Here is a 111,676-nt window from a genome sequence, read left to right on the forward strand (position 1 = left end):
AGTTCAAGAAAGCACTTACAAGTAAACGGGGTGTTTATAATGACAACGAAAACAGCAACAATCAGCGACGTTAAATCAGCAACTGCAGCTAGTGTGAAACGTTTGGTAACCGCAATGACCATCATCGCTTGGACCGTTCTCTCTATAGGCGTAGTCCTTTGCTTAATAAATCTCAGCCACTTCAGCGACAAGAACGTTTGGCTTATGGTCGGGCTCGGATTTATGGTCGGCAGTGTATTTATTTACACAATCGGCACTGCAATTGGCCTTGTTCATGCAAGACGGGCGCAGGCTGAAGAACACAAGTAACCGTATTGAAGCAGCACCACAATGGAGAAAGCACAATTTAAAGTCTCACCGTCGAATTGACAGTGGGGCTTTTTATTTTTTTCAGCCTATTTAATGTAGCTACAATTATGACGATAAGATTCATGTGAAGGGACAAGCCTTAGCCCGCGCAAACCGCCAAAGGACGGTGACAGCCGCTTCATCTTAGATAAAGTCACGTTTTTCTGAGAGCCAGTGAATGACAATTGTCGAACTAGTGAACTTTCTATTACGAAAAAAAGACGAATTGTTGACGTAATTGTTAAGTCAGCAGTTATTCTCCGTAACTTCTGCTAATGTTAAGGCTAAGAGTATATCCAAGGAGTTGAACCATTTGAGACGTTATATTCGTGTATTGACACCCCTGCTCATCATGCTGATGGCCGTTCTTCTCTCTGGCTGCGGCGAGCAGTATCTGGTGCTCGATCCAAAAGGACCGATTGGCGAAAGCCAGAAGGATTTGATTTATTTTTCGACGATCCTCTGTCTAGTTATTGTCGTGCCCGTTCTGATTTTGACCGGCTTCATCGTATGGCGCTATCGCGACAAAAAGGGCAACAACGCTCCCTACCAGCCAAACTGGAATCACAGCACGAAGCTGGAGATTATTTGGTGGAGCATTCCAATCGTAATTATCGCTATTCTGGCGATCGTGACGGTGAAGTATACGTACGAGTTGGAGCCATCCAAACCAATTGTTTCTGCTAAAGCACCGGTAACGATTGAAGTAACCTCATTGGATTGGAAATGGCTGTTCACTTACCCCGAAGAGGGCATATCTACAGTCAACTATCTTCAAATACCAGAGGGCACTCCGATTCAATTCAGACTGACTTCTGATACGGCGATGAATTCGTTCTGGATTCCACAGCTGGGCGGCCAAATTTATACGATGTCCGGCATGGCCATGACCCTTTATCTGCAGGCAGATGAAATCGGCAATTATTATGGCTCGGGCGCCAACTTCACTGGGGAGCATTTTGCGCAAATGACCTTTAATGTGAAGGCAACTTCCGAGGATGATTATAAGGCATGGGTTCAAGAGGTGAAAACAACTGCTCCCGCTCTGACGCAAGAAGGCTTCGAGAAGCTGACTGAGCCAAGCGTTGAGACTGTACAATCGTTCTCCTCCTTCCCTGAAGGATTGTTCCAGAAAGTCGTGATGCAATATATTGGCGAAGGCGGCTCTTCCCATCATCATGGCGGCTCCGCAGCTACAGAAGAAGACTCAAGCAAGGATCACGAGGATATGGATATGAGTGATATGGACATGAAAGATATGGACGGTATGGATATGAATCATGACCAAGAATCTTCAACGAACGAGCATTCACATTAAACACAAGACGAAAGGAGACGCCGCATGTTTCAGAATCTAATCGATTTCCTGCTCAATGATTTTTTCATCACTGGCGACCCGCTCATTCTTGGAGCACAGGTATCCATCGGCTTGTCCATGGTTGCCGTCGTATTCGCCTTGTCGTATTTCAAAAAATGGCGCTGGCTATGGACGGAATGGCTGACCACCGTCGATCATAAACGGATCGGGATTATGTATATTATCGCGTCGATTCTCATGCTTTTCCGTGGTGGCGTCGATGCCCTGCTGATGCGGGTGCAGCTCGCAGTACCGCAGGTAGAGTTCCTCCACGCCGATCACTATAATGCAATTTTTACAACGCACGGCGTAATTATGATTTTATTTATGGCGATGCCGCTTATGTTCGGCTTATTCAATATCGTTGTGCCGCTGCAAATCGGCGCACGCGACGTCGCTTATCCGTTCCTAAACTCGCTCAGCTTTTGGATGTTTTTCTTTGGCGCCATGCTGTTTAACGTTTCCTTCGTTATCGGCGGTTCGCCGGATGCAGGCTGGCTGGCCTATCCACCGCTCTCTGAGCTGTCAGGAAGCCCAGGTCTAGGACAGGATTTCTATATTTGGGGCATTCAGATTTCCGGTATCGGCTCCTTGGCCACCGGTATTAACTTTGTCGTAACGATTTTGAAAATGCGCGCACCAGGCATGAAGCTGATGAAAATGCCGATGTTTGTCTGGTCCGTCCTTTCATCATGTATTACGATTATGTTCGCTTTCCCAATCTTGACCGTTACACTGTTCCTGCTGTTCATTGACCGTTACTTCGGCGCTCACTTCTTTACGCTCGATGGCGGCGGTAATCCGATGATGTACATCAACCTCATCTGGATGTGGGGACATCCCGAAGTTTATATCGTTATTTTGCCAGCATTCGGTATTTTCTCCGAGGTCGTTTCGGCTTTCTCGAAGAAAAAGCTATTTGGCTACAAATCCATGGTATTCGCCCTCATGTCGATCAGCTTCTTCTCGTTCTTCACATGGGCGCATCACTTCTTCACCATGGGCTCCGGCGCCAACGTCAATGCCTTTTTCGCTGTAACGACGATGCTTATTGCGATTCCTACAGGCGTTAAAGTATTTAACTGGCTGTTTACGATGTTCCGAGGCAAGCTGACGTTCCCAACGCCAATGCTTTGGACAATCGCGTTTATTCCTTGCTTTGTCGTCGGCGGTATGACTGGGGTTATGCTTTCCGTCGCCCCTGCTGACTTCCAGTTCCACAACAGTTACTTCCTGATTGCTCACTTCCACCAAGTGCTGATCGGGGGCGTCGTATTCGGTTACTTCGCCGGACTTTACTACTGGTGGCCGAAGATGTTCGGATTCAAGCTGCATGAAGGCCTTGGAAAATGGGCATTCTGGCTGTGGAACATCGGTTTCTACGTTTGTTTCATGCCGCAGTACGCGCTTGGCCTGATGGGCATGACCCGTCGTTTCAACGAATACAACTTTGATATGGGCTGGCAGCCGCTTAACGTCGTTTCCACTGTCGGCGCGTTTATTATGGGTCTTGCGTTCCTGTTCCAAGTATGGCAAATCGCGCACAGCATCAAGTTTTACAAAAAAGAGCCAAACGGCGATTCATGGGATGGCCGTACGCTGGAATGGTCGATTCCATCTCCTGCACCGCTTTATAACTTTGCAAGAGTTCCGGTTGTAGAAACAGAGGATGCTTGGTGGGAAGAGAAGCAGCGTCTGGCAAATGGCGGAAAGCCTAAGCCGCTTGCTCCTCTTGAACCGATTCATATGCCGAAAAACTCTGCCATTCCATTTTTGATATCCGTTTCCTTCTTCGTTATGGGCTTCGGGTTCGTCTGGGATTGGAAATGGATGATTATACCTGGCGCAATCGGCATTGCCATTTGCATGCTGGCACGTTCCTTCAGCTACGATACCGACTACTACATTCCTGTAGATGAGATCGAGCGGACGGAAGCCGCATTAGGAGGGACAAAATAATGGCACAAGCAGTAACCGGTCATGACAAGCACGGCCATGGCGGCCACGGTCATCATGACGAGCACCATGAGCATGAACATGAATCACTCAAAACATTCGGCTTCTGGATGTTTCTGATTACCGACGTTATTTTGTTCGGTACGCTATTTGCAACATTTGTCGTTCTTCGATTCAGCACGGATGGCGGCCCTACGGCCGCCGAGATGTTCAAGATGCCTGGCGTCATCGCCGAGACATTCATCTTGCTCACAAGTAGCTTCACAAGCGGTATCGCTGTGCTTCAAATGCACAAAGGCAATAAGAAGGGCCTCATTGGCTGGCTCGCTGTTACCGCGGTTCTCGGTCTTGCCTTCATCTATTTGGAGGTTAGCGAGTTTATCGAGCTGGTACACGAAGGCGTAACAATTGGTACTAGCGCTTACTGGTCAGCCTTCTTTACACTCGTCGGTACACACGGACTTCACGTATCGGTCGGTATTGTATGGATGACGGCGCTGATGATTCAGCTGTACCGTCGCGGCATTACGCCAGTTACACAGCGCAAGGTTAATATTATTAGCTTGTACTGGCACTTTTTGGACGTCGTATGGATTTTCGTCCTTACGGTCGTCTATCTGATGGGGGTGATGTAGCATGGATAACCACAACTCGCATTCCCCGTCTCATGAAACACATGGTTCCATGAAATCCTATGTCATCGGGTTTGTATTGTCGATTATTTTGACCATTATCCCGATTGTCATTGTCATGAACGGTATGCTAAGCAAGCAGCTGACGGTAATCGTCATTCTGATTATGGCCGCTTTGCAGTTCGTCGTTCAATTGTTATTCTTCATGCATTTAAGAGACGAGGAAAAGCCGCGTTACAATACGATGGCACTCATATTCGGGCTCGTCATCTTGCTCACCATCGTTGCAGGCTCCATTTGGATTATGGCCTACAACGTAGTAGGTTAACTTACGCATAACAGCAAGAACCTCCGCTGGCGCTCCTTGGACGCTGGCGGAGGTTCTTGCTGTTTCGCTTTATTTTCCAATTCAGCTATAGTACACTTGGAATAGCTTTTAACCCGATCAGACTGCAGCTAATGCTGCGTCTCCACATTATTTTTAGGAGGAACCATTTACATGTCGAAAATGAAAAGCACTAAAAAAGCTTTTTCGCTGCTACTGCTTCTGGCAGCTATGATGCTTGCTATATCCGCTTGTGGTGCAGGTAGCACTGCGGGCAGCAATTCCAGCTCAGGAGCCGCTGGAACGGCAGCAAACGCGTCCAGCGAGTCTTCCGCGCCCGCTGCATCGGCCGAGCCATCACCAGACTCGGCGGCCAATCTTCTTGATTCGGACAAGCATCCACTCGTAACGATTCAAATGAGCAATGACACCATTATTAAAGTTGAGCTGTACCCGGAGATTGCACCGAATACGGTTAACAATTTTATAGCACTCGTCCAAAAAGGCTATTATGACGGGTTGATTTTTCACCGTGTCATTCAAGGGTTCATGATTCAAGGCGGCGACCCAGACGGGACAGGCGCTGGCGGCCCTGGCTACTCCATTCCAGGGGAATTCACATCAAATGGCTTTCAAAACGATTTGTTGCATACACGCGGCGTAATCTCCATGGCCAGAACGGGTGAACCAAACTCCGCCGGCTCGCAGTTTTTCATTATGGTAGCGGATGCGCCAACGCTTGATAACCAGTACGCTTCCTTCGGAGCCGTCATTGAAGGCATGGATGCCGTTGATGAAATCGTCAACCAGCCAACGAACAGCCAAGATCGCCCGAATGAGCCGCTTTCGATGACGAAAGTGACCGTCGACTTGAAGGGCATGACGTTCGAGGAGCCAGAGCAAACAAAATAGGATATGATAGTTGCATTTGATCTGCATGGCAACAAGGAAAGAGGCTAGCGCCGGGCGCTAGCCTCTTTATTTATCCCAACAGAGTCGCCTTCAACCAGCGTCACATAAATTCGCTCGTTCTCGACCGGCTCTCCGGCTATGATTTTCAGCAGCTGCTCAGATGCAAGCGCTCCCCATTTATGCTTGGAATAATCAATCGTAGCCAGCTTTGGCTGCATATACGACGCCAGCTCCACATTGTCAAAACCGATAATATGAATATGCTCCCCCACAACATAGTCTGTCTGGGATACATAGTTGTGTACGCCAATCGCCATCTCATCGTTCATGCAAAAAACAGCAGCTGGCTCCGTATATTCAGCCAATATTCTTTTAGCAGCTTCCTCACCGGATTCCTTGCGGAAGCTGCCTTCAATCGCTTTAAACGTTAAGTCATCGCAGCGCTCCACCGCCTGCTTGACCGCCTGCAGCCGCTGACCTGCATCATAGGACTCATCCGGACCCATTATGGCATAGATTTTGCGAAAGCCCCGATCCAGCAAATGCTCCATCGCAAGCGTAGCTCCTGCCTTGTTATCAAGCAGCACCTGATTGATATTCGGGTGGTTCAGCTCGCGGTCGAGCACGACTACTTTATGCCCCAGCGCCGCATACCGCAGCAGCTCATCGCTATCGAACGTGGCATCGAGCACAATTGCCCCATCAATCATCCGCTCAGGAAGCATGCGATGCGAACGTTTGCCACTGCATACGATCATATCATAGCCTTTGCGGTGCAGCATTTCATTCACCCCTTGCAGCAAATCCCCGTAAAAGGCCCCACTGAAGTCGGTCAAATATACGCCAATAATTTTAGTCTCACGCGTCTTAAGCGTTCGGGCAGCTGCGTTCGGCACGTAGTTCAACTCTTTGGCTATAGCTAAAATTTTGGCGCATGTCTCCGATGTCACCTTTGGGCTGCCATTCAGCGCGTAGGAAACTGTCGATATCGAGACACCAGCCTTCTTAGCGATATCTTTAATACTGACCACTGCACTCTCTCCAATCTGTTACTTCGAGCGTAAACGGCATACGATACCTTCGGTAACGTATGCTCGTTTCGCGTAGAAATGTAAGCCTGATAATAAGAGTTACACCTTATTATTCTTAGATTTCAAGCGTAAACGACTTTTCCATTCAAATGGAAAAAGCTCGTTTCGCGTAGAAATATAAGCCTAAATCATATAAAAGCCTATTAAAGGCATATAAACTTATAAACACTTATATTTTAAAATATTCCTGATTAATTAACTATATCATAACAGGCTAAAGTTGGATCGCCTTATGTGCATACGGCGATCCAAAACGAATCGCCGTACACCATTCCTTACATGAAAATGTCGATAATCGTTTTTTCGCCAGACTGATCCTGCTTCAGCAGCTGCGGGGAAATTTCTAATCCGCCTGTACGATAACGATTGGAGCCGAATTCAGCTTCCATTTCATTTCCATTTATTTTCACGCTTTTCACGGTCGCATTGCCATCGCCCTTCAAATGGTAGACGAAGGTAATCGGAATGCCCTGATATTCGAAATCGAATCGCAGGCCATTGAGCGACTGCGGCAGCACCGGATCAACAATCAGCTTGCCTTGCACTTGGCGAATACCAAGCACATTGGCTACGAGCTGGTTCATATAAATTCCCGGCCCGCTGGAATAAATTCTCCAGCCGCCTTTAACCGGAGCAGAGCCGTCACGCAGCTCCGCGAAACGCTCCTGCGCCTCGTAACGCGTATTAAACTTGCCGTCCGAGCTGCTGAAATAGGAATTGCTTTGGCGAAGCTCCGCATTAGGGACAGCGTCCTTCAAGCCGACTGGGTTAATGATCGCAAGTCCATTCCATGCTTCATCTACTTTGCCGAGCTTAGCCATCGCTTCTACGTAGCGGATATGGGCATGTACATATTGCAGCCCTACCTCGCGGCCAAAGTTCGCCGCCTGCTCAGCACGCTTGAAATGCGTGCTGACACCGCCGGTATATTTCGCTGGACGGTTCATCAGCCGCACGCCATCCGGACAATATAACTCTCGCTTAATGAGATCATAATGCGCCTCGGCCTGCTCAGCCGTAAGCAGCTCGGCAATCATGCTGCGGGTCATCGGAAGCAGGCGGTATTGTATGCCTGTCACCGCATCCGATGGATGCAGCATCAGCTCTGCTTGCTCTGGCTGCTCCATATACAAGAAGCCCGGAATGACGTCGGTTTGCAGCATGTAACGATTGAAGTCTGCTTTAATACCCTCGCTCAGTGTGCCAAGCTCTGCTGCCCACTCTTTATTGTTCGCTTGCATGGCCGCAGACAAATGCGTAAACACCTGATAAGTAAGCGCCACTGTCCAGCTGCTCACCATATACTGCTTAAGCTGGGCGTTGGCAGGCTGCAGCGTGTCATCCCAATCCCCATCGCCATAGGAGGACAAATGGGTATCATGCAGAAAATGCCCCTTAATATAGGCAATTTCCTTCTGCGCATGTTCAAGCAGCGATTCCGTGTGCGACGTGAAAGCAAAGCCTTCTTTCGTCGTATAAGGAATCTGCTCCTCCAGCACAGAATAATCCTGCGTCGCTGTCAAATAGTCGCTGAGCACCTTGAGCGGCCATACGATAATATCGCCATGGCTTTCTTCCTGCTGCACGTTCACGTAGTTGTCGAACATAAACCATTGCGGCCAATTGCCGTCTTCCTCATATTGATGGGAAAAGACCGTCAGCAATATTTCACGAACCGCACCGTAATTTTGCATCGCCATAAAATATTCGGTCGGCCCTTGGCAAACATCCCGCGTTCCCCAAGCAGCGCCGCCATATTGCTCCAAGCCGTGCGGTACCGAATAATGGACAAGCATATTGTGCGTGTACCACCATGCCAGCGTATTAAACTTGTCCACTTCAGCGGTATTTCCGCCTTTTTGCGTTAGCTGGAACCCATTCATAACCTGCTTGTAAAAAGCACGATAGGCCTGTGCCTGTGCTTCCGCATCCTCTACGCTAGCGGATTTCGCTGGAAGCTCTTCACCTTGCAGCAAGCCTTGCACGGTTAATGACCACTCACTGCTAGCCCCGAGCTCCAGAACGACCAGCGATGCGCCGCCTGACTCCATTCCCGTTACGAGCTTTTGCTCATCCGCAACGGTCATTTCCGCTCCATCCACACGCAGCCGGTAGCGAAGCTTCGAATATACACCTGAGCTTAGTGCCGCCGAATCGGCCGTAAATTCTAGACCATCCTGATGTTCGCTCATATGATACGGCAAAATATATTCATTATCATTCATGGACACTTGGTTCGTGACCAGATAACGGTGCTTCCTTCCGCTTGTCGAACGGACATGCATCCGAACTTCCGGCGTATCTACAGTTGTATAATTTGTAATGATGATGAGATCATCTGACGTTTTGTAATACCATTTTGCAAAATTAAAGCCCATTTCAAACATCGACGGCATCGTAAGCAGACGATATACGCCATCCAACTCTACATAAATGCGTTGTCCCGACGTTTTCGGCACATTCAGCGCATTGCGGGCATTCGTCACCCATTTGTGGAACGTTGTGTTGCCTACAACCAGCTGCGAGTTGAACAAACCGTACATATATGAGGTTGTCGTCAGCACATGTGTGTTCAAGCGGTCATTGCCGCCCGTCATCAGAATATGGCCATGCGGACGCTCGACCAGCAGCTCTTTTTCCTTTAATACAACATGCTCATGGGTCGCAGTGAAAAAAGAAAGCAGAGACTCTCCCGCATACTCCTCCTGCGAGCGTTCAGGAAACAAGCCATTAATCTCTTTCGCCGTCATCGATACGGTTTGCAAAGGAGAGCCAATAGCCGCCGCTTTGCGCACCGGATTTGCCTCTTGCGATTGTAAAGCAGGCGCAGCAGATACCTGCTCCCACGCTTGCTGCACTTCAGCCGTAAAGGCTAGCGAGGTTACCGCCTCCGCATGATTTTCCTTAAATAAGCCGTAAAAAACAACATTCAGCTCGCCGTCCAGCTTGGCAAGTGGCGCTTGCAGAGCCGTGTAGGCAAATTCATATTGGTAAACCTCATTGGCCAGCGATGGCTTCATTAAGGCTTCAGCCATATCCGTTTCCTTATAGCTTAGGCCATAGAACTGGAAGCCGTCTGTCGAATAGCCAGCCGCGCCTGTCCATGCTCCTTGCTGCAAATAAGGGAAGCTTCCGCGCTGCGGCATATTTTGGCGGGAACAAACGACATAACCGCGCTGCTTATCCTCAAATACAGAATGGTCAATATATTGCGATTGATAAGCTTCATTGCTGCGAACAGCGGCTTGGTCAGCAAGCCCGATGTCTTGACCATAGATGACATCGACCATCTCGCCATTGCCGACTACCAACACATCCCAAAACCATACGCCTGCTTCCGATAGTAGAAAACGCACCTGGTAACGAACGCCTTCTGCTTCTCCCGCCCATACAACTTGACTTGCACTATAGGAGACATGGCTATTCGAGCGCACGCCAAGCAAAGGAACGGCTACAATGCCAGATTCACGGTGCAAACGCAAATATATATTATTTAGTGAACCGTCTACCGCATTGGATAGAAGTTGATTAATCATGGTGTCGTTATGGGTAATTTGATAAAGATCGCCGCTGCTGAGAAAGGTGAACGATAGTTGTCCGGCCTCTACTTGAAAGCTGCTTGCTGCTGTCATGGTCATCACTCACTTTCCTGACTTTTTTAAAATATAAGAATTTATAAGTTTCACCCTTATAATCAGCTTATATTTCACCGCGAAACGGTAGCATTGCCGCCAGAGGACGGCTTCAGTCGTTTACGCTTGCTTATTTGTATACATAGGCTTTCATCAATAAACGCATAATAAACAGCTGATACTCGCGAAGTTGATGCAGATTGACGGCATTTGCCGAAAATAATCGAAACGTTTCTATTTTACAACTAAAAGGATTATAGAACGTTTTCATCCTTCCGTCAATTGCCTCCATTACCCGAATACCAAGTAGGTGAAACGTTTCTATTATCATTTTAACGCTTCAGAAGCAAATTTCAATAGCCAAAAAAAATGTGTTGAATACGATTACATTCTGTTTTATAATGACATCGAAACGTTTCTATGGTCACTCGCATCTCATGATGCATTCGCGTATAATCTAAAATCGAAACGTTTCTATGTTTCATCAGGCTTATATACTAAGGGGAGCTTTTCAGGAATATGGGAGAGGAGGCATGTCGCTTAAGGCATATGTTCAGAGGGAAGCCAGCTGCTTAACTGCCAGCGCCATTGCATAAACCGGCAACAATAGAGTCATCATTTACTTAAGCTACTGCACCTTAAAATCACAGCTTCTTAAAGAGAGGAAGATTGGAATGTTTAATAAATCCGTTAAAACTGCACTTATTAGTACAATGCTGCTTTCAGGTATTTTGACAGCTTGCTCCACATCCAATAATACAAATACAACAGGCGAGGCTGCTACTGGCGATCAGCCCGTTACCATTAAAGTTTGGGGTATGGGTGACCAAGAACAGACGCTCAAAACCATTTCCGAGCAATTCGAATCAGACAATCCGAACATTAAAGTCGATGTACAGGTTATCCCTTGGGGTTCGGCGCATGACAAGCTGCTGACAGCTGTTGCTTCCAAATCCGGTCCTGACGTGCTGCAAATGGGTACTTCCTGGATGCCGGAATTCGCAAATGCGGGCGCTTTGCTTGATTTGACGCCTTACATCGACCAATATCCTGAATTTAAACCTGAGAACTTTTTCGAGGGTATCGTAAATACAACGCAATTTGACGGCAAAACGTTCGGTATTCCTTGGTATGCTGAAACTCGCGTCCTGTTCTACCGCACCGACCTGCTGAAAGAAGTAGGCTATGACAAAGCGCCTGCTACTTGGGATGAGTTGAAGGATGCGGCAACGAAATTGACTGCGCGCGGCGAAGGCAAATACGGCATTGACCTCGTTCCAGGCGAGCCAACTCTGGGCATTATGTTTGCCCGCCAGAACGGTTCCAAGATTTTTGATGAGCAAAATAAACCTTTGTTCAATCAGCCGGAATTTGTTGACGCTGTAAAATATGTAGGCAGCTTCTATCAAGAGAAGCTTTCTCCTGTAGATCTCGGCATTGATGCTGTTCAAGGCTTTGCTGGCGACGGTGTTATCCCGATGTTCATCAGCGGACCTTGGATGATCAAGCCGATTAAAGAGCAAGCGCCAGATATCGAGGGCAAATGGGCAACCGCTGTTCTTCCATCCGGTTCGGCGAACAACAACTCGATTCTCGGCGGCTCGGATCTGACTGTATTCAAATACAGCAAAAATCAAGAAGCGGCAGTGAAGTTTATTGCCTACATGAGTAAACCAGAAGTTCAGTTGAAATGGAAAGAGCTGTCCGATGCGCTTCCAGCTGTACAAAGCGTATGGCAAGATGCTTCTATGACTGCTGATCCTAACCTTCAAGTCATTGGGGAGCAACTTAAGCATGCTGAAGCAACACCAGCTCTTACGGCTTATGACCAAATTTCGCAAAAATATGTAGCTCGCTTTGAGCAAATTTATCGCGCTAACGCTGACGTGCAGACGCAAATGGATGCTTTGAACGTTGAAGCTGAGAAATTAATTAAATAATCTTTTAGCCGGCAGCTGCTTTTGTATAGGGCTGTCGGTTATCCCTATTATTGTCCATTTGCGCAAAAGCGTAAATTTAAAGGATGTGACTTAGCCGATGAAAGGCATATTGAATAATAAAACACCTTATTTCTTTATAGCGCCAACGTTGATTTTGCTCGCTATGTTCTCCCTGCTGCCTATCGTTATTGCACTCGTCATCAGCTTCACCGATATGGATCTCGCCGGCCTTGCCGATTTTTCCAACATTTCATTTGTAGGCATGCAAAACTACTTGGACGTATTGACTGATCCGTTATTTGTTCAAGCGATTACCAACACGCTTTATTATGTCATTATTGGCGTTCCTTCGGTTATCGCCTTGTCGCTTGCGATTGCACTGCTGATTAACTTCGGCAGATCAAAAATATTTACGACGTTCCGCGTCATTTATTACTTGCCGTCCGTGACCAACGTCGTTGCCGTTGCGGTCGTATGGACATATTTGTACAACCCATCGCTTGGCTTGTTCAACTATTTGCTGAACCTTGTGCATCTTCCCGATGTCCAGTGGCTCCAGCACCCGATTATAGCTAAAATCTCGCTGATCATTCTTGCCTTATGGCGGGCGATCGGACTGAATATGCTTATTTTTATTGCAGCTATCAAGGGCATTCCACGCTCTTATTACGAGGCTGCACAAATTGACGGAGCCAGCAGCTGGCAGCAAATGCGGACGATTACACTTCCGCTGTTGCGTTATGCTATTTTCTTCGTATCCATTACCACGATGATTGGCTGGATTCAATTTTTCGAAGAGCCGCTCATTATGACTAAAGGCGGACCGCTTAACGGCACGATGTCCGTAGCCTTGTTCATTTACAACAACGGCTTCCAATACAGCAAATTCGGATATGCTGCGGCAGGATCCTTTATACTATTTATTTCGATCATTATCATTACGCTTATTCAATTCAAGTTCCAGAACAAGGAAACAGATGTTTAAAGAAAGGAGAGGGGAATAATTATGGCACCGAAAACAAAAAGCGGCACAGCCCTTCAATGGCTGCTTGGCATTTTGCTGACTGGCGGCGGGATAGTAATGATGCTTCCGTTCGCATGGATGATTATGTCGGCGTTCAAGACGGAGAGCGAGGTCAAGCAGCTGCCTCCAACCCTATGGCCGAAAAATATTACGTTCGAAAACTTCAGCAATTTGTTCGTCAATATGCATTTTGGCACGTATTTGAGCAACACACTGCTGATTGTCTTTTTCTCCTTTATCGGCTTGTTCCTAAATGCGATGGCTGGTTATGCTTTCGCCAAGTTCAAGTTCAAAGGCAAAGATAAGCTGTTCTATCTCGTACTCGCAACGATGATGATTCCCGGCCAGGTAACGATGATTCCTGTCTACCTGCTGCTTAATGAAATGCATCTGACGAATACGATGGTAGGTATCGTGCTTCCAGGCTTTGTTGGCGCATTCGGCATTTTTCTATTCCGCCAATTTATGTCCACGATTCCCGACGAGCTGCTGGAAGCAACTCGCTTGGACGGAGCTAGCGAAATTCGCACCTTCTTCCAAATCGTGCTTCCGATCTCTAAAGCTATTCTGGCCATTCAAGGCATTCTGACGTTTATCGGCGGCTGGAACAGCTTCCTGTGGCCGCTTATTATTGCCAATGACGAGAAGCTGTACACGCTGTCCGTCGGACTCGCTTTGCTCAAGGGCGAGCATGGCAGCAACTATGCTTTGCAAATGGCAGGCTCCACGTTCATGGTACTGCCGGTTGTCATCGTCTTTATTTTCTTCCAGAAGCAAATTATTGAGAATTATTCGATTTCCGGCATTAAATAAACGCTGGGTCAAGGAGGTTCCATCGCAATGGCCTTGTTTCAATGTGATTTTTTCTCGGAAAAGCTGGGCTTCTCGACCGGCATGTCGGTTATTTTGCCACAGCCATCTTTAGCTGACCTTTCTACCCGCCAGGAAGAAACGGATTACAAATATCCGGTGCTGTATTTGCTGCATGGGCTGTCCGATGACCATACCGCTTGGACGCGCTATACCTCCATTGAACGTTATGCTTCCAGCAAAGGAATCGCTGTCGTCATGCCTGGCGTCCATCGCAGCTTCTATGCCGATATGGAGCAGGGCGGACGCTACTGGAGCTTTGTAAGCGAGGAGCTGCCGCTGGTGGCCCGCTCCTTCTTCCCGCTGTCAGCCCGCAGGGAAGACAATTTTGTCGCCGGCCTCTCAATGGGCGGCTACGGTGCGTTCAAGCTGGGACTGCATCATCCTGAGCGCTTTGCCGCTGCGGCAAGCCTTTCTGGCGCGCTTGATGTTGCGAGCCGTCTCCAGCACCCGGACTTCTCTTATACGGATGAAGGCGAGTTTGGACGATTGTACGGCAGTATGGAGAAGCTCGAAGCGGGGACTAGCAATCTATTTAACCTTTTAGCCTCTGCAGCTGCGCTTGCCCCTGATCAGCAGCCGAAGTTTTATCAATGCTGCGGGACAGAAGATTTTTTGTATGAGGATAATCTTCGCTTCAAGGCAGCAATGGAGGACTACGGGCTGACTCTCACCTATGACGAGGAGCCGGGCATGCATGAGTGGGGCTACTGGGATCGCAATATCCAGCGCGTCCTTGACTGGCTGCCGCTTTCCCGCTAGAACCTTAAAAGCGCCTGCTCCCGATAACAATCGGGGCAGGCGCTTTTAAGGTTCTTTTATCTATCAGATGAGTTCTAAAACCCGCGTTGCTCTATTTTAATCGACTTTGGCAATACCAGCGTCATTTGAGCGTTATACATATTCGACTGAAGCGGGCCATTATGCCGCTCAAATTCGCCGACCATGACATACATGACCGTTCCTATTACGCTTGTGCTAACCAGCTGTTCCGAAGTGTCAATCGGCTCAGCAGCCCAGTACTGCACCTGCCCCAGTAATTGCACCTTTCCTCCATCCACCTGATCCACACTTACTGGACGGAGCGCTTGAACGACGATTTTATCGATCTTCTCCGGCACGGAAATGGGCGCCGACTCAATAAGTGCCGTCCGTTCCATTTGGCGCATCGTCCCTCTAAGCTCGTCCAATATCCCCGTAGAGATCAGCCCCGCCATCGCAAGGCTGAAGCTCCCGATCATTCCAACGATAAATAGACTGATCCAATCGTAACGCAGCGTCGTCCGCTCGCTTCCCGCAAACCAAATGTACAATAAAATTTCCGCACCGAGCAAAATAAAAACAAGCGGCGCCACCCATAGCAGCATATTGTATGCCCCTGTCCCGCTCCAGATGGAGACCGCTACAGCGACCCCCATCAATAATAAGGTAACGCCCATCGAAAGCGTGCCTACACGCCACTGCTTCATTCGCTTTTCCCCTTCCGCAGCGATTCCGCCTGTTTCCAATCCTTAGGGGGGAGCCCTTTGTTTCGTTGAAACCCTCTGCCAAATGCCATACGCAGGCCAGCAGCAATCATGACAAAGGCTACCAGCGCGGTCGGCAAATTATATTTTATATTTTGATACTGGGCATACCATCTTGGAAAATAATTCGCAGCGTATTCGGCCAGAACACGATCACCCATAAAATACAGCCCGATCAGCAGCAGACCAATGCCAATCCACCGCTGATAAGGAGCAAACTGCGTAATAATCGCTTGATCCTTTAAGCCTTCCTGCGGTTCACTCGACAGCTGCCGCATCACATCGAAGAAAGCGAAAAACCAGAATAGCGGCATCAGGAATAGAAACATCGACAGCCGCATCGCATCCATTAAGTAGACGGAGGCGAGGAAGCCAGCCATAATTTGCAGGCCGCGCGTTTGAAGCCCGAGATATAGATGACCTGCGCCAGGAAAGAGCGACAGCGTTGCAGCGAGCGCTTTATTTTTGCGCCCCTTATTCATGTACTCCTCCAGCTCTTCAAAAAACGGTCGATCCTCCAAGGGCTCGCCCCGTTTTTTGCGCTGCAGCTGCTGTGAAGCATCAAAAATACTGTAAATCCAGATGACTGGCACGCCTAGCAGGAAAATAGTAAACTCTCCTGTCCCCGTTACCATCGATATAAAAATAACAACTGCGAACAAGCCGATAGATGCAATGAGGAACGCAATGCCCCGCTGCATCAGCCCTAGCGCCATATGGCCCAAGCCAGGAATGATGGACAGGAGCAGCGTATTCGTGCGCTCTTTCTGCTCGCTGTAGGTTAAGAGGTCTGCTTGTGCGTGCATCGCTCCCGGCGGCATGCTGTTGTACATCTGATCTGGACTTGGAGGTGCTCCTGCACCATAAGCAGCTTCATTCGGATACGGCTGCCGCCTGCCAATGAGCGTTACAATCATATCAAGCATATTGATGCCCCAAAATAGAAACGAAATCAAGCACAGAATAAAGCCCGTGTCATCTTCAATATAACTTACGATTGAAATCATAATCAAAATCGCGAGCGGTCCAAACCCTCCTGCTGCATAAAGTACAAATCTTATCGGACGCCCCATATAAGCATGGCCGAAGCCCGGCAGCATGGACAGCAGCAGCGCAACAATGGGCTTTTTCTCCCTATTCATCCGTTAATCTCTCCTTCATCATTCATTATTTAAACCGTTTGGAGGCGATGCCGTCCAGCCAGTGGGAAGTGCGATTCATCATTTGCTGCGACCAGGAGGGCTCGCGCTGCTCCTTGTCTCGGATGAGCTGCTCCTCTTTATGCTGCAGTCTGCTATGGTCCATTTTTTCAAGCTCCTGTGAAATGTTGTTCAGTACGCCTGTACCGAGCAGCAATAGGGTAATGACCGCCGCAGCGGTATAATGAGTGGCTGGATGCTGGAGCCAGGATTTGCGGCGGTATGATTTCTCTTGAAGGAACGGACCTGGCATGGACAGCTGCTGTTTTTCTGATTCAGATGGTCCGAACAGCTGTCTGCTGAGCCTACTGCCCATCTGTTCAAAATCCGGGAGCTCAATCGCCTGCTTTAACAGACTGGCTTCAGCTATATGTGGCTCGGCCATACAGGCGCTCCCTGCTATGTCCGCCTCCAATACGAGCATAAATCGCTCTAAGCATTCGTCACAGCCAGCAAGCTGCCGCTCGATCTGCTCGCGTTCCGGCTCGGATAGCAAATTCGCCACATATTGCTCCAGGAGGGAGGCCTCCACATGATTCACATGCTTGCCCTGCTGTTTCGTCCTCGAACTCTCGCCATGCTTGTGCTCCTCATGTTGACTCATTCAAAGTCCTCCCTTCTCCAGTGCCGCTTGATCCAGTTTCTTGCCCGGTACAGGCGCGATTCTACGCTTTTGCGCTCCAGTCCGGTTGAGGACGAAATTTCCTCATATGATTTCTGTTCTATATAATAGGCGTTTACGACTTCGCGATAATTTTCCGGGAGCTGCTCGACCTGTTCTCGTATGTAGCGTTTTTCCTCGCGCTCAATCGCAGCGCGCTCCGCGGGCATTGCGGTTCCTTGCCCATCGGTGTCCGGTCCCAGATTGTCCACATATTCGCTCAGTTCTTCCGGCTTGCGTGCCTTGCTCCTCTTCCAATCAATCGCACGGTTTACAGCAATGCGGGTCACCCAGGTTTTAAAGCCTTCCAGCCTGCACTCGGGGAGAGAGCGGTGAATTTGCAGCAGCACTTCCTGGGTAACATCCTCCGCATCATGCGGCGAATGAAGCACAGCATAAACCGTTTTATATATATGAGCGCCATATTCCTGCACGAATGACTGGAATTCCGCAGGCCCGCCGTCGCGGAGCGCTATTAACCATGCTTCATCTTGAATCTTGCTCTCCCCCTTCCCGTTATAATAGACGCCGGAACCTCGGCTATCCCCTGCACCTGCAACTTCTTTTTTTAGAAAAAAAATAAAAAGGCCCCGCACCAGCGCAGCAATCGCTGCCGCATTGGGCGGAACCCGTCACCTATAAGCACCCGGCTGGGAGCTGTCTTAGTCGTGCTTTCTGTAGGCCTACGCCTCCAAAGCCTGCTTCAGCTCATCGGAAGAATTGGTCCACCATTCTTCATTATGCTCAATTAACAGCTTGCGGAACGCAGCCTTTTCTTCCGCACCCAGCTCGCCCAAGTTATAGCGGCGCTTAATCGCATGATCAAGCTTGTTGACATGATCGGCGAGAATTTTCCACCCGCGGCGCGCTTCCGTATCGATCCACATTTCGCAAGCCGTTGCGCCAGCGTAGTTCGTGCCATTCTCTCCACGTTCTACCGCAACCCAAACAATCCAGCATTGGCGGCCATTCGGTGTATCCTCTTTATTAGGCGAAAACTTGATGCCGCGCTCCACTTTGCTTTTCGCATGCATTGCGCCGTCATCGATATAAGCGACGCCCGCATCAATAATAACGCAGGATACTTGGCTTAGATCAATGGTGCCTGCACCAAAGCCTTTATGCTGTTTATTGCTCACGACGTTAAGCGCGAGTGATTTCTTTTCTTTTTTCTCCGGTTGTCCTTGCTGTTCCATTCGTTCGTACACGTCCTCTCGTCACATTTCATCTATTGTACTGCCGCAGCAGCTTGCAGCCAATCTCTCCTTTCCATTTTGACCGTTTTTCCGCAATAACACAAGCGCACACAGCACAATTTCCTGCTGTATCCGCAAGCGGCTGCCGCTTTACACGCCTTCAGCAGCGCCGCTGCAAAAATCCACAAGACTATTCCTGTACAAGCCGACATATACATGCTGTAGATGCTTGTCAACGGGAGGGAAACGTTCAATGACTCCAGGACCTTTCAAACGAATCGCGCTCATTATGCTCTCGGCTGTCCTGCTCGGACTGTCGCTGCATCATGGCTTCGGCAACGCTTGGCTATCCCAGTATACGTACGCCTCCGGCACCTCAGACCCGCCACTTGCTGGTTCGGCAAATAGCGCCGCAGCCCACACCACTACTGCCCCACCAAGCAGTGCGGCCGGTATACCAGCTGACACACAGGCTGCACCGCAAACGGCCAAGCCGCCTGCCCCGGCAGCACCGGTGCAGCCCGACTCTGTCCAGCCTGATGCCGTGCAGACGCTCAGCAAAAGAGTCGTCCAATACAACATGCACGTTGCGCTTCGAGAGGACATCCGCTATTTGGACGGCTCCCAGACCGTGACTTGGACGAACCCAGGCAAAAAAACGGTGTCCGAGCTGTATTTTCATCTGTATCCCAATGCCTTTCAATCCGAAAAATCGACGTTCATGCGCGAGTCTGGAGGACAACTGCGGGGCGACAAGGCCACGGTCGACAGCCAAGGTTATTTGAAGCTGCTCACCTTGCAAACGCTGGAGGGCGAAAGCCTGCTTCCCCGCCTGCATTATGTCCAGCCCGATGACGGAAATACGGACGATTATACGCTGACGAAGCTTAACCTCCCGGTTCCAGTCGCACCGGGCAAATCAATAACACTTTCCATGACCTACGAGGTCAAGCTGCCCGAGGTATTCGCCCGCATGGGCTATTCCGGCAGCTTCGTTATGGCGGGCCAGTGGTTTCCTAAGCTTGCCGTTTATGAGACAGATGGAACACGCGGCCGGACAAATGAAGGCTGGAACGTCCATCAGTATCATGGCGATTCGGAGTTTTACAGCGATTTTGGCTTGTATAGCGCCCAGATTACCGTGCCGGAAAACTTTACGGTAGCCGCCACCGGCATTCAAACGAAGGAAGCTGTAACGCAAAATGGCACAAGCGTCTATCAGTTTTATGCCGAGGACGTGCATGACTTTGCTTGGTCCGCCTCACCCGACTTTATTTATGCGGAGGACACCTTGTCGGGAACGGGCATTCCTGGGGTACGCATCAAGCTTTATCTGGACCCTGCCCACGAGGGGCTGAAGGACCGCTATATGCATGCAGCGAAATCGTCGCTGGCCAAATACGCGGAGTGGTACGGTGAATATCCGTATTCAACGCTGTCCATCATCGTTCCGCCGAAAGGGGCGAATGGCGCCGGCGGCATGGAATATCCAACGCTCGTAACCGCTTTAGCTGCTGAATCCGATAACCCTGGCTACAGCCTGGAGCGAACCGTTGTACATGAGATCGGTCATCAGTATTGGTACGGGATGGTCGCATCGAACGAGTTCGAAGAAGCTTGGCTCGACGAAGGCTTTACATCGTATGCCGAGGATAAAGTGATGGAGAACGCCTATGGCGTTGAACCCAATTTAGCTATGGAAGCCAGCTATATTACAGCCCCTGCCCCGCTTAAACAGCCTTCATGGGCCTATCACAATAGCGATGAGTATGCGGAAAATGTATACATGCGCGCCAAGCTTGTGCTGGTCGGAATTGAGAAGCAGGTCGGAGCAAAGACGATGCAAAAAATTATGCGCACGTATTTTCAAAAATACAAATTCAAGCATCCAACTACGTCCGATTTCCAGCGAGTCGTCGAGCAGGTTACGAAGGGAAAATGGCAGGATTATTTTCACCAGTATGTATATGGCAGCCTGATGGCGGATTTTTCAGTAGAGGCTATTCGAGTGAATGAAGTGCAGCAGGATGGCCAAACAGAGTACGAGTCTACCGTGCTGATCAAGCGCAATGGCGGACAAAACGGACCCATACCGCTCGTTTTCTCCTTTACCGACGGTGAAACAACTTCTAAAATCTGGGATGCCGCCGAGTCGCATATGGAGTACAAGGTGATGCATGCTGCTCCGCTCGCATGGGTAGCGGTGGATCCGAAAAACAGCAATGTGCTGGACAATAGGCATATTAACAATTTTATGCGTGCAGAAGTGCCGGAGCAGTCGCGCATTCGGTGGAGCCTCGGCCTGACGAAGCTTATTGAAGGCCTGCTCGCATCCGTAGGCTGGTAGAGAGGAGGTTAAAAAATGAAGCAGCATATGAAGCAAGGCTGGCGGCTCGCCATCCGCCATTTCTATATCGTCATTGCGTTGTTCCTGTACCAGCTATTATGGGGACTTTTCCTTTACCGCTTTATTGATATGACTGTACTGCCGCTGCTGCGGCGCTTTCCCCTCCAGCATCCGTCGGACTCGGCCGTTTCGCTGTTCCTCAGCGAAGCCCAGTTTCAATTGACAAAAACAGATCTGATCAACCCCTATCTATGGCTGCTGGGCGGCTTGTTCGCCGCCCGCATGCTGCTGAGCCCACTGTTACATGCGGGGCTGCTCTACTCGCTGCATCATATGGACGAAAAAGGTGGAACGCAGTTTCTTCAAGGCATTCGCAAAGCTTGGAAGCCTATGACGCTGCTCTATTGGCTGCGCACGCTGCTTATTTTCGCGCCTGGCTGGTTCCTTCTTCCTCGCGCCTTCAAGCTGCTAATGGAGGGCCATTCGCTGAGCGAGCTGCTGCAAAGCACGCTGCCAGGCTTTGGCGGTTGGCTGCTGTGGAGCTTTCTCGTTCACCTGCTGCTGCTCGCCATGCAGTTCGGCGCCGCCTCCGGCACGGGCTCGATGCGCTCGCTCAGCATTGCGCTCCGAAATCTTTTTCCTTATGCCGGCCTCTCTCTGCTGATGTGGCTGCTGGCAGTCGCCGCTTCGCTCTTGGTATCCGGCCTTTCCTATGCTTGGGCGGGAATTCTGGCGCTCATCATGCATCAAGCCTATCATCTGCTCCGTACCTTATTAAAGGTATGGACACTCGCTGCACAATACGATTGCCTGCAATCGAAGCAGAGCTGAGACCGTTTTAAGACCGTTTCAGACTCCTTTTAGGACCCTTTTATACAACTTTTATCATCCATAAATAGGAAATTAAGTTTAGAAAAATGAAGGCAGCCCTCCCTAATTCTCATTTAGTATTCTCATTTTTCTAAAGTCCTTCTCATAAAAACCCCGATTGCGGACAAGAGGCCGCAATCGGGGTTTTTCAGTTATCCAACATCTCCAGGCAACGCTTCTATTTATTTACCAACCCCTAGACTGATGCACACTAAACTCTCTAATTCTTCATTTTACGCTATAATTCTAGCCTATATGTACGATTCTTAGCATATTGGCTGCCTATTTCTCATATAAACTGACAAAATGTTTTTTTGCTTGCGAACGGTGATAGAACGAGCATTTATTAGGCAAGAAACTTGTTTTAACGCAAAATTGAGCCAAAAGGTTACATGAGAATTATTAGAAATTCATTCATATAGGAGGAAATCACATGAAAAAAACGAATTATTAGCGCAGAGCAAAATTAAACCAGCCTAATTTTTTATACCGCAAAGGTATAGAAATACGGGGGAACCACTTTGGGTGAATTGATTTCGATGCTTGGACGGCTTGATTCAAGTGTCTTGGAAATCATAGGGAACCTTCACAACCGAACCCCACAGCTAACCTCGTCGGCACCGGAAGGAGTTTCAAATTTTGAAGAAGGTAACTGCATTACTCGTTGGTCTTGTATTAATGCTTGCTTTCCAAGCAGGCAGCGTGTTCGCAGGTTCGAAGATGGATGGTGTTATCGCTGATCTGATCGGCACACCATACCAAAGCGGCGGAACAACTACGAAAGGCTTCGACTGCTCCGGTTTTACGAAATATGTTTTCGATAAAATGGGCATCGATCTTTCCCGTACTTCCCAAGCGCAATCGAACGATGGCAGTGAAGTGAAGAAGAGTGACCTGATCGCTGGCGATCTTGTATTCTTCAACACGAGCGGCAAAGGCATCTCCCACGTTGGTATTTATGTTGGAGATGGAAAGTTTGCACATGCTTCCTCGAGCAGAGGCGTTATTATTAGCAAACTTAGCGAGTCTTATTATGCTGATCGTTACGTGTCAGCTACACGCATTATGAGCCAAGACGCTTACGACAAGTACGCAAGCGAGCAATAGAGCCAGGCCATGCTTTTTTCGCTTACATAACGAAAAGCTGCTGTCTCAATCAGCAAAGCCGCAGTTGTTTGTCTTCGGACAAATAGCTTGCGGCTTTGCTGTTTTCTAGCACGGACACAAGGGGGCTCGTTTCCATGTATGTATATATTCACCGCAAAGACCTGCGTTCAAACGATTTGCGCAGTTTTGATTATGTGCGCCGCTCTGGGAAGCGCGGCTTTCATCTGCTTATAATAGACCCGTCACTGGCGGACGAGGACCGGCTCTCTTGCCACAGCGGCAGAACCTTCTTGTCCCAAGCCACCTTCCTATTGGAACAGTACAAGGCGGCGGGCGAGCAGCTGCATGTGCTTTACGGCGATCCCGCTGCCATTACCGAAGCGCTGCTGCTGGCCCATCCCATTGAAGAGGTTCTCGTCCACATGGACTATACGCCTTATTCCCGAATGCGCGACCACGCGACTGCGCAGGTTGTGCGCGCAGCGGGACGTCGCTGGCTGCCGCTTGACGATGCGCCACTCGCCGATTTGGAGGAGCTTCATACGTTTTCTAGGCGCAGTGAGCCTTACAAGGTATTTACGCCCTTTTACCGCATGTGGCAGTCCTTCATGCAAAGCCATTATTCCCCTGCAGGCGAAACAACGCTGAAACAGCTGGATACGCTGAAAAATATAGATGCCAGCATAGCAGAGCGCTTCAGTCTTCCTCGGGAGCATCCCGCTGCGGCAGCCTTTCTGCGGGTAGCGGGAGCATCTGGCACGGCGGACGCGGGAACGCTGAGTGCAGCCGATGCGCTGGAGCAATTTCTAAACCGCCGTCTAGCTGGCTATGAAGGCAGCCGCGACCAGTTTGCGGAAAACCAGACAAGCCATTTAGCGCGTTATTTGAATACAGGAGCGCTGTCGGCAAGGCAAGCCTATGAAGCAGCGCAGCAGCAGTATGGAGCCGAGTCGTGGATTAGGCAGCTGGCATGGCGGGATTTTTTTCTGTACCAAGGAAAATACAATGAGGACTTCTACCGCTATGAGCAGAAGTTTGATTTATCTGGGCTGAACGATCAGCATTTCGTGGCATGGAGCCAAGGAAAAACGGGCATTCCTGTTATTGATGCCGCTATGAAGCAGCTTAATAAAACCGGCGAAATGCCGAATCGGCTGCGGATGGTTACCGCCATGTTTTTGACGAAAAACCTGCTGTGCCCGTTTACGCTGGGCGAGCAGCATTTCCGCCGCCAGCTGGCCGATTATGATAATACGCTGAACCGGGGCGGCTGGCTGTGGAGCTCGTCGCTCGGCTACGACGCCGCTCCGTATTTTCGCATTATGAATCCGGCTACGCAGTCCGCAACACATGATCCGAGCGGCACTTACATTAGACGCTGGCTGCCTGAGCTTGCCCATCTGTCCGATAAGCAAATTCACCTGCCGCAGCCGCATGCCATTGTAGATTTGAAGGCTTCACGCGCCCGCGCGATTGAGGTCTATAAGGAGATTGTGTAATCATGACAAATGCGAGTGCTGTCCCTGACGGCGCCCAGCCGCCATTTGGCTGGAAGGTTGCCGCAATGGACGCCTCCCATGCCCGCCAGCTGTGCGATTGGCGGTACGAACCGCCTTACGGCATCTACCAATGGCCCGCATGGGAGGCTATGGAGAAAGCAGAGATGGAGTTCGGTGATCCCGAGCTCCGTCAGAAGCAATACGCCGCTATTCTAGATGACCAAGGGGAGCTCGTTGGTTTTGCACAGTTTTTCCCGCTGGGAGATGAAGTGCTGCGGCTTGGCCTCGGCCTGCATCCACAGCTTTGCAGCAGGGGCTCAGGCACCGCCTTTGTTGCGCTGCTGGTAGAAGAGGCTCGCCGACGTGCTCCACACAGCGAGCTGGATTTGGAGGTGCTGACCTGGAATGCACGCGCTATTCGCGTATACGAGAAGGCAGGCTTCCGCATTACCGATACGTATATCCGCCCAACACCGCAAGGCGCGGCGGAATTCCATTGCATGGTCTACGGAGGAGGGGAAGAAGCTTAGCGCCTCTTTTACCCCTCTTCTTTCTTTCCTAACCCCTTCCTCACTGCTCCCTTCAACTGCCAATCCGCTCCAACTGCTGCATCTGCTGCAAGGGTTCACCCTGCCCCATCTGGCTCATATAACAGTCCATTCGCTCCAAAGCTTCAGACAGCTTCGCTGGTGATACCGAATAGGAGCAGCGAATGCGTCCTTCACCGCCCGGGCCAAATACATGCCCTGGCACGACAGCAACGCCTGCTTCCTGCATGAGCCGAAAGGCGAACTGCTCCGAGCTCAGCCCCGTATGGGCAATGGATGGAAAAGCATAAAACGCTCCTTGCGGCATATGGCAGGAAAGCCCCAGCTTCTGCAAGCCGTCCACGAACATCGCCCTGCGCTGCTTATAGGCCTCCTTCATTAGGTCCTTGTCGCCCAATCCGCTGCGCAGCGATTCCAGAGCAGCAATCTGCCCCATTATAGGTGCGCACATCGCTGTGTATTGATGGATTTTCAGCATTTGCGATATAATTTCCACAGGGCCGCAGGCATAGCCAATGCGCCAGCCTGTCATGGCAAAAGCTTTCGAGAAGCCACTGATGACGATTGTCCGCTCCTGCATGCCAGGCAGCGATGCGATGCTTACATGCTGGCTCTCATAAGTCAGCTCCGCATAAACCTCATCGGAAATGACGATCAGATTATGCGCCTTCACCAGCTCGGCAATGGGGAGCCAATCCTCGTAGGACATGACCGCACCCGTCGGGTTGTTCGGATAGTTAATCAGCAGCACTTTGGAGCGCGGGGTAATTTTTGCCCACAGCGATTGTGCCGATAGCTTAAATTGCTCATGCTCATGCGTCTCAACGTTTACGATACTGCCACCTTGCAGCGCTACAATGGGCGAATAGGCGATATAGCTGGGAACCGGAATCAGCACCTCGTCGCCCGGACAAATCAGTGTGCGCATGGCCAGATCAAGCGCCTCGCTGCTGCCCACCGTCACCAGAATCTCGTCCTTCGGCTCGTAATTCAATCGAAAGCTGCTCTCCAAATATGCGGCGATTTCCTCGCGCAGCTCCATTAGACCGGCATTTGGCGTGTACATCGTCTGACCGCTTTCCAGCGCTCTTATGCACGCGGCGCGCACACGCTCCGGTGTTGCAAAATCCGGTTCGCCTACGCCCAGCGAAATCATATTTTCATCCTGCCCGGCCATATCGAAAAACTTGCGAATGCCCGAAGCGGGCAAGCTCTTTACAAGCGGTGAAACGTTATACTGCACCATAATGCCTGCATCCCCTTTTCAAAATAATAAAATGTACCAGCTTCGCTCTAACTCTTATTTCTTATGCAAGGCCCCACAGCTGCTTTGCCGTATCGCCAATAATCCGAATACCACGCACAATATCCTCATCCGCCACGCGGGAAAACCCTAGTCGTAGCGTATTGCTGCCCCGTCCATCCGTAAAGAAAGGATAGCCTAAGGTAAAAATAACGCCTTGCTGCGTGCACGCCTCCAGAAGCTCACGCGCGCTGCAGGCTTCCGGAAATGTCACAAACAAATGCAGCCCGCCATCCCCCGACAGCGTCTGATAGGGAACAAAAGCTTTGCAAGTTTGCAGCGTCAGCTCGTATTTCCGCTTGTATTCCGCCCGCGCACGCTTCAAATATTTATGCAGATTGCCATTATGCAAATATTGATAGAGCAGCGATTGGTCAAGCGTCGAGGTATGAATGTTGCGGGCCCGCTTCATGCTCTCCAAATAATCAATCAGCTCGCGGTCCGCAAGCACCCATCCGACCCGCAGGCCGGGAAACAGCACCTTCGAGAAGCTTCCAATATAAATAACGCTGTTGCCGCTGCCCGCCGAAGCGATGAGCGGCGGCACATGCGCTCCGGAGTAGCGCAGCTCCTCATTAAATCCGTCCTCAATGACGGGAATTTTATAACGGCTCATGAGCTGCATCAGCGCCAGCCGTTTCTCCATCGACATCACAATGCCTGTCGGATTATGGTAGGAGGGTACAAAATAAGCACAGTCGAACGCCCGCTCCTCCAAAGCCCGTTCAAGCTCTCCCAAATGAATGCCATCAGGCTCCATCGTAACGCCTTTAATGTCAAAGCCGTGCAGCTTGAGATTTTTAATCGCGGTATGATGGGTCGGATTTTCGCAGATGACTGCGCCGTGCTCGGGCCGGAGCGCTGCCAGCACAAGGTCAAATCCTTCCGTAAAGCCGGCCGTAATGAGCATATCCTTGCCTTGCACATCCACGCCCTTGTTCTCCATATATGTCATCAGATACTCTATCAGCGGCTTATAGCCTTTGGCATAGCCGTAGTTCAGCAGCACATGGCCTTCCACTGACATACGGCCCAGAAACGCCTGCTTCACATGATCCAGATCAAACAGCTTCTCATCCGGGGCAATGCTCGTAAAAGAAATCGTACTCTTGCCTGCGCGAATGCCGCGCTTCATGAGATCCAGCTCCTCTGCAAGCAAAGCCTGCTTGCTTAGCCGCTCCTTCCACGGCAATTTCCAGGACAAGGATGGCGGGGCGGCGCTGCCCGCCGAATCCTCTGACACATAATTGCCTTTGCCTTTCAGGGCATATACACGGCCCTCATCGGCCAGCTCCGCATAAGCGGCGATGACCGTATTGCGGCTTACACCGAGCAATATGCCCAGCTCACGTGTCGACGGCAGCTTCTGATGCGGCTGCAGCGCGCCTTTTATCATTAAACGCTTCATATAATCTTTCACTTGAATCGATACTGAACGGCCTTCTATGAGCTTGAAATCATGATACACTTCTCATCGCCCCACCTTTATCATGGCATATGCTCCCAGTCAAGCGTAAACGGCTGAAGCCGTCCTTTGGCGGCAAAGCTGTCGTTTCGTGAAGAAATATAGAGAAGGGATGAAACCATCATATCCTTTCCTATATATTAACAAAAGAACCACGACTCCGGATTTTTCATCCTGTCGTGGTTCTGCAAGCAGCGTCCTCTCGTTGCCGGTCCGTCTGCTGTTCATAATCCTTCATATCTGCAAATAAAATAAGTCCAGGACCAGCAAGAATGGATACAGTCCGAATCCATTCGCATGTATCCAAATCGACGTAGGCACGCGACACAAGGGTACGCTGCGTCTCGCTCAGCTGCGCAATGGTAGGAATGAAGTAAGGACGCCAGCTCCAGTTCGCCCCGTAATATTCATCCTGCCGCTCCCACTCGCCAGCCTCCACCCTGCAATAGTTCGCAGATAGCTGAATGCCATCCTCCCGGCACAAATAAATACGAACGCAACCCGGCGGCAGCTGCTCCAGCAAACCAGCGATCCATCCATTGGCTTCCCCTGGTCTGCCTAGTTCGCTCTCTTGCCCGAAAATACAATCCGTATCAATGAGGGCCGCAAGCTGTGCCGCTTCCTTCTGCCAAGTCGTCTCGGAGCGTAAGCGCTGCTGGACATATTCCGCAAGCTCAGCTTCCAGCGCTCCGGCGAAACGATCCGCCCGCTGAAACTCCGGCTCCGCCTTGGAGAAGAAGAAGCCCTGCACATAGCGGGCTCCCGCTTCAATCGCACGCACCAAATCCTGGCGCGTCTCTACACCTTCAACCAGCAGTGAAGCTCCGATCTGCTCGGCTAGCGCGGAGAAGGAGCGAAGGGCGCCTAGATAACCATTGTGCGTCGCGCTCTTTTTGATCATATGAATGTCGATCTTCAGTATATTAGGCTGGATATGGGCAATACGATCCGTACTGCTGAATCCGCTACCCACATCATCAATCGCAATGAGGCAGCCTCTCGAACGGTATAAATCTACAATGGAGCGCAGCTCATCCATCGGGCCATTAAAGCTTTCCTCGGTAATCTCGATGACGATGCGGCGTGGATCAATCTCGTATTTATCAATCAACTGCAGCGTAAACAGCTCGCCAGATTGCCGATAGCGATGAATCCAGTTCGGCTTTAAATTAATAAACAGCAGCGACTCTGTATTTTCTGCACCCAGCTTGCGCATCGCCTGCTCTCGCAAAATCCGATCGACCGCAATATGATCCTCTACCGAAATGGAGGCGTCTCCAAAAAACGGACCCAAGCTGCGTACGCGCTCGCCTGCACAAGCCCTGCCCAGCACCTCATATCCCATTATGGTTCTGGTGTCCATCGCCAAGATAGGCTGATAGAAGGCAGCCAGCCGCTCATCCCTTAAGCCTAGCGATTCCGGTATCTTTCGCATCGTTTGTCGGTCCTTCATCGCGTGCTCCTCTACATAAAAACGATGTCATATATTCTTCCATTGTTAAAGTTAGACCCTATTGTAGCGGAATCGACATTCGTTGTAAAGAAGCGACAGCGTTCGCAAAGTCCGATTTTTCCCCATAAGACCTGGCCCCAAATGTCTTGCTTGCCCTATGCTCTAAATCAACCGTACCATATGCGTAACATTATCGCCCTGCGCGACCTCAATGACATGATGCTTCGCGTGGTAGGAAACTTTGCCTTCCCCCACCTCGATCATCGTTTGCTCGCCCAGTCCGAAAAACACATCGTCAGCCAATGCCTCCATCACCTCGTGCTTCTCTTCCTCCCCAAGCGCCTCCCACTCTTCCTTCTCCATTTCAAAAAAAGAGTAGCTGCCCTCAATCGCGCTGACCGCCGTTGTAAGTTCCTTCAATATATCCGCATATTCCCTTGCATGCTTTACGCCCATAATAAGGTTCCACCTTTTCATTGATTTGTATTATTCATTTTACCGCATTTCCACATTTTTTAATGCCTTTCTGTTTAAATCCTTTTCAGGTCTAATCTCCTTGCCCCCTTCTGTCGATAATAAAGATAGAGAACTTTCGAAATTGTATTGGACGGGGTGTATAATGAAAAATTCAACTATTATCGGTATTGTTCTAGCTATTATAGGTATCTTTGGCGGGATGGTGGTAAAGGGAGCTCCAATCTCCAGTCTCTTGAATCCTGCTGCCTACATGATTATCATCTTGGGTACCGTCGCAGCTGTTATGATCGCTTTCCCCATGTCAGAGCTAAAAAAAACAGGCACGCTGTTTAAAATGGTATTTGGCACACAGAACTTGACCTCACGTGAACAACTTATTACTCAATTTATGGAATGGGCCGGCATTACACGCCGCGAAGGCCTGCTCGCTCTTGAAGCTAAAGTAGATGAAATCGAAGATAACTTCCTGCGTAACGGCATGCGGATGATTATTGACGGCAACGATCAGGAATTCGTTCGCGACGTTCTGCTTGAGGATATTGCCGCTACGGAAGACCGCCATAAAGTCGGCGCTCTTATTTTCACCCAAGCGGGTACATATGCGCCTACACTCGGCGTACTCGGTGCCGTTGTTGGTCTGATTGCCGCCTTGTCGGATATGAGTGACATTGAGAAGCTGTCCCACGCCATCGCCGGTGCGTTTATCGCAACACTACTTGGTATTTTCACAGGTTACGTATTATGGCATCCATTTGCCAACAAGCTGAAACGAATGTCGAAGGCTGAAGTGCAAATCCGTCTAATGATGGTAGAAGGCTTGCTCTCTATCCAATCCGGCGTATCCACCATTGCGATCAACCAAAAGCTGTCGGTATTCCTGACTCCGACCGAGCGTGAGAAGATGAGGGAGAAGGAGGAAGGGGCCGTTGAGCAAAAAGCATAGGCACGAAGAACATGAGGAGCATGTTGACGAATCCTGGCTCATTCCTTATGCCGACTTGCTCACTCTGCTGCTGGCACTGTTTATCGTATTGTATTCAATGAACTCGGTCGACGTAAAAAAATTCCAGGAAATGAGCAATGCCTTCAATATCGCCTTCACTGGCGGTACCGGCTTGCTTACTGATCCGGCAGCGATCACTACGGGAGATCAAAGAGAGACGCAGAAACCGTCGCCTAGCGATTCAACGCAAAAGCCGGCTGCCGGTGATGACGAGGAAGACGATGCGCAGAAACGCCGTGAAGAGCTGATGAAGCAGGAGCAGGAAGACCTGGAGAATCTTAAGAAGCAAATTGATGACTATATTAAGAAAAATGGTCTCACCTCCGACCTGGAGACGAAGCTCAATCAGTCTCAGCTCATGATTACCATTAGCGATGAGGCGCTGTTCGCATCCGGCAGCTCTGAAGTGAAGGAAGATTCACGCGAGCTGGCCATATCCATCGGCACGATGCTCCAGCAGTATCCGGACTATGAAATTATCGTATCGGGACACACGGACAACAAACCGATTAACACCTATCTCTTCAGATCGAACTGGGATTTAAGCACCTCCCGTGCTGTACGTTTTATGGACATTTTGCTTGAAAATCAACAGCTCTCACCGACCAGATTTACCGCCAGCGGCTACGGAGAAAATCGCCCGCTTGCCAGCAATGACACCGAGGAAGGCCGAGCGCAAAATCGCCGCGTTGAAGTATCCATTATCCGCAACTATGTAGATTTGGAGAAAGCGCAGGAGCTCAAGGTCAAACCGAAAGAATAATCGAGTTGGCAAGGTGAATCAGCCTATATTTTAACAGAAAAGCCGTCACTTCCATGCGAATGCATCGGAAGTGACGGCTTTTCTTGCTGCTATACGATTAGAAACCTGTTGTATATTGTGTTGGTACGGTTGTTTCTTTTTTCAGCACAGCTGCAGCTTCCAGAGCCCAATAAGGATTTCTGAGCATTCCCCTGCCTACAGCTACTAGATCTGCATCTTCATTCCCGATCACAGCATTAGCTAGAATAGGATCCTCCAGTCTGCCAACTGCAATAACTGGAACATCCAGCGCCTGTCTGATTTCTCTTGCCAGTGGCACTTGATAAGCAGCATGAGTACCCGGTCTGCCCCAAGCAGCAATAGGTCCCTCTCCACCCGAAGAGATGTCAAATATATCTACTCCCGCCGCTTGATATTCCTTGGCAAATGCAATGCTTTCATCTATTCCGTATCCGCCTTCTACATACTCTTTAGCAGATATGCGCATAATTAACGGCATGTCTTCCGGCATCTCGGCCTTAGCAGCCTGAATAATTTCTCGGCCAAACCGGGTTAGGTCCTTCCCATATTCATCTTCTCTTCTATTTGTAAGCGGCGAATGAAACTGGTGGATTAAATAGCCGTGGGCTCCATGAAGCTCAATGGCATCCATGCCCGCTTTTACAGCACGTTGTACTGCACCGCGAAATTTTTCTACCATTTCTTTGACTTCCTGTGTTGAAAGAGCTCTCGGTTGTTTAGATTTCTCATCAAATGGAATGGCGGATGGAGCAACTGGCACTTCAGCATCTTCCGCTTTCCGTCCGGCATGAGCGATTTGAATACCCACTTTTGCACCATAGCTATGGCAGGCATCTACAATTCTTTTCAAAGCCGGCATTTGCTCATCCGACCACAAGCCCAGATCAAAGTCTGAAATGCGTCCGTCCGGTTCGACATCGGTCATTTCAATCATAATAAAGCCTGCTCCGCCAACAGCTCGACTTACATAGTGCAGATAGTGCCAATCGGTAGCTGCTCCATCCTTTTTATCAACCGAATACTGACACATTGGAGGCATCACAATACGATTTTTCAAGGACATTCCTTTAAACTCATACGTGCTAAATAGATCCTTCATCAAAAAGACTCCTTTTGGATATTTAATCAGTTAGACTGTGCTTTTCTAAAAACAAATTAATGCATGCGCGTGCATTTATATTAGCATGATTATTTTTTCTTTGTCAACTCAGAGGGCTATATGAAAATACCCAGAAGAACCTTTCTGGGCAAGGCGATCACCATTTTTTGTTTAAAGACTGCAGTTCTTGCTGGAGGGCATCCCTTAGAGAAGTAGATTGAGCAAAAAATTCATTAAAAGTAACCAGCGCTCTTTTAAATTTGTCTTCACCAAGCTCAGTTAAACAGGTGTAAACCCCTCTGCGATCATCTTCGCAAACATGTCGTTGCAGGGCACCACAATTTTTGGCTTCCATTCGGCCAACCAGCCTTGATATCGCACTTTGACTTAAGCCGACCATTTCTTGCAATTGCAGTAATCTTAATTTTTTCTCGCTGGTTTGAGATAAGAAATAGAGAACATAAAACTCCTTTAAGGTTAAGCTGTATTTCTCCTGTAAAACATTTTCTAATTCATTATTTATGTTCGCCTGTAAGCTGGTAAGAGCGAGCCAATTATCTAGAAGTTTGTTATTGGTGTTGTCATTCATACAAGTTTCACCTGTTCTATTCCATAGAATATAGTCATTCGCATATTCATAATCTATTGAGCATGAGAGATGCGAGCTTAAGCTTTCATTCTTATATATCAAGTATTATAACGTTTTTTCTATAGCTAAACCAGTAGCAGAGAAATCCTTGCCCTTCTGTTCCCCTGTTTGACAAAGCAGCTATCCCATGAAATAATGCATGTGCATGCATTAAACTTATTGGAGGGTCGTTATGAAAACTTTAGTTATTGGCGCAAATGGTCAGGTAGGCAAGCATGTAATTGAACAGTTAAATGAAACCGAGCATGACACGGTTGCAATGATTCGTAATGAGTCACAGATCAATGAACTGCAGTTATTAGGGGCAAAGACCGTTGTAGTTGGTGATTTAGAAGCGGATTTTTCGCATGCCTTTGAAGATGTGGACACTGTAATCTTTGCAGCAGGCTCTGGGGGTCACACGGGGGCCGATAAAACGATAGTAGTTGATTTATGGGGTGCTATTAAAGCCATCCAGTTTGGAGAGCAGTATAAGGTTAAGCAATTTATTCTATTAAGTGCTACACATAGCGCCAAGCCTGATGTGGATACAGACGGGATTAAGCCTTATGCCATAGCTAAGCACGTAGCCGATCATTATTTAAAACAATCATCCCTTACGTATACAACCATTCATCCAGGTCCAATGTCTAATGATATGCCGACTGGAAAAATAGAAGCCTCCTTAGCATTGAACTTCCCTCCAAGTGACTATCTAATTACGCGTCAGGATGTTGCTAATGTCCTTATTCAATCCATCGATAATGAGCATGTTAAAAATAAAGCAATCTTTATTAGAAACGGTGAATTCTTAATTGAAGAAGCTTTACGTTCCCCATTATAATCACAGCTCGTGGTTTACTTAAAACCATCTGACAATTCGGCTAAGGCCATCTATTTTAAAAAATAGGAATTCGGGCAAATTCGATTCAAAATATTCTGCCCGTTTCTTCAAATAAAAAGGGCAGCCGCTTCATCGACTGCCCCTCCCCTTATTTCAGTTCCTGCTCAGCTTGTCGGTGCTGATGGCGTATAATCCAGCAGATCAAACAGCTGCGCTTTCTCCAGCTCCGTCAAGTCTCTCCACTTGCCAATAGGCAGCTCGCCTAGTTGAATGTTCATAATGCGGACACGCTGAAGCTTCCGCACATGGTAGCCGAAGGCTTCGCACATTCTGCGAATTTGGCGGTTGCGCCCCTCGGTTAATACAATGCGGAACACGCGCTCCGCACTGCGCGTCACTTTACAGGGCAGCGTCATGCTGCCCAAAATTTTGACGCCCTCGGACATGCCAATGACAAACGATTCGCTGATCGGACGATCTACCGTCACAATATATTCCTTCTCATGCTTGCCCTCCGAACGCAAAATCGGATTCACAACATCTCCGTCATTCGTCATGAGAATAAGCCCTTCAGAATCTTTATCGAGTCTGCCAATAGGAAAAATCCGCTCCTGATGGCGCACATAATCAACAATGTTGCCCTCAATATGCAGCTCGGTCGTACAAGTGATGCCTGCGGGCTTGTTTAGAGCAATATATACATGGCCCTTATGCTCTCCAATTCGATTGCCGTCAATACGCACATCATCGCCGTGCTCCGCTTGGCTGCCCAGAAGCGCTGGGCTGCCATTAATCGTCACCCGTCCGCCTTCTACCAGCTTGTCCGCTTCCCGACGCGAGCAATAACCGGTTTCACTAATAAATTTATTAATCCTCAACTGCACTCACCTCATCCAAGTATGCCGCTCAATCTGCTATCCATATAAACCTGCAGCGCCTGCTTTTTCTACTAGTATACCTCCGTCGCCCCCTTCTTTCAAAGTGGGAAGCGTAATGGTCACCGTTGTTCCGGCATTCACTTGGCTTTGAATATCAATCATGCCTTGATGGCTCTGGATAATGCGCTGGCTGACCATCATGCCAAGTCCGGTGCCGCTCTCTTTGCCCGTGAGGAATGGGCTTCCGATTTGTGGGATCATTTCCTCCGGAATACCGATGCCTTCATCAGCTATTTCTATGGTAATGTGGCTTATATTGCGTTTCAAGCGTATGTATATCGGACCGCCGCTCGGCATCGCTTCGATTGCATTTTTCAGTACATTAATGAATACTTGCTTGAGCTGATTTTCCTCACAGGAAATCTCGCAGGACTCTTCGGTGAAAACGGTCAGAAACTCCGCATTATGCAGATGTGCCTCGCTGTCCAGAAACAGCAGCACATCGCGCAGCACCTGCTTAACATCCTTTACGGTAAACTGTGTTGCCTGAGGCTTTGCCAAAATCAAAAATTCGCTGACGATCAGGTTAATGCGATCCAGCTCCGACAGCATCAAGCTTGTATGCTGAGCATTGCCCGTTTGATTTTTCAGTTGAAGCTGGAGAAATCCCCGAAGCGTCGTCAGCGGATTGCGAATTTCATGGGCAACGCCAGCCGCAAGCTGCCCTACCGTCGTCAGCTTCTCGGAGCGGCGCAGCAGCTCCTCCATCTTGTTGCGGCTCCTCATGTCGCGGGTAATGCTCGCGAAGGCCTTCACCTCGCCTGCACTGTCTCGAATCGGGGATATTGTAACGCTGACAGGGATGACTTCACCCAGTTTCGTTAAACGCTTTGTCTCCTGCGCAGGAAGCACCTTGCCCGCAAGGAGCGAGGCAATGATCAGCTTCATTTCTCCCCGGTGGCTTTCCGGCGTGAGCACGAGCGAACAACCAAGCGCCTCTTCCGCTGTATACCCATACAGCTGCTCGAAGGCTTGATTTACTTGAATAATGATTCCCTGCAAATCGACCACATGGATCGCATCACTCGTATGATTAATGAAGGATTGCAAATAATTTTTCATCCGGCGGTTTTCTTCAAAAGCCTTGCGCAGCTTGTCCATATAAATGCTGAGATTTTGCGACATCGCGTTTATTTTCACTGCAAGCAGACCAAATTCATCCCTGCTTCTCACTTTAATGAATGAATCAAAACGGCCGTGAGATACTTCATTGACCTTCCACAAAATCGATTTAAGCGGACGGAGCAGCATACCCGACAGCAAATAACTGCCCAAAAGGATAAATAACATAAAAATGCCGGCATACTTCAGCCAATCCCTCACCTTGTACGCAGCCCGATCATGAAAGTATTCGTAGCTATAGACGATGCGAATAACGGCAGGCTGCATATTTTCATTGGTGTAGTAGCTCTTTAAATAAGCTACCCCGTCCGTTTCAAATTCATTGACCCGAAAAAGGTGATCCCTGGCTGTCTGATTTATCAGCTCTTGTTCAAGCTCGGCCTCATAATGGCCCCGCTCGCCATAAATAAGATCATAGCTAGCTACGCTCGCAACCTGCTCCTCATGATCCCGCGGCCGTAATATCGTGATATCCAAAATGCGGGCGTCCCACCGCTTCCAGTTTTCAATCATGCTGTGAAATTGCTCCTCCGTCCCTGCCTCAAGAGGTGTGCCCTCAGCCACCTGGCTATCTGATAAAGATAGCGTTTCGGCGAGCTGTACAGATGCTTTGCTCAGCATGCTGCCAAGATTTTTGTGCATATTGCGAAACATTGAATATTGGTCCACAATGAGTAGGGTGACAAACATGGAGAAGAATGCTATCGCAATAAGTAAACAGAGCTTGAGTTTGAATGGCACTACGAAGACCACCTTTATCGTCGTAAATTCGAACGACTTATCCACATTCTATAAACAATAAGCCCTACTTATGCACATATAGGTCGAATATTTTGTGCATAAAAAGGTGTATAACTAGAAAGTTATCCCCAATGTTATCCACCACATGTTAACAACAGAATATTTGTTCGCTGAATAAATGCTATTGATTTTACAGATATAGGAGGGATTTCATCATGCTGAGAGAAAAGGAAGATGAATTTTGGATGCAACAGGCTATTGAGGAAGCCAGAAAAGCCGAGCGAATTGGTGAGGTTCCCATAGGAGCTATTGTTGTTAAGGATCGTGAAATTATTGGAAGAGGCTACAATCTGCGGGAAACGCAGCACGACCCTACTGCCCATGCTGAAATGGTCGCCATTCGCGATGCCTGCAAGGAGCTAGACGCTTGGCGGCTGCTCGACTGTACCTTGTATGTAACATTGGAGCCTTGTCCAATGTGTGCTGGGGCTATCGTGCAATCAAGAGTAAAGCGTGTCGTATATGGAACCGGCGATCCCAAAGCAGGATGCGCAGGCACGCTAATGAATTTGCTGCAGGAGCCGCGTTTCAACCACGAAACGGAACTGACTAGCGGCGTATTGCAACAAGAATGCGCCACAATGCTTACCCAGTTCTTCAGGAAGCTGCGACGGAAAAATATATAATTGACTAGTCGTTTTTACGGCGCATGGAAGAACCAATCATTTCATCACGCTGCATCTGTTGAAGGGCAACGATTAATTGATCTGCCTCCTCGCTAATCGCAAGAACGTCAGGGTCTGTCAGACTACCTCGTGCTTCGGCTATCTCATGGAGCTTTAGCCTTAGCGATTGCAATTGATCGAGTAGAATTATTTTGTCCATAGCTCGCTTCGTGGCCCACTCCTTAAATATAGCGCTCGTGTGGCAATTTTATTTTATTATACGCTTATTCCGGTGGGCTGTTTGTAAAAACGTGTCGACAATCACCTATAATTTTCAGGCAACTTTCGACAAAATCAGGATTAGCTTCCAAAATAGTAGTCCATATTACCCATTTTTTGATTTTTGATGATTAACCAAAACAGCAACATATTGGTAAAGTGGACATTCATGAATGGTTGCTGCTGTTCATTTCTTCATTTGGGAAAGTCCTTTTTATTTTCCCGACAAGCAATGTCGATTTATCAACCGCGATTTTGTCGTATTACATCTTTTTTTGTAAATGAAAGCTGACATTAGTAGGAGGACCGCGGCTATCGGTACGGCTTCCTTATGCGATTCGCATAGCATAGAGGCAAACCTATAGGTAAATCCTAAATACAGCGCCTATATTCTTTTAAAAAAAGCCTTACCGCCTGACGATTATCGTCATGGGGCAAGGCTTCTCACGCTTTTAAGATGCTGCACGCATTTATCTCAAACCTAATGTCTGGCGTTGAACTCAGGATTCCGTCAGATTGTAGGAAATCATCTGATCCGCAATGTCTTTCATCGATTGGCTTGAGCTCTGCAGACGCTCGATTACACTCGTAAAAGCGCTAACCATGGAAGCCTGCTCCTCGGATGAAGCCACAATTTGCGAAATTTCGCGCTCCATGCCTTTAATCGACGTTTGGATGTCGCCAAGCGCCTTTTCAATTTCAACTGTCGCTTTTTTGGAGTCAACAGACAGCTTCCGCACCTCGGTGGCCACAACACCAAAGCCTGCTCCTGCTTCGCCTGCGCGCGCTGCTTCAATTGCCGCATTAAGCCCTAGCATATTTGTCTGCTCGGATACCTCTTTAATAAAGCCTGCAACCTTGGTGATTTGCTTCGAGTTTTCCGCTGTTGTTTTTGAATTTTCCGAAATCTGCTCGCTCGCCGCATGCAACTCCTCGGAATGGGCTGCCATTTGCTGCACCATCTGCACCAGATGCTCCGTAATGGAGTGGCTTTCCCGTACAAGATGCTCCAGTTCATTCTGACTCGTTAAATTATAAGCTACGCAAAATACAGCTTCTACCTCGCCATTTTCATTTTTAATGGGTATGTTTACAACATCCATCGCAATTCCAAACGCTTCCTCAGGTATATGGGTAATGCTTTCCTCCCTGCCGTTCTTAAGCGCGACGAAGTTCTTAAAGCCTTCATTAAGCAGGTCGCCTGATTTGAACCCCATATCCACATCCGGCATAGGCAAATAATAGAGCATATGAGTGCGGTCATATAGAGTCAGACTTGCACTCTCCCGCATCATTTTCTGGATGTAAGGCATCACGTGGAGCATAGCTTGAACTGTATTCATAGTAGTATCCCTCACTGTCTATTCAAGTTGTTTAATTATATTTCGGTAAAAAACAGGCAAATTTGTAGGTCTTTCGAATTATTTTTTTATTCATTTTTTAGTGAAATTCTTTATAGAGGTTCGACAATATGTTCCACATGGAACATTATCCTCCTCGAATGCTGTTGAATCCACGATCCGAAGGAAAACCAAAAGCCGCTTGTTTCGGAAAATTGCTGCTTACAGCAAGCTCCCGAAGCAAGCGGCTTTAATCGACTTCATACAGCTTTAAGCCTGAATATAATGTTCTTTTGGCAAGCGAATGAACAGCCTTTTCGTTGCGCAGCCTTCGACAGCGCACGCCAAGGTGAAACGGCTGGTGCCATCCATTGGCGTCGCAGCGCGTTTCATTCCGAGAAATATAGTGAATGGATAACGTTACGATATCCTTTCCTATATTTCAAGGTGAAACGGCTGCCGCCGTCCTCTGGAGGCAAAGCTGATGATTCATGGGTGAAATATGAGCCCATTATAAGGGTGATACTTATAAATGCTTTTATTTTAAAATAAAATAATGCCAACCGCTCCTGCTCCAGCAATGATGATAAACGGATGCAGCTTGTAGCGCATCAGTAAATACAAGCTGCCTGCAACGATGAGCAGCATTCCCGCGAACGGCCAGCTCAGCATCGCACCATCATTCGGATATCCGAAATGAATGGCCGCATAGACCATTAGGCCGGTAATCATCGGCTTTAAACCGTAAAAAGAGGCCGACAACCATTTATTATTTTGGAGGCGGAGAATGAACGCTGATACCACAATCATGAGCACCAGCGACGGCAGCACCATGCCAGCAGTCGATATGATCGCGCCTGTGATGCCGGCGGACTGATAACCGAGCAGCGTCGCGGCATTTGTTGCAATCGAACCCGGCGCCATCCCGGCAAGGGAGACGGCCTGCTGAAATTCCCCTTGCGTCATCCAGCCTCGGGATAGAGCCTCGTATTGAATAATCGGAATAACCGCGTAGCCCCCTCCAAACGAGACACAACCTATTTTCAAAAAAACAATAAACAGTTCTCCCAGCATGCTCCGTACCCCCTCTCCATTTCCCGTCTAAATGTAATATTCAATTTCGCTGCTGCTTCTGCGGACGGAAGCTTTCTCGGTCAGCACCTTCATCCCCAGCAGCTCCTTACCCTTCGTGAATAAGATGCCTCCAAGCAGCCCCGCCATGACAACGTATATCGGATTAATCGCAGTAAACAGCAGCACGGCCAGCGTCACAACCGCTACGAATGTCGTAGCAATATCAAACAGCGCCGCACGCGCCATGCGGTAAGCTGCCATTACCATTAAGGCAATGACCGCTCCATTTATCCCCTTAAGCGCCGCAACCAGCTTCGGATGATCGCCAAAGACGCGCATAAACAAACCAAGCAGCAAAACGAGCAGCAGCGTAGGAAGCGTGATGCCGACAATGGCAATAACCGCCCCTGCTGCGCCCGCCTGCCGATAGCCGACCATTGCTGCCGCATTGACACCTACTCCGCCGGGTGCGGAACCTGCGAGCGAAATGAGCTGCGTCCATTCCTTTTCATCCATCCACTGCCGCTTCTGTACCGTCTCCCGCTCGATCATCGGCATCATTGCGTAACCGCCGCCAAACGTTGTAGGCCCAATTCGAAAAAATATCCAAAACAGCTGTAGCAGCATGCCCAGCTTTTTATTTTGTCCATTTGCCATGAGGTTCCCTCCATTGATGGGGTGATGCTTTCTCTCTATTATATCATCTTTATTCCATTTTGGTATTAACTTATCCAAAAAAGACTCATAATTTCATTTTATCGATACTATCCGCTTAATTTATGAGTGATTTCAATCGAATTAATTTCTTTTTGGAATAATGTTTGAGACACCCTTGAACATAGCGACTGTCCATGAATTACGATATAATGAGGAGTGGTACTTTCATTTTTTCATCCTATCTATAGTAAGCAGGGATTAGTTATGTACAAAGCGGAACGGGACGTTCCCTCTCATAAAGAGCTTATTTATACACAAATCGCCGAGCAGGGCACCGTGTCGAAAGCGGAGCTGCTGGACAGGCACAAGCTGACGAGCAGTACGCTCACGCGTGTACTGGAGGAGCTGGTGGCGGAGGGGTTGATTGAGGAGACGGGTCTTGGTCCCTCCAGCGGCGGCCGACGGCCGATTTTATACCAGATTCATGCGGGTTACCGGTACATTTTCGGACTGGAAATTTCGCGTTTCTCCTCGACGCTAGGCTTATTTGATATGCAGCTGAATCAGAAATCACTCGTGCGCTGGCGGATGGATGAGGCGATGACGCCGCAGGCGCTGGTCGACTACGCGTCGCAGCTGATGCGTACGCTGCTTCGGGATCACCGGATCGAACGGGAGCAAATTCTCGGCATTGGCATTGGGGCGGTTGGGCCGCTTGACCGGAGCAGCGGGATGATTTTGGACCCGCTGTATTTTGCCGCTAGGGGCTGGACGCAGGTGCCGATTTGCCAAATGTTTGAGGAAGCAACCGGATTTACGGCGTTTCTCGAAAATGGTGCCAACACCGCGCTGCTCGGCGAGCGCTGGGCGCTGCGCCATGAAGACATCGAGCATGCGCTATACGTGCATGCCGGCGTCAGCCTGCGCTCCGCGATAATGTCCTACGGCCGTATCGTCCATGGCACAATGGATATGGAAGGCTCGATCGGACAGATGATTATTCACACTGATGGGCCACGGCTGTCTCCGGCAGGGAATTACGGCGCGCTGGAGGCGTACGCTTCGATTCAGGCTCTGGAGCATCAGGCACGCTCCCATGCGAAGATGGGGCAGGACTCACTGCTCAAAGCCTATTCCGTCACACCCGAGCAGCTGAATTATGAAGTGCTGCTGCAAGCCCTGTCGGCGGATGATCCGTATGTGCAGGAGCTGTTTCAGCAGTCCGCCGTCTATTTCGGCGTCGGCTTGGCGAATTTGATTAATATTTTTCACCCGGAGCTTGTTATCTTGGGCGGTGCTTTAATTAATTCTAAGCCTATGTATTTTCAGACCGCTACAGATACTGCGAAGAAAAACACTTACTACTCCCCCGCCTATGAGCCGAGGTTTTCCAAAGGTCAGCTCAAAGAGGATGCCGTCGTGACCGGGGCAGCGCTGACTGTTCGCAATAAGATGCGGGTTTAATAATCGTGGTGCTAATGGCGCTGCAGTATGTTGAATCCTGAGCTGGATAGGCTGAACAAGGTGATCGGCAGATAGGCAATGTTGCTTGATCACGCCTTCCATGGTAAAATAATCAATGCTGCGCGCCCGTAGCTCAGCAGGATAGAGCGACAGTTTCCTAAACTGCAGGTCGTACGTTCGAATCGTATCGGGCGCGCCATACTTAAATGATCGAGAACCGTACTATTGTGCGGTTCTTTTTTTTGTGGGTGTGTACGCCAGATGGTGTTTTCGTTATGATTATGTACCTTGAAACCAATTGAGACTATTTAAGCATTTTGCTTTTAAATCAAGAATAAGCGCATATTAACTGACGAAAAAAGGAACCTTAATTTAGAGTTTCTCTAACTTTTTAGCATTTTTATACATTTTATAGGCATGAAAGCTATCGCTTGGGTTTATATCCACAGCAATGAGCCGTCTTTCTAGAGTATCGTATCAAGCTGTACATATGAATGAGGAATTCCAAAAGATTCCGCGTCGTTATATTTTCAAATTGAGAATAAATATAAAGAAATAACTGGATTTCCGCTATTTTAGAGATGAATTTTTAATTTTAACTTGATAATGATTAATATAGAGTCCTTTTTTCTCAAAACGAAAATAAATAGATTTACAAAGAGGAACTATTTCGTTAAGATAACAATCATCGATGATATCCATACAGCACTAAGGAGGATTGGTAGAGTCATTGAAAGTCCAAATACAGAACTTTTCATAAAATGGAGTCAAGTTTCGTAGCACTAGGAGGTTAAAGAATGATTAACTTGCAGAGCGAAGATGTAAAGAGAAGAGTCATCAAGTGTATGCCCTGGATTTTGCTCTACGAATTTTTTCAGGTTTTTAATGAAAACGTATTCAATCTAATTACACCCAACCTGTCTCAGGAGTTTGGGGTAACCCCATCAACTGTCAGCTTAATCGTTACGCTGGGTAAATTATTTTTGGGTATCGCCTCAATTGTATTTTCGGCTTTATCGGATATCGTCAGTACCCGAAAATTAATGTTAATTTCATGCTTTGTTCTCCCTGTTGTGACCATGATCGGCTTCTTTTCGCCACATAGCTTCACGTTATTGATTACTGCGAGGGTACTATTTGCGTTAACGATTGCGATTCCTCTTGCCCTGCAAGTCGTTATTGCCCTTAAATATTTCGACAGATTAACAGCTGCGAAATATTTCGGCTATAATGCAGCCATTTTCCAGCTCGCCTCTGCGGCCGGCCATTTTTTTGGAGGCTATATAACAGAGAATTTACACTGGAATTATATATTTCTTTTCCCGCTTCTCACTCTGATTGGCATACCAACCCTCATTAAAAATTTACCTAAAGATGAAAGCAAAAAAGGTTCTTTCGATTTCATTGGCATGATTTTAGTGACCCTTATTTCAACATTGCTGATCACATTTATGACATTTAAGATGCAGTATCCTATGCTGTTAATTTCCGCCATTGTATTTATTGCAATTTTCGCATTGTATACAATTAAGAGTAAAAATCCGTTCATTAAGCCAGAATTATTTAAAGTCAAAGGAATTATATGGTCTCTTATAGTCTGTGGTTTGTTTTATGGAACACAGGTAGGGTTCGGCTTTATTTTTCCCTTTATTGTTAGTAATGCTTACGGGCTGTCGGTCAGTACCATCGGTGTGTTTTATTCGTTAACAAACATTGCCGCTTTCATTGCCGGAATGTATTCCGGCCGTATTATTAGAGCGGTTGGCTACCGCAATATTGCACTGCTTGGCGGCTTGTTTATATTTTTTGGTTTGACCATGGTTGCTTTTTTGGTCGGGTATTCAGTAGTTTTTGTATTCGTTGGCATGGGCTTATTCAATATCGGCTATGCTTTATTTTTCTCAGGATATCTTACAAATTATACACAGTTGCTTCCTGAGCACCAGCGCGGTTCAGGAGTCGGCATCGAGAGGCTTGTACTCAACGTTGGCAGTTCGCTTGGCGGAGCGCTTATTGCCATGCTTTACGGTCAACCGTACATGTTGAACAAAATCCTGGATTTCTCATCCAATCCGAAAACTGCGCTGTATAGCAATGTAGCCTTAGTGCTGATGGTTATGATTGCTGCTGCAACCTTCATTTTCACCAGGGTATTTGACAAAAAATTCAACCGTATCGAACAGACAAGCAGTCTCGAATAGAGGGAATTTGTAACTATTCGTTTTGAACGCCAAGAGTATTTGATGATCTCCATGTAAATCCTCCCGAATCGGGAGGATTTACTGCTTTATATCCTTAGTATGGTCATTCGTCTCTAGAGTCGCATGAATGGTTTTTTCTTCTAAAAAATAGTCAAATACCATGCATCCTGCCCCTACAGCGACCGCATTATATCCTGAGGATGCTCTGATGATTTGAACCTGATAGTTCTTATAATGTTTAATGCGCTCTTGCACTGTTTCCGAAGCCATTTCATAGAAGGTAATATTCCCTCCTAATCCTCCTCCAACAATGACAATATCCGGACGAATCAGGTGAATCAAATTAGCAAGGCCGATTCCGTAATAATAGGCAGCGTCCCTTACAACATCGGTACACAAAGGATCTCCCAGCGTCAAGGCATCTAATATATGATGGAATTGAATGTCGTCTGCTTGCAGGGACATCGTTTGAAGAGCGGAGCTTTTACCGCGCTTAATCCGTCGGATCAATTCTTCCCGTACAGCAGGAAAGCTGCTGTAGGCTTCAAGGCAACCGTAAGCTCCGCAAGAGCATTTCCTTCCATGAACATCTACGGTTATGTGTCCGAAAGATTCGTCCATATCAAGTCTGCTGCCGACGACCTGTCCCTGCAAAATGATGCCGCTTCGAACTCCAACTCCGGAGGAAGTATACACAAGATTATCCGTTTCTCTCCAGTATTTGCTTCGATATTCCCCAAGGGCAGCCAGATTCGCTCCATTGTCCAGGAGGACGACCGTATGAAATCGTTGCTCTAACGCTTCAATAATATTCAATTTATTCAAACCTTCTGAAAAGTAATCATTCAACAAAATGACACCTTGTTCCCAATCTAACGGACTTATAGCGCCTACACCAATGCCAAGCAGCTGTTCTTGCGGTACGTGATGCCGAAGCAGCATCTGCTCGATAATATCGCTAACCATGCTTAGAGTCATTTCAGGCGTGGAGTTCGAGTTAACTTTAAATTTTATTTCATCCAAAACCTGTAGATTTAAATCAAGGAGCAGAACAACTATAAATAAGCTTGAAATCTCAACGCCTATTAGATAATGGGAATCAGGTTTAATCATATACAATGCGGGCCTTCGTCCGACTTTGGTCTCTCCTAAACCGCTATCATAAATGAGGCCTGTCTGTACCAGTTCTTCTACAAGCCGCGAGCATGTGGAATGCTTATAGCCACTTAGATCTACTAGTTCATTTATGCGGATACCTCCATGCTTGCGAACCAAAGAATAAAGAACTTTTAAACTTTTCGTCTTAGGAGACATTAAACCTATAAATTCCTGTAACATGAAAGTCCTCCATTAATCGATTCTTTTTTACAAATCTATTCTACACTATTGTTAGTATCGCTCCCAGACCGAAATCAGTCGATTAAGAAGTTCAAAACAAGGAAGCCTGTCCGAAACACAAATTAAAATCAAAAATGAGAAATAATAAACTAAAAAAACTATGATACCTAATTTAATATCCTTTATCTCTGTTTTAAATTCAAATATAGAGAAGAAACCCATCTAGTTTTTATCATTTTGAATTTAATAGCGTTTACAAAGTTAAGGATATGGTTTATGATGACTGTATAAACCTTAACTTTAAGTCTTACAATTCAAACATTAAGAGGGTGCTGTGAGATGAAAGACATCAAACAACAAATTCAAGAAGCGGCATTATTTATTGAGAAGGAGATTGGCTATCATCCGGAGATCGGTTTGATTCTTGGCTCCGGTTTGGGGATATTAGCGGATTTGATTGAGGATGCGAAAGTCATTCCTTATGAATCGATTCCGCACTTCCCGGTGTCCACTGTAGAAGGTCATGCAGGGGAGCTGGTCTCAGGACTGATTAACGGCAAACGAGTCGTCATGATGAAAGGGCGCTTTCATTTATATGAAGGATATGAAGCGCAAGCGGTAACGCTTCCAGTCCGCGTTTTGAAAGCAATTGGCGTGAATCGATTAATCGTGACCAATGCTGCGGGAGGGGTCAATACAGCTTTTGAGGTTGGCGATCTGATGCTGATTTCCGACCACATTAACAATATGGGTAAAAATCCACTTATCGGACCGAACGATAAGGAATTGGGCGTTCGATTCCCGGATATGAGTGAAGCATATAGCAAACGCCTCATTCAAGTAGCTTACCGTGTAGCGGACAGGCAGCATTTTACTTTTAGAGAAGGCGTTTACATGGGGAATCTGGGACCGACATATGAAACTCCCGCCGAAGTAAGGATGGCGCGTATCCTGGGGGCAGATGCCGTAGGGATGTCTACGATTCCCGAAGTCATCGTTGCCAGACATGCGGACATGGAGGTGCTCGGCATTTCATGCATTACCAATAAAGCAGCAGGGATATTAGAGCAAGCGCTCTCTCACGAGGAAGTGATGGAAGCCGCTGAGCAAGTCAAGCCGAAATTCCTGAAGCTTGTGCTCGGAATTATTGAGGAACTTTAATCTAACCATGGGAGGCTCTCATGAAATTCAAACGCATTTGTTTAATTGTGCTTGATAGCGTTGGGGTAGGAGAACTGCCGGATGCGGGAAGCTTCGGGGATCGAGGCTCTCATACATTAGGGCATATCGCCAAGGCTGTACCAGGCTTTTCGCTGCCGAACATGCAGAAGATGGGTCTTGGCAATATCGTAACTATAAGCGGGGTTGAACCGGTCGAAAATCCCGTCGCCTGCTACGGTAAAATGGCTGAGGTTTCGGTCGGAAAGGATACAATGACCGGACACTGGGAGCTTATGGGTCTGAAAGTGACGACACCGTTCAATGTATACCCGAACGGATTTCCGAAAGAGTTAATCGAACGCTTTGAGCAACGGACAGGGCGTAAAGTAATCGGCAATAAGGCGGCTTCTGGCACGGAAATTTTAGACCAGCTGGGCGAGGAACAAATACAGACAGGAGCATGGATTGTCTATACGTCGGCAGACAGCGTGTTTCAGATCGCAGCCCATGAGGAGACAATTCCGCTGAAAGAGCTGTATGCGGCGTGTGAAGTTGCCCGCGAGTTGACGTTGCATAGCGAGTTCAGCGTAGGCCGTATCATTGCCCGCCCCTATACCGGAGTGCCTGGAGCTTTCGTGCGTACCCCGAACCGTCACGATTACGCTGTGTCCCCTCCGGCTCCTACCTTGATGAATGCCATACAGGATACTGGGCTTGATGTCATCGCCATCGGCAAAATTAATGATATTTTTTCCGGAGAAGGCGTAACGGAAGCGTTACCAACAAAAAGTAATCTTGATGGTATCCAGAAAACGATCGCAACGCTTAAAAAAGAATTTAAAGGCCTCGTGTTCACGAATTTGGTTGATTTCGATTCCCTTTACGGGCATCGGCGCGATCCCAAAGGCTACGCACGTGCACTCGAAGAATTCGATGCTCACCTGCCGTCCATTATGGAAAATATTTATACGGATGATTTACTGATTATTACAGCCGATCACGGCAATGATCCGACGTATCCGGGGACTGACCATACGCGCGAATATGTCCCTTTGCTCTTGTATAGTCCTAGCCTGAACAAGACGTGTACTGTCGGTGTCCGAGAGACATTCTCCGATCTGGCCGCAACGCTTGCCGAAAACTTCAGGACTCCGACGACAGGCCACGGAACTTCTTTTTATAATAGTTTGCGATAAAACTTTTATTGGATGGAGGAAAACCCTTATGACAGATATAAACACATTGACAATTGTATATACCAATGACTTCCACGCGCAGGACAAGCCTGTGCGGGCGACGTGGATCGAAGGGAGTCCGATGATGGGCGGGGCCGCTTATATGGCAGCTTATATCAACAAAATCCGCAATTCGGAGCCTAACGTTCTGGTGCTGGATGCAGGCGATATTATTACCGGACCACCAATCAGTTTTTTAACCAATGGCGAAGCACCTGTCGATTTGTATAACGCCATCGGCTTTGATGCATCATGCATAGGCAACCATGAGTTCGACCACGGCGTGCCAAATGCAAGAAAATTGATCTCTCAAGCGCAATTCCCTTTTTTGTCGGGAAGCATCTTCTACAAAGGGACGAACATTCTGTTTGCCAAGCCGTATGAAATCATTGAAAAAGGCGGATTGAAGATAGGAATCATCGGCATTCACGGCAAAAAAGCAGGCTATGAAACCATTCAAGTGGATCTTGTAAAGGACCTTGAATTTCGTGAGCAAGAGTCACTTCTGCAAGAGTACGTCCATCTTCTCAGACCGCATGTCGATTTGGTTATCGTGCTTGCTCACGAAGGAGTTCCAGCTGAGCAATCGACGACGGATCGTGAGGTTGATGTAGAAAAAGATTTTGAAGAAGATGTGCATATGTGCAACAATGTCACAGGCATCGACCTGATGATAACGGGACACGCGCATAAAGCCATACTCAAGCCTTATGTTGCTTCCGAGACGGGAACACTTCTTTGCTCCACACGTGGTTTGGGCACCTTTGTAGGCTACTTGAAACTCCAGGTGGATCGAGCACATAAAAAAATCATGTCCTACGAAGGACACTTAGAACCGATTTATACCGACCAAATCGAGCCAGATCCAGAAGTTGCGGAACGAGTACAGTATTGGGACGATCGCCTGAAGGAACTGATTGATGAAAAAATCGGGTATACCGAACAGCATTTGTCTCGCAATTATTTTGGCGAATCGCTACTCGGAAACCTTGTTACGGATGCTGTTCGTCTGTACACAGGGGCTGACGCTGTATTCACGGCTCCGGGGGGATTGCGTGCGGATATCGAGCAGGGAGAGATTACAGTAGGACATGTCATTAATGCGGTACCATTTAATAATAACATCCTTGTGATGGAGATGACTGGCCGCGAACTTAAAGAGGTGCTGGAGCAGAGCGCCAGGAGGACTGCCGGCGTACTGGAGCACTCAGGAATCCAGATGCTTGTCGACCTTACCGCCGATCCCGGACATCAGGTGCTGGAAACTACTATTAAAGGCGAAGCGCTTCATGAAGACCATGTCTACAAAATTGCTTCCGACGATTTTACATGCAAAGGCGGCGACGGATTTACAGCTTTTCTCAAGGGATCCAACGTGCGTGATACGTCGATGATTATGCGTGATCTCGTCATTAATCATATTCGCAAAATGGGCCACATCAAACCTGCTATTGAAGGACGCGTCAACATCAAAGATTCAGTCTCATCCTATTGATTAGCGGGAGCTATACAAAAAAGAAGGGTAATGTTACATGATTGAGAACCACACTAAACAAAAAAAAGAAGTGGTGTCGCTAAGGAAGGAAATACTTGCCGGGTGCGTATCGTTTTTCACCATTGTGTACATCATTGCCGTCAATGCGTCGATATTGCAGGACGCCGGAATCCCTTTGGAAGCAGGGATTATCGCCACCGTACTCACTTCATTTACCGGTTTCCTGATTATGGGGTTATGGGCAAAAACTCCAATTATACTTGTGCCAGGTATGGGGATTAATGCTCTTTTTACTTATACAATCGTTCATACAATGGGGCTTTCTTGGCAGGAGGCGCTGGGTGCCGTCTTCGTCTCTGGTCTGTTATTCGCGCTTGTTGCGTTTACTCCGCTGGCAAGATGGCTAACAGTCTCCATTCCCGATTCATTGAAGGAAGCTACAACGGTCGGGATTGGCCTGCTTCTTACCTTTATCGGTCTGCAGAAAGGCGGCATTGTTGTAGCCAGTTCGAAAACATTCGTTGAGCTCGGCGATTTCAGCAATCCGCAGGTACTTCTTACGCTGGCAACATTGATTTTAGCGCTGCTTTTGTTTATTCGAAATGTACCTGGCAGCTTTCTCTTCACCATCGCTGCAGGTACTTTGCTCGCCATCGCATTTCGTCAGGTTGATGTAAATTTTGATGAAGCCGGCACATTTTCCCTGCAGCCCGACAGTAGCAACGGTGGAGAGCGCCGCAGGGATTACGGTAGGAGGCAGAACTGGACGAACATCCATCGTTACCGGCCTATTGTTTTTGATTTCCTTGTTCTTTATTCCTTTAATTATACTCATTCCGAACAGTGCTGTTTCTCCGATCCTGATCATTGTTGGAGGTTTGATGATTTCAAGTGTTCAGCATATCAATTTCAAGGAATTTACTGAAGGCTTTCCATCCTTTCTTATCATCGCACTGATTCCACTAACCTACAGTATCGTAGACGGCATGGCTTTCGGGTTCATCATTTACATTGTTCTTAACGCTGCCACTGGTAACAGAAAAAAGATTTCACTCCCGCTGTATTTAATCGCAGTGTTATTTCTGGTCAATTTTATCGTGCAAGGAATCTGATCAGTGAACCGGCCTGTAGCTATCTCCATGCTCTTGCTAAAAGGAGCTTGAAAACAGAATAAGCCTAACGCTAAATTCTAGCGTTAGGCCAGTGATAACATAAAATTCTCCGCTTTCTTATTACTAAAAATGGGGCTGTGCTACTCCATGTCCTGCATATCTTGCATATCCTGCATGACCTCTTGGTCGATTTTCAAGCTTACTTTAAACTTCGCTATCCAGCAGTTTATTAATATAGACAGCCCCGTGCTCACGAACATTCACAACCAGCACTGGCGTATCCAGCATTCCACCGATCCATGACATGTAGGCTTCTGCGTGCTCGTTAGGAATAATGGTCAAAATCACCCCTGCGAATCCTCCGCCATGAATGCGGCATGCACCAGCGCCGATTTTTTTCAAATAGTTTTCGGTAAGGGACAGCGCGATTGCAATCTCCTGATTTTGAATAGCTCCGCTTTGATAAACGTTCTGAAGCCATTTCCAAGATGAATTCCCCGAAGCCGTAATGAGCGTCAAGAAATCATTGAACCGATTCTCTTCAAGAGCCAGCACCTGCTCATCGACGCGCCCATTTTCCTCAAAGAAATGCAAGGCGCGCAGCACAGCCCGATCTCCAGCCGCTGCTCTAACCGCCTTCAAATTAGCGTAAATATCCTCTGGCGACAAATCGCGGCATACCGATGCTCCTAGCGATTTGGCTACCGCATACATCTCATTAGGTACAGCCGCGTAATCCTCCGTTAAATCGGCATGATTCCCGCCTGTATTTACAATGACCAGCGAGTAGCCATTTTTCTGAAAATCCCATTGAACGGGCTTGATTACAGGCTCCTTAGGCGTCTCAAAATCAATCGCGATTAAACCGCCATAGGCGCAGGCCATTTGATCCAGCAGACCAGACGGCTTATTCCAATAACGATTTTCAGCAAATTGTCCAATTTTAGACATGGAGACGGCATCAAGTGCCCCATCATTATAAAAATGGTTTAAAATCGTACCGATCAGCATTTCGAAAGACGCAGATGAGCTTAACCCCGATGCAGAAAACACATTGCTCGATATGTAAGCATGGAAGCCGCCTATCTGAAAGCCTGCCTCAATAAATCCAGCTGCAATGCCGCGAACCAACGATGTCGTGCCATCATCTCCAGATCGAGGCTGTATATCCCGAAGATCAATCACATATTTCGTTGCATAGCCTTCCGAGAAAAAGGTAATAACAGGCTCGTCTACCTTCACCGCCGCCCCAATTGTATCCAGCGTAATGCTTCCCGCTAGAACCTTGCCGTGATTATGATCCGTATGGTTGCCTCCAATCTCACATCTTCCTGGGGAGCTAAACAATCCTACCTCCTGCTCTCCAAAATACGCCTGAAATTGTTCAACAAGCGATTGATACCGGCTAGTTTGCTCTACAAGCTGCTGCTTGCCATACATTTGGACAAGCAGCTCCTGTCCCTCGACCGTTTGCAGCCTTTTTAGCATTTGATTACTCATTTTAATTCCTCCTATATGTCACCTTTAATTGACTTATTATACTTAATAGACTTGATTAACTAGCTAAACTTGAGCCATACATCGCTTAACTCTTATCTACAGCGGCTTCATTACAATTATCTCAAATTTTGCCCCTATAGAGTAGGGTAAGAATGCAAGATATATACGATCTTCTTAAACGCCTAGTCCATCCTCCCCAATTCACGCCCTATATAGGAATATTTCACTATTTTTTACAAATTCCTATCACTATAGCAGATGTTCACATGCTAGAATATGGACGAACGCTAAGATTAATGATTCATGGGAGGAATGGAATTGATGAAGCTTACACAACGGAAGTCATCATTGTCACACAAATGGATCAAGTCGCTTATCGCTCTATCTGTCGCTATTCCGCTGCAAGCTGGTTTATGGGGCGACACGACAGCGGTTCACGCTGAGGGCCCCACCGATCCGGCACCTTTTATCCAGCCTAAAGTGGTGAACGAAAACGCTGGCAAAAAGATTTTATTCGACAATACCCACGCCCAGACAGCTGGTGCAGCAGATTGGGTCATTGACGGCGGCTTCTCTGACTTTGGCGATGCACTCGCTAATGATGGCTATTATGTTCAAGAGCTTCGCAAAACAACCCCGTTTACCTACAATGATTTAAAAGATTACAGCGTGTTCGTCATCGCAGAACCCAACATCCCATTTAAAGCAACGGAACAAGCTGCTATGACGCAGTATGTAGAGGGCGGCGGCAGCATTTTCTTCGTTGGCGACCACTATAATGCCGATCGCAACAAAAACCGCTGGGATGGCTCCGAAGCGATGAACGGCTACCGCCGGGGCGCCTGGACAGATCCCACTCAGGGCATGAGCGCTGACGAGCGCAGCTCAGAGGCTATGCAGGGCGTAACCAGCTCAGACTGGCTGTCCGACCATTTCGGCGTTCGCTTCCGCTACAATGCGCTTGGCGATATAACCGCTAATCAAATTGTACCGCAAGAGCAAGCCTTTGGCATCACCGCTGGCGTATCGGCTGTTGCGATGCATGCGGGCTCCACGCTTGCGATTACCGATCCGACCAAAGCTAAAGGCATCGTATACTTGCCGCAAACGAATCAGGCTTGGGGCAGCGCCGTAGATCAGGGCGTATATAACGGAGGCGGCGTCGCCGAAGGTCCTTATGTCGCCGTTTCCAAGCTGGGAGCAGGAAAGGCTGCTTTTATCGGGGACTCTTCTCCGGTGGAGGATGCTTCTCCAAAATATTTGCGCGAGGAAACCGGAGCGCGCAAAACGACCTACGACGGCTTTAAAGAGCAGGATGATGGCGTATTGCTCGTAAATTTAATCAATTGGCTCGCAGAGCAAGAAAGCTACACGAGTCTAGCCGAGGTTAACGGACTGCAATTGGACAGCGCTACGGCATTGCTGCCTTTTGAAAATCCCGCTGCCTCCACTGAACCGCAGCCAGAACCGTGGTCCGCGCCAAGCGCAGGCTACAAATGGTATGACCGTTCTACGTTCAAGCCTGGCTCGTACGGCGGCCCGACAACGAGTGCCAACGCCGCTTACAGCTTCGTCAAGCAGGCAACGCTTCCGAATGCACAGGATTTTCAAATTCGTGTTGTCGCCGACAATTTGCCTGCCAATACGACTGTATCGGGCTTTAGCGCCGGCATTTATTTGAGCGGAGGCACACAGGTCGCCATGGTTCAAAATGAAAATGGCACATGGCCGACTGCCTACGGCTACAGCTCAGCTTTTAGTGTCACATCGGATAGCAAAGGACATGCCTTTAAAGATTTGACCGTCCGTATTAAACCCGGCACGTCAGGGGCAGCCAATTTGCGCCTGCGCTTGAACGGAAGCAATCTGCTTACAAATGCGGTGACTGTAGGCAATGTACCGGCAGAGCCACTTCCCGAAGAGGAGGGGCCGATTCCAGCTCTAATCCCTATTGCAGAGGCTCGCACGCAGCCCGTCGGTTCGACCGTGACGGTTGAAGGCATCGTGACGACTGAGCCGGGCGCATTTGGCGGACAAGCTTTTTATTTACAGGATGATTCGGGCGGCCTTTATGTGTTTCAAAGCACAAGCGGCTTCCATCAAGGCGACCGCATTAAAGTGACCGCCGCTACTGCTCTATACAATACGGAGCTTGAACTGACCGATATAATCGCCATCGAAAAAACCGGCACAGCGCTGCTGCCGGTACCCGTTGCAGCAGACCGCATTTCGGCTAATAACCAGGGGCAGCTTGTTCAGCTTTCCAATGTAACGATTCAAAACTTGGCAAGCGCCACGCCTGCCGGTTCATTCGAGTTTGATGCAATCGATGCTGCCGGAATCAGCAATCATATCCGCGTAGACACGCGCACAGGCCTATCGCTGGCGTCATTCCCTTATGCCGAGGGCCAGCAGATTAGCATTACGGGCGTTGCCGCTATTTTCAGAGATGTCTTTCAATTAAAGCCACGCGGGCTTAGCGATTTCACCCTGCAAGGCGATACAGCCGCTCCAGAGACCACGGCTTCCCTGTCCTCTTCGCCGAATGGGGCGGGATGGCTGAACCAAGACGTCACAGTCACCTTGACAGCAACCGATGATGCAGGCAGCTCCTCTCCTGTGCGTACAGAGTACGCTATTAACGGGAGCGACATACAAGCCTATGAAGCCCCAATCCTTATTAGTGAGGAAGGAAGCTCTGTCATTTCCTTCTTCTCAACAGATGCAGCTGGCAATAAAGAAGCCGTCCAAACGTTAACGGTCAAGCTCGATAAATCTGCACCAAACGTTATTTTGACACAGTCTGGGGGCGCGATAGCTGATGCTTCCGAGACGGATACGCTTATTTTTGCGCTGAGCAGCTCGGATGCCTTGTCTGGTATTGCTAGCGAACAATTGCTGCTGGACGGCCAGCCTGTTAACAGCCCTTATTCTACAACAGGCGCTGAGCTTGGCTTGGGCGCTCATACGATTGCCTACTCTGTAAAAGATTTTGCTGGTAATGAAGCATCCCATCAAGCTTCTTTCAGCATTACCGGCCAGCCTCTGGCGGTTGGTGCTCCTGGAAAGCCTGTGCTGTCGAGCAACAACGGTTATGATACCGGATTGCAGGATGGCGATTATACGATATCCCTGAATATGTGGTGGGGCGACAATGGAACGAGCTACAAGCTGTATGAAAATGGCGAGCTTGTCGATAGCCAGACGCTGCCTGATGTCTCACCCTCTGCCCAGTTTGCGCAAACCCATGTAAGCGGCAAGGCCAATGGAACGTACACGTACACCGCTGAGCTTACCAATGCCAAGGGGACCACTCGCAGCGAGATCTTAACGGTACGTGTCACTGATGCGTCTCCAGGCAAATCTGTCTTGTCTCAAAACAACTGGGACGGTGATGGCCAATACAGCATTACAATGAACATGTGGTGGGGAACGAACGCGACGGAATACCGTTTGTATGAAAATAACGAGCTCATCGACACCCAGTCTCTGAAGGCAGCTGCTCCGGCTGCTCAAAGTGCTGTAACAGCGCTGACTAACCGGCAGCCTGGTGCTTACGAATATCGGGCTGAGCTTGTGAATGCAGCCGGAGTAACGACGAGCGAGACGATCACCGTCCACGCAAGGTGAAACGGCTGTCGCCATCCTTGGCGACGCGGCGCGTTTCATTCCGAGAAATATAGAGATAGGATAACGAAATGATATCCTTTCCTATATTTTAAACAAATAGTTCTGCCTAAGCTGGCGGCAAGCTCATAGCACCGGACAGAAGCACTTGCTTATAATTTCTTGCTCACACATTAAGCTCTCGCGCTTCCTTTTAAGGAAACACGAGAGCATTTTTTTATTTAACAACTTACCTTCCAATTCCCCGCACGAGGCGCATCCAGCGGCTGATGCTTGCGAATATAATTTTCTGCGAGCATCGCCATATCCGTATCACCTGCAAAGATGATCGGTTTCCCTGCATACATCGCATAATTGCCGCCGCCAGCCGCACGATAGCTGTTCATCACAACCGAATACTGAGCGTCCATCTGCAACGGCTCACCGTCGCGATCAAGCTTGACGACCCTACTTCCCTCTGGCCGCGAAATATCCAGCTCATAGTCGATGCCCGCCCACATGTCATAGTTATAATGCTGCGCCTTCGGCTCCATGTATAACGGATTAACCATAATCTCCCCTTGATCGTCCAGTGAAAAATAACACGCGGCCTGCTCCAACGCAGCCCGAATGTCCTGCCCGCTTAGCTCCAGTACCGTAAGCGTGTTCGGATAGATAAAATTCGCTAATACATCCCGCATCGTCACCTTTTTCCCAAAGCCGCGCGCCTCCTCACTTAGCAAAGCAGCGTTAGAAAGCTGCGCCCCCGTAGCCTCCATCTGAACCTGATGGACAAAAGCAAGAAACGGATGGGCAGCCAGCCTCAGCTTAGAGGCATTTTGAATAGACAGCTCGCCAATGATTTCGCCAATCGGCTGATCCAGCCAAGCTTGCGTGCGTTGCTCCAGCTCATCGGTAAGCCCTAGAACCGCGGCGTCAGGCAAGGCAGACTCCTCTGGATAAAGCAGCTCAGCCCGCTTGCTCGTCATTTCCCAGCGTCCTTCGGCCTGCCGCTCCAGTTGTACCGCAACATGGGCAGCAGCTGACCCATTATAGCCCGTCTGCACAATCGTGACGCCATGCAGCTCCTCCACAAACGAACGGTGCTGATGCCCGGTCAGCAATACATCTATGCCTTCCACGTCACGGCAAATGGCATAGGCTTGATTTTCACCCGTCAGCGGTTCGGCTGGTTGACCTGTTGCAAGATCGTTTTCGAAGCCACCGTGATAGCTGACTATAACGATATCCGGCTGCTCCTTGTCGCGTATGTGCTGGACCCATGTCCGAATCGTCTCTAACGCATCTAGAAAACGCAGCCCTTTCATATTCTGAGGCTGCTCCCAGTTGGGAATGTAGTGGGTGGTGGCCCCCAGCAGGGCGACTTTTACGCCAGAAGCCATTGGCTTAATGATGTACGGTGGTCCAAAAGCGGGCTCTCCACTTTGTGCATCCACGATATTGGCCGACAGCCATGGAAACTTCGACGCCTGAACGGCGCGGTTCAGCATATCCAGGCCGTAATTAAACTCATGATTGCCCATAACGGCAGCATCATAGCCAAGCTCATTTAACACCTCTATAAAAGGATGCGTCTCATAGCTGTTTTGAAAGGCAGCAGCGTAGGCAGCCAGCGGCGAGCCCTGCAGCAAATCCCCATTGTCCACCAGCAGCAGCTCAGGTGCCCGTTCGCGCTCCTGCTTAATTCGGGCTGCCAATAAAGCCAGTCCGTTATGGCTGTAGGTATTGATCGGGTAATGAATCGGACGGATTGCTCCGTGCAAATCGCTAGTCAATATAATATCGCAAGTGTACTTGTTCGTTTGCGTCATAATAAGCCTCTCCCTCGTTGCAGCATCGATTGTGCCGATGTAACTATTTTAGCAAAATCATTTTCAACTGAGCAGTACAGAAGGTTATTTTACAAATAATTCATTTATCGTTGATACTCCGCAAATATAGATTGAATATAGTAAGCAAGTGTCAAAAAATACAATCTCTTGGAGGGTTTTTGATTGAAAAAGATGTATGCCTTTATGTTGCCTCTGTTACTGACTTCGCTCTTGCTTGGAGCTTGCGGAACGAACAATACCACTGGTTCGGCTGGCAGCGAATCCGCTAGTCCAAGCTCAAGCCCATCCGCAGCTGCCTCAACTGAGCCAGCACCAACAACAAGTACAGACACAGGCTATGTGCCTACAACATTGACTGTCCAATTCGTCCCTTCACAAAATGCAGACACGCTTGAAGCAAAAGCAAAGCCGCTTGAAAAGCTCCTGGGAGACAAGCTTGGCATTCCGGTAAAGGTTAGCGTATCGACTGACTACAACACGATTATTGAAGCCATGGCCTCGAAAAAGGTAGATGTAGGCTTCCTGCCTCCAACGGCTTATGTGCTGGCTAAAGAAAAAGGCGCAGCTGAAGTTATTTTGCAGGCACAGCGCTTTGGCGTAAATGATGAGACCGGCGCTCCTACCGATCAGCTCGTCGACTTCTACAAATCCTTGATTGTTGTAAAAAAAGACTCTCCGATTCAATCGGTTGAAGAGCTTAAAGGCAAAAAAATCGCCTACCAGAACGTTACGTCCTCCGCTGGTTTTGTATGGCCGGCTGCGCTCCTGATGGACAAGGGCCTGAACCCGCTTAGCGATGTACAGCCTGTAACGGTTAAAGGCCATGACCAAGGCGTTATCGCAGTGCTCAACGGCGATGTGGATGCTGCGGCGATTTTCCAGGATGCCCGCAATACCGTCATGAAGGATTATCCTACCGTGTTCGAAGATACGCGTGTGCTTTCGTTTACAGAAGCGATTCCTAACGATACGATTTCTGTCCGTTCCGACATTAACGCGGACTGGGCGGCTAAAATTACACAGGCTTTTATTGATATCGGCAAAGATACAGAAGGACACGCCATCATTAAAGAAATTTATTCCCATGAAGGCTATGTGAAATCCGATGACAGTAAGTTCGATATCGTTCGCCAATACAATGAAAAAGTAAAAACCGAGTAGTACGATTTTTCGTCCTGCACAGTGCGACACAGGACAGGACAAGCCAGTTCAGCGTAAGCGTGCGCTGTGCTGGCTTGTTGTATTACTGCCCGCTATGCTCGAACCAAACTTGAATCGAACTTGAATCGAAAGGAATGAAGTCATGATTGAGCTTCGTCAAGTATCCAAAGTGTATCCCAATCAGACCAAGGGTCTGAATCATATTAATCTTACGTTCGAACAAGGCGAGTTTGTTGCGGTTGTCGGATTATCCGGTGCAGGCAAATCTACGCTGCTGCGCTCGATTAATCGGCTGCATGACATTAGCGAGGGCGATATCCTCATTAACGGCAGCTCGATTACGAGTGCCGAAGGCCATGGGCTGCGGATGCTTCGCCGCGATATTGGCATGATTTTTCAAAGCTTTAATCTCGTCAAGCGTTCCACCGTGCTGCGCAATGTGCTGGCGGGACGCGTCGGCTACCACTCCACTCTCCGCACCATATTCGGCCGTTTCCCTAAGGAGGATGTGGATTTGGCGTTTGAAGCGCTGGAGCGAGTTAATATTTTGGAAAAAGCTTACTCCCGCGCTGATCAGCTCTCTGGCGGACAGCAGCAGCGTGTCGCGATTGCCCGAGTGCTGGCACAGGAGGCCAAAATCATTTTGGCGGACGAGCCTGTCGCTTCCCTAGACCCACTTACTACGAAGCAAGTCATGGATGACTTGAAACGAATTAATCAGGAGCTGGGTATTACGACGATCGTAAATCTTCATTTTGTCGATTTGGCGAGGCAATATGCGACGAGAATTGTCGGGCTGCGTGCAGGCGAGGTCGTATTTGACGGCCCCGTAGCTGAAGCCACGGACGAGCGGTTTGCCGAAATTTATGGCAGGCCTCTTCTTGAAGGCGAGCTGCTGGGAGAGGTATCGGCATGAAAAACCCGCTTGAGTCTGGTACGAGACAGACCGCCCGTCCCCTGCCGCCAACGCGCACGAAGCATGTGCTGACTGCGCTGCTTATTTTGCTGCTGCTTTGGGGCAGTGCCGTGCAGACAGAAGTGAGCTTTAAGGAGCTGATTGAGGGCTTTCCGAACATGCTCGATCTGCTGCGCGAAATGTTTCCTCCCCGCTGGACCTACTTTGATAATATTGTGGACGGTATGCTCGAGACGATTCGCATGGCACTAGTCGGTACAACGATTGGCGCGATTATCGCCATACCCGTGGCGCTGCTGTGCGCGGGCAATTTAATGCCGCATCGCTGGGTATATTATCCGGCAAGGTTTCTGCTCAATTTGGTGCGGACGCTGCCCGATCTGCTGCTCGCCGCCCTGTTCGTCGCGGTTTTCGGACTTGGGCCAGTGCCGGGCATTCTCGCGCTTGCCGTGTTTTCGGTCGGTTTAATCGCCAAGCTTACTTATGAAACACTGGAAACGATAGACCAAGGACCGCTTGAAGCGATGACGGCGGTTGGGGCAAATGCTATTCAGCGCATCGTATTTGGCGTAGTTCCGCAAATTTCGGCTGCCTTTATGTCGTATGTACTGTACACCTTTGAAATTAATGTACGGGCAGCAGCCATTCTCGGCCTTGTTGGGGCTGGCGGCATCGGCTTATTTTATGAAGCGACGCTCGGCTTTCTCGAATATGACAAAACCGCCGTTATTATTTTATTTACACTGGCCATTGTGCTTTTTATTGATTTTGCAAGCACGAAGCTGCGGGAGAAACTATTATGACGACGAAAAATGGGGATTATCTCATCCAAAAACCGCGGAAAAATCCGCTTCGGTGGCCGATTATTATTGCGCTCGCGCTCGTTTACATTTGGGCGTTCTCTGGCGTTCCGTTTACTGGCTTTAAAGAAACGGCAGGCCAAATTATGAAGTCGATTATGGCGGGCATTTTTTCACCCGATTGGGATTATGTATACTTGCCGGAAGGCGAGGACTTGCTGCGGGGGCTGCTGGATACGCTGGCTATTTCGATCCTCGGTACAGTGATCTCGGCTGTACTGTGCATTCCGTTCGCCTTCTGGTCCGCTCGCAATATGAGCAAATATCGGCCGATTTCCGGCTCGGGCAAAATCATGCTCAGCTTTATTCGGACGTTTCCTGAAATTATTATGGCGATTCTGTTTATTAAAGCGGTTGGACCAGGCTCGTTCGCCGGCGTTCTTGCCCTCGGGCTGCATTCGATTGGCATGCTCGGCAAGCTGTTTGCGGACGATATCGAAAATATTGATTTCGGCCCTTCCGAGGCGCTGCTCGCCTCTGGAGCAACGCGTATGCAGCAGCTTTGGTTCGCTGTGCTGCCTCAAGTGCTGCCGGGCTTTCTGAACTACACGCTGTATCGCTTTGAAATCAACGTCCGCTCGGCTACGATACTCGGCGTCATTGGCGCTGGCGGCATCGGAACGCCGCTTATCTTCGCGCTAAGTACCCGAAGCTGGCCGCGGGTCGGCATTATTTTGCTCGGCATCGTTGTGATGATTACCGTTATTGATCTCATCTCCGGCTATGTGCGTAAGAAGCTGGTGTGAGGAAGGATAGGCGGGGCAGGGAAATAGGAAGTAGCCATATGCCTAAGTAAATTGGCTCTCTGTCAAGGACACTATAAAAAAGAGGCTTAGGCCTAAATTAAGAGATGATCCGTATACGATGTAGTGAAGTGCACCCCGTAGAATTTCATCGACTAAATTTCTGGTCTATTCGATGAAATTCTACGGGGTGCATTTTTATGCCATCACAAAAGGACAGAAGTTTAAACACTATCCGGAGTCATTGAAAGAAGAAGCTATCGGTCTGTATACCGAAGAAGGACGGATCGGATTGAGGTTTGGATGAGGAAATATCACGAAGGTAGTCACGAAGCGTTTGAGGAAAGGAGAGCCTTATCACAAATAGGGAGAAATCTTGTTTTGGTTCCCCTTATTTTCGGTCACTTAAATATTACTTCCATTTTCTAATTTATATAAATATTTGATATATTGGTATATATATGATATTTTTAGTTTATAAAAAATTAGGAGGTTCTTATTTGTTTAAACTGGCTTTACGAACCCTATTAATTGCTGTGTTATCACTCTCTGTCACTGCCTCAGCTTTTGCCACAGACGTAGTTACACCGCTGATCCCAGCACCCATTCAAAATTTAGAAGATGTAGCAACGGTCATTGAAAATGAGGATGGTAGTTTAGAAATTATACCTTTTGACCCGGAATCTTACATTCAACAAGCAGGTCTTGAAAAACCTAGCCCAAATGCGCAATTGGTAAGCATTAAACGTGTTTCCGTAACCGGTGATAAGAACAACCCAGATAATAATATGCCTAGTGATACATCAAGCAAAGCTTTTGGTCTTGGACTCTTCGTAAAGAAGACCACGGTCAGCACTGGCACTTCCCCAAACCGTATCGCGAGAGGTAGAATATTATGCAGTATTGATGGCGGATGCTCTAATTTGAAAGTTGAAATTAATACAACCGACTCCGTATATTCCGAGTTTAGCGCGGACGTTTCAGTCGGTAATGATATTGTAGGTGCTGGTGTAGGTTACACCATCGGTGCTGCAAAATCAGTGAGCATCAGCGGATCAGAGTACAGAGCAGTAGCAAAAGGTAAATTCTTAATTTTAGATGCTTACCCAAGAATTGAGATTACAGGATTCGAAGTTTGGGATAGAGGTCTGTTTTCGACTACAAAAGTTGGTTCAGGATCTTCGTGGAGATCGACTAGTAACGACATGGATTTCGTAGTATGGATTCAGTAGTCCTAATTCTAGAATAAACACCAGGCTAAACAGGTAAAAATGCCTATATCACATAATCATGTGATATAGGCATTTTTAGAAAAGATTTCACCAACTCTACTAATAGCTGTTACCAACCGTACAAAACTTGTCTATTCTCATTTACAACTAAAATTCAATGTATGGTTACTAGGTATGTAGCTGCTGGCTTTCACTTGTAATAAAGGATATACTTAAAAAGTAAATAGATTACACTTTTGTTTGATAATACTACAATTAAAAAACAGGAGGATAACAGTGAATAAAAGGAAAACCGCCGTCACCTTAATGTCCATCTCAGCATTTCTATATGGGACGCGCTATATTAGCGCTGCAATATTTGGATCCAATATAGCTTCTTGGAACGAGGAGCTCTTTCACAATATGCTCAGCTATATTGGTCCTGAGCCTTTAAGGTGGAGTAAATATGCACTAATCTTAGGTATTATTTATTTGGTTTGGGCTGAGGTTGAAGAGCAGTTAGGAAAGAAACGAACAAAAATACAACACAAGGACTAGAAGACTAATCTGGTACCCATACACTGGACACTTTAAAAAAAGTGTTTAGTGCATGGGTACCTTTTTGTATACGGAAGACAACAGTGGAGGCGAGCGAAATGAGCAAAAAGCTTTTCAATCAAACCGAACGTGAACGACTTGCGTCAAATCCGTATGTTTTGCGAGTGAGTGAAAAATCGATTGCCTATGCCGATGAATTCAAACGTCTGTTCATTGATCAATATTTGTCTGTTCAGTCCCCCAGAGAGATATTCGAGGCGAACGGATTCGATGTGGAGATGCTTGTAATGAAACGAGTCGAGCAAGGTGCGGATCGATGGAAGAAAGCCTATGAGAAAGATGGAATTACGGGACTGGCGGACTCGCGTAAAGTAGCTGCTCTACGTTCTTCAAAACGCTCCTTATCCCTAGGGGAAGATGATTGCCAAGCAAGAAGCGAAGATTAAACTCCTGGAGGCTGGTGCTTTAATCAAAAAGGCACTTCATCGTAGAGGCTTCAAGAAGGGTATTCCAGGTCTCGTCTTGCTAACCGATATTACGTACCTGCCGTATGGCTACTCCCAGATGGCTTATTTGTCAACCATTCTGGATGCCTCCACAGGTGAACTCTTAGCTCATAACTTATCCACTACCCTCCACCTCCCTCTTGCAACGGACACAATCGAATTGTTGATACGACAGAGACGCTTAAAATTACATCCAGATGCCTTTCTTCATTCTGATCAGGGCAGCCATCTGCTTGAGTGAAATGCACCTCTTGGAGTAGACATTGGGAAACCCCGATGGGTTACCGATGATGCTTTTAGGGGGTGTTGTCAAATGAACGGCTCTAAATTCCATTAAAAACAAAACGCCATTTTAGTTGAAGATTATCTCCGGGGAACCGTATCATAATTGATGGTAACGGAGAAAACAGAGAAAACAGTGTAAAAAATAAAGATTGTTAAGCGGCCTTCGTCCTAAATTCATTGGGACTGAGGCCGTTTGGTTTTGTATGTAATCATTCACAAAAGTGGATCACTCATCTATTCTCGTAGGTAAGCGTTTTTTCTTAATAGAGTCTACCATATACACCCAGCCAATCAGTCCACATAAAACAAAACCAAACGCATGCAGAGCTCCGTAAATGGGAATGAAATCGAGTATGGTTAAGGAAAACATGTTTTTCAGTAACGGATAGAAAATGGAAAGGAAGACAACCGTGTAAAAGGCTATGCAAGAAAGGCGTAAAAAGAAGGCTGCCTTATTGTGTAAAGCGTTCCTCCTCAAGTAAGCAAGGAGATAAGTGGTATAAACCACAATATTACAGGCGAACAAAGTGACACCAATGTACTCAATGGGCTTGGAGAAAATCATGCCAATAGCGATCAATATGGGTCCGATAATATCGATGGCAACGACCCAAGGATACCAGCTCTTCTTCGTCATGATCCGTCCCAGAGCACCAATAAAAATCGGAACGATAGCAGATGAAAAATGAAAGTGGACCGAGCTTAACGCGTGCGTTGCAGGATTAGCTTGAAAGAGGTCAAGTTGATATTGATATAGGGTAAACCAAATGCCCCCGATAAAAAAATAAACAAGCCCCGCGCCAATCGCTATTTCCGCTGTTTTCCCCTTATGAATCACAATAGTGGTCAAGCCATAGATGCCCAGCAGCAGTGTGAACAGTAGCCACCCGAGGGAGAGAACCCCTGGTGTTGCCGTGCTTCCTAAACCCCACATCTTATTGCTCATTACGGAGGCTAGGGTAAGAAGCGCTGCGGGAAATTGAAGCCATTTAATAGCAGCATAAAGCATTCGTTGATGGTTATTCTTTTCGTCATGGTTCAAAAGTAAAATCACAAGAGGTACAATGACGAAAGCCGCAAACAGTAGAAATTTATCAACAAGCTCGAATTGGAAGTAATCAAGATAAAATATAAGAATGGTAATGATTCCACCGGGAATCGCTGGTACTAATAATGATTTCATCAGTTGCTTCAGGGAACTATTCATGGCGGTTCCTTTCTACCTTTGTTTGGCGTAATACCTGCCTACATCCAGTTGTTTAACATTCTTTAATATAGATAGGCGATTCTCTTTTTAGTAGTTTAACACATTTATTTGTCGATATATGGCCTATGCCGAGACGAGACCTTTATCAGGAATAGTTCTCCATCATTTGATATAAATAATTTCGAAAGTCTTCAACATAGGTTTTGGGCTCTACAACTTTTAGATGAGTGCCGAAGCTTGCTATAAATTGAAATCCCATATGATTTTGAGGGACATAAATGGTTGCTAATAAAAATCCAGAACTATGGTCTTCAATACTTCTTCGACCATACCTTTCGATGATTTGATCTTTTATGCTAGGCGATATCCATGCCTTAATTGTGACGAATGGCGGTAGATAACTTGCTTCGTGTCCTTGCTCTGACCAATCTTCTCTAGGATGAAACGCGCGTTCATCCATCGTAATATGATCGATCCGGGATAGCTTGAATGTTCGATATCCCTGTCGATGTAAACAGAATCCTTTCAAGTACCAACTCGATTCGCTAAAATGCAGCTCATAGGGCTCGACCATTCTATTCGTTACAGCCCCGTCTTTATCTGTATAATCAAATGAAACCAGCCTTTTCTTTAAAATGGATTCTTGACATGTCTTTAACGTTTCAAGAATCTCGGACCGACCTTCCCAATCATAAAACGACAGTTGAATGGAACGATTCAGAGACAATGGACTAACCATTGCCTCTATTTTTTTTATCGTCCTTTCAACTTCTTCAGTAAGGAGGATTTGTTCCAATCCGCCAAGTGCAATTAATATATTCTGTAAATCGGAGCTGCTTAAAAGGCGTTTATCAACCTTGTATTCATCTATTATGCCGTAGCCGCCTTTGACCCCATTGACCGAGTAGATCGGGATGTTCGATAAGCTCAATGTTTCCATATCGCGAAGGATCGTTCTTTTGGAAACATTGAATAGTTGTGTAAATTCCTTTGTAGAAACAACCTCTTTTTTCAGCAATATCATGATAATCGCAATGAGTCTCTCCACTTTGTCCATAATTGCCCTCTTTTTTTCTACATGATTTCAGAACGGTGACAACAAGATGTCACCTTTTGTCCATTATACTACATGTATCACAAGAAGGAGGAATTGCAATGTTTAATCCAACCGATTTTCCCAAGCCGACTCTTATTTCAGTCAACGGTGTGGAACTCGAAGTCTTTGAAGCAGGCCGACAAAATGTCGGAAAACCCATTGTCCTCTGTCACGGCTGGCCAGAGCATGCCTTTTCTTGGCGCCATCAGATGGCCGCCCTTGCCGCCGCGGGCTACCACGTCATCGTCCCAAACCAGCGGGGTTACGGCAACTCATCCCGTCCAACCGAAGTAACAGACTATGACATTGAACACTTATCGGGTGATCTTATCGCACTTCTCGATCACTACGGATACAAAGATGCCACCTTTGTCGGTCATGATTGGGGTGCAATGGTCGTTTGGGGACTGACCTTATTGCATCCAAACCGTGTAAACAAAGTGATAAATCTGAGCTTGCCTTACCAAGAGCGCGGAGAAAAACCCTGGATCGAGTTCATGGAAGAAATACTTGGCGGCGACTTCTATTTCGTCCACTTCAATCGACAACCAGGTGTCGCAGACGCCGTATTGGATAAGAATACGTTTCGGTTTCTTCGCAACCTGTACCGCAAGAACGAGCCTCTCAGAGCATCTGAGCCAGGCATGGCGATGATCAATCTTGCCAACGCGGAAACACCGCTCGGCGAGCCCTTAATGAACGACAGCGATCTGGCCGTTTTCGTATCCGCCTTTGAAACATCAGGGTTCAGGGGCAGCATAAATTGGTACAGGAACCTTGACCGCAACTGGCGCTTATTAGCAGACGTGAACCCAATTATCCAACAGCCGACCCTCATGATCTACGGAGATCGAGATGCGGTTACGAAATCTGAAAACCTGACAGAGTTCGTGCCCAATGTGGAAGTGGTGAATTTGGATTGCGGTCATTGGATCCAGCAAGAAAAGCCGGAAGAAACAAACCAAGTGATTTTGAGATGGCTGGAACAGCAGGATGCCACCTAGTCCAAAGAGCGTTTCAAGGTTGAGCCTGCCCTCCGGCTTGACCGGAGGGTGGAACAATACAATTACCCAGAATAGCTTGATGTAAATGAAGAAAACAACACTAAGTGTGAAATTCACTTGTGTTGTTTTCTTGTTTTACTATCATCCTAACTTCTATTTCATACATGCTGTTGTTAGATTGAGTTTATGTGCAGCAAAATTCTTCCGCGTCCATGTCTTGCTTCGCTTTTCTCCAGTGCTTTATTAGCTTCATTTAGCGGAAATATGGAATCGATCGCTGCTTTAATCGTACCGCCCGCAATTAATTCGGTTAAGGTCTGCAGATTCGCGTGTGTTGGGAATTTGGTGTTAAATTTAGCTGCAACGCCATGCTTTTGAGCGTTCTCTTGCGATGGGGCCTGAGTCAAAGAGACGAGAATCCCTCCCTTCTTAAGAACGGCCCATGATCGATTTTCGGTCTCTCCTCCAATGGAATCGACGACCAGATCCACTTCTTGGACGACGTCTTCGAAAGCCGTCATCGTATAATCAATAACTTGATCCGCCCCCAAAGACTTGACGAAGTCCACGTTAGAGGTTGAAGCCGTAGCGATCACGGTCGCTCCCTTCCATTTGGCCAACTGAACGGCAAACTGTCCAACGCCGCCTGCTGCTGCATGAATAAGAACGGTTTGGCCAGACTGGAGTTCGCCTTCAGTGAACAACGCTTTCCAAGCTGTTTCGGCTCCTGCTTTAATCGTTGCTGCATCTTCAAAGGTGAGTATATCGGGCATCTTGACTAGCTCTTGGGCTTTTGCAATGCCATATTCTGAGTAGGCTCCTCTAATACTGCCAAAAATACGATCACCGGGCTTATAATCCGTTACACCTTGCCCTACCTCTTCGACTACTCCGGAAGCGTAAAATCCAGGAATGTAGGGGAAGGTTACAGGAAAAACCTCTTGGAGCCAACCGTTACGGATTTTATAGTCTAGCGGAATAATCGTAGCATATACGATGCGAACGAGCACTTCATCCGTTTGCGGTTGGGGGCGTTCAACCGTTTCTACCTTCAAAACATTTGGACCACCATATTCATTGACCAGAATGGCTTGCATTGACTTATTAGACATGCTTATCTCTCCTTTGTCACTCAATATTTATTAAAATTTACAGTTAGGTTTCTAAAGATGCGGCTGCCCTGCATTTCTATAATGTGAACGAGCCTTGCTGAATATAGAGAAGCTTGCGGGAAAATGTGTTACCGAACTGATTTCATTTTCAATTACGTGGTCGTCAACATATTTGATTAAAAACAAGATACCATTTAAATATGTTGCCGTCAACATAAATAAAAAAAGCTGCCCTATAGGCAGCCCGGTGATAATATACCGGTAGCTTCGATAAGCGCAACCTCACCCTCGTCTAATAACCACAGGTCATTCTGCTAAACGTTTTTATTCAAACAAGCTTTCAATCAGCTCCCACGTCTTCGATTGTGTAGATACATTAAAATCCTCCGCCGCCAATAACGTCAGTACGAACAAAAATCCACCAATAACAAGCAGACTTAGCTTCTGCCACCGCTTGTACATCGACATAAATCTCGGATAAATCAGGGAAATCGTAAAGATAATCATAACAAGGACAGCTAGTATTTGCAGGGCTATGCGCATGATGGGTTCTCCTGTTCCTATCTTAAATCTGGTCTACTAAGCTTAAAGCTTCATCACCATATTTCAAAGGGAATAGCGACCTACACCTTCCTATGAAAAATGAAGCTCTCCTGCCGTTTTAATCCCCGCCTTATTTGAGAAGCCCACTTTCTGGTCTGGCTATCCTATCGTATGCCTTGTTCAATGCCTACAGCCTGCCTCAGGCGCGGATTAATCCGCCCAAGGCAGGCTGCTGCTGCTCTTCCTATTTGGTTACGTTAACCTCCATCTGGCTGCTTTCCGTAATCCCGCTATCGTTGGATAGCTCGACGCGGTAAGCGTAGGTGCCTACAGCGCGGTCCGTTATTGTCGTGGATGCGCTTTGCACGCCAGGCGTATTCGCCGCCAGTGTCTGCGTATCAATCAGCGTACCATTTTCATACAAACGGTATTCCGTGGCGTTCGTTCCCCACCACATGTTCATTGATACCTTGTAGCTGCCATCCCCATCCCAATTGTCATTGGACAGCACCGGCTGGCCTGGATAAGCGTCCTTAACCGTTACAGTATGAGGGGTGCAGCTGGTCGTACCGAAAGAATTGATTAGCTCGCAGGTGTACGTATACGTACCGTTTGCTTTGCCTATTATGTCGAATGAAGAGAACTGTGCAGACGGCGAGTTGTCGCTCAATATTTTCGTCTCAATCAGCTCGCCGTTCTCGTACAGCTTATATACCGTTCCATTTTGCCCATACCACAGGTTCATCGTCACTTTATAGCTGCCATCCAGCAGACCATTGTCATGCCCGTTATTGTCGGAAAGCACAGGCGTACCCGGGATGCCGGTCGCCTTCTCTGCTCCCGTCACGGTTATGGCCACGGTTTGTGTGGCTTGCAGCCCTGCCTCATTGACCGCTGTTGCTGTAAAGGTATGCGTTCCGGCAAGTCCCGCCATAGACAGCACCTCACCGTTTGCTACTGAATTGCCGTCAAAAGACAGCGCCAAGCTTCGAATGCCCGATTCCGGGTCCTCTGCCGTTACCGCCACCGTCCAGCTGTCCGACTCGGTCATCTGCTGCGGCGGAAGCCCTGCAATAACAGGAGGAGTTGTATCCTCCTCCTGCGGCGCACCCACATACTGAATGCGCGGCATTGGCGGCTCCTCCATGCCTGCTCCCAAATAGAAGCTAGTGTGCGGCGGCTGGTTATAGGCTACATTTTGCCAAGCAATACCTAGTCGGTATACCGGATCATGCATTAGCGTTCTAATGCGGTGCTCCGTTACATCGGTCGTCGTATAAATGCGCAGCTCTGAGCTGTCCGTAGAACGCCACATGACTTCCTCTCGCCAGTCGCCGAACAGATCGGCCTGCAAGCTCGGATTGGCCTTCGTCGAGTTGTTTGAAGAAGCGCCGGTCGCCGTAAGCAGGTTGACCGTTGTTTCATTCGTGTAATCCCACTTGTCGATCCGATTGCCATCCTGCAGCTCGCGCAGCAAATCGCCATCCCACCATACGCCGAAGTTGGTCGAGGAAGGGATTTTGGTTGTGATCAGCTCGCCGCGGGCATTGTACAATCCAGTGATGGGAATGTGCTGCTCATTCGTAATTGTAGCCGACCACATTTCCTCACCGATATGGTTGGGATCAATATCCGCTGACAGTCCGCGTCCGGTATCTATACCGGTGAAGACGCCCCAAAGGATTTCTCCCGTCGCTGCATCGCGCATCTCCATACCGTATTTGGAATCCGTATGCTCGTGTACACCAAACACTTCAAGCCCCGGACGCGTAGGGTCCAGATCGCCAAAATGCAAAGCATCGCCATGACCAAGCCCTGTGTTGTAAAGCGGCTTGCCGTCATCGTTAATCGCCATTGCGCCAAACGTAATTTCATCCTTGCCATCGTTGTCCACGTCGCCAATTGACAAGTTGTGGTTGCCCTGACCGGCAAACGATCCATAACCCTCCGTATTCGAATCAAATTTCCATTGCTGCGTCAGCTTTCCGTCACGGAAGTTATAGGCAGCCAGAACGGTTCTTGTATAATAACCACGGCTGAAAATAACGCTCGGATGCTCACCGTCCAAATAGGCGACGCCCGCAAGGAAACGGTCTACCCGATTTCCGTATGCATCGCCCCAGGCGCTGACATCGCCGCGCGGCGGATCATAGGCAACGGTATCCAGCGCGCCGCCGTTCAAACCATTAAATACGGTCAAAAATTCTTGCCCCAGCAGCACGTAGCCGCTGCTATTGCGATGATCGGCACTCGGATCACCAATAACACGACCGAGGCCGTCAATCGTTCCATCCGCTGTTTTCATCGTTACCTCAGCGCGTCCATCTCCGTCGAGATCATAAACCATAAACTGCGTATAATGTGCGCCGGAGCGGATATTTGGCCCCATATTGATGCGCCACAGCCGTGTACCATCCATTTTGTAGGCATCCAAGTAGACGATGCCTGTGTAACCCGCCTGGGAATTATCCTTGCTGTTGGATGGTGTCCACATCAATACAATTTCCAGCTCCCCGTCGCCGTCAAGATCGCCGGCACTGGCATCACCCGCATTGTACGTATATGGCTGTCCGTCCTTGGTATAATCATCGGCAGGCTTTTGCAGCGGAATGGACAAATAAGATTGCGTCCAAACACCGAAATCTGCGGTCGCCTGCTTTTCTGCGCCGTTCAGCAGAGTCGTTACCCGGTAGACGGAGTTGTCCGTTCCCGCTGGGTCAAGCAGGTTCGTACTGCCTGTAATTGGCTCGGCATTTACCTGTACCCCGTCTCGATATACATTGAATGCGATCGACGAAGGATCAAGGCCCAGCATTCGCCAGCCAATGTAATTGCCCTCGCCTTGCTTCACTGCGACCGGAGCACGGTCCAAGTTTTCCATATCGCGGTACAATACGGTCACCGCAGGCGTCTCCAGACTCTGAGACAGCTCGGAAATACCGCCCGCATTCACAGATGCAACCTTGTAGTAGTAGGGAATTGTCGTCAGCACCGTAGTGTCGGTGTAGACAGCTTCCGCCGATTTTCCAATCAGCGTATAGTCGCCATCCGCTTTCACTGCGCGATAAACATAGAACACTTTTGCATTACCAACCGCATCCCAGTTAAAAGTCAGATCGTTTTTGTTCGTTTCCACAAGCGTCAAGCCTGTCGGAATGGCCGCCTTCGGCACATTCGGATCAACCATCGACACGGCAAGCGCATTGGAGCCTACCGACTCAAATCCAGTGTCGTCAACCGCTGTCACCGTATACACATAATCCAGACCGACATCGGCTGTGGTATCAGCAAAGCTAAGTGCAGTGGTCTCTGTCAAAAGCTCAGCGCTTGCAGCTACAGCAGCCTGCCGGTATACACGGTACGCCGCGGCACCGTCCACTGCATTCCATGCAAGAGTTGCCGTTACAGGCTCGTTCTCCAGCTCAAGGCCCGTTAAGGCAAAGCCTGTCGGCGCCAGCAGCAGCGGCGTAATTTCCAAGCCATTCAAATGGGCCGTTTGGCCGCTGAATACGAGGTTCATTTGGCCGTCTTTCACTGCAATTTGATTGAATACTCGCTCTGCAATAGAAGCTCGCCCGGAAGTGATCGTGCCATAATCTGCGCCTTCGATATTCACATTGGTGCGTGTGGAGCCAATCCAGTCTCCCGTATACGTTTTGACCGAATAGGAACCGTTCGGCAAATCGACCTTAAACTCATAGCTGGCATTGAAATAAGCAACGAAATCGCGCCGCAGGTCATCGGTGCCCGTACCTCTGTCGCGGTCGATCATGCCTGTGCTGTTCGTCAGCCCATAGCCGAGCTCAGGTGTATACAGCACATCGCGCGTAATTTCAGTATAGCCTGCTGCAACCGGTGCTCCTACCGGCCCAAAATCGAAACGGTACTGTGCCGATTTAGTCGTTATGGACACTTCACTGGAAGGCAGCGATTCGCCCCGGCCATTAACTGCCGTTACCCGCACCGTATAAGATTGGCCCTCCAGCATTCCGCCAATTGTTAGGGTAGGCACCGTTGCTGTGCCAATCATGGCGTAGGCCGATTCCGGCTCGGAAGCCAGCTTGCGGTAGATTTTATAAATATCGGTGTTGTCCGAAGCGCTCCACTTCAGCACCGCACCGGCATTGCTGACGCTGCCCGCAGCCAAATTAACTGGTGCATCAGGCACAGCATCAGGCTGCTCAATTTCGCGGGCAAAGTCTGCCAGCGGTACTGGAAGCTGTTCAATGCCGCCAGCCAGCAGGCGAGCAATTTGAATCGCCCCATACTCCTGGAAATGCGTATTGTCCGCAGAGCCGTTCGGGAAAGCGCCATAAATGCCTGGCTCCACATGGAGGAACACGGACAAGGAAGCTTGCGGTCCAATCGAGTTGTAATAGGCAATGCTGAGCGCACTCAGATCAACCAGCTCTACATTCAGCTCGGTCGCCACATCCTTCATTGCCTGTACATATTCCGGGAAGCTTACATTGAAAATACCTGTTTCCGCATTGAAATCGCGGCGGCCCATCGGTGTTACGAGAATCGGCGTCGCACCGCGCTGTCTCGCGCCGTTAATGTAGGTTTTCAAATAGTTTTTGTAGTCAGCGGGCGAAGCATAGCGCTCTGGGATGCTAATCGTCGCATCATTGTGGCCAAACTGGACAAGGAAGTAGTCGCCTGGACGAATCGTCCGCAGCACTTCATCAAGACGGCCCTCTACAATAAAGGATTTGGAGCTGCGTCCGCCAATGGCATGATTTTTGAAAATAACATCATTGCTGAAGAAGCGCGGCAGCATTTGGCCCCAACCAGCCTGTGGCTCCCAGTAGGGATCATAGGTTTGAACGGTAGAATCCCCCGCAAGATATACCGTCTGCCGCTCTCCGGCCTGACGCTCCTGCTGCTTCTTGATGACAAGAGCATTCAGCTTGGGCGCGGACCCGGTAAATGCAAGATTGAGCTGCCCATCCACAAGCGCCAGCTGGAAGTCCATCTCTAAGTATTGGCCAGCTGCTTTGCTGGTCAACTGTACCTTCTGCATGGTCTCGGCCTTGATCGCGATTTCGGATGCTTCGGCCGCATCTCCTGCAATGAGCGAAACGGTGTAATCGCCATTAGGCAGATCAACATTAAAGGTTCCACTCGCAGGCGTGACAAAATCTGAACGCAGCGGATCAGCTGTTCCACGGTTGCCTGAACCGATATTCGAAATGTCGGTAAAGCCGTATTTCAGCACAGATGTATAGGCGGTCTCGGCGGTTACACGGACATAGCCGTCAGCGAGCTCGCCCGAACCGAAATCGAAGCGAATGGTATCGCCTTCCGGCAGCGTAGTAGGCGGCACATAGGCAGCGCTCTCTGCAACAGCAGAGGCTTCCGACTCCCCGCGCACGTTAAAAGCTTTCACGGTGTAAAATTGTGGTACAGACGTGTCGACGCCTGCATCTGTATAGGCAAGCACCGCCGATTGGCCAATTTCTACAAAGGGACCTGCTGCCGTATCGGCACGCAGCACCTTGTAGCCTTCCGCTCCCTCGACAACCGTCCAGCCCAGCACGACTGCCGAAGATTGTACGGCGCTGATGCTGAGATGGCTTGGTGCCGCTGGTACCTCAAGCGCTGGTATTGTAACCACAGCGGTAGGGGCACTTAAGGACGACTCCAGCCCGGCAGCATTGACGGAGGCAACGAAGTAGCTATAGCTGCTCCCCTCGACAACCGTTGTATCCACATAGGAGGTCGCTGCTGTCTCGCCTGCAAGGACGGGAGCGGCTGTGCCCTCTGTGCGATAGAGCTTATATTTAACCGCATCTGCGGCCTGGCTCCACGCAAGCGTCACATCCTGCGGTGTCACACGGCTCACCGCAAGCCCGCTCGGCGCCTCGGGCGCAGCAGCTACTACCTGCTCAATGACGATGCCGTTCAAATAAGCGTAGCCTGTAGTTGCCGAAATATCGACTGTAAGCTGCCCGTCATTTACCGTTGTCCGGTACGTGCCATGAACGACCGCCTGACGCGTAGACAGCGTGCCAGATGCGACTCCTTCCAAGGCAATATTCGTTTTAGTCGTGCTTGTACCGGTCAGCAAATCGCCCGAATAAACCGTGACATCATATTTGCCATTAGGCAAATCCGCATAAAACGAAAAGGAGGTGCCGAGGACAAAATCATTCGTCAGCTCATCGCCGCCAGAGCGGTTCCGGGATGCCAGCGCGATGCTCAGCCCATAGCCAGCCTCAGCCGTATAAAGCTGCGATTCGCTTACGCCGATAAAGCTTTCCTTAACAGGACTTGAAGCTGTGCCAAAGTCGAACTTCTTCACCAGCTGCTCCGCTTCGTTTGCGTATGCCGTCTGAACGCCAAGCGGCAGACCCTGCAAAACAGTGGTCCACAAAACCGCTGCGGCAAGCAGCAGAAACATCAGCCTTTTTTTACTACTTAACATATAAAAAAATCCCCCCATTTTCTCCAATGATTTGCTTGTCCGTTTCACAACAAGATTCGACTTTCGGTTAAACTGCGTATCCGTTTTTACCCTCATTTTAAGTAAGCGTTTACAAAATACCGCATCCTGCTGTACGATCCCAAGCTGTCTGTTCGTTATGAGGCCTTCATCCCTCCTTGCTTCTATGTTTAATGGCCATTGCGTATTTGTTGAATGCGCTTTCAACTTGATATTAACGTTCTTTTTTGTGAAATAATAGCAAAAAAACCGTCTTTTTTGATTAAAAATCCGGTTTTCATTGCAGAGCTGCCGCCAAAGCAGCAACTCCTGAGTATATGGTGGCTTTATATGAATACCTATATTGCAAAATGAGGGCCAACTACCTCCTGCCTGTTTTATTCACCCATATGCTGGATAAATCATTCCGATATCAAGCTCCTTTTCTAACCCCCCATCTGTATAACGAAGCTGTTCATTCCCCTTAATCTCCAAAGCGAGCTTCGCTCCATCGTAGTAAATAGCCCCTTTAATTGTCCTTACGCTCATCCCAATAATGCCGCTTAGCCTGCCAGCCCGATCCGTGACGACGCGAATGCCGGACGGGAAACGCATATGCTCCTGCCCATCCAAATAAATGATGCATTCCTCACGCATGTTGAGCAGCTCAAACGTCTGTCCATTCACCGTTCGACTGTAGGCCGTACCGCCGCCCGCAGGCTCCTCGCCATGATCCATCGCATAAGGCAGCAGCCCCGTAAACCACAGCATTTCATCCGGCGTAGGCAAAATACCGCACAACCGCTCCACATAATCCAGTACGCTCAAAATCGCCGGCGAATACGTTTCCGTATAGCCCTCCACCCCAGTCCATGGGCTAAGCGCTTGTGAAAACCGCGTCATATTGGCCATCGCCGATACGAGAGGATACATAACCCACGTCAGCTCTACATGACGCTGATGCTTCTCAAACGCATGGGGAGCGCGAATGATGCTCAGAAAGTTGGACGGGCCACCCCAGCTGTTATAGCTGGAAAACGGATCAAAGCGCGGGTCATCCATCGCCATGGACGTGAAGGGAAATTTGGCAAAAAACTTTCTCGTATTGAGCAAGTAGCGCCTGAGCATCGTATCAAAAAAATCGCGGTCGCCTACCTCACAGGCCATAACCCGCAGCAGCACATCCGACTGGACCTTAACCAGCTCATCCTGGCGGTCGCGATCATAGAAGAAATGGTCCGCTTCGTCAAAGCAATATTTGAACAGGCTTGCAAGCGAGGCATCCGCCTTCCGTTTCCATTGCTCCGGGGAAAGCCCCAGCTCCTCTGCTATTACAGCCAAATACTGCCGCTGGCAGTATACGTTAGCCGTCAAATCAGGAGCCAAAAATGGCAAAATCGGCGAATCCGGCTGACAAAGCGCGGCATCTCCCAAATGCGGCGTATCTGGCACATGCCAGAAGCGGGGCGACAAATCATGGCCCGTATCGAAGGTGCTAAACGCTTCTACGCAGCCCGTCCCTCTCGTATTGCGGTGAGCCGCCAGCCAGTCGTCATAACGGGACATAGCGTCATACATCGTTTTCAAAAATGTCTTGTCACGCCCATGCAGCGCGTAATGATTCCAGACGCTGCGGGCAAGCGGCGTCACCAGTTGAATTTGCCGGTAAGACGGCCCATTTTCCGTTATTTTATACGGAAGCAGGCCATCCTCCCGCTGAAACACCGCAAAGGAGAGATAAGTCGTCTCCGATACAGAAGGTATAAACCGGGACAGCAGCTCTGCGTTAATCGTACCCGTGCTTTCCAGCCAGCACCCTAAGTAGACGCCACCCTCATGCAAAATCGGCTCCGGATTACTCCCCGTCGGCACGATACAATCCAGCAAGCGGCGCATAGCCTCCTCATGTACGCCCTCCAGCCTCCCTTCAGCCGCAGCAAATTTCACGCCTCCGGCCTCCCATTCACTTTTCAACGGCTGATCGGAAGCCTTGCCCTTATCCTCGCCCCGCTGTCCAAAAATTTGCTGCACAGACTTGCTCCTGAGCCGCTCCAGCAGCTGTTCCCTCATAAATTCAGCCTCGCTTTCTCCTCATTAATGATTATCCGTGTGCTGTTCCCATGTTTGATTGTATGAATGCTTGGACTTGGCATACTCACATTCTCAGACTTGGCGTCCCCACTGCCTTCCGCTTGCTCTGACAGCAGCAGGCTGCCTAACGGCAGCCTGCTTACCACTTATTTAAATTGCAATTAGAAGGTTAGCGAGCCCTTCGCCAATGCACTTCATTGCTTATTGATTTTTCGCAAAAATTTGCAGCGTGCCGTTGTAGAAGTCGGCAACCGCCTGCTCCACCTTTTTGCGGCCAAAACCGATTTCCTGAACTGTCGTCTCCGCCAGCTTGGAAAATTCGGCGAAGCCAGGAGGATTGTAGCTGACCGCGAAAGGCTCCGTTTTTGTCGCTTCCGAAACACGGCTTGTATAGTCGTAGACGATGCGGTCTGCGTCGCTTGCTTCAGCCTGCAGCGCCTCTCTATTTTTGGATGTAACAGGAACGCCGCGGTCATTGCCGAGCACCTTGGCTGCCTCTGGATCATTAATGAAGAAGTTGACCAGCATCGCCACTTCCTTCGGGTGCTCTGTTTTTGCATAGCCTGATAGTCCTTGGCTGGACTCGAAAACGACGCCCGTTCCTTTCGGACCTCTAGGCAGCTGCACCATCGTCAGCGTGTCCTCGGTCAAGCCTTGATAAGCGGCGAACTGGTTGGACGGAATAAGGCTCATCGCTACCTTTCCCGTTATGATTAACGATTTGCTTGGATCGCTCGGCGGGTTCGATACCGCAAGCTCCGGTGTCACGACACCGCCGCCCGCTGTTGTTGCCTCCCAGTATTTAAACCAGCTCAGCGCCTGCTCTTCTGTAAAGCCTGGTTTGCCTTCTGCCATATTGTAAAGCTGCGCGCCATTTTGCTTAAGGGCAATATCCATACCATCTACCGTAAAATTGTAGGTACCATATACGCCATCGCCCAGCTTTTCAGACAGCTCCTTGCTGATTGCGGCGTAGTCGTCCCAGCTCCAGCCATCCTGAGGCACCGGAATGCCCGCTTGCTCGAACAGCTTCGTGTTAATCAGGATGCCTCTCGCATTCGCCCCTGCAGATATATGAAGCAGCTTACCGCCCAGTGTACCGTATTCCACCATCGATTCATCCATATCGGTCAAATCGAGCTCGCTGCCTACATACGGGTCGAGCTCCAGCAAAACTCCTTTATTGGCATAATCGACAACGTTGCCGCCGAGGAAAAAAACATCCGCCGGTGTACCCGATGCGAGCTGGGTATTCAGCTTGTCAAAATAACCGGATGAAGGCGCGAACTCGCCCTGCACCTTAATATTCGGGTATTTTTTCTGAAATAGCTCCAGCACCTGGTTTGTACGGTCTGCCCGCCCCTGGTCGCCCCACCACATTATGCGCAGCTCTACCTGCTCCTGTCCTTTACCGCCACTGCCATTGCCCGTTCCATCTGTTTTGCCTCCATTAGTGCCGGATGCCGTTCCTCCTGCTCCCGTACCTCCCGAGCATGCCGTCACAATTACCATTAATGCTGCCAGCATTGAAAATAGAATACGCCGCTTCATGCCAATCTCCCCCAATTTCGATATTTTTGTTCGTATAAAACGCTTACAACGCCATCTTACTGTAAACCTCGCCCGCCAGGCCTTTCATTATTTCGGCAGTTCATTTGCAATTTTTTCGGATGCTGGATGGCCTCACTCGCTACTTTAAGCCTGTTGTAGCAATCCCCTCCAGAAAATAACGCTGGAACGTCAGGAAAACCGCCGTAATGGGGAGCAGGGATAAGGCGGACATCGCCAGCAGCGCACCCCAATCCGAGGAGCCCGATGGATCAAATAGCGCCCGAATGCCAAGCTGGACGGTGAACAGCCGAATATCGCTCAAATAAATCATTTGGCTGAAAAAATCATCCCATGTCCATATAAACGTAAAGATCGCCGTCGTAATCAGTGCGGGAACGAGCAGCGGGAGAATGATGCGAAAATAAATTTGCTTTTGGCTGCAGCCGTCAATCGTCGCGCTTTCATCAAGCTCGCGCGGAATACCCCGGATAAACTGAACCATGAGCAAAATGAAAAACGAGTCCGTCGCGAACCATTTCGGCAGCACTAGCGGATAATACGTATTAATCCATTGCAGCTCGTTGAAAATGACGTATTGCGGCACCAGCGTCACATGGTAAGGCAGCATAATGGTGACGAGCATTAGCGAGAACCACAGCTTGCTGAACTTAAAGGTCAATCTGGCAAAAGCAAAAGCAGCAAGCGAGCAGGTAATCGCATTTCCAAGCACGCTCGTGAGCGATATCGCAAAGGAATTAGCGAAAAAACGGCTGAAGCTGATACCTTGAAAGCCGCGCCAGCCATTCACGTAATTTTCCAGCGTAAAAGAGCTTGGCCAGATGCCCGGATCAGAGAAGATAAGCTGGTTCGGCTTGAAGGAGCTGCTGATCAGCCATAGAACGGGATAGATCATTAGCAGACCCATGATGATAATCGGCACATGCCTCAGTACTTGTCCATATTTTATACGGTGTGTCATCTTTTACGCTTACCTCCCGTCCTTGTTGTCCCCATAAAACACCCAATATTTCGAGGTGATGAATATAATCGCCGTCAGCAATCCGATAATGAGCAGCATGATCCAAGCGAGCGCTGAGGCATAGCCCATATCAAAGAAGGAGAAGCCCTTCAAATACAAGTACAGCGTATAAAACATCGTCGCATCCAGCGGCCCGCCGCGACCGTCACCGATGACGAAGGCTGGTGTAAACGCCTGAAAAGAATGAATGACACTCATAATGAGGTTGAAAAAAATAACCGGCGTCAGAATCGGCAGCGTAATGCTGACGAACTGGTTCCACTTCCTCGCTCCGTCCACTTGGGACGCTTCGTAGAGGTCTGCGGGAATTTGCTTTAGCCCTGCCAGAAAGATAACCATCGCTGAGCCGAACTGCCACACCGACAGCGTCACAATCGTATACACAATGTAATCCGGGTGGGCGATCCACGACGGCCCTTTAATGCCGATCCAGGCAAGCGCCTTATTTACCACTCCCGTACCGTCAAAAATTTGCCGCCATACGATAGCGATAGCAACACTGCCGCCAAGCAGGGAAGGGATATAATAAATCGTCCGATAAATGCCCAGTGCCCGGATGCCCTTATTGAGCGCCATAGCTACAAGCAGTGCAAAAGCCAGCCTGAGCGGCACGGAAATGAATACATACTTGAAGGTGAGCCATAACGAGCCGGTAAATGTGCTGTCATTCGTAAAAATTTGTACATAGTTATCCATCCCGATCCAGGATGGCGGGGACAGCAAATTGTACTTGGTCATGGACAGGTACAGCGAGCCGAGCATCGGCCCAGCCGTCAGACAGAAAAAACCGATCAGCCACGGCAGCAGAAACAAATAAGCGGTTTGGTTCTGCTCGCGGGCCAGTGTTTTGCGGGAAACGCCCATGGCAAAAATCCCTCCTAATGATTGATGTACGCAAGCAAGCTGCATTCGTACACCAATCATACGCAGGAATAGCATTTGGCAACATATCATTTCTTCGGGAGTTCGTTATCACTTTTTTCAGATAGACGCTGGCGAAATTCGGACGGCGTCATACCGTACAGCCTTTTAAATTTGGAGCTGAAATAGCTTGCGTTGGAAAAGCCCGACAGCTCGGATATATCCCATAGGCTTAGCCCGGTTTCCTCCAGCAGGCGGGTCGCATGCGCCATTCGGACATCAGTTAAATAGTGAATAAAGGTTTTTCCCGATTTCGCCTTAAACAGCTCCGAGAAGTAGGATGAATTATAATTAAATCGTTCTGCGAGCATCGTCAAATTCAAATCATACATGTAGTTTTCCGCGATATATTGCCTGGATGCCTCCAAAACCGAGTCAACGGCGCCCTCCTCCGCCCCTTGCAGCTTGTCATGGATAGCCGAGGCAAGCTGCATCAAATATTGGCAGGCTTTCTCCGCCGTGCTTAAGTTAAGCGCCATTTCCGGGCGCAGCCACAGCTGCTCGCCTCCCGTTATCGGCACCTGCGCTTCATGCGCCTGTGCCTCCAAGACGAGATTAAACTGGAAAATCGCCTTAACGAACCGGATTCGCGATACGCCAAGCGCCTCCTTCAGCTCGCGCTCCATCATTTTAACAAGCTGCTCCATTTCTCCCCGCTCCAGCAGCCGCTGAATTAAATCAACCGTCTCCTTCGGAAGCAGAAAGGGCTCCTCCGCTATCCGTTCACCTTGGTTAATTTGCGCCTCCGCCAAATTCCAGGCGATGAGCGAGGACATGCAGCCCTCCTTCCACTGCTTAAAGCCCTTCACGGCATTTCCTTTGCCGATGGATGGCGCAAATCCGAGATGCGCATACACCATATCCCGCAGCTTCTGTACAAAATTCGCTAGCTCCTCCTCTCCTTCCAGCAGGGCGATATGCATCAAGCCGTGATAATGCTCATCCCGAACGGCAAGAACCGAACCAGAGTAACCCTCTGCCAGCTCACGGCATATCAGTTCAAACGGGAGGCTGAATTGCTCAGGCATACGGCTCAGCCGACCAGCCTGATCCGCCTGATTCAGCTGCTGACCGCGCTGCTCTAGCCCTGCTGTAATAAATCTAACCGTCCGCTCCCCCCATTCCTCTAGCTGAAACAGCCTTGCCCGCTCTAATAACGCTTCCTCTCGTCCCGCCTCGCCCCGGATAAGATAACGCAGAAAATGCTCCTGCATTTCCTGATAAGACTGGGTCAGGCGCCATTTCATATCCTCGGACTGTCGATGGCTCTCCTGCTCCCTATCCAGCTCCCGTCTAACCTTCAGCAGCGCCTCTGTCAGCTCATCCCGTGCAACCGGCTTAAGCAAATAATGGCGTGCCTGATGGCGGACAGCCGCATGCGCATAATTAAAATCCTCATAGCCTGTAAGGATAATCAGTGTAATTTCGGGATAAAGCTTACGGCATTCGTCCAAAAAAGACAGCCCGTCCATCACTGGCATGTTCATATCTGTCAGGACAACATCGAATGCATCGCGCCCCAACTGCTCCAGCGCCTCCATGCCATTCGCCGCCTCACCCGCAATACATAGGCCCAGCTCCTCCCAATCCACCTTGAGCCGCAGTCCTAGCCGGATTTCTGGTTCATCATCCACGATCAGCACCTTATACATGCTTACCCTCCTCCTGTATCGGCAGTGCCAGTACGATTAGCGCACCACCCCATCTGCTTGCATTGATCTCAATATCAAACAGCTCGCCGTAATACAGCCTGCATCTGGCTATGACGTTGCTCAGGCCAATCTGACTGTCCCGGCTGCTTAGCAGCATGTCCATACGCGCGGCGGCCGAGCGTTCCGCAAGCTGGCCCTTCATTTCGTCTGCGATGCCTGGACCATTGTCCGCTATGCTGATAACAATGCGGCCGTCTTCCCTGCTGACCACGATTTCTACTCGGGCCTCCGGCTGAAGCTGGAAGCTGTATTTCACGGCATTTTCAATTAGCGGCTGCAAAATAAATTTAATAATGGTCAGATGCGCAAGCTCGCCTTCCTCCCTCAAGATCAAGCTCAGCCGCCCGCCGAAGCGGATTTGCAAAATCTCCACGTAATCCTTCACATATTTCAGCTCCTCGCGCAGCGGCACCACATCATCGCTCATTCGCAGCGAGAAACGCATCATTTTGCCAAGCGACTCGATGACCTGCACCGTATCATCGGTCCGCTTCTGCATGGCGAGGCTGCTCAGCAGCTCCAGCGTATTGAACAAAAAATGCGGATTGATCTGCATCAGCAGCGCCTTGTATTCCGCTTGCTGGCGCAGCAGCTTCAGCTCAAATTCGCTTTTGATATGCTGCCGGAGCTGCCGCACCATATTGCGGAAGGTCACCGTCGCAAAGCCTACCTCGTTGCGGATACTGATTTCCGGCGGCAGGCGCAGCTCCGCCTGATTGAAGTCGCCCCGCTGAACATGGCGCATGGCGGATATGAGGCGGGATAGCGGCCTCGAAATGCTCTGGGACAGCCAGATGGCGAGAAAAACCGATAATACGAGCAATAGGGATGCGAATAAAATAATGCTGCTGCGCAATTGGAACAGCTTCGCATACAAGTCCTGTTCAGACACGAAGCCAACAAGAATCCATCCTGTTCTTTGCAGCTTTTTATATACGACAATATCTGTTTTCCCCTTATCCGAATCCATATAAATAACGCCCTGCTTGCGTTTATCTCCGCGAATTTTCCCCATAGCAGCCTGCATATCGGTCTGTGCGCCAGCTTCAGGCGGGGAAAGCAGCAGCTGCCCGCCCTGATCCATCAAATAAATGGTACCGCTTTCACCAAGATGAATCCGATTGAGCGGCTGCTGGAAGTAGTCGCTGCTCACATTAATTTTCATTACGGTTCGGGCACGGCTTGGCTCGAAGGTTCCGATTGGCATTAGCATGCTGACAACCGGATGCGTGTTATTGTAGCGCGCCTCCACCGGGTCCAAATGGCTGGCCACCCAGTGGGTTCCCGATGCTTTAAAATCGCTATACCACTGCTGCTCAAGCAGGCTCGGGTCGGATACGACCTGATTGTCGCTGCTGATCCATGTGCCGTCCGAGCGGTAAAAGGTCACCCGCGACACGCTGGTGTAGCTGTTCATCGCCTGCGTGAGAAAGCCGCTCAGCTTTATATTGGCCAGCATCTTCTCGCCCGCCGCAAGCTTCGGGTCCGAAACAGCCCCTTCCCAGTTTTTCGTCGTATCGCTATTGTACACGAGTGAAGCAAGATCATAGATTTGCATCTGGACCATGTCAACGTAGGCGCCGTATTCCTCCATCTTCTCCAGTGCCGAGGATTCGATATAAGAGCGGATAATGGAGCGTGATTCATTAAATAATAGATAAGACATAGCGCCAAAAGAAAGGACGAATAATAAAATAAAGACGGCAATCAGTCGGCTTTTTAATGAGTAAAACACAGCTAGTCCCCTTTTCTGTCAGCATCGTGCACGATTTGCCAATATAGTAGCACAGTGCTTGCTAGGTCCGCTCTTTTTTCTCTAAAAAATGCTCCAAAATAATACCTTGACCTTGCAGTATACTTCAACCTTTATACTCTGTTTATACAAGATTTCCGGCCTGCTGGACGGAGAATACAGAAATAAATGGAGGTATTGTATAATGAAAATAGTAGAGGTCATTTTCATTCTGGTTATTTTAGCGGCGGCGGGAGGCCTATTATTCGCAAGAAAAACGAAGCGGCTCGATGCCGGGATGCTGGGCGCGGTTGTACTGGCAGTGCTGCTGCATGGTTTAATCGATCATTTCCGTATCCAAATGGTTGCCGCCTACGCTGTAGCTTTCGTTTTGATTATTGTCCTAGTCCGCCGACTGTTGAAGCCTTACGATGATCATATCCGTTCCAGGTCTCTTTTCAAAAAGAGCCTTCTCTCCCTTACCGTCATCGCACTTAGCGGATTCTCCGGATTTGCGAGCATGCTGCTGCCGATTTTCACAATGCCTGAGCCTAGCGGCAGCTATGGCATTGGCACCATCGCACGCCATCTAACGGATGAATCCCGCGACGAGACGCACAGTGATGATTCGAATGACAAGCGCGAACTGATGATAAATATATGGTATCCGGTAGATAAAAATAATACCGAAGGTGCATCAACTGAGCATTACCCTTCGGAAATTGGGGAAGCGATCAGCCTCGTATTCGGCATACCGAAGCAACTTTTCAGCCATGTGACGAACATTCCGACGCATGTCGTAGAAGGGGCCGAGCTATCCGCTGCTGAAGCGAGCTATCCGGTTGTCCTATTCTCACCCGGTATTCGCTCGACCCGCTTTCAGAGCATGACGGCCATTGAGGAGCTGGTCAGCAATGGCTACATCGTCGTAGGCATGGATCATCCTTTTACATCAGCGAAGGTTGATTTTCCAGATGGCCGTTCGATTTTATACGATGCTGAACCCGAATTTCCAACTACAGCGGAGCTTTACGACAATAATATTAAAGAAGTCGCCATTCGTGCAGCCGATGCGAGCTTTGTGCTCGATACGCTGACAGCATGGAATCAGGAGGACCCCGATCACAGGCTTGAAGGCAAGCTGGATCTGAGCCGCGTCGGCATTTTCGGCCACTCCTATGGAGGGGCGACAACCGCGGAAACACTGGCACAGGATGCCCGTTTCAAGGCGGGGGTCAGCTTGGAGGGCGGATTTTGGGGCGATGTAGCCCGTAACGGCTTGAAGCAGCCATTTATGTATTTGATGACGGGCGACACAGCCAAAAACCTTGACCCAGCGACTACGGAGAAATCCTATGTCTATTTCGAGGAGTTCCCTTCCGATTTGGATTCGGTCATGACGAAGAGCACCAATGACACCTATTATATGATTGTGGAGCCTTTTATCCATCAGAGCTTTACCGACATCGCGCTGCTGTCGCCTAAGCTGTTCGCCAAGGGCGTCGACCCCGTCCATACGGTAGATATTACCCGCTCTTATGTCACCGCCTTCTTCAATCAATATTTGAAAAATGAATCACAGCCGCTGCTGGCTGGGCCATCGCCGGACTATCCCGAGGTTATTTTTGACCCTAACTATACGAAAAAAGCAGCTGCCCAATAAACCTATGGACAGGATCAAGGAGGGAAACACGCATGGAAGGCATGACACGCGGCGAGCTTGCCAAAAAAACCGGGCTCAGCATGGCGACGATTCGCTACTACGAGGAAAGCGGCATCCTTCCGGCTCCCCGCCGCAGCCAAGGTGGCTACCGTCTGTACTCGGACGATTATTTGGTCAAGATCAAATTCATCAAGGACACCAAGTCGCTCGGCTACTCCCTCAAGGAAATTCAGGAAGTGCTGCATCTGCTAGGCCGTGATATGGATGCAGAAACCTTAAAGGAATATGTGCGGGGCAAAATAGTTGAGATTGATCAAAAGGTCGAATCGCTGCGCTCCATTCAAACGATGCTGGCGACCTTGCTTGAGACGCCTCAAGCAGACATTCACAACTATCTGGATTCGTTTCGCAAGTCCGAAGATTAATGACTGTAGGCCGCGAATACTGTACGTGAAAAAGCCCGATTCGCACTCTGGCTATACAACTTTAAACCGCAATGATATATTCTACTAAGAAAATCATCTATTATCCGGATTTTATTTTCAATAGGAAGGTTGAATGGCATCATATGCTGCGTGTAATTGCCTTATCGCTCCTGTCTTTGGTCTATCTTTTTGTGTATTGGATTATGTTTTATATTTTAATTGATAAATTTGCTTTTCATTTATCAGCGACCTTTCCCTTCTTTGCCTCACGCGAAATTGTATATGATATGTTTTTACTTAATATCGTTGTGAGTCTGGTTTTAGCTCAATTAGTTGTAGGACTAAATCTATTTTTAAATTTTAAAAATGCTAAGCATTTCTACAAAATGCAGCTTGTACACATTCCATTAATCGTTCTTGCCATTTACCTTACGAATGCAACAACTACTGTTATACCTTTTATTAAAAATTGGCATGTCTCCTTGTTGGGAGATTGGACTTTACAATAAACAAGGGAGGCCCGCATAGGGCCTCCCTTGTTTGCCGTTACATTCGCAATTACTGCGCCTTAACCTCATCCAAATAAACCTTAGCTGCGCCTGTCGAGCCGCTTGGTGTAAACACCTGAATGCCCAGCGCCTGGACATTATTTTTGTCCACCACGCCTGACAAATCATAGCTTACCGTTACGAATCCATCACCGCTGTAAGAAACCGTCTCATTCGGTGCAAACCAGCTCCAGCCGCCGCCCGTTTGCAGAAACAGCTTCGCGGAAACCGCTCCTCCGAGCGTTGCATTCCCATCCGCCACTACTTTGAACTTGGCAGACAGCGTGCCCGCTGTGCCCAAGTTCAGCGCACCAAGCCGTCTGAGCTGGAACTCGCCGCCGTTCAGGTCAAAAGCCACCTTCAGCGAGCTGCTTCCTGATGACGCCGCATCGGTCGACACGACCATATCACGGGCGTTTGCCGTATTATAAGCATTGCTAGCATCAGCGTTAATAGCCCAGCCTTCTGCTCCGCTTTCAAAATCATACGTGAGCCCACTCGTTCCTGGCTCCCCGCTACCTTCCACATAAACATCATCTACATAGACAGCTGCTGTACCGATCTGTCCGGCTGTCGGCTCGATTTTCACGCCGATTGCTTGGACGCTCTCGAGTCCCGTCAGGCCGGAGAGCGGGAGCGTCAACGTTTTAAATCCGCTGGAATCGACGACCACGCCCGTTCCGCTGTCATGCCAATCCCATGTGCTGCCTGTTTTAATATATAGACGGGCATCGGCGGTACCCTGCGACAGCTTCACTTTGACGCTGAGCGCCGCAGCTGCCGATAAATCGGCTGCCGCAACCTTCGTCAGCTCAAAGCCTGCTGGACTTGCCAGCGAGAAGGTAGACGTCAGCGAATGGTCGCCCTCCGTCTTTTCATCCGCTGTAATCGCTGCATCTGTGGCCTGTGCCTCATTCGAGCTTACGGCCCAGCCTGCTGTGTCCGCTTCAAATCCATACAGCGTTCCCGATTCTGCCGGGGAGCTTCCCGGGCCGGAGCCTCCATTCGGCACACCGCCCGTTCCATCGTTGATCGCTTCAATGTCGTCAAAATAAAGCGTGCTGTTGAGCGTTGCTCCGTTGATGGCATTCACGTACACGGAAAACTCCTGTACATTTTTCAAGCTGACCTTGTTAATTTTTTTGCCCGCATTTCCTGTATCCCACGGAGCAACGGTAAACTCATTAAAGTGCAGGCTGACCCATTGTCCCGCTGTGCCCGCGAGCGATGGATACGCTTCATAGGAGACGCCATCCACACGCAGCTGAATAACGAGCTTCTGATTGCTGCCATCCGGCACCATCCAAAATTTCAGGTTGTTGAACGTGGACCAGTCTACTCCGCCCAGCACCTTCGTAATGCCTGCATAGCCGGAAGTTCCCAGCGTGTAGTCCAGCTTCATCGCATAGTTGCCCGAGCTTTTATGCACGCCGTCCAGCACTACAGCTGTCGCATCACCGCCCGCATGAATGAACTTCGCTGCAAGAGCGGCATCGCTGCCTTGGTACGTCTCGAAGTTGTCCACTACAGCCGGGTCTTTCTCCGCTTCTGCGAATGTGCTGTAAAGGCTTAGATTATCGATGTAGATCGGAAAATCACCTGCTAATCCGCTGCCGACAAAAGAAAGAGCAAGCCCCGTCGCCGCTGCGGATTTCTCTACCTCATTCAAATCGATGACCGGCGAATATTTCGCATACACCGTGCCGCCCACCGTTACTTGCGGGAGTTCGGACAGCTTGATTTTGGTCGTCGTCATCCCATATTTCGTATCCCAATCCGGGGCAAGCATCGCAATGCTGCTAATTGTCGCATTCGCATCTCCCGCGCTTAGCGGAATCCATGCATCCAGCTTGATGCGCTTCACATCCGCCAGTGCATTTCCGCCATCAAGCGCCGGAAGCGCCAGCTTGAATTCCTGCCACGTATCGGCTGCCGCCGCCTGCTGGGCATCCAGCTTCAATACGCCGTTGCCGTCAAAAACATCATGCTGAACGGTCAGCCCCATCGTTTCCGGGTACGTGCCCGGATCGCCATTTTTGACTACGCCTTCTGTATCTTGGTCAAAGCTGTAGGTTTTCATTAAAATCTCGCTTGCCTGCACCGATACCGTCGCCGTTTGCGTCAACACGACCTGATTGCCAACATAGACTTTGACGTTCAGCGCCGCCGTCTTGCCATTTAAGCCTGCTGCTGGAGACCAATCCGCCGTATAAAAAAATCCGTCGCTATTGAGCGCCATTGGATATTCCGTATCCGACCCCTGTACCGTATAGACGACCTTCGTCGGTGAGATTTCCAGCGCCCGCGCGCGAATCGTGACGGAGCTGCCCACAATACTGTTATCCGTTGGCGTCGCAATATGCAGGAACGGCTGCTCCGGCGCTGTCACAACCGTATGGCCGTATACGCCCTGCACCTCATTGCGGAATGTTGTAAAGGAATCGTTATAGAAGTTTATAAAATCGGGCAAAAGCTCATGATCGCCGAGCCCGTTTGGCGCATTTTTATAAGGAACATACAAATTGTTGCCGAGGCCGAAATTCGCCCATGTCTGCATATAGGCAATGCGCGAAGCGTCCTCATCGGACTTAATCGCATTCAGCAAATCGGTGAACCAGGTCGTATTATTGTTCCCGGTTGTCTTCATCCCCTCCGGGCTGTAGCCGAATTCGGAGAACGTCGCGATTTTCCCCTTGCTGTCGGCCATCCTTGAAATCATGCCAAGATCATTTACCAGCCCGTTAAAAAAGCCTTGCGAACCCGCATTTTCCTTGTTATCGTATTGGTCCATTCCCAATATATCGACGTAATCGTCGCCCGGGTACGTCGTCAAATACGTGCTTTCTGCGCCGCCGAACGAGCCATTTGGCGAGAAAACATACAGGAAGTTGCGAACGTCCTTCTTATCGCGCAGATATTCAACCGTATAGCGGAAAATCTCCTTGTATTCGCTTGTGGTTGTCGTTTTCGCGCCCCACCAGAACCAGCCGCCGTTTTGCTCATGGAAAGGACGGAACAGGATTGGGATGAGCTTGCCATCATCATCCTTCACATTATTCGCGAAGTTCGCTATCGTATCCAAAAAGGCATTAAATTCCGCATGCTTGTCGCCGCCCGGCAAAATATGAGCAACTACATTGCCTGACGTATCATTAAAGCTGCCGCCGGTCACAAAGTTTGGAAAATGGGTGCTGAGCGCCACAATACCGCCGAGCTCGTGGGCGTTCTTGACCGCAGCAGTGAGATTAATTCGGCTCTGCTCGATATTGTTCGGCACGCCCGGTTTCTCTTTGCCTTCCAGGCTAAGCGTATCCCAGCCGAACACGGCAGGGTAATCGCCGACCGAATTTTTCACCTCGGATTGCGAGCCATCCGTAGAGGTCAGTGTCACGCCTTCATCCGTTGCATGCTGGTGGCCGAACAAAATTTCATGGCCGCGCACGCCATTTAAATAGGCAAACAATGATTTGGTCTCAGCCGTTGCATGCTGATCGACAAAATTGACCGTCTGCTCCGTATTTCCGCTGTTTCCACCGCCATTGTTGCTGCCTCCGCTGCTGCCATTGCCGCCTGACGATGTGCCCGTTCCCGGCGTTGTGATTGTGCCAACTGGCGTCAGCGTACCATTTTTCAATGCATAGCTGCCTTTAGCTACCGATTTTCCATTAAAAGTGACAGAATCGGCTTGCACCGTCAACTGCCCAATCGTTGTGCCCGGGCCGGTGATCAGCTCCGTAGGCTGATTCAGCACGATGCTGTCTGCCTCCGCGTCGTCGCCCAGCTCTAGTATGGCCTTGCTATTAGTCACGATGCTGTCGATCTTGGTTTCACCGTCTGCCTCAACATGCACCTTGCCATCCTTGCGGTTAATTTCCAAGCCTGCCAGCGTAGAATCATGAAAGCTAACCGTATGCTCGCCGCCGCCCGCGATAAACGTCGTCCCATTCACAATGGCATGCTCGACCGCTGCCTCACCGTCTCCAATACCAGCAGTCAAATAAAGGTTGCCGGCAATTTGGGCATCTTTGAGTGTAATGCCTGCATGATTAATGATCGCATGGCCCGAAATCGCTTGCGCCGCTGTATAATCCCCGGCCTTGGCATACAGCTCGGCCACCAGCTTGTCCACCAAGGTTATGACCTCGGCACGAGAAATTTTACCCGCGGGCTGGAAAGCGCCATTTTCGTAGCCGCTGACAGCACCTTGCAGCGCGTTGATTGCATTTTTCGCATAGCTGGAAATTTGGCTGCTATCCTTGAAGGAGCCCGCGTAAGCCGCATTCTCCGCCGCTTTCAGCTCGAAAACACGCGCCAGCAGCGTCACCGCATCCTGCCTCGTTATAGGCTGCTCCGCTCTTGCCTCGTTACCCGGAAACCCGTCATAATATCCCGCAGCCCTCGCTTTGCTAAGCTCGCCCGCATACCATGCCGTCTCCGGCACATCGCTGAAGGCGGAAGCAGACAGAGCCGATAAACCAAATACTCGATTAATAACCGCGACAAATTCCGCCCGGGTCATGCTGCCATCGGGATGGAAAGCTCCGTCCGAGTAACCGCTTACAATTCCGTGTGCACGCCATTTCTCTATCGCAGCTTTCGCCCAATGCCCCTGAATATCGGAAGCAAACGCCTTAGTTTCCGCCCCTGATTGAGCGAAAGCAGCAGAAGAAAACATTGAAACAACGATAGCTGGGGCCATAGCGGCCGCGATCCATTTGCGTTTTTTATTCATGCGAACCTCCTATATGATAAATAGATTTGAAAGCGCTTCACATCATTATAGAGGAACTACTTGAAAAAAATAGGAGATTCAATTTGTTTTTATAGTTCTCTTTTGTCATCTATTTTGTTATGTTTCTTTGCTCTAAGCGTAAACGGCTGCCGCCGTCCTCTGGCGGCGCAGCGCGTTTCATTCCGAGAAATATGGAGAAAGGATGGGAAAATCATATCCTTTCCTATATTTCAAAAAATGCAACCAAGCTATCGCTTCGCCGTATCTAATCAGACATCCCTGCTGCAGAGGGACTGTAAAACCATTAACAACTACAATGACAATCTGCTATACTACAAATAGTTTCATATCCTTACACAAAATCGACAAATTTCACCATTCTGGCCTGTTAAGCGCTTCAAGGTGATCAACTGTCGAGGCAGATGGTTCTCTTATTTTATATTTGAGGAGGCAATACAAATGGGTATTGGATCGAATTCAAACGGTGGAAACAATTTTGGTGGACAAGGCGGCATTCAGGGCGGTATCCAAGGTGGTATACAGCAGGGTGGCATTCAACAGGGCGGTATTCAGCAAGGCGGTATTCAGCAAGGCGGTATTCAACAAGGTGGCATTCAAGGCGGCGCTCAGCAGGGTGGATTCCAGAACGCTGGAAATGCAGGCTCGTTTGGCGCAGCTTCTGCTCCTCAAGCTGGCGGCTTCGGCGGCGGACTCGTATTGTCCAAAGGACAAAAGCTCGATTTAACGAAAAATAACCCCGGACTCGATCACTTAAAGGTTGGACTCGGTTGGGATACAAATCGCTTGCAAGGTCAGAGCTACGACCTTGATGTTGAAATCTTCCTTTTAAACCAAATGGACAAGCTTCCATCCAACGGTCATATTATCTTTTATAACAATTTAAACAGCCCGGATGGCTCGGTTCGCTATAACGGCGACAACCGGACCGGGCAAGGAAACGGCGACGATGAGTCCGCAGAAATTCAGCTTTCCCGCGTGTCTCCTGACATTCAGAAAATTGTATTTACCGTGACGATTGATGACGCTGTTCGCAAAAATCAAAACTTCGGCCAAATCGGCAACGCCTACATTCGGATCGTCAACCAGGCGAACGGAGCTGAAATTTGCCGCTTTGATCTGTCCGAGGACTACTCCACTTCCATTTCCTTGCTAGCGGGAGAAGTATACCGCCACAACAATGAATGGAAATTCAATGCGGTAGGCACAGGCCTTACGCTTGATCTGGCTGGCATTTGCGCGCATTACGGCGCTATGTAATTCACTACACATCTAACTGGAGGTCAACTCATATGCCATTTCAATTTCAAGTGGAACGCGAGCTGTTTCTGAAAGCTGAAGGCCAAGGCAAGTTTTTCGCTAAAAAGGGCTCTATGGTCGCTGATCAGGCTTACAACGGCAAATTTAAATATTCCAAGCGCTTGCTTGGCACAAACTCCGGCAACATTGTTGGACAAGTATTGAACCACGGCATGCGCCGTATTACAGGCGAAAACCTTGAAATTATGGAAGTCGAAGGACAAGGCTCCGTATATCTTGCTGATCAGAATACACATGTGACTGTCATTAATCTGGAGCAAGGCGGCCCTTGGCAGCACGTCAGCGTTGAAAGTGAAGACCTGCTGGCATTTACTGAAACTTGCCACTACGGCGTTACGGTCATCGGCTCCGGTGTCATTTCCCAGCGCGGACTTTTCACCTCCAAGCTCTCCTACAACGGCCAAGGCGCTCAAGTCGCAGTGAAAACGAACGGCAACCCGCTCGTTCTGCAAGCTCCATGCCGCGTCGATCCCGATGCAATCGTTGCATGGACAGGCCCTTCACCTAAAGTGAAGCTTGACGTGAACTGGAAAACTTTTATCGGACAAACCTCCGGTGAATCGTATATGTATGAGTTCAATGAGCCTGGGCAAGTCGTTATTATTCAGCCTTTCGAGCGTCAAAGCGGCGTGAAATTCGGCATTGATGACAACCGCTACCAGCCGCAAGAGCAAGGCAGCGCCTTCCAGAACACCTTTGGTGGCAACGGCGGCAATGGCGGCAATGCTGGAAACGCTGGCAATATGGGCGGAAATGCAGGCAATAACAACAATAATGAAGGCGGGATCGGCGGCATTATTGGCCGAATTTTGCGTTAAGCCCTTTGTAATCGTACATCCGCTAAAAAGATTAAGAGCATCTCCCACTCATCATTCGTGATGAGTGGGGATGCTTTTTTTTACATGCTTATGCCAGCTATTCCTGCCACTCCACGAGCTGTGGATTGACATCTAAAATGGACAGGTATTGCTCCTTCCAGCCATACTTGGCATCGGGGTCAAGCATCTGGTAGCGATGCAGCTTCTCCCGGCGGTGCTCGTCTTTCGCCCAGCCATAATGCTTAAGGCGAATATCCGACAGCTGATGAGGCAGCTCCAAAATATTAGCGGGAAAACGCCCGCAATGCTGCGGTGTATTTTTCCACTTATAATCAAATGTTGGATCATAGCGGAGCAAAAAAGGGCGATAGCTTTCATGTGCCCGCCAAATCGCATCCGATCTATAGGAATGAAGGCTCCAGAAATCGTATAACCGGAAGCAAAATACATTCGTAGTACGGTTTTGCAGCAGGGTTTCGAGCTCCTGAACGAAGCTTTGCTCAAACCATTCATCCGCATCGAGATTCAGAATCCACTCCGGATTTACAGCCAACGTCTCCTCCCACTGCTGCTGCCGAAGCGTAACTTCATTGCTGAAGCGCGAAAACTCGTTGCGGATCAGCTTAACCGGAATGTCTTCCAGCGCCTGTAGGCACACATCGGCTGTGTCATCCGTACTGCCATCGTCAATAATGACCGCGTCATCAATATACTGGCGATGCTGCTCCAGCGCCTGGCGCAAATAGCGGCTGCCCTCATTCCTTACGACCATCGACAGCGTAAGCCGTCCTCTAGCCTTAGGCTGGACTTCTATTTCTTTCTGTAGAAACCGCTCCGCCCCAGCTAAATCCGCACTGCGGTAAATATGATAGGCGGGATAGTGGGTATCCACAAACAGGCGCAAGCCAAGCGCAGCCGCCCTAATGCAGAAATGCCGGTCTTCCCCCCAGAAGGTTAAATTGCTGATGGGGCCAAAATGCACACCTGCTTCCAGCGCACGTCTGCTCAGCAGCGTACATGCGCCAAGACCGCCTACCTCATACACGCCTGGCTCGCTTACATTGGCGTAAAACTGCTCCAAGCGTACCGCAATTTCTTCATCGCTCAGCTGCTCGCCTCTGCCTCGCTCCCACTGTCCGTATTCGTCATGCAGCCATACTTGCGGCTGAGGGCGAGCATCCGGCTGCCAGCGGGTCCAAAAAATTTCCGAAACAATATCCTTGTCGTCCGATACTAGCTGCTCCAGCGTTCTGGCATGCAGCAGCAGGTCGGAGTCAAGCAGAAATACGTAGTCAAACTGACGTTCTATTGCATGCTCAATAATTCGATTCTTAAAATGGGCAACCTTCCAAATGAGCTGCTCACTCCAGCAATGCGTCGTATCGGTGCGTACATACACGTCAGGGCTATCGGAGGATTCTGAACGGGTAATAATGGTTACACCCTCGCGAGCAACAGCAAACTGCTCCAGCAGCAGGCTGCTCGTAACATCCGTATTATCGTCAATGAAGAAGTAGCTTAGCTCCAACTGGTCTGCATGGAGACGCTTCAGCGAAGCGAGAAACAACGCCAGAATCGTCGGCTGCTGCTGAACGGGACTAGCAATGAGCACACGCTTTTTTTTCTCAGACAAGCACGACCCCTCCCTCATCCCTCTTGCTTAACCGCTGGGTCAAATATTCCCGGTTCGCTATCATTCGCTCATCCTCGGGCCGATAGCTGGCCGCCTGCTCATTATGCAAATGGGCCGCTTCATAGTCACCCAGACGGTCGTAGCAGACACATAGCTGAAGCTGCGGCAGCCAGGTAGAGCAGGCTATATTCGCAAAACCCCAGCCTGTTGTGTCCGTGTTCTCCGCGTGAAGCGCCTGCTTATACCAATAAACAGCCATCTGAAGCTCATCCCGCTGCAAAAAATAATACCCAAGGCGGCAGCAAAATTCTGCCCGAGGCTTGTCGTAATAGAAGGAGCGCAGCACGGAATCCATCATGTTACGAGGCTCGTTCAGCTCGTGGTAGCAGTCCGCAAGCCGTCCGCAAGCGAGAATATTATCCTCGATCCAGCCTTTTCCGGTAGCGAGAAACTTGTCATAATAACGAATGGCCGAATCGTAACGGCCATTGTCTTTCAGCTCGTTGGCGTAATAAAACAAGTCGCGCGGGGTGAAAATCTCTCCTCTGCGGAGCCGATTTTCATACATGGTCAAATTGCGGTCGCTGTCATGCCCGAGGCTTTTATGTGTAACGGCCACATCACAATGAACGATGTTTCCGTAAACCTCCAAGTATTCATGTACTGCGCCAATCCACTGAAAGCCCCGCTCACGCTTAACGATGCGATTGCGCCGCAGCTTGTTAACTACGTTGCCGAACTCGTCAAATGACAGGTGATAATCCATAGAGACGGAGTCCACCGTATCGTCGAGCTGGTGTTTGAGTGCCTTCAGCTTGTGCAGCTCGGATACCTCCAGTACATCGTCCGCATCCAGCCACATCATATAAGGCTTCGATGCAAGCGAGAATGCAAAATTACGGGCGGCGGCGAAGTCATCCACCCAGGCAAAAGACTCGACGCGAGCGTTGAAATCGGCGGCGATTTCCCTTGTAGCATCGGTCGAGCCTGTGTCGACAATAATAATTTCATCTACAGCGGGGGCGATAGAGGAGAGACAGCGCGCCAATGTTTTTTCTTCATTTTTGACTATCATGCAAAGACTGATCGCGATCAATGAAACCACACTCCTGCGAGTTGATTCTATTGACCCATCCTATTCATTCACACTTGCCTTGGTGCCCAACTAGCGCATTAGCTTAATTGGATAATGGTCAGTGCCGCCCCAGCGCTGCCTCCAAGCAATGTTGCCGCACCCAAAAGTCCAAATAATTGAAGGGTTACGGTCGAGCCTCCGGTCAACCCAATAATGATATCGTTATTGAAAGCAGATAAGCTCAATACCGGCTCCAACGTTGAGGGCGTACTTGCTACCCCGTTTATTAATAAACGCGAGCCGACCAGTAACGACGCTGTCAAATTAATTTGGTACGTAATATAATATCTGCCGGTTGCAGCAACTGTGAACGTATCGTTAGCCCCATTGACCGTTATGCCTGCGGCGATATTTTGAGAGCTTGGGAGCGGTACATTCGTACCTCCAAGCACAACCGCAATAATGCCTCCCGTCGTATTGGCTGCAAAAGAAGAAACAGCTGTCGTACTAACACCCGTAGTGCCGGTAGTACCGGTAATGCCAGTCGCTCCTGTTGCGCCAGTGGCTCCTGTTATACCCGTAGATCCAGTCGCTCCGGTTATTCCCGTCGCTCCGGTTATTCCCGTTGCCCCGGTCACTCCGGTTACACCTGTTGCACCAGTGACTCCGGTTGCACCTGTTGATCCAGTCGATCCAGTCACACCTGTTGATCCAGTAACTCCAGTCGCCCCGGTTATACCTGTTACTCCCGTCTCTCCGGTCACTCCTGTTGCACCGGTCGATCCAGTCACACCTGTTGCACCTGTGACTCCAGTCGCCCCGGTTATACCTGTTACTCCCGTCTCTCCGGTCACTCCTGTTGATCCGGTCGTTCCAGTCACACCTGTTGCACCTGTGACTCCCGTCGCCCCGGTTATACCTGTTACTCCCGTCTCTCCGGTCGATCCAGTCGTTCCAGTCACACCTGTTTCTCCAGTGACTCCGGTCGCTCCGGTTATACCTGTTACTCCCGTCTCTCCGGTCGCTCCTGTTGATCCGGTCGTTCCAGTCACACCTGTTGATCCAGTAACTCCAGTCGCCCCGGTTATACCTGTTACTCCCGTCTCTCCGGTCGCTCCTGTCGATCCAGTCACACCTGTTGCACCTGTTGCACCTGTGACTCCGGTCGCCCCGGTTATACCTGTTACTCCCGTCTCTCCGGTCACTCCTGTTGATCCGGTCGATCCAGTCACACCTGTTGATCCAGTAACTCCAGTCACTCCGGTTATACCTGTTACTCCCGTCTCTCCGGTCACTCCTGTTGATCCGGTCGTTCCAGTCACACCTGTTGCACCTGTGACTCCCGTCTCTCCGGTAACTCCTGTTGCACCGGTCGATCCAGTCACACCTGTTGCACCTGTGACTCCAGTCGCCCCGGTTATACCTGTTACTCCCGTCTCTCCTGTCGATCCAGTCGTTCCAGTCACTCCTGTGGCGCCAGTGACTCCAGTCGCTCCGGTTATACCTGTTACTCCCGTCTCTCCGGTCGATCCAGTCGTTCCAGTCACACCTGTTGCTCCGGTCAAGCCCGTCACACCTGTAAGCCCAGTTACACCAGTCGCCCCAGTCGAGCCTGAAGCTCCTGTCTCTCCGGTAATGCCCGTTGCCCCGGTTACTCCGGTCGAGCCTGTAACCCCTGCCCCTGTAACGCCAGTTGCCCCGGTCACTCCAGTTGTACCTGTAGAACCAGGCGCTCCGGTCACTCCTGCCCCCGTAGCACCTTTCGTACCAGTCGTACCAGTAGCCCCTGCACCGGCAAGCATCCAATAATCTGCCGAGTTTCCTGGTACTCCGCTTGGAGGTGCCGTGTTAACGACGTACGTGCTCCCATTGAATGTAACTGTCTGATTTACTGGATATGTTGGGGCGACCAGCGGATCAAAAGCCACCATCCCTTCCAGTCCCACCCCCGTTGCGCCAGTCGCTCCCGTCGCTCCGGCGGAACCAGCAGCCCCGTTTGCTCCAGCTGCACCAGCGGCTCCTGCACCGGCAAGCAGTGTATAGTCTGCTGAGTTCCCTGGTACCCCGCTAGGCGGCGCCGTATTCACAATATATGTGCTGCCATTGAATGTAACGACCTGATTTACTGGATATGCTGCAGCAACTAGCGGATTAAAGGCCACTATTCCTCCCAATCCGGCCCCTGTTCCTCCAGTTACACCAGTCGCTCCTGTAGCTCCCGCAGCGCCATTCTCCCCGGCTGGCCCAATGGCTCCCGCAGCTCCTTGCACGCCAGGCAATCCCGCTGGACCCATCGCACCGGGAAGGCCCATCGCTCCAGGCTGCTCTACTACGCCAGGAGTTCCTGCTGCTCCCGGTGCTCCTGCCGGACCCGTTGCTCCAGTTGACCCATCCGTTCCAGCTGAACCGCTAAAACCTCTAACTCCCCTTGGCCCCCTAGCGCCCCTCGGGCCGCGTTTCCCCCGTCTTGCATGTGTTGACCAGTGAATATGGCTATGCCGAGGTTTCCTATTACGTTGCTCATCGAGACATTTCAGTGCCTCTGTCAGCAGCAAAATCGAATCGATCACTTCGCGTTCCGCCCGGACAATATTATTTCTACCCGCCAGCCTCCGCGCTAATTTCAATTCAAGAATGGCGAGATTTAATTTACGCAAACAACTTGCTCTTCTTTTCGCCAACCTGCTCATCTCCCATTATTTTTTAGCATTAACGCTTTTTACTCACTGTGCGCCTGCATGCCGAAATGACATGTCGAATATGTGCACTAGCTCGTTTAACACGATTTTGACGTATTAAACCTTTTACGTGTTGGAGCTGCTTAATCCATTTGCTCAGCTCTTGCGATTTCCGTCCCCTGTTCATCTTCATCCCTCTTTACCTGGTTATTTGCTTGCTTCCTATTCAAAAATATAAAAAATAGACTTTTATCATCGTTACACCAGTCTATGTTTGAACCCAATATGCAACACGGTATTCACCCAGCCCCTGAATATAAAAAAAAGCCCAATCCTCTGCAGCAACGCAGACAATTAGACTTTAACCTACAATAAGTGCTTTCTTATTTGATGACAAAAGCAATTCTAGATCCATTAGGATATTTCTCCAGCTGGTTGCTCACCCATGACCCTGCCCCGCGATTATCCGATGGGTCAATATAAGCAATATGCGCTCCGCTCCCGCCTTCTGCGCACATAGCCATTGGCCATTCATCGCGATCAAAGCCTTTTTTCACTTTGACGCCCTGCAAAGATTTCTTCCGATTCTGATCCGCGCCTTCCCGATCAATCGTACAAATGGGGGATTTCCCTGCTGCAATCGCATCTTTGATATGCTTGCCTGTCTCCGGGTATCGATCCGTTGGAAAATATAATGTGTAATCTGTTCCTTCTGCCGTGTTCCAATCTTTCGCCAGCTCATCGAGCCAGCCCATATACGACGCTCCGGCCAAGGCCAGCATAATAAGCAAGGAAATAAGGGCATTTTTCACTTTAAACTTCTTTTTACGGGACTTTCTTTTCAACGCGCACAGCCTCCTGATGCTCTTTTTCCTCATTTTCTCATCATAAAGGCCAGAGGACAACCCTCGGACAAATTATATTTTTGACCCCTGCAAGGTGATACCTATACATTCTTATATTTCAAAAAAAGCTGAAGCAGCGTCACTTGCCCGCCACCCCAGCCTTCACTGAAATCCGCTTCTATTTATAAACTCCGCTATATATAAAATTACGCCTTGTCTGGATTAGCATCCTGAGCCGCCGAGGGCGCACAAGTGCCATCTGAGCAAGCTGCGCCATCCGCATCATTCGGCAAATCATTGATGACGGTCAGAGCCGGATAAGCTTCATCCCAAGCCTGCTTAATGGCATTCAGGAACACTTCATTCGGCTGAGCACCCGATATCGCGTATTTGCGATTAATGACGAAGAATGGCACGCCACGCACGCCTATTCGCGAAGCCTCCTCCTCATCGCCACGAACGTCCTGTGCATGAGCATCGCTTTCCAGCACAGCAAGCGCCTCTTGACGATCCAGTCCAACCTCGGCAGCCAGATCAGCAAGTGTATCGCGCTCTCCCAGATGCTTGGAATCGGTAAAATATGCACGGAAAAGTCTTTCCGACATCTCGTCTTGCTTGCCGTATTTTGCTGCAAAATGGGTTAAGCGGTGCGCATCAAACGTATTCGTCAGCACCAGCGTATCGAAGTTAAAGGTCAAACCAACAGATGCCGCCTGCTTCGCCAAATCGCTGTTCATCTCGATTGCTTTCTCGCGTGGCATGCCGTATTTGCGGGACAGCATTTCATGCACATCATGCTCGTAGCTGATCGCGGCGTTAGGGTCCAGCTCAAAGCTGCGGAACACAACCTTCACATGCTTGCCATGCTCAAACTTTGCTAATGCGCCCTCCAGTCTCTTTTTACCAATATAACAAAACGGACATGCGAAATCTGACCATACATCTATTTGCATTACAATTCCTCCTTTAAACTCATATACGTATAGTAATATACTTTACTTTTTAAAGCAATAGTATCATTAAGACTACTGCCACAGCGTTATAAAAAAACCGCTCATTCGCTTAGAATGGGCGGCTCCTTTTGTATCATTTTAAGCTATAAAGTTACAGACCTAGTCCCATGCCAGACATCAGCTCATCCATTTTAACTGCGTCGGTCGGAATTTCATACAGGAATTTAGGCGCTTTATTAATGTTGTGATATTCAGCTGTTAACGAACCGCCAATTTTCACGATACCGCCGCTTTCATCCGTAAAGTCTACGTTGATTTTAGCAGTCTGCTGCGATAAATAACCATCTTTAATGGCTCCTACAATAGAGAAATCATTGATTTTCAAGTTTGCTTTCAGTTGATCCAATGTTTCTTGCTTGTTGGCTTCAAAATCTGCCTTCAGCTTCGTTACATCCTCATTCGTGCTATCTATCATTTTCATGAAATCTTCGTTTTTCGTCAAAGTGTCGATTAGCTCTGGAAGCACTTGATTAACGATGGTTTCTACAGCCTGCTGATAGTTTCCTTCATTAATTTGGAAGCGAACCACTTGATCAGCCTCTACTCCTTCAGGGAGCGCTGCATCTTCTTTTTTCAGCGTAGAAAAATACGTTTTCTCATCAAAATGTTTTAAAATAATGCCGCTCACTTCTTGACCAAGCTTCTGCTGGGCAGCCGTGTCCATCATGGCTCCTGTTTCCGCTTGCTTTGACAGCTCCTCCAGATCAATCTCCACAAATTTGTCCGTGTATTGCTCTGGCAGCATAAGCATCGGAAGCGCTGGAATTTTCACATACATCTTTTTGTCAGTCAAAATCATCGGAATTTTAACAGAAAGGCCAGCTGCCGTAATATCCATTTCCATATCTGTGCGCAGCGGTTCTTTTTGATATACTGCTTTAACATTTACTTTAGCGCCTTTAAGCAGGTTGATGGCGTATTGCGCTCCAGCTCCCTCCCCCTGCAGCAATTCGTCTGGCACCGTAAGCTCATCTATCCCAAAGGACATTGTGGACTCATATGAGGTGACTTCCGTCATTTTTTGAGTAGCTTTCTCCAAAGATTCTTTAGGCGACGCACTCGCGCTGCAGCCTGCGACAATAATTAAAGCAGCAGCGATAAATAGCATAGCCACTTTATGTAGTCTGTTTTTCATTCTAGTTGATCCTCCCTATTTGTATCTCTGATTGACATCCCCCCTATTTTATAACAAAACGACCGCACATAGAAGCAATATCCAAAAAATCCCGAATCTTCGAGAAGAAACGGGACTTTTGTATGATTACCTCGATTTTAAGATCCTTCCGGATTTAGGTGCGAAGTATGGTTTTTCTTCTTTGTTTTTTTCGATCCGGACAAAGGCTCCTGCTGGGCTGAGTCATCATTGCGGCTTCTTTTGTCTTGAGATTGACGCTGCGCCTCAGGTACAGGCACGCTGTCTGGCTTGCTCATATCATCGTCCTCCTTTTAAGCGTGTGTAAGCTGCCCAAGCGCTTGGGCGCATTCATGGATATGACGCTTATAATCATGAATCAGTTGTTGAAGAATATCTGTGCGTTCATCCACAGCCTGATGATCCTTTTCCACATCGACAAGCTCTACTTTAATTTCACGGCTATCCACATAGGTTACCTTAAAATCAATTTCATACGACTGGTGTCCCGCTGACTGAATCGTAATTCGCAGCGATTTTGGATCTGCCTCATCGGCTGCTACCTGGCATTTATCCGGCTTGTTCATCATTTCCGGCAGCGTTCGATTCCATGCCTCCACCAGCTCTGGCTGGCTGTAGGTCAGCTCATCTTTTTTAGCCATCTTTATCAACACCTCCACATCCTATAAGATGCGGCGCGAGCCCGCCAATTATTCAGGCAAAATCCAGCATAATCACACGCTTAAGCATAGCGTTATCCACAGTTTTATACACATTCCATGCTAGTTATCCACATTATATACATTTTGTCCACATGGCAATAGTGGATATTGGGGATAACTCTTACTCAAACGTTATCCCCAATCCCAGACAACAAAAAACGCCCAAACCGTAAGGTTGGACGTTATCATTTATTAAGTTGGCGGAGAGGGTGGGATTCGAACCCACGTGGAGTTGCCCCCTAACGGTTTTCAAGACCGCCCCGTTATGACCGCTTCGGTACCTCTCCGTACATAAAATCATCACAAAAATTATTATACCACAGGTTAAAAATGAAAATCAACCCCATCTTTAACCTGTGGATAGTATAGCTTTAAAAACTTTAGGCTTTAGGTCCAATTACGCTGATTCCGCCCATGTAGGCACGCAATACTTCAGGAATGACAATGGATCCGTCCGCCTGTTGGTAATTTTCAAGAATAGCCGCAACGGTACGTCCTACCGCAAGACCTGAGCCGTTAAGCGTATGAACGAATTCCGGCTTGCTCTTCACGTCTCTGCGGAAGCGAATGCCTGCACGGCGCGCCTGAAAGTCCTCTACGTTCGAGCACGAGGAGATTTCACGGTATGTGCCTGCACTAGGCAGCCATACTTCAAGGTCATAGGTTTTCGCAGCGGTGAAGCCCATATCGCCTGTGCACAAAGCGAGTACGCGATACGACAAGCCCAGCAGCTCCAGCACCTTCTCCGCATTCGCCGTCATCTTCTCCAGCTCATCGTAGGACTCTTCCGGCTTCGCAAGCTTAATCAGCTCGACTTTGTTGAATTGATGCTGACGAATCAAGCCGCGTGTATCTCGGCCTGCTGCACCCGCCTCTGAGCGGAAGCAAGAGCTATAGGCTACAAAATGCTTCGGCAGCTCTTCAAGCGACAAAATCTCTTCACGATGAAGATTCGTAACCGGAACCTCGGCCGTTGGAATCAGATAATAATCCGAGTCGGAAATTTTGAACAAATCCTCTTCGAATTTCGGAAGCTGTCCTGTTCCAATCAAGCTGTCGCGGTTGACCAAATAAGGCGGCAGTACTTCCTCATAACCGTGCTTATCACTATGTAGATCCATCATAAAGTTAATCAGCGCTCGCTCTAGACGCGCACCTAAACCACGATAAAACGTAAAACGAGAGCCCGTCACCTTAGCTGCACGCTCGAAATCAAGAATGCCAAGCTCTTGTGCAAGATCCCAATGGGCTCTCGGCTCGAAATCAAATGCTGGCTGCTCGCCAATCCGGCGAAGCTCTACATTATCATCCTCGGATGCCCCAATTGGCACGCTTTCATGCGGCACATTGGGAATCGAAAGCATAAGCTCGTCCACTTGTACCTCTACAGAGCGAACTTCCTCGTCCAATTGCTTAATCCGATCGCCCACTTCACGCATTTCGATAATCAGCGCATCGGCATCGCCGCCTGTCTTCTTCAGCTTCGCCACTTCCTGCGATACGGTGTTGCGGCGATTTTTCAGCTGTTCCGTTTCCTGCAACAGGTCACGGCGCTTTGTATCTAGAACAGGGAAATCTGCGATTAAATCAAGCGATTTACCGCGATTTACCAGCCCTTGCTCTACTTTTGCGTATTCATTACGCAGCCATTTTATATCTATCACGCTTGGGTGGACTCCTCTCTGCTACCGGCTCACTGCCAATTGTTTAATCATATCTACAAAATAGGCATGCAAACGGTAATCATCGGTCAACTCAGGATGAAAGGATGCTGCTAGCAAATGTCCCTGCCGAGCCGCCACAATTTCTCCTTTGTATTCCGAAAGCACATCAACCTGCGATCCAACTTCTTTGATCAAAGGAGCACGAATGAATACCGCGCGAACCTGTTCATCAATGCCTTTAATGTCGAGATCGGTTTCGAAGCTCTCCCGCTGTCTTCCAAAAGCATTGCGCTCCACCGTCATATCCATGAGCTTCAGATGCGCATCCTCTTGTCCTTCAATACGTTCAGCAAGCAAAATCATTCCCGCGCAAGTGCCAAAAATCGGCTTGGATTGCTCAGAAAAAGCTTGAATCGCTTCTAAGAAGCCGTATTGGCGGATCAGCTTGCCTATCGTCGTGCTTTCGCCGCCTGGAATAACAAGACCCTGCAGCTCATCAAGCTGCGAGGTTTGTTTAACGGCGACCGCTTCCGCGCCCGCCGCCTCCAAACTGCGTATATGCTCTGCAACTGCGCCTTGAAGCGCAAGTACACCAATTTTCATCGCCTACACGCCTTTCTTAAAATATAAGAATTTATAAGTTTCCCCTTATAAATGGGCTTATATTTCTCGGACTGAAACGCGCCGCGCCGCCAAAAGACGGCTTTCGGCCGTTTCACCTTATCCAAGCTTGTTGCTTAAATTCCGCGATCCTGCATACGCTGCGAAGCGTCCAGCTTGGAAATTTCAATACCCTTCATTGGCGCTCCCAAGTTTTTCGATACTTCTGCGATCAATTTGTAGTCTTGGTAATGAGTTGTAGCTTCTACGATAGCACGAGCAAATTTCTCCGGGCTGTCGGATTTAAAAATACCCGATCCTACGAACACGCCGTCAGCGCCCAGGTGCATCATCAGTGCTGCGTCAGAAGGTGTTGCTACGCCGCCTGCTGCAAAGTTAACGACTGGCAGCTTGCCGCTCTCGTGCACGCCCAGAAGCAGGTCATAAGCAACGCCCAGAACCTTCGCTTCATTATACAGCTCGTCCTTCGACAAGCCTTGAATTTTACGGATTTGACCATTGATCAGACGAAGGTGGCGAACAGCCTCAACAATGTTTCCTGTTCCCGGCTCACCTTTTGTACGAAGCATTGCTGCTCCTTCTTGAATACGGCGAAGCGCTTCGCCAAGGTCTTTAGCGCCACATACGAAAGGAATCGTAAATTCATTTTTGCTAATGTGGAACACTTCGTCTGCCGGAGTCAAAACTTCGCTCTCGTCAATATAGTCAACGCCCATTGATTCAAGCACTTTCGCTTCTATATAGTGGCCAATACGCGCTTTCGCCATAACTGGAATCGATACGACTTTCATAACCTCTTCCACGATGGTTGGGTCAGCCATACGGGCAACGCCGCCTGCTGCACGGATATCCGAAGGAACGCGCTCCAGCGCCATAACTGCTGTTGCACCTGCCGCCTCTGCTACTTTTGCTTGCTCAGCGTTCATAACGTCCATGATGACGCCGCCTTTTTGCATTTCAGCCATACCACGTTTTACACGCGAAGTTCCTGTTTCCATTCTAAAAAATCCTCCTCAAGGTTTTACACAGCGACCTTCATTCTGAAAGGTTTACGCTTAGCTCCCAATATAATATCGATACTTGCTCTAGGCACTAATTTTACAGGAACGCTCCTTAATCGACAACTATTGTTTTCCCTGTATTTATGTCATTAAAACAGATTCACAATATCATTGAACAGTCCGACGAAAAATTGGCCGATAGCGCGGAACATCAGACGCAGCCAGCCGCCTTTTTCCACATCCTCCGAGGCAATCAAATTAACCGTTCTGTCCACTTTGTTTCCTTCAGCATCCGTGTACTCATAAGTGACCGTTCCTAGCTTCTGACCAGCTGTAATGGGAGCAACCAGTTCTTCCTCTTTCAAAATGTTGCTTTCCTTCAGCTCAATCTTAGGTTCAGCACCCTTTTTCACCGTAAAAGTGATGTCGGACTCGGTAACAGCTGGGACGGTTTTTTCGACACCCTTCTTAATTTTAACCGATTCCAGCGTTTCTACTACAGATTTTGCAGGAAGCACCGATTTCTTCTCAAAGTTGTTGAATGCATAGTCGTACATCTTCGCTGTTTCAAAGAAACGGGCTTCTTTTGACTTTGTATTCATTACGACGCTGATATAACGCGTATCGCCTCGCTTAACAGTACCCGTAAACGTATAACCAGCTGCCGAAATATAGCCGGTTTTCATGCCGTCCACGCCCTCATAGGCATACGCACGTAAATACGTATTGCTTTTGTTCGTTTCCAACATCCAGTTATAGTTCTTCATGGTCGCTGTATCCCGCTGACGAAATTTGTATTCCTGAATTTTCGAATAATCGAGAAAGTCCGGATGTTTTTTCAAAATCGTTTGTGCCAGCTTCGCCATATCGCGAGCCGAAATAAGGGTTGTATCAAGCAAGCCTGTCGCACTTGTAAAATGAGCCGTCGTCAGGCCCAGCTCTTTCGCCGTTTCATTCATCTTGGCAACAAAGCTCTGCTCACTACCGCTAATTTGCGAAGCAAGAGCAATCGTTGCATCATTCGCCGAGCCTACTGCCATAGCAATATATAAGTCCTTTACCGTATGCTGATCGCCTTGCGCCAAATAAATTTGCGAGCCATCTGCAGGAGTATTCGCTGCTTCTTCACTAACGGTAACGACCTGATCCCAAGTTAATCTTTTATTCGTAATTTCCTCAAGTACGATATACTCCGTCATGAGCTTCGTCATGCTGGCAGGAGGACGCGGCGTATCCGCATTGACTTCATAGATGACTTGTCCCGAATCTGCATCTATTAGAATGGCTGATGATAATTCCATGCCCAAAGTGTTATTGACCCAATCTTCCTTACCTGCAGCCGCTGCTGCACCAGACCCTAATGACAGAATAACCAACCACATCGCCATAAAAGCGGCGACAACCGATGTCAGTTTAATCGGCTTTACCTTTGCCTTCAACGTCTTCTCCCCTTTTCATCCGAAAGTTTGTCGTTGTTAATTGTATCACATGCAAGCAGGGGAATTAAACCTCTACTGCGCTTAGCCCCTTTCTCCAGCTGAGCCCTTGCAGGAAGCCCATTTGAGCAGCTAAGACCCCTTGAAACTGTCCTGGAGCAATAATTACCATGTAAAATAGTGGATCTAAATCAATGCCTGCTTTAGAAAAAAAGACAGACCCGACAAAAGCGAAGTTCCGCTTTCTTGTGGTCTGTCTCTGGCCCGTTAGTCGGGATATTAAAGCGAGTAGTTAGGCGCTTCCTTTGTGATTTGTACATCATGTGGATGGCTTTCACGAAGTCCTGCACCCGAAATGCGGATAAAGTGAGTATCGTTTTTCAGCTGCTCCAGGTTTGAAGTGCCGCAATAGCCCATACCGGAACGCAAGCCGCCAAGCAACTGATGAACGGTATCCGACAAAGGACCTTTGAATGGCACACGGCCTTCAATGCCTTCTGGAACTAGCTTGTTCTCATTTTCTTGGAAGTAACGGTCCTTGCTGCCTTCTTTCATTGCGCCAAGGGAACCCATACCGCGATACACTTTAAAGCTTCTGCCTTGGAAAATCTCTGTTTCGCCAGGGCTTTCAGATGTACCTGCAAACAAGCTGCCGATCATAATTGCGCTTGCGCCTGCTGCAATTGCTTTCGTAATATCGCCGGAATATTTGATACCGCCATCAGCGATAACCGGAACATTGTATTCACGAGCAACGGAAGCACAGTCATAAATCGCTGTAATCTGTGGTACGCCGATACCAGCGATTACACGGGTTGTACAGATCGAGCCTGGACCAATGCCGACTTTAACGACAGATGCGCCTGCTTCAATCAAATCACGTGTAGCTTCGCCTGTAGCCACATTACCTGCAATAATCGTCAATTCTGGGTATTGCTTGCGGATTTTGCGAACTGCCTCAATGATATTGATATGATGGCCGTGTGCAGAGTCTACAACGAGAATATCGATGCCTGCTTGTACAAGTGCTTCCGTACGATCCATTGTATCTTTAGAAATACCAACAGCTGCTCCGCAAAGCAAGCGGCCATGGGTATCTTTTGCAGCATTAGGGAATTGAATCGCCTTCTCAATGTCCTTGATTGTAATCAAGCCTTTGAGCGTATTCGAATCGTCCACCAATGGCAATTTCTCAATTTTGTGCTTTTGCAGCAATACTTCTGCCTCAGTAAGCGTCGTGCCGACTGGAGCCGTTACTACATTGTCACGTGTCATGACTTCATGGATTTTAATGGAATAATCATGTATAAAACGTAGGTCACGATTCGTCAGAATACCAACAAGCTTCTTGTCAGCATCTACAATCGGTACGCCCGAAATGCGATATTTACCCATTAATTCTTCCGCATCATACACATGGTGATCTGCTGTAAGCGAGAAGGGATTCGTAATAACGCCGCTTTCCGAGCGTTTCACGCGATCTACTTCTTCCGCTTGTTGTGCAATGGACATATTCTTGTGAATAATGCCGATTCCGCCCTCACGCGCTATTGCAATAGCAAGAGCTGCTTCCGTAACCGTGTCCATCCCTGCGCTGATCAATGGAATATTCAGCTTGATGTTAGCAGAAAGTTTTGTCGAAATATCCGATTCTCTTGGCAGTACTTCCGATTTCCTTGGAACGAGCAGCACATCATCAAATGTTAGGCCTTCCTTGGCAAATTTTGATTCCCACACGAATATGTTCCTCCCTTAAATTGAGCCGTCTTCACGTATATTATTGCAATATTAGCAGAGGGGTCATGGGCTGTCAAGGCTGGCACAAGGCTAGCTTTTCCCGTTTTGCAATAAGCTTTTTGTCTGAATTTTCTCACTAAATAGAAGCATTACGCTTACATGCAGCAGCTTTGTATTTAAAAGCAGCGGATTGTCTGTAATAAAAGAGGTTACAAGTTTAACCTTCTGCACGGTATTAAGCTAAGCGTTTGAATGAAAACATTTCAATTTCTTTTCAGCTCCTAACGGCAGCACCGCTCCACCGATTGTCCTACTCGCCGGGTAAGGTGCGGTGAAATCTGTTTCATAAACGGCATTCATCGCTTTAAAATCATACATACTCGTTAGAAACACATTTACTTTGACGATATGTTCTAGACCTAGCTCCGTCTGCTCCATTATGTCATTGCCGATTAAATATATTCAGGAGCTTGCTTAAACGCTGCAAAAACAGCAAACTCATGCTGCTTATAGACACAATCAGTGGCTGCAAAGCCACTATCGTGCAGCCACTTCAGCTGATCATTGACCGTTGCGTTCTGATCCAGCTTTCTGCGCTCAATCGCGGACTGTATGGCCTGCTCAGTCAATTCCCCTTTGCCAATCTGCTGCTCCCATATGCTCTTATAAGCGTGATCAAAGCAAGGCAAGCTTCCAGCAGCTTGGTCAGCATTAATAAAGCTGCCATCCTCCTCCAGAAGCCCATACACGGTATGAAACAGCTCCTGCTTGGACTCGTGGCTTAAGTGATGAATAGATAAGGACGAAATAATGATGTCATATTTTTGCTTAAATGTGTACTTCGTATAGTCCGCTGCAATGTACTCGAGCTGCTGACTGTCATCAAATCTCGATCGAGCCACTTTCATCATTTCTTCACTTAAATCAATCAAGGTAAACTCAGCATGCGGGTATTTTTGCTGAACCAACGCAGCGAACAAGCCAGTACCAGCACCAAGGTCCAAAATACGAGGCTTCTGCTTCGTTGTGTGCACCCAATTCACAGCTGTTCCATAAAACTCATCAAAGCAGGGAATCAGCTGATGCCGCTGTACATCATATTCCTTTGCAACTTGATCAAACAACGTCTTAATAGACTGTTCCATCCCCAAAACCTCCTGCTGCGTTCCGCATTTTTAGAAAGCTCAGCAAGTCCATATTACCGCCACAGTATTTGTAAAACAAACTAAAATACAGTCGCTTTAGAGCCGAACGCATATATTCATACTATAATAATACTTTACAAAATCAAACAGATATTTTAATTAGAATATTATCAAATAGGTTGGATATCGATAGCTCATCACTATCACTATTTATATTTTGTAGTTGAAATTGCGCTAAGGAAGTTATTCATTCCCATAAACGAGATATATTTTCAGAAATATTATGCTACTTAAAAATTCGCTATTTGCTACTTATTCAAAAGTTAAACTGCGTTTATTTCGCGATAAATAATATTATAAACTCAGTAACAATCGTCACGGAATGTCCTTATTTAAAATCCTATCTCCGATAATCATTAGGTAATTTCCCTTCCAAACACGAGTAAACAGCTAATCTATATCGTCTATAAAGCTTAAAAGACCTATATAGGAGTTATGCATACGGTAGGTAAGCATATGAAATATAAAACGCCAAAGACCCTCTGAACAAAAGGTCTTTGGCGCGATCTAAATTATTGAATAAAAAACGAAACAAAAAACCTGCCGCAAACTGCGACAGGCTTCTCGTGCTTGGCGACGTCCTACTCTCCCAGGACCCTGCGGTCCAAGTACCATCGGCGCTGGAGGGCTTAACGGTCGTGTTCGGGATGGGAACGCGTGGTTCCCCTCCGCCATCGCCACCAAACGGCTTACATACGGGTATTGCTACCCTCAAAACTGGATGCGAAAGACAAAGTGTAAAACATTTAGCGTGTTGTTTAGGATAAGCCCTCGACCGATTAGTATTCGTCAGCTGCACGCATTGCTGCGCTTCCACCCCGAACCTATCAACCTCGTCGTC

The 111,676-nt window shown here is 48.7% G+C and carries 88 protein-coding genes, 2 tRNA genes, 2 rRNA genes, 1 pseudogene and 1 riboswitch; of the genes and pseudogenes, 41 read left to right on the forward strand and 52 right to left on the reverse strand.

Annotated features, from left to right (window positions below; genetic code table 11):
* The first annotated feature begins 39 nt into the window (after positions 1–39).
* The 6 genes from AC50YG_RS27565 (at position 40) to AC50YG_RS27590 (ending at position 5,530) form a co-directional block, all read left to right on the forward strand.
* A complete protein-coding gene (locus tag AC50YG_RS27565; protein ID WP_473758674.1) occupies positions 40–309 on the forward strand; it encodes a hypothetical protein in 270 nt (89 codons plus the stop codon).
* Positions 310–700: 391 nt separating this feature from the next.
* The gene (gene cyoA / locus AC50YG_RS27570; protein ID WP_473758709.1) at positions 701–1,666 is read left to right on the forward strand and encodes a ubiquinol oxidase subunit II; all 966 of its coding nucleotides are present in this window, start codon (positions 701–703) and stop codon (positions 1,664–1,666) included.
* Between the two features lie 24 nt (positions 1,667–1,690).
* On the forward strand, positions 1,691–3,664 hold the full coding sequence (locus AC50YG_RS27575; RefSeq protein WP_473758673.1) for a cbb3-type cytochrome c oxidase subunit I: 1,974 nt from the start codon (positions 1,691–1,693) through the stop codon (positions 3,662–3,664).
* A complete protein-coding gene (gene cyoC / locus AC50YG_RS27580; RefSeq protein WP_338553968.1) occupies positions 3,664–4,296 on the forward strand; it encodes a cytochrome o ubiquinol oxidase subunit III in 633 nt (210 codons plus the stop codon). The genes AC50YG_RS27575 and cyoC overlap by 1 nt, the downstream gene beginning before the upstream one ends.
* Position 4,297: 1 nt before the next feature.
* Entirely contained in the window at positions 4,298–4,621 is a 324-nt protein-coding gene (gene cyoD / locus AC50YG_RS27585; protein ID WP_341280440.1) for a cytochrome o ubiquinol oxidase subunit IV, read from the forward strand.
* A gap of 180 nt (positions 4,622–4,801) precedes the next feature.
* Positions 4,802–5,530, forward strand: coding sequence for a peptidylprolyl isomerase (locus tag AC50YG_RS27590; RefSeq protein WP_494831764.1), 729 nt, complete (start codon positions 4,802–4,804; stop codon positions 5,528–5,530).
* Positions 5,531–5,574: 44 nt separating this feature from the next.
* Here the strand turns inward: AC50YG_RS27590 and AC50YG_RS27595 are convergent, their stop codons facing one another.
* Entirely contained in the window at positions 5,575–6,561 is a 987-nt protein-coding gene (locus tag AC50YG_RS27595; RefSeq protein ID WP_494831632.1) for a LacI family DNA-binding transcriptional regulator, read from the reverse strand.
* A gap of 335 nt (positions 6,562–6,896) precedes the next feature.
* Positions 6,897–10,259, reverse strand: coding sequence for a GH36-type glycosyl hydrolase domain-containing protein (locus AC50YG_RS27600; RefSeq protein WP_494831634.1), 3,363 nt, complete (start codon positions 10,257–10,259; stop codon positions 6,897–6,899).
* A gap of 668 nt (positions 10,260–10,927) precedes the next feature.
* Between AC50YG_RS27600 and AC50YG_RS27605 the strand changes: the two genes are divergently transcribed.
* The 4 genes from AC50YG_RS27605 (at position 10,928) to AC50YG_RS27620 (ending at position 14,849) form a co-directional block, all read left to right on the forward strand.
* Positions 10,928–12,193, forward strand: coding sequence for a sugar ABC transporter substrate-binding protein (locus AC50YG_RS27605; RefSeq protein WP_494831636.1), 1,266 nt, complete (start codon positions 10,928–10,930; stop codon positions 12,191–12,193).
* A gap of 97 nt (positions 12,194–12,290) precedes the next feature.
* Positions 12,291–13,178 carry a carbohydrate ABC transporter permease gene (locus tag AC50YG_RS27610; RefSeq protein ID WP_341280436.1) on the forward strand — a complete coding sequence of 296 codons (888 nt, stop codon included), beginning with the start codon at positions 12,291–12,293 and terminating at the stop codon, positions 13,176–13,178.
* A gap of 21 nt (positions 13,179–13,199) precedes the next feature.
* A complete protein-coding gene (locus AC50YG_RS27615; RefSeq protein ID WP_473758669.1) occupies positions 13,200–14,030 on the forward strand; it encodes a carbohydrate ABC transporter permease in 831 nt (276 codons plus the stop codon).
* A 27-nt stretch (positions 14,031–14,057) separates the two neighbouring features.
* A complete protein-coding gene (locus AC50YG_RS27620; RefSeq protein ID WP_494831639.1) occupies positions 14,058–14,849 on the forward strand; it encodes an alpha/beta hydrolase in 792 nt (263 codons plus the stop codon).
* Between the two features lie 74 nt (positions 14,850–14,923).
* Here AC50YG_RS27620 and AC50YG_RS27625 read toward each other — a convergent pair whose 3' ends face one another.
* From AC50YG_RS27625 to AC50YG_RS27645, 5 genes are all read right to left on the reverse strand, one after another.
* Entirely contained in the window at positions 14,924–15,556 is a 633-nt protein-coding gene (locus AC50YG_RS27625) for a hypothetical protein (RefSeq protein WP_494831641.1), read from the reverse strand.
* A complete protein-coding gene (locus AC50YG_RS27630; protein ID WP_494831643.1) occupies positions 15,553–16,755 on the reverse strand; it encodes a hypothetical protein in 1,203 nt (400 codons plus the stop codon). The genes AC50YG_RS27625 and AC50YG_RS27630 overlap by 4 nt, the downstream gene beginning before the upstream one ends.
* Positions 16,756–16,780: 25 nt before the next feature.
* Complete coding sequence (locus AC50YG_RS27635) at positions 16,781–17,416, reverse strand: zf-HC2 domain-containing protein (protein ID WP_473758665.1); 636 nt, start codon at positions 17,414–17,416, stop codon at positions 16,781–16,783.
* Entirely contained in the window at positions 17,413–18,069 is a 657-nt protein-coding gene (locus AC50YG_RS27640; protein ID WP_473758664.1) for an RNA polymerase sigma factor, read from the reverse strand. Before AC50YG_RS27640 ends, AC50YG_RS27635 begins: the two co-directional genes overlap by 4 nt.
* An 87-nt stretch (positions 18,070–18,156) precedes the next feature.
* On the reverse strand, positions 18,157–18,669 hold the full coding sequence (locus tag AC50YG_RS27645) for a YwhD family protein (protein ID WP_056035079.1): 513 nt from the start codon (positions 18,667–18,669) through the stop codon (positions 18,157–18,159).
* 253 nt (positions 18,670–18,922) lie between these two features.
* Here AC50YG_RS27645 and AC50YG_RS27650 point away from each other — a divergent pair, with 253 nt between their 5' ends.
* The 5 genes from AC50YG_RS27650 to AC50YG_RS27670 all read left to right on the forward strand — a co-directional run bounded on the left by AC50YG_RS27650 (position 18,923) and on the right by AC50YG_RS27670 (position 25,022).
* Positions 18,923–21,016 carry a M1 family metallopeptidase gene (locus AC50YG_RS27650; protein WP_494831646.1) on the forward strand — a complete coding sequence of 698 codons (2,094 nt, stop codon included), beginning with the start codon at positions 18,923–18,925 and terminating at the stop codon, positions 21,014–21,016.
* Between the two features lie 15 nt (positions 21,017–21,031).
* Positions 21,032–21,847, forward strand: coding sequence for a hypothetical protein (locus AC50YG_RS27655; protein WP_494831648.1), 816 nt, complete (start codon positions 21,032–21,034; stop codon positions 21,845–21,847).
* Between the two features lie 502 nt (positions 21,848–22,349).
* Positions 22,350–22,521: riboswitch (cyclic di-AMP (ydaO/yuaA leader) on the forward strand.
* A gap of 1 nt (position 22,522) precedes the next feature.
* Positions 22,523–22,993, forward strand: coding sequence for a C40 family peptidase (locus AC50YG_RS27660; RefSeq protein WP_341282819.1), 471 nt, complete (start codon positions 22,523–22,525; stop codon positions 22,991–22,993).
* 134 nt (positions 22,994–23,127) lie between these two features.
* Entirely contained in the window at positions 23,128–24,492 is a 1,365-nt protein-coding gene (locus AC50YG_RS27665; protein WP_494831650.1) for a cryptochrome/photolyase family protein, read from the forward strand.
* Between the two features lie 2 nt (positions 24,493–24,494).
* On the forward strand, positions 24,495–25,022 hold the full coding sequence (locus AC50YG_RS27670) for a GNAT family N-acetyltransferase (RefSeq protein WP_494831652.1): 528 nt from the start codon (positions 24,495–24,497) through the stop codon (positions 25,020–25,022).
* A gap of 52 nt (positions 25,023–25,074) precedes the next feature.
* On the opposite strand, the gene AC50YG_RS27675 is transcribed toward AC50YG_RS27670, so the two are convergent.
* From AC50YG_RS27675 to AC50YG_RS27690, 4 genes are all read right to left on the reverse strand, one after another.
* Positions 25,075–26,286 carry an aminotransferase class I/II-fold pyridoxal phosphate-dependent enzyme gene (locus AC50YG_RS27675; protein WP_494831654.1) on the reverse strand — a complete coding sequence of 404 codons (1,212 nt, stop codon included), beginning with the start codon at positions 26,284–26,286 and terminating at the stop codon, positions 25,075–25,077.
* 61 nt (positions 26,287–26,347) lie between these two features.
* Positions 26,348–27,811: an aminotransferase-like domain-containing protein gene (locus AC50YG_RS27680; RefSeq protein WP_494831656.1), complete on the reverse strand. Its 1,464-nt coding sequence runs from the start codon at positions 27,809–27,811 to the stop codon at positions 26,348–26,350.
* A 166-nt stretch (positions 27,812–27,977) separates the two neighbouring features.
* Positions 27,978–29,261 carry an EAL domain-containing protein gene (locus AC50YG_RS27685; RefSeq protein WP_494831658.1) on the reverse strand — a complete coding sequence of 428 codons (1,284 nt, stop codon included), beginning with the start codon at positions 29,259–29,261 and terminating at the stop codon, positions 27,978–27,980.
* Positions 29,262–29,423: 162 nt separating this feature from the next.
* Complete coding sequence (locus AC50YG_RS27690; RefSeq protein ID WP_473758656.1) at positions 29,424–29,717, reverse strand: hypothetical protein; 294 nt, start codon at positions 29,715–29,717, stop codon at positions 29,424–29,426.
* Positions 29,718–29,880: 163 nt separating this feature from the next.
* Between AC50YG_RS27690 and motA the strand changes: the two genes are divergently transcribed.
* On the forward strand, positions 29,881–30,681 hold the full coding sequence (motA, locus tag AC50YG_RS27695; RefSeq protein ID WP_473758655.1) for a flagellar motor stator protein MotA: 801 nt from the start codon (positions 29,881–29,883) through the stop codon (positions 30,679–30,681).
* On the forward strand, positions 30,665–31,504 hold the full coding sequence (motB, locus tag AC50YG_RS27700) for a flagellar motor protein MotB (RefSeq protein ID WP_473758654.1): 840 nt from the start codon (positions 30,665–30,667) through the stop codon (positions 31,502–31,504). Before motA ends, motB begins: the two co-directional genes overlap by 17 nt.
* Before the next feature lie 97 nt (positions 31,505–31,601).
* On the opposite strand, the gene AC50YG_RS27705 is transcribed toward motB, so the two are convergent.
* Complete coding sequence (locus tag AC50YG_RS27705) at positions 31,602–32,624, reverse strand: NADH:flavin oxidoreductase/NADH oxidase (RefSeq protein ID WP_494831661.1); 1,023 nt, start codon at positions 32,622–32,624, stop codon at positions 31,602–31,604.
* A 157-nt stretch (positions 32,625–32,781) separates the two neighbouring features.
* Positions 32,782–33,213 carry a MarR family winged helix-turn-helix transcriptional regulator gene (locus AC50YG_RS27710; protein WP_494831663.1) on the reverse strand — a complete coding sequence of 144 codons (432 nt, stop codon included), beginning with the start codon at positions 33,211–33,213 and terminating at the stop codon, positions 32,782–32,784.
* Between the two features lie 232 nt (positions 33,214–33,445).
* Between AC50YG_RS27710 and AC50YG_RS27715 the strand changes: the two genes are divergently transcribed.
* Positions 33,446–34,096, forward strand: a complete 651-nt coding sequence (locus tag AC50YG_RS27715; protein WP_494831665.1) for an SDR family oxidoreductase — start codon at positions 33,446–33,448, stop codon at positions 34,094–34,096.
* 164 nt (positions 34,097–34,260) lie between these two features.
* On the opposite strand, the gene rluF is transcribed toward AC50YG_RS27715, so the two are convergent.
* Complete coding sequence (gene rluF / locus AC50YG_RS27720) at positions 34,261–34,974, reverse strand: 23S rRNA pseudouridine(2604) synthase RluF (protein WP_494831667.1); 714 nt, start codon at positions 34,972–34,974, stop codon at positions 34,261–34,263.
* A 36-nt stretch (positions 34,975–35,010) separates the two neighbouring features.
* Positions 35,011–36,897, reverse strand: a complete 1,887-nt coding sequence (locus tag AC50YG_RS27725; protein WP_494831669.1) for an ATP-binding protein — start codon at positions 36,895–36,897, stop codon at positions 35,011–35,013.
* A 215-nt stretch (positions 36,898–37,112) separates the two neighbouring features.
* Between AC50YG_RS27725 and tadA the strand changes: the two genes are divergently transcribed.
* Entirely contained in the window at positions 37,113–37,583 is a 471-nt protein-coding gene (gene tadA / locus AC50YG_RS27730) for a tRNA adenosine(34) deaminase TadA (protein ID WP_341280413.1), read from the forward strand.
* 4 nt (positions 37,584–37,587) lie between these two features.
* On the opposite strand, the gene AC50YG_RS27735 is transcribed toward tadA, so the two are convergent.
* The 4 genes from AC50YG_RS27735 to AC50YG_RS27750 all read right to left on the reverse strand — a co-directional run bounded on the left by AC50YG_RS27735 (position 37,588) and on the right by AC50YG_RS27750 (position 40,912).
* Positions 37,588–37,782 (reverse strand): aspartyl-phosphate phosphatase Spo0E family protein, encoded by a 195-nt coding sequence (locus tag AC50YG_RS27735; RefSeq protein WP_046229618.1) that lies wholly within the window; start codon positions 37,780–37,782, stop codon positions 37,588–37,590.
* A gap of 559 nt (positions 37,783–38,341) precedes the next feature.
* Positions 38,342–39,184, reverse strand: a complete 843-nt coding sequence (locus AC50YG_RS27740; RefSeq protein WP_473758650.1) for a methyl-accepting chemotaxis protein — start codon at positions 39,182–39,184, stop codon at positions 38,342–38,344.
* A 540-nt stretch (positions 39,185–39,724) separates the two neighbouring features.
* Positions 39,725–40,255 (reverse strand): chromate transporter, encoded by a 531-nt coding sequence (locus tag AC50YG_RS27745; RefSeq protein ID WP_473758649.1) that lies wholly within the window; start codon positions 40,253–40,255, stop codon positions 39,725–39,727.
* Between the two features lie 27 nt (positions 40,256–40,282).
* The gene (locus AC50YG_RS27750) at positions 40,283–40,912 is read right to left on the reverse strand and encodes a chromate transporter (RefSeq protein WP_473758648.1); all 630 of its coding nucleotides are present in this window, start codon (positions 40,910–40,912) and stop codon (positions 40,283–40,285) included.
* A gap of 264 nt (positions 40,913–41,176) precedes the next feature.
* Between AC50YG_RS27750 and AC50YG_RS27755 the strand changes: the two genes are divergently transcribed.
* From AC50YG_RS27755 to AC50YG_RS27765, 3 genes are all read left to right on the forward strand, one after another.
* On the forward strand, positions 41,177–42,376 hold the full coding sequence (locus AC50YG_RS27755) for an ROK family transcriptional regulator (RefSeq protein WP_494831673.1): 1,200 nt from the start codon (positions 41,177–41,179) through the stop codon (positions 42,374–42,376).
* A 122-nt stretch (positions 42,377–42,498) separates the two neighbouring features.
* Positions 42,499–42,575: transfer RNA gene (locus tag AC50YG_RS27760), tRNA-Arg, on the forward strand.
* Positions 42,576–43,173: 598 nt separating this feature from the next.
* Complete coding sequence (locus AC50YG_RS27765; protein ID WP_494831675.1) at positions 43,174–44,577, forward strand: MFS transporter; 1,404 nt, start codon at positions 43,174–43,176, stop codon at positions 44,575–44,577.
* Between the two features lie 78 nt (positions 44,578–44,655).
* On the opposite strand, the gene AC50YG_RS27770 is transcribed toward AC50YG_RS27765, so the two are convergent.
* Positions 44,656–45,915 carry an ROK family transcriptional regulator gene (locus AC50YG_RS27770; protein ID WP_494831677.1) on the reverse strand — a complete coding sequence of 420 codons (1,260 nt, stop codon included), beginning with the start codon at positions 45,913–45,915 and terminating at the stop codon, positions 44,656–44,658.
* 339 nt (positions 45,916–46,254) lie between these two features.
* On the opposite strand from AC50YG_RS27770, the gene AC50YG_RS27775 reads away from it, so the two are divergent.
* The 4 genes and pseudogenes from AC50YG_RS27775 to AC50YG_RS27790 all read left to right on the forward strand — a co-directional run bounded on the left by AC50YG_RS27775 (position 46,255) and on the right by AC50YG_RS27790 (position 50,918).
* The gene (locus AC50YG_RS27775; RefSeq protein WP_494831679.1) at positions 46,255–47,076 is read left to right on the forward strand and encodes a purine-nucleoside phosphorylase; all 822 of its coding nucleotides are present in this window, start codon (positions 46,255–46,257) and stop codon (positions 47,074–47,076) included.
* Between the two features lie 20 nt (positions 47,077–47,096).
* Positions 47,097–48,272, forward strand: coding sequence for a phosphopentomutase (gene deoB / locus AC50YG_RS27780; protein WP_494831681.1), 1,176 nt, complete (start codon positions 47,097–47,099; stop codon positions 48,270–48,272).
* 28 nt (positions 48,273–48,300) lie between these two features.
* Complete coding sequence (locus tag AC50YG_RS27785; RefSeq protein WP_494831683.1) at positions 48,301–49,806, forward strand: bifunctional metallophosphatase/5'-nucleotidase; 1,506 nt, start codon at positions 48,301–48,303, stop codon at positions 49,804–49,806.
* A 37-nt stretch (positions 49,807–49,843) separates the two neighbouring features.
* Positions 49,844–50,918, forward strand: a pseudogene (locus AC50YG_RS27790) (NCS2 family permease).
* A 204-nt stretch (positions 50,919–51,122) separates the two neighbouring features.
* Here the strand turns inward: AC50YG_RS27790 and AC50YG_RS27795 are convergent.
* Positions 51,123–52,418 carry a galactokinase gene (locus AC50YG_RS27795; RefSeq protein ID WP_494831685.1) on the reverse strand — a complete coding sequence of 432 codons (1,296 nt, stop codon included), beginning with the start codon at positions 52,416–52,418 and terminating at the stop codon, positions 51,123–51,125.
* A gap of 321 nt (positions 52,419–52,739) precedes the next feature.
* On the opposite strand from AC50YG_RS27795, the gene AC50YG_RS27800 reads away from it, so the two are divergent.
* On the forward strand, positions 52,740–56,048 hold the full coding sequence (locus AC50YG_RS27800) for an OmpL47-type beta-barrel domain-containing protein (protein ID WP_494831687.1): 3,309 nt from the start codon (positions 52,740–52,742) through the stop codon (positions 56,046–56,048).
* 218 nt (positions 56,049–56,266) lie between these two features.
* On the opposite strand, the gene AC50YG_RS27805 is transcribed toward AC50YG_RS27800, so the two are convergent.
* Positions 56,267–57,856, reverse strand: coding sequence for a bifunctional metallophosphatase/5'-nucleotidase (locus AC50YG_RS27805; protein WP_494831689.1), 1,590 nt, complete (start codon positions 57,854–57,856; stop codon positions 56,267–56,269).
* A 183-nt stretch (positions 57,857–58,039) separates the two neighbouring features.
* On the opposite strand from AC50YG_RS27805, the gene AC50YG_RS27810 reads away from it, so the two are divergent.
* The 8 genes from AC50YG_RS27810 to AC50YG_RS27845 all read left to right on the forward strand — a co-directional run bounded on the left by AC50YG_RS27810 (position 58,040) and on the right by AC50YG_RS27845 (position 64,073).
* On the forward strand, positions 58,040–59,038 hold the full coding sequence (locus tag AC50YG_RS27810; protein WP_341280402.1) for a phosphate/phosphite/phosphonate ABC transporter substrate-binding protein: 999 nt from the start codon (positions 58,040–58,042) through the stop codon (positions 59,036–59,038).
* A 142-nt stretch (positions 59,039–59,180) separates the two neighbouring features.
* Positions 59,181–59,954: a phosphonate ABC transporter ATP-binding protein gene (phnC, locus tag AC50YG_RS27815; protein WP_494831691.1), complete on the forward strand. Its 774-nt coding sequence runs from the start codon at positions 59,181–59,183 to the stop codon at positions 59,952–59,954.
* Positions 59,951–60,757, forward strand: a complete 807-nt coding sequence (gene phnE / locus AC50YG_RS27820) for a phosphonate ABC transporter, permease protein PhnE (RefSeq protein ID WP_046234170.1) — start codon at positions 59,951–59,953, stop codon at positions 60,755–60,757. The genes phnC and phnE (AC50YG_RS27820) overlap by 4 nt, the downstream gene beginning before the upstream one ends.
* Positions 60,754–61,560, forward strand: coding sequence for a phosphonate ABC transporter, permease protein PhnE (phnE, locus tag AC50YG_RS27825; protein ID WP_494831694.1), 807 nt, complete (start codon positions 60,754–60,756; stop codon positions 61,558–61,560). Before phnE (AC50YG_RS27820) ends, phnE (AC50YG_RS27825) begins: the two co-directional genes overlap by 4 nt.
* A 497-nt stretch (positions 61,561–62,057) precedes the next feature.
* Positions 62,058–62,789 (forward strand): hypothetical protein, encoded by a 732-nt coding sequence (locus tag AC50YG_RS27830; RefSeq protein WP_494831696.1) that lies wholly within the window; start codon positions 62,058–62,060, stop codon positions 62,787–62,789.
* A gap of 276 nt (positions 62,790–63,065) precedes the next feature.
* Positions 63,066–63,326, forward strand: coding sequence for a hypothetical protein (locus AC50YG_RS27835; RefSeq protein ID WP_341280396.1), 261 nt, complete (start codon positions 63,066–63,068; stop codon positions 63,324–63,326).
* A 98-nt stretch (positions 63,327–63,424) separates the two neighbouring features.
* Complete coding sequence (locus tag AC50YG_RS27840) at positions 63,425–63,772, forward strand: HTH domain-containing protein (RefSeq protein WP_494831698.1); 348 nt, start codon at positions 63,425–63,427, stop codon at positions 63,770–63,772.
* Positions 63,744–64,073, forward strand: coding sequence for a hypothetical protein (locus AC50YG_RS27845; protein ID WP_341283122.1), 330 nt, complete (start codon positions 63,744–63,746; stop codon positions 64,071–64,073). The genes AC50YG_RS27840 and AC50YG_RS27845 overlap by 29 nt, the downstream gene beginning before the upstream one ends.
* 270 nt (positions 64,074–64,343) lie before the next feature.
* Here AC50YG_RS27845 and AC50YG_RS27850 read toward each other — a convergent pair whose 3' ends face one another.
* Positions 64,344–65,324, reverse strand: coding sequence for a YndJ family transporter (locus tag AC50YG_RS27850; protein WP_494831700.1), 981 nt, complete (start codon positions 65,322–65,324; stop codon positions 64,344–64,346).
* Between the two features lie 145 nt (positions 65,325–65,469).
* Positions 65,470–66,381 carry a helix-turn-helix transcriptional regulator gene (locus AC50YG_RS27855; protein ID WP_494831702.1) on the reverse strand — a complete coding sequence of 304 codons (912 nt, stop codon included), beginning with the start codon at positions 66,379–66,381 and terminating at the stop codon, positions 65,470–65,472.
* Between the two features lie 98 nt (positions 66,382–66,479).
* Between AC50YG_RS27855 and AC50YG_RS27860 the strand changes: the two genes are divergently transcribed.
* On the forward strand, positions 66,480–67,424 hold the full coding sequence (locus AC50YG_RS27860; RefSeq protein WP_494831704.1) for an alpha/beta fold hydrolase: 945 nt from the start codon (positions 66,480–66,482) through the stop codon (positions 67,422–67,424).
* Positions 67,425–67,597: 173 nt separating this feature from the next.
* Here AC50YG_RS27860 and AC50YG_RS27865 read toward each other — a convergent pair whose 3' ends face one another.
* From AC50YG_RS27865 to AC50YG_RS27905, 9 genes are all read right to left on the reverse strand, one after another.
* Entirely contained in the window at positions 67,598–68,536 is a 939-nt protein-coding gene (locus AC50YG_RS27865; RefSeq protein ID WP_494831706.1) for an NADP-dependent oxidoreductase, read from the reverse strand.
* A gap of 324 nt (positions 68,537–68,860) precedes the next feature.
* Positions 68,861–69,079, reverse strand: a complete 219-nt coding sequence (locus tag AC50YG_RS27870) for a hypothetical protein (protein ID WP_494831708.1) — start codon at positions 69,077–69,079, stop codon at positions 68,861–68,863.
* A 244-nt stretch (positions 69,080–69,323) separates the two neighbouring features.
* Positions 69,324–75,506 carry a rhamnogalacturonan lyase family protein gene (locus AC50YG_RS27875; RefSeq protein ID WP_494831710.1) on the reverse strand — a complete coding sequence of 2,061 codons (6,183 nt, stop codon included), beginning with the start codon at positions 75,504–75,506 and terminating at the stop codon, positions 69,324–69,326.
* Positions 75,507–75,905: 399 nt separating this feature from the next.
* Positions 75,906–77,573, reverse strand: coding sequence for an MGH1-like glycoside hydrolase domain-containing protein (locus AC50YG_RS27880; RefSeq protein ID WP_494831712.1), 1,668 nt, complete (start codon positions 77,571–77,573; stop codon positions 75,906–75,908).
* Between the two features lie 222 nt (positions 77,574–77,795).
* On the reverse strand, positions 77,796–79,145 hold the full coding sequence (locus AC50YG_RS27885) for an ABC transporter substrate-binding protein (RefSeq protein ID WP_494831717.1): 1,350 nt from the start codon (positions 79,143–79,145) through the stop codon (positions 77,796–77,798).
* A 139-nt stretch (positions 79,146–79,284) separates the two neighbouring features.
* Positions 79,285–80,124, reverse strand: a complete 840-nt coding sequence (locus AC50YG_RS27890; RefSeq protein ID WP_494831722.1) for a carbohydrate ABC transporter permease — start codon at positions 80,122–80,124, stop codon at positions 79,285–79,287.
* A 9-nt stretch (positions 80,125–80,133) separates the two neighbouring features.
* Positions 80,134–81,048, reverse strand: coding sequence for a carbohydrate ABC transporter permease (locus AC50YG_RS27895; protein ID WP_473758626.1), 915 nt, complete (start codon positions 81,046–81,048; stop codon positions 80,134–80,136).
* Between the two features lie 86 nt (positions 81,049–81,134).
* A complete protein-coding gene (locus AC50YG_RS27900; RefSeq protein WP_494831724.1) occupies positions 81,135–82,757 on the reverse strand; it encodes a response regulator transcription factor in 1,623 nt (540 codons plus the stop codon).
* Entirely contained in the window at positions 82,750–84,552 is a 1,803-nt protein-coding gene (locus tag AC50YG_RS27905) for a cache domain-containing sensor histidine kinase (RefSeq protein ID WP_494831726.1), read from the reverse strand. Before AC50YG_RS27905 ends, AC50YG_RS27900 begins: the two co-directional genes overlap by 8 nt.
* Positions 84,553–84,754: 202 nt before the next feature.
* On the opposite strand from AC50YG_RS27905, the gene AC50YG_RS27910 reads away from it, so the two are divergent.
* From AC50YG_RS27910 to AC50YG_RS27920, 3 genes are all read left to right on the forward strand, one after another.
* Positions 84,755–86,212, forward strand: a complete 1,458-nt coding sequence (locus AC50YG_RS27910; protein WP_494831728.1) for an alpha/beta hydrolase — start codon at positions 84,755–84,757, stop codon at positions 86,210–86,212.
* Between the two features lie 32 nt (positions 86,213–86,244).
* Positions 86,245–86,637 carry a MerR family transcriptional regulator gene (locus tag AC50YG_RS27915; RefSeq protein ID WP_494831730.1) on the forward strand — a complete coding sequence of 131 codons (393 nt, stop codon included), beginning with the start codon at positions 86,245–86,247 and terminating at the stop codon, positions 86,635–86,637.
* Positions 86,638–86,780: 143 nt separating this feature from the next.
* Positions 86,781–87,146: a hypothetical protein gene (locus AC50YG_RS27920; protein ID WP_473758621.1), complete on the forward strand. Its 366-nt coding sequence runs from the start codon at positions 86,781–86,783 to the stop codon at positions 87,144–87,146.
* A gap of 49 nt (positions 87,147–87,195) precedes the next feature.
* Here AC50YG_RS27920 and AC50YG_RS27925 read toward each other — a convergent pair whose 3' ends face one another.
* Complete coding sequence (locus AC50YG_RS27925; protein WP_494831732.1) at positions 87,196–91,917, reverse strand: glycosyl hydrolase; 4,722 nt, start codon at positions 91,915–91,917, stop codon at positions 87,196–87,198.
* A 717-nt stretch (positions 91,918–92,634) separates the two neighbouring features.
* Here AC50YG_RS27925 and AC50YG_RS27930 point away from each other — a divergent pair.
* Together AC50YG_RS27930 and AC50YG_RS27935 are read left to right on the forward strand one after the other, a co-directional pair.
* Positions 92,635–93,195, forward strand: a complete 561-nt coding sequence (locus tag AC50YG_RS27930) for a TerD family protein (protein WP_341282817.1) — start codon at positions 92,635–92,637, stop codon at positions 93,193–93,195.
* A gap of 32 nt (positions 93,196–93,227) precedes the next feature.
* The gene (locus AC50YG_RS27935; RefSeq protein ID WP_473758619.1) at positions 93,228–94,073 is read left to right on the forward strand and encodes an AIM24 family protein; all 846 of its coding nucleotides are present in this window, start codon (positions 93,228–93,230) and stop codon (positions 94,071–94,073) included.
* Between the two features lie 97 nt (positions 94,074–94,170).
* Here AC50YG_RS27935 and AC50YG_RS27940 read toward each other — a convergent pair whose 3' ends face one another.
* The 18 genes from AC50YG_RS27940 to AC50YG_RS28025 form a co-directional block, all read right to left on the reverse strand.
* Positions 94,171–95,706, reverse strand: coding sequence for a glycosyltransferase (locus AC50YG_RS27940; RefSeq protein WP_494831734.1), 1,536 nt, complete (start codon positions 95,704–95,706; stop codon positions 94,171–94,173).
* The gene (locus AC50YG_RS27945) at positions 95,699–96,802 is read right to left on the reverse strand and encodes a tetratricopeptide repeat-containing glycosyltransferase family 2 protein (protein WP_494831736.1); all 1,104 of its coding nucleotides are present in this window, start codon (positions 96,800–96,802) and stop codon (positions 95,699–95,701) included. The genes AC50YG_RS27940 and AC50YG_RS27945 overlap by 8 nt, the downstream gene beginning before the upstream one ends.
* Before the next feature lie 77 nt (positions 96,803–96,879).
* On the reverse strand, positions 96,880–99,462 hold the full coding sequence (locus AC50YG_RS27950) for a BclA C-terminal domain-containing protein (protein WP_494831738.1): 2,583 nt from the start codon (positions 99,460–99,462) through the stop codon (positions 96,880–96,882).
* Positions 99,463–99,842: 380 nt separating this feature from the next.
* The gene (locus tag AC50YG_RS27955) at positions 99,843–100,214 is read right to left on the reverse strand and encodes a NucA/NucB deoxyribonuclease domain-containing protein (protein ID WP_494831767.1); all 372 of its coding nucleotides are present in this window, start codon (positions 100,212–100,214) and stop codon (positions 99,843–99,845) included.
* Between the two features lie 296 nt (positions 100,215–100,510).
* Positions 100,511–101,257 (reverse strand): DsbA family oxidoreductase, encoded by a 747-nt coding sequence (locus tag AC50YG_RS27960; protein ID WP_473758615.1) that lies wholly within the window; start codon positions 101,255–101,257, stop codon positions 100,511–100,513.
* A gap of 151 nt (positions 101,258–101,408) precedes the next feature.
* Positions 101,409–102,452: a hypothetical protein gene (locus AC50YG_RS27965; RefSeq protein WP_494831740.1), complete on the reverse strand. Its 1,044-nt coding sequence runs from the start codon at positions 102,450–102,452 to the stop codon at positions 101,409–101,411.
* Positions 102,453–102,589: 137 nt separating this feature from the next.
* Entirely contained in the window at positions 102,590–102,748 is a 159-nt protein-coding gene (locus AC50YG_RS27970) for a small acid-soluble spore protein P (RefSeq protein WP_473758613.1), read from the reverse strand.
* A gap of 15 nt (positions 102,749–102,763) precedes the next feature.
* A complete protein-coding gene (locus AC50YG_RS27975) occupies positions 102,764–103,111 on the reverse strand; it encodes a hypothetical protein (RefSeq protein WP_473758612.1) in 348 nt (115 codons plus the stop codon).
* Positions 103,112–103,369: 258 nt separating this feature from the next.
* Positions 103,370–103,458: transfer RNA gene (locus AC50YG_RS27980), tRNA-Ser, on the reverse strand.
* Between the two features lie 93 nt (positions 103,459–103,551).
* Positions 103,552–104,835 carry a serine--tRNA ligase gene (serS, locus tag AC50YG_RS27985; RefSeq protein WP_494831748.1) on the reverse strand — a complete coding sequence of 428 codons (1,284 nt, stop codon included), beginning with the start codon at positions 104,833–104,835 and terminating at the stop codon, positions 103,552–103,554.
* Between the two features lie 21 nt (positions 104,836–104,856).
* The gene (pdxT, locus tag AC50YG_RS27990; RefSeq protein ID WP_473758610.1) at positions 104,857–105,438 is read right to left on the reverse strand and encodes a pyridoxal 5'-phosphate synthase glutaminase subunit PdxT; all 582 of its coding nucleotides are present in this window, start codon (positions 105,436–105,438) and stop codon (positions 104,857–104,859) included.
* Between the two features lie 134 nt (positions 105,439–105,572).
* The gene (gene pdxS / locus AC50YG_RS27995) at positions 105,573–106,454 is read right to left on the reverse strand and encodes a pyridoxal 5'-phosphate synthase lyase subunit PdxS (RefSeq protein WP_473758609.1); all 882 of its coding nucleotides are present in this window, start codon (positions 106,452–106,454) and stop codon (positions 105,573–105,575) included.
* Positions 106,455–106,606: 152 nt separating this feature from the next.
* The gene (locus AC50YG_RS28000; protein ID WP_473758608.1) at positions 106,607–107,896 is read right to left on the reverse strand and encodes a D-alanyl-D-alanine carboxypeptidase family protein; all 1,290 of its coding nucleotides are present in this window, start codon (positions 107,894–107,896) and stop codon (positions 106,607–106,609) included.
* Positions 107,897–108,172: 276 nt separating this feature from the next.
* Positions 108,173–109,630, reverse strand: coding sequence for an IMP dehydrogenase (guaB, locus tag AC50YG_RS28005; protein WP_473758607.1), 1,458 nt, complete (start codon positions 109,628–109,630; stop codon positions 108,173–108,175).
* A gap of 240 nt (positions 109,631–109,870) precedes the next feature.
* On the reverse strand, positions 109,871–110,068 hold the full coding sequence (locus tag AC50YG_RS28010; RefSeq protein WP_494831757.1) for a Rid family hydrolase: 198 nt from the start codon (positions 110,066–110,068) through the stop codon (positions 109,871–109,873).
* 14 nt (positions 110,069–110,082) lie between these two features.
* A complete protein-coding gene (locus AC50YG_RS28015) occupies positions 110,083–110,775 on the reverse strand; it encodes a class I SAM-dependent methyltransferase (RefSeq protein WP_494831759.1) in 693 nt (230 codons plus the stop codon).
* 628 nt (positions 110,776–111,403) lie between these two features.
* A 5S ribosomal RNA gene (rrf, locus tag AC50YG_RS28020) occupies positions 111,404–111,520 on the reverse strand.
* 74 nt (positions 111,521–111,594) lie between these two features.
* Positions 111,595–111,676 (reverse strand): 23S ribosomal RNA (locus tag AC50YG_RS28025); the annotation flags it as partial.

The organism is Paenibacillus sp. J31R34 (genome assembly GCF_059383715.1).

Excerpts from the sequence above, each read along its gene's own strand:
- AC50YG_RS27565 (WP_473758674.1), top strand. The coding sequence starts at position 40 with ATGACAACGAAAACAGCAACAATCAGCGACGTTAAATCAGCAACTGCA.
- cyoA (WP_473758709.1), top strand. The coding sequence starts at position 701 with ATGCTGATGGCCGTTCTTCTCTCTGGCTGCGGCGAGCAGTATCTGGTG.
- AC50YG_RS27575 (WP_473758673.1), top strand. The coding sequence starts at position 1,691 with ATGTTTCAGAATCTAATCGATTTCCTGCTCAATGATTTTTTCATCACT.
- cyoC (WP_338553968.1), top strand. The coding sequence starts at position 3,664 with ATGGCACAAGCAGTAACCGGTCATGACAAGCACGGCCATGGCGGCCAC.
- cyoD (WP_341280440.1), top strand. The coding sequence starts at position 4,298 with ATGGATAACCACAACTCGCATTCCCCGTCTCATGAAACACATGGTTCC.
- AC50YG_RS27590 (WP_494831764.1), top strand. The coding sequence starts at position 4,802 with ATGAAAAGCACTAAAAAAGCTTTTTCGCTGCTACTGCTTCTGGCAGCT.
- AC50YG_RS27600 (WP_494831634.1), bottom strand. The coding sequence starts at position 10,259 with ATGACCATGACAGCAGCAAGCAGCTTTCAAGTAGAGGCCGGACAACTA.
- AC50YG_RS27605 (WP_494831636.1), top strand. The coding sequence starts at position 10,928 with ATGTTTAATAAATCCGTTAAAACTGCACTTATTAGTACAATGCTGCTT.
- AC50YG_RS27610 (WP_341280436.1), top strand. The coding sequence starts at position 12,291 with ATGAAAGGCATATTGAATAATAAAACACCTTATTTCTTTATAGCGCCA.
- AC50YG_RS27615 (WP_473758669.1), top strand. The coding sequence starts at position 13,200 with ATGGCACCGAAAACAAAAAGCGGCACAGCCCTTCAATGGCTGCTTGGC.
- AC50YG_RS27620 (WP_494831639.1), top strand. The coding sequence starts at position 14,058 with ATGGCCTTGTTTCAATGTGATTTTTTCTCGGAAAAGCTGGGCTTCTCG.
- AC50YG_RS27625 (WP_494831641.1), bottom strand. The coding sequence starts at position 15,556 with ATGAAGCAGTGGCGTGTAGGCACGCTTTCGATGGGCGTTACCTTATTA.
- AC50YG_RS27630 (WP_494831643.1), bottom strand. The coding sequence starts at position 16,755 with ATGAATAGGGAGAAAAAGCCCATTGTTGCGCTGCTGCTGTCCATGCTG.
- AC50YG_RS27635 (WP_473758665.1), bottom strand. The coding sequence starts at position 17,416 with ATGAGTCAACATGAGGAGCACAAGCATGGCGAGAGTTCGAGGACGAAA.
- AC50YG_RS27645 (WP_056035079.1), bottom strand. The coding sequence starts at position 18,669 with ATGGAACAGCAAGGACAACCGGAGAAAAAAGAAAAGAAATCACTCGCG.
- AC50YG_RS27650 (WP_494831646.1), top strand. The coding sequence starts at position 18,923 with ATGACTCCAGGACCTTTCAAACGAATCGCGCTCATTATGCTCTCGGCT.
- AC50YG_RS27655 (WP_494831648.1), top strand. The coding sequence starts at position 21,032 with ATGAAGCAGCATATGAAGCAAGGCTGGCGGCTCGCCATCCGCCATTTC.
- AC50YG_RS27665 (WP_494831650.1), top strand. The coding sequence starts at position 23,128 with ATGTATGTATATATTCACCGCAAAGACCTGCGTTCAAACGATTTGCGC.
- AC50YG_RS27670 (WP_494831652.1), top strand. The coding sequence starts at position 24,495 with ATGACAAATGCGAGTGCTGTCCCTGACGGCGCCCAGCCGCCATTTGGC.
- AC50YG_RS27675 (WP_494831654.1), bottom strand. The coding sequence starts at position 26,286 with ATGGTGCAGTATAACGTTTCACCGCTTGTAAAGAGCTTGCCCGCTTCG.
- AC50YG_RS27685 (WP_494831658.1), bottom strand. The coding sequence starts at position 29,261 with ATGAAGGACCGACAAACGATGCGAAAGATACCGGAATCGCTAGGCTTA.
- AC50YG_RS27690 (WP_473758656.1), bottom strand. The coding sequence starts at position 29,717 with ATGGGCGTAAAGCATGCAAGGGAATATGCGGATATATTGAAGGAACTT.
- motA (WP_473758655.1), top strand. The coding sequence starts at position 29,881 with ATGAAAAATTCAACTATTATCGGTATTGTTCTAGCTATTATAGGTATC.
- AC50YG_RS27705 (WP_494831661.1), bottom strand. The coding sequence starts at position 32,624 with ATGAAGGATCTATTTAGCACGTATGAGTTTAAAGGAATGTCCTTGAAA.
- AC50YG_RS27710 (WP_494831663.1), bottom strand. The coding sequence starts at position 33,213 with ATGAATGACAACACCAATAACAAACTTCTAGATAATTGGCTCGCTCTT.
- AC50YG_RS27715 (WP_494831665.1), top strand. The coding sequence starts at position 33,446 with ATGAAAACTTTAGTTATTGGCGCAAATGGTCAGGTAGGCAAGCATGTA.
- tadA (WP_341280413.1), top strand. The coding sequence starts at position 37,113 with ATGCTGAGAGAAAAGGAAGATGAATTTTGGATGCAACAGGCTATTGAG.
- AC50YG_RS27735 (WP_046229618.1), bottom strand. The coding sequence starts at position 37,782 with ATGGACAAAATAATTCTACTCGATCAATTGCAATCGCTAAGGCTAAAG.
- AC50YG_RS27740 (WP_473758650.1), bottom strand. The coding sequence starts at position 39,184 with ATGAATACAGTTCAAGCTATGCTCCACGTGATGCCTTACATCCAGAAA.
- AC50YG_RS27745 (WP_473758649.1), bottom strand. The coding sequence starts at position 40,255 with ATGCTGGGAGAACTGTTTATTGTTTTTTTGAAAATAGGTTGTGTCTCG.
- AC50YG_RS27750 (WP_473758648.1), bottom strand. The coding sequence starts at position 40,912 with ATGGCAAATGGACAAAATAAAAAGCTGGGCATGCTGCTACAGCTGTTT.
- AC50YG_RS27755 (WP_494831673.1), top strand. The coding sequence starts at position 41,177 with ATGTACAAAGCGGAACGGGACGTTCCCTCTCATAAAGAGCTTATTTAT.
- AC50YG_RS27765 (WP_494831675.1), top strand. The coding sequence starts at position 43,174 with ATGATTAACTTGCAGAGCGAAGATGTAAAGAGAAGAGTCATCAAGTGT.
- AC50YG_RS27770 (WP_494831677.1), bottom strand. The coding sequence starts at position 45,915 with ATGTTACAGGAATTTATAGGTTTAATGTCTCCTAAGACGAAAAGTTTA.
- AC50YG_RS27775 (WP_494831679.1), top strand. The coding sequence starts at position 46,255 with ATGAAAGACATCAAACAACAAATTCAAGAAGCGGCATTATTTATTGAG.
- deoB (WP_494831681.1), top strand. The coding sequence starts at position 47,097 with ATGAAATTCAAACGCATTTGTTTAATTGTGCTTGATAGCGTTGGGGTA.
- AC50YG_RS27785 (WP_494831683.1), top strand. The coding sequence starts at position 48,301 with ATGACAGATATAAACACATTGACAATTGTATATACCAATGACTTCCAC.
- AC50YG_RS27795 (WP_494831685.1), bottom strand. The coding sequence starts at position 52,418 with ATGAGTAATCAAATGCTAAAAAGGCTGCAAACGGTCGAGGGACAGGAG.
- AC50YG_RS27800 (WP_494831687.1), top strand. The coding sequence starts at position 52,740 with ATGAAGCTTACACAACGGAAGTCATCATTGTCACACAAATGGATCAAG.
- AC50YG_RS27805 (WP_494831689.1), bottom strand. The coding sequence starts at position 57,856 with ATGACGCAAACGAACAAGTACACTTGCGATATTATATTGACTAGCGAT.
- phnC (WP_494831691.1), top strand. The coding sequence starts at position 59,181 with ATGATTGAGCTTCGTCAAGTATCCAAAGTGTATCCCAATCAGACCAAG.
- phnE (WP_046234170.1), top strand. The coding sequence starts at position 59,951 with ATGAAAAACCCGCTTGAGTCTGGTACGAGACAGACCGCCCGTCCCCTG.
- phnE (WP_494831694.1), top strand. The coding sequence starts at position 60,754 with ATGACGACGAAAAATGGGGATTATCTCATCCAAAAACCGCGGAAAAAT.
- AC50YG_RS27840 (WP_494831698.1), top strand. The coding sequence starts at position 63,425 with ATGAGCAAAAAGCTTTTCAATCAAACCGAACGTGAACGACTTGCGTCA.
- AC50YG_RS27845 (WP_341283122.1), top strand. The coding sequence starts at position 63,744 with ATGATTGCCAAGCAAGAAGCGAAGATTAAACTCCTGGAGGCTGGTGCT.
- AC50YG_RS27850 (WP_494831700.1), bottom strand. The coding sequence starts at position 65,324 with ATGAATAGTTCCCTGAAGCAACTGATGAAATCATTATTAGTACCAGCG.
- AC50YG_RS27855 (WP_494831702.1), bottom strand. The coding sequence starts at position 66,381 with ATGGACAAAGTGGAGAGACTCATTGCGATTATCATGATATTGCTGAAA.
- AC50YG_RS27860 (WP_494831704.1), top strand. The coding sequence starts at position 66,480 with ATGTTTAATCCAACCGATTTTCCCAAGCCGACTCTTATTTCAGTCAAC.
- AC50YG_RS27865 (WP_494831706.1), bottom strand. The coding sequence starts at position 68,536 with ATGTCTAATAAGTCAATGCAAGCCATTCTGGTCAATGAATATGGTGGT.
- AC50YG_RS27870 (WP_494831708.1), bottom strand. The coding sequence starts at position 69,079 with ATGCGCATAGCCCTGCAAATACTAGCTGTCCTTGTTATGATTATCTTT.
- AC50YG_RS27875 (WP_494831710.1), bottom strand. The coding sequence starts at position 75,506 with ATGTTAAGTAGTAAAAAAAGGCTGATGTTTCTGCTGCTTGCCGCAGCG.
- AC50YG_RS27880 (WP_494831712.1), bottom strand. The coding sequence starts at position 77,573 with ATGAGGGAACAGCTGCTGGAGCGGCTCAGGAGCAAGTCTGTGCAGCAA.
- AC50YG_RS27885 (WP_494831717.1), bottom strand. The coding sequence starts at position 79,145 with ATGAAGCGGCGTATTCTATTTTCAATGCTGGCAGCATTAATGGTAATT.
- AC50YG_RS27890 (WP_494831722.1), bottom strand. The coding sequence starts at position 80,124 with ATGACACACCGTATAAAATATGGACAAGTACTGAGGCATGTGCCGATT.
- AC50YG_RS27895 (WP_473758626.1), bottom strand. The coding sequence starts at position 81,048 with ATGGGCGTTTCCCGCAAAACACTGGCCCGCGAGCAGAACCAAACCGCT.
- AC50YG_RS27900 (WP_494831724.1), bottom strand. The coding sequence starts at position 82,757 with ATGTATAAGGTGCTGATCGTGGATGATGAACCAGAAATCCGGCTAGGA.
- AC50YG_RS27910 (WP_494831728.1), top strand. The coding sequence starts at position 84,755 with ATGAAAATAGTAGAGGTCATTTTCATTCTGGTTATTTTAGCGGCGGCG.
- AC50YG_RS27915 (WP_494831730.1), top strand. The coding sequence starts at position 86,245 with ATGGAAGGCATGACACGCGGCGAGCTTGCCAAAAAAACCGGGCTCAGC.
- AC50YG_RS27920 (WP_473758621.1), top strand. The coding sequence starts at position 86,781 with ATGCTGCGTGTAATTGCCTTATCGCTCCTGTCTTTGGTCTATCTTTTT.
- AC50YG_RS27925 (WP_494831732.1), bottom strand. The coding sequence starts at position 91,917 with ATGAATAAAAAACGCAAATGGATCGCGGCCGCTATGGCCCCAGCTATC.
- AC50YG_RS27935 (WP_473758619.1), top strand. The coding sequence starts at position 93,228 with ATGCCATTTCAATTTCAAGTGGAACGCGAGCTGTTTCTGAAAGCTGAA.
- AC50YG_RS27955 (WP_494831767.1), bottom strand. The coding sequence starts at position 100,214 with ATGGGCTGGCTCGATGAGCTGGCGAAAGATTGGAACACGGCAGAAGGA.
- AC50YG_RS27960 (WP_473758615.1), bottom strand. The coding sequence starts at position 101,257 with ATGCAAATAGATGTATGGTCAGATTTCGCATGTCCGTTTTGTTATATT.
- AC50YG_RS27965 (WP_494831740.1), bottom strand. The coding sequence starts at position 102,452 with ATGAAAAACAGACTACATAAAGTGGCTATGCTATTTATCGCTGCTGCT.
- AC50YG_RS27970 (WP_473758613.1), bottom strand. The coding sequence starts at position 102,748 with ATGAGCAAGCCAGACAGCGTGCCTGTACCTGAGGCGCAGCGTCAATCT.
- AC50YG_RS27975 (WP_473758612.1), bottom strand. The coding sequence starts at position 103,111 with ATGGCTAAAAAAGATGAGCTGACCTACAGCCAGCCAGAGCTGGTGGAG.
- pdxT (WP_473758610.1), bottom strand. The coding sequence starts at position 105,438 with ATGAAAATTGGTGTACTTGCGCTTCAAGGCGCAGTTGCAGAGCATATA.
- pdxS (WP_473758609.1), bottom strand. The coding sequence starts at position 106,454 with ATGGAAACAGGAACTTCGCGTGTAAAACGTGGTATGGCTGAAATGCAA.
- AC50YG_RS28010 (WP_494831757.1), bottom strand. The coding sequence starts at position 110,068 with ATGGAGCAGACGGAGCTAGGTCTAGAACATATCGTCAAAGTAAATGTG.
- AC50YG_RS28015 (WP_494831759.1), bottom strand. The coding sequence starts at position 110,775 with ATGGAACAGTCTATTAAGACGTTGTTTGATCAAGTTGCAAAGGAATAT.